At 69.2% G+C, this 89,543-nt stretch carries 76 protein-coding genes, 1 tRNA gene and 2 pseudogenes; 46 read left to right on the forward strand and 33 right to left on the reverse strand.

What is annotated here, in order from left to right; genetic code table 11:
• From EK403_RS13830 to EK403_RS13870, 9 genes are all read right to left on the reverse strand, one after another.
• Positions 1-324: LnmK family bifunctional acyltransferase/decarboxylase (locus tag EK403_RS13830; RefSeq protein WP_342633785.1), on the reverse strand; the 324-nt coding region annotated here is incomplete at its 3' end.
• Between the two features lie 4 nt (positions 325-328).
• Entirely contained in the window at positions 329-1,600 is a 1,272-nt protein-coding gene (locus EK403_RS13835) for an MSMEG_0569 family flavin-dependent oxidoreductase (protein ID WP_128778068.1), read from the reverse strand.
• Positions 1,601-1,616: 16 nt separating this feature from the next.
• Positions 1,617-1,904, reverse strand: coding sequence for an MSMEG_0570 family nitrogen starvation response protein (locus EK403_RS13840; protein ID WP_128778069.1), 288 nt, complete (start codon positions 1,902-1,904; stop codon positions 1,617-1,619).
• Positions 1,897-3,060, reverse strand: a complete 1,164-nt coding sequence (locus EK403_RS13845; RefSeq protein ID WP_128778070.1) for an MSMEG_0565 family glycosyltransferase — start codon at positions 3,058-3,060, stop codon at positions 1,897-1,899. Before EK403_RS13845 ends, EK403_RS13840 begins: the two co-directional genes overlap by 8 nt.
• A complete protein-coding gene (locus EK403_RS13850) occupies positions 3,057-4,040 on the reverse strand; it encodes a sll0787 family AIR synthase-like protein (protein WP_128778071.1) in 984 nt (327 codons plus the stop codon). The genes EK403_RS13845 and EK403_RS13850 overlap by 4 nt, the downstream gene beginning before the upstream one ends.
• Entirely contained in the window at positions 4,037-4,591 is a 555-nt protein-coding gene (locus EK403_RS13855) for an MSMEG_0567/Sll0786 family nitrogen starvation N-acetyltransferase (RefSeq protein ID WP_128778072.1), read from the reverse strand. The genes EK403_RS13850 and EK403_RS13855 overlap by 4 nt, the downstream gene beginning before the upstream one ends.
• Positions 4,588-5,718, reverse strand: coding sequence for an MSMEG_0568 family radical SAM protein (locus tag EK403_RS13860; RefSeq protein ID WP_206659547.1), 1,131 nt, complete (start codon positions 5,716-5,718; stop codon positions 4,588-4,590). Before EK403_RS13860 ends, EK403_RS13855 begins: the two co-directional genes overlap by 4 nt.
• A complete protein-coding gene (locus EK403_RS13865; RefSeq protein ID WP_128778074.1) occupies positions 5,627-6,697 on the reverse strand; it encodes a Nit6803 family nitrilase in 1,071 nt (356 codons plus the stop codon). Before EK403_RS13865 ends, EK403_RS13860 begins: the two co-directional genes overlap by 92 nt.
• A 22-nt stretch (positions 6,698-6,719) precedes the next feature.
• Positions 6,720-7,202 (reverse strand): MSMEG_0572/Sll0783 family nitrogen starvation response protein, encoded by a 483-nt coding sequence (locus EK403_RS13870; protein WP_128778075.1) that lies wholly within the window; start codon positions 7,200-7,202, stop codon positions 6,720-6,722.
• A 298-nt stretch (positions 7,203-7,500) separates the two neighbouring features.
• Between EK403_RS13870 and EK403_RS13875 the strand changes: the two genes are divergently transcribed.
• Entirely contained in the window at positions 7,501-8,877 is a 1,377-nt protein-coding gene (locus tag EK403_RS13875) for an aminotransferase-like domain-containing protein (protein WP_128778076.1), read from the forward strand.
• Positions 8,878-8,883: 6 nt separating this feature from the next.
• Here the strand turns inward: EK403_RS13875 and atzF are convergent, their stop codons facing one another.
• The 5 genes from atzF to EK403_RS13900 all read right to left on the reverse strand — a co-directional run bounded on the left by atzF (position 8,884) and on the right by EK403_RS13900 (position 16,211).
• A complete protein-coding gene (atzF, locus tag EK403_RS13880; RefSeq protein WP_128778077.1) occupies positions 8,884-10,695 on the reverse strand; it encodes an allophanate hydrolase in 1,812 nt (603 codons plus the stop codon).
• 13 nt (positions 10,696-10,708) lie between these two features.
• Positions 10,709-12,394, reverse strand: coding sequence for a dipeptide ABC transporter ATP-binding protein (locus tag EK403_RS13885; RefSeq protein ID WP_428979606.1), 1,686 nt, complete (start codon positions 12,392-12,394; stop codon positions 10,709-10,711).
• A gap of 2 nt (positions 12,395-12,396) precedes the next feature.
• Positions 12,397-13,323: an ABC transporter permease gene (locus EK403_RS13890; RefSeq protein ID WP_128778079.1), complete on the reverse strand. Its 927-nt coding sequence runs from the start codon at positions 13,321-13,323 to the stop codon at positions 12,397-12,399.
• Positions 13,320-14,330: an ABC transporter permease gene (locus tag EK403_RS13895; RefSeq protein WP_128778080.1), complete on the reverse strand. Its 1,011-nt coding sequence runs from the start codon at positions 14,328-14,330 to the stop codon at positions 13,320-13,322. The genes EK403_RS13890 and EK403_RS13895 overlap by 4 nt, the downstream gene beginning before the upstream one ends.
• Positions 14,331-14,582: 252 nt before the next feature.
• On the reverse strand, positions 14,583-16,211 hold the full coding sequence (locus EK403_RS13900; RefSeq protein ID WP_128778081.1) for an ABC transporter substrate-binding protein: 1,629 nt from the start codon (positions 16,209-16,211) through the stop codon (positions 14,583-14,585).
• Positions 16,212-16,379: 168 nt separating this feature from the next.
• Between EK403_RS13900 and EK403_RS13905 the strand changes: the two genes are divergently transcribed.
• From EK403_RS13905 to EK403_RS13955, 11 genes are all read left to right on the forward strand, one after another.
• On the forward strand, positions 16,380-17,060 hold the full coding sequence (locus tag EK403_RS13905; protein WP_128778082.1) for a GntR family transcriptional regulator: 681 nt from the start codon (positions 16,380-16,382) through the stop codon (positions 17,058-17,060).
• A 224-nt stretch (positions 17,061-17,284) separates the two neighbouring features.
• Complete coding sequence (locus tag EK403_RS13910) at positions 17,285-18,118, forward strand: IclR family transcriptional regulator (protein WP_128778083.1); 834 nt, start codon at positions 17,285-17,287, stop codon at positions 18,116-18,118.
• A gap of 66 nt (positions 18,119-18,184) precedes the next feature.
• Positions 18,185-19,348, forward strand: a complete 1,164-nt coding sequence (locus EK403_RS13915; RefSeq protein WP_128778084.1) for a zinc-dependent alcohol dehydrogenase — start codon at positions 18,185-18,187, stop codon at positions 19,346-19,348.
• Positions 19,349-19,448: 100 nt separating this feature from the next.
• On the forward strand, positions 19,449-20,372 hold the full coding sequence (locus tag EK403_RS13920; RefSeq protein ID WP_128778085.1) for an FAD binding domain-containing protein: 924 nt from the start codon (positions 19,449-19,451) through the stop codon (positions 20,370-20,372).
• On the forward strand, positions 20,365-22,251 hold the full coding sequence (locus EK403_RS23645; protein ID WP_128778086.1) for a molybdopterin-dependent oxidoreductase: 1,887 nt from the start codon (positions 20,365-20,367) through the stop codon (positions 22,249-22,251). The genes EK403_RS13920 and EK403_RS23645 overlap by 8 nt, the downstream gene beginning before the upstream one ends.
• On the forward strand, positions 22,251-23,264 hold the full coding sequence (locus tag EK403_RS23650; RefSeq protein ID WP_164919606.1) for a xanthine dehydrogenase family protein molybdopterin-binding subunit: 1,014 nt from the start codon (positions 22,251-22,253) through the stop codon (positions 23,262-23,264). The genes EK403_RS23645 and EK403_RS23650 overlap by 1 nt, the downstream gene beginning before the upstream one ends.
• 45 nt (positions 23,265-23,309) lie before the next feature.
• Positions 23,310-24,710 carry a C4-dicarboxylate transporter DctA gene (gene dctA, locus EK403_RS13935; protein ID WP_428979611.1) on the forward strand — a complete coding sequence of 467 codons (1,401 nt, stop codon included), beginning with the start codon at positions 23,310-23,312 and terminating at the stop codon, positions 24,708-24,710.
• A 25-nt stretch (positions 24,711-24,735) separates the two neighbouring features.
• On the forward strand, positions 24,736-26,676 hold the full coding sequence (locus tag EK403_RS13940; protein WP_128778089.1) for a thiamine pyrophosphate-dependent enzyme: 1,941 nt from the start codon (positions 24,736-24,738) through the stop codon (positions 26,674-26,676).
• An 11-nt stretch (positions 26,677-26,687) separates the two neighbouring features.
• Positions 26,688-28,130: an NAD-dependent succinate-semialdehyde dehydrogenase gene (locus tag EK403_RS13945; RefSeq protein WP_128778090.1), complete on the forward strand. Its 1,443-nt coding sequence runs from the start codon at positions 26,688-26,690 to the stop codon at positions 28,128-28,130.
• A 172-nt stretch (positions 28,131-28,302) separates the two neighbouring features.
• The gene (locus tag EK403_RS13950) at positions 28,303-30,048 is read left to right on the forward strand and encodes a dihydroxy-acid dehydratase (protein WP_128778091.1); all 1,746 of its coding nucleotides are present in this window, start codon (positions 28,303-28,305) and stop codon (positions 30,046-30,048) included.
• A gap of 276 nt (positions 30,049-30,324) precedes the next feature.
• Positions 30,325-31,596 carry a porin gene (locus EK403_RS13955; protein WP_128778092.1) on the forward strand — a complete coding sequence of 424 codons (1,272 nt, stop codon included), beginning with the start codon at positions 30,325-30,327 and terminating at the stop codon, positions 31,594-31,596.
• Between the two features lie 267 nt (positions 31,597-31,863).
• Here the strand turns inward: EK403_RS13955 and EK403_RS13960 are convergent, their stop codons facing one another.
• The gene (locus tag EK403_RS13960) at positions 31,864-33,180 is read right to left on the reverse strand and encodes an MFS transporter (protein WP_128778093.1); all 1,317 of its coding nucleotides are present in this window, start codon (positions 33,178-33,180) and stop codon (positions 31,864-31,866) included.
• A gap of 306 nt (positions 33,181-33,486) precedes the next feature.
• Between EK403_RS13960 and cyoA the strand changes: the two genes are divergently transcribed.
• The 9 genes and pseudogenes from cyoA to EK403_RS14005 all read left to right on the forward strand — a co-directional run bounded on the left by cyoA (position 33,487) and on the right by EK403_RS14005 (position 42,998).
• Entirely contained in the window at positions 33,487-34,572 is a 1,086-nt protein-coding gene (cyoA, locus tag EK403_RS13965) for a ubiquinol oxidase subunit II (protein ID WP_428979612.1), read from the forward strand.
• A gap of 4 nt (positions 34,573-34,576) precedes the next feature.
• Entirely contained in the window at positions 34,577-36,580 is a 2,004-nt protein-coding gene (cyoB, locus tag EK403_RS13970; protein ID WP_128778095.1) for a cytochrome o ubiquinol oxidase subunit I, read from the forward strand.
• A 2-nt stretch (positions 36,581-36,582) separates the two neighbouring features.
• Positions 36,583-37,206 carry a cytochrome o ubiquinol oxidase subunit III gene (cyoC, locus tag EK403_RS13975; RefSeq protein ID WP_128778096.1) on the forward strand — a complete coding sequence of 208 codons (624 nt, stop codon included), beginning with the start codon at positions 36,583-36,585 and terminating at the stop codon, positions 37,204-37,206.
• Complete coding sequence (gene cyoD / locus EK403_RS13980) at positions 37,203-37,601, forward strand: cytochrome o ubiquinol oxidase subunit IV (RefSeq protein WP_128778097.1); 399 nt, start codon at positions 37,203-37,205, stop codon at positions 37,599-37,601. The genes cyoC and cyoD overlap by 4 nt, the downstream gene beginning before the upstream one ends.
• Complete coding sequence (locus EK403_RS13985; protein ID WP_128778098.1) at positions 37,598-38,374, forward strand: SURF1 family protein; 777 nt, start codon at positions 37,598-37,600, stop codon at positions 38,372-38,374. The genes cyoD and EK403_RS13985 overlap by 4 nt, the downstream gene beginning before the upstream one ends.
• A 14-nt stretch (positions 38,375-38,388) precedes the next feature.
• Positions 38,389-39,702, forward strand: coding sequence for an ATP-binding protein (locus EK403_RS13990; RefSeq protein ID WP_245479704.1), 1,314 nt, complete (start codon positions 38,389-38,391; stop codon positions 39,700-39,702).
• Positions 39,692-40,228: pseudogene (locus tag EK403_RS13995) on the forward strand (response regulator transcription factor). The gene EK403_RS13990 and the pseudogene EK403_RS13995 overlap by 11 nt, the downstream one beginning before the upstream one ends.
• A 221-nt stretch (positions 40,229-40,449) precedes the next feature.
• On the forward strand, positions 40,450-41,397 hold the full coding sequence (locus EK403_RS14000; protein ID WP_164919607.1) for a helix-turn-helix domain-containing protein: 948 nt from the start codon (positions 40,450-40,452) through the stop codon (positions 41,395-41,397).
• A 350-nt stretch (positions 41,398-41,747) separates the two neighbouring features.
• A complete protein-coding gene (locus EK403_RS14005; RefSeq protein WP_128778100.1) occupies positions 41,748-42,998 on the forward strand; it encodes an alpha/beta hydrolase in 1,251 nt (416 codons plus the stop codon).
• Positions 42,999-43,103: 105 nt separating this feature from the next.
• Here EK403_RS14005 and EK403_RS14010 read toward each other — a convergent pair whose 3' ends face one another.
• Together EK403_RS14010 and EK403_RS14015 are read right to left on the reverse strand one after the other, a co-directional pair.
• Positions 43,104-43,907: an alpha/beta fold hydrolase gene (locus EK403_RS14010; protein ID WP_128778101.1), complete on the reverse strand. Its 804-nt coding sequence runs from the start codon at positions 43,905-43,907 to the stop codon at positions 43,104-43,106.
• A gap of 90 nt (positions 43,908-43,997) precedes the next feature.
• Complete coding sequence (locus tag EK403_RS14015) at positions 43,998-44,231, reverse strand: hypothetical protein (protein WP_128778102.1); 234 nt, start codon at positions 44,229-44,231, stop codon at positions 43,998-44,000.
• Positions 44,232-44,504: 273 nt separating this feature from the next.
• Between EK403_RS14015 and EK403_RS14020 the strand changes: the two genes are divergently transcribed.
• The 4 genes from EK403_RS14020 to EK403_RS14035 all read left to right on the forward strand — a co-directional run bounded on the left by EK403_RS14020 (position 44,505) and on the right by EK403_RS14035 (position 47,873).
• On the forward strand, positions 44,505-45,251 hold the full coding sequence (locus EK403_RS14020) for a sensor histidine kinase (protein WP_128778103.1): 747 nt from the start codon (positions 44,505-44,507) through the stop codon (positions 45,249-45,251).
• A 107-nt stretch (positions 45,252-45,358) separates the two neighbouring features.
• A complete protein-coding gene (locus EK403_RS14025) occupies positions 45,359-46,732 on the forward strand; it encodes a sensor histidine kinase (RefSeq protein ID WP_245479705.1) in 1,374 nt (457 codons plus the stop codon).
• Positions 46,729-47,409: a response regulator transcription factor gene (locus EK403_RS14030; RefSeq protein WP_128778105.1), complete on the forward strand. Its 681-nt coding sequence runs from the start codon at positions 46,729-46,731 to the stop codon at positions 47,407-47,409. Before EK403_RS14025 ends, EK403_RS14030 begins: the two co-directional genes overlap by 4 nt.
• Positions 47,410-47,492: 83 nt before the next feature.
• On the forward strand, positions 47,493-47,873 hold the full coding sequence (locus EK403_RS14035; protein ID WP_128778106.1) for a response regulator transcription factor: 381 nt from the start codon (positions 47,493-47,495) through the stop codon (positions 47,871-47,873).
• Positions 47,874-48,288: 415 nt separating this feature from the next.
• Here the strand turns inward: EK403_RS14035 and EK403_RS14045 are convergent, their stop codons facing one another.
• Together EK403_RS14045 and EK403_RS14050 are read right to left on the reverse strand one after the other, a co-directional pair.
• Entirely contained in the window at positions 48,289-48,729 is a 441-nt protein-coding gene (locus EK403_RS14045) for an aconitase X swivel domain-containing protein (RefSeq protein ID WP_128778107.1), read from the reverse strand.
• A complete protein-coding gene (locus EK403_RS14050; RefSeq protein ID WP_128778108.1) occupies positions 48,726-49,985 on the reverse strand; it encodes an aconitase X in 1,260 nt (419 codons plus the stop codon). The genes EK403_RS14045 and EK403_RS14050 overlap by 4 nt, the downstream gene beginning before the upstream one ends.
• A 167-nt stretch (positions 49,986-50,152) precedes the next feature.
• Between EK403_RS14050 and EK403_RS14055 the strand changes: the two genes are divergently transcribed.
• Together EK403_RS14055 and EK403_RS14060 are read left to right on the forward strand one after the other, a co-directional pair.
• Positions 50,153-50,923 (forward strand): GntR family transcriptional regulator, encoded by a 771-nt coding sequence (locus EK403_RS14055; RefSeq protein WP_128778109.1) that lies wholly within the window; start codon positions 50,153-50,155, stop codon positions 50,921-50,923.
• A 68-nt stretch (positions 50,924-50,991) separates the two neighbouring features.
• The gene (locus EK403_RS14060; protein ID WP_128778110.1) at positions 50,992-51,963 is read left to right on the forward strand and encodes a Bug family tripartite tricarboxylate transporter substrate binding protein; all 972 of its coding nucleotides are present in this window, start codon (positions 50,992-50,994) and stop codon (positions 51,961-51,963) included.
• Positions 51,964-52,310: 347 nt separating this feature from the next.
• On the opposite strand, the gene EK403_RS14065 is transcribed toward EK403_RS14060, so the two are convergent.
• From EK403_RS14065 to EK403_RS14075, 3 genes are read right to left on the reverse strand one after another with little or no spacing between them, the layout of a single operon-like run.
• Positions 52,311-53,474, reverse strand: coding sequence for a mandelate racemase/muconate lactonizing enzyme family protein (locus EK403_RS14065; RefSeq protein WP_128778111.1), 1,164 nt, complete (start codon positions 53,472-53,474; stop codon positions 52,311-52,313).
• Positions 53,475-53,485: 11 nt separating this feature from the next.
• Entirely contained in the window at positions 53,486-54,481 is a 996-nt protein-coding gene (locus EK403_RS14070) for a Bug family tripartite tricarboxylate transporter substrate binding protein (RefSeq protein ID WP_128778112.1), read from the reverse strand.
• A complete protein-coding gene (locus EK403_RS14075) occupies positions 54,384-55,211 on the reverse strand; it encodes a FadR/GntR family transcriptional regulator (protein ID WP_128778113.1) in 828 nt (275 codons plus the stop codon). The genes EK403_RS14070 and EK403_RS14075 overlap by 98 nt, the downstream gene beginning before the upstream one ends.
• A 38-nt stretch (positions 55,212-55,249) precedes the next feature.
• Between EK403_RS14075 and EK403_RS14080 the strand changes: the two genes are divergently transcribed.
• From EK403_RS14080 to EK403_RS14095, 4 genes and pseudogenes are all read left to right on the forward strand, one after another.
• Positions 55,250-55,918: a hypothetical protein gene (locus EK403_RS14080; protein ID WP_128778114.1), complete on the forward strand. Its 669-nt coding sequence runs from the start codon at positions 55,250-55,252 to the stop codon at positions 55,916-55,918.
• Between the two features lie 585 nt (positions 55,919-56,503).
• On the forward strand, positions 56,504-58,648 hold the full coding sequence (locus EK403_RS14085; RefSeq protein WP_128778115.1) for a calcium-binding protein: 2,145 nt from the start codon (positions 56,504-56,506) through the stop codon (positions 58,646-58,648).
• Between the two features lie 51 nt (positions 58,649-58,699).
• Positions 58,700-61,081: a calcium-binding protein gene (locus tag EK403_RS14090; RefSeq protein WP_128778116.1), complete on the forward strand. Its 2,382-nt coding sequence runs from the start codon at positions 58,700-58,702 to the stop codon at positions 61,079-61,081.
• 9 nt (positions 61,082-61,090) lie between these two features.
• Positions 61,091-61,873: pseudogene (locus tag EK403_RS14095) on the forward strand (IS3 family transposase); the annotation flags it as partial.
• Here the strand turns inward: EK403_RS14095 and EK403_RS14100 are convergent.
• A tRNA-Ala gene (locus EK403_RS14100) sits at positions 61,836-61,911 on the reverse strand. The pseudogene EK403_RS14095 and the gene EK403_RS14100 overlap by 38 nt on opposite strands.
• Positions 61,912-62,080: 169 nt before the next feature.
• Positions 62,081-62,512, reverse strand: coding sequence for a TIGR02300 family protein (locus EK403_RS14105; protein ID WP_128778117.1), 432 nt, complete (start codon positions 62,510-62,512; stop codon positions 62,081-62,083).
• Between the two features lie 141 nt (positions 62,513-62,653).
• Between EK403_RS14105 and aroA the strand changes: the two genes are divergently transcribed.
• The 7 genes from aroA to EK403_RS14140 all read left to right on the forward strand — a co-directional run bounded on the left by aroA (position 62,654) and on the right by EK403_RS14140 (position 69,284).
• The gene (gene aroA / locus EK403_RS14110) at positions 62,654-64,012 is read left to right on the forward strand and encodes a 3-phosphoshikimate 1-carboxyvinyltransferase (RefSeq protein WP_128778118.1); all 1,359 of its coding nucleotides are present in this window, start codon (positions 62,654-62,656) and stop codon (positions 64,010-64,012) included.
• Positions 64,009-64,647: a (d)CMP kinase gene (locus tag EK403_RS14115; RefSeq protein WP_128778119.1), complete on the forward strand. Its 639-nt coding sequence runs from the start codon at positions 64,009-64,011 to the stop codon at positions 64,645-64,647. Before aroA ends, EK403_RS14115 begins: the two co-directional genes overlap by 4 nt.
• A 61-nt stretch (positions 64,648-64,708) precedes the next feature.
• On the forward strand, positions 64,709-65,374 hold the full coding sequence (locus EK403_RS14120) for a glutathione S-transferase family protein (protein WP_128778120.1): 666 nt from the start codon (positions 64,709-64,711) through the stop codon (positions 65,372-65,374).
• Positions 65,375-65,680: 306 nt separating this feature from the next.
• Complete coding sequence (gene rpsA, locus EK403_RS14125) at positions 65,681-67,396, forward strand: 30S ribosomal protein S1 (RefSeq protein ID WP_128778121.1); 1,716 nt, start codon at positions 65,681-65,683, stop codon at positions 67,394-67,396.
• Between the two features lie 162 nt (positions 67,397-67,558).
• Positions 67,559-68,518, forward strand: coding sequence for a signal peptide peptidase SppA (sppA, locus tag EK403_RS14130; protein WP_128778122.1), 960 nt, complete (start codon positions 67,559-67,561; stop codon positions 68,516-68,518).
• A gap of 75 nt (positions 68,519-68,593) precedes the next feature.
• Positions 68,594-68,899: an integration host factor subunit beta gene (locus tag EK403_RS14135; RefSeq protein ID WP_128778123.1), complete on the forward strand. Its 306-nt coding sequence runs from the start codon at positions 68,594-68,596 to the stop codon at positions 68,897-68,899.
• A 25-nt stretch (positions 68,900-68,924) separates the two neighbouring features.
• The gene (locus tag EK403_RS14140) at positions 68,925-69,284 is read left to right on the forward strand and encodes a LapA family protein (protein WP_128778124.1); all 360 of its coding nucleotides are present in this window, start codon (positions 68,925-68,927) and stop codon (positions 69,282-69,284) included.
• A 230-nt stretch (positions 69,285-69,514) separates the two neighbouring features.
• Here the strand turns inward: EK403_RS14140 and cysW are convergent, their stop codons facing one another.
• The 3 genes from cysW to cysP form a co-directional block, all read right to left on the reverse strand.
• The gene (gene cysW, locus EK403_RS14145; protein WP_128778125.1) at positions 69,515-70,363 is read right to left on the reverse strand and encodes a sulfate ABC transporter permease subunit CysW; all 849 of its coding nucleotides are present in this window, start codon (positions 70,361-70,363) and stop codon (positions 69,515-69,517) included.
• A complete protein-coding gene (gene cysT, locus EK403_RS14150; RefSeq protein ID WP_128778126.1) occupies positions 70,360-71,184 on the reverse strand; it encodes a sulfate ABC transporter permease subunit CysT in 825 nt (274 codons plus the stop codon). Before cysT ends, cysW begins: the two co-directional genes overlap by 4 nt.
• A gap of 141 nt (positions 71,185-71,325) precedes the next feature.
• Positions 71,326-72,342, reverse strand: a complete 1,017-nt coding sequence (gene cysP / locus EK403_RS14155; RefSeq protein WP_128778127.1) for a thiosulfate ABC transporter substrate-binding protein CysP — start codon at positions 72,340-72,342, stop codon at positions 71,326-71,328.
• 201 nt (positions 72,343-72,543) lie between these two features.
• Between cysP and EK403_RS14160 the strand changes: the two genes are divergently transcribed.
• The 8 genes from EK403_RS14160 to EK403_RS14195 all read left to right on the forward strand — a co-directional run bounded on the left by EK403_RS14160 (position 72,544) and on the right by EK403_RS14195 (position 79,518).
• Entirely contained in the window at positions 72,544-73,191 is a 648-nt protein-coding gene (locus tag EK403_RS14160) for a phosphoribosylanthranilate isomerase (RefSeq protein WP_128778159.1), read from the forward strand.
• 25 nt (positions 73,192-73,216) lie between these two features.
• On the forward strand, positions 73,217-74,434 hold the full coding sequence (trpB, locus tag EK403_RS14165) for a tryptophan synthase subunit beta (RefSeq protein WP_128778128.1): 1,218 nt from the start codon (positions 73,217-73,219) through the stop codon (positions 74,432-74,434).
• On the forward strand, positions 74,431-75,264 hold the full coding sequence (gene trpA, locus EK403_RS14170; protein WP_128778129.1) for a tryptophan synthase subunit alpha: 834 nt from the start codon (positions 74,431-74,433) through the stop codon (positions 75,262-75,264). The genes trpB and trpA overlap by 4 nt, the downstream gene beginning before the upstream one ends.
• A gap of 33 nt (positions 75,265-75,297) precedes the next feature.
• A complete protein-coding gene (gene accD / locus EK403_RS14175) occupies positions 75,298-76,218 on the forward strand; it encodes an acetyl-CoA carboxylase, carboxyltransferase subunit beta (RefSeq protein WP_128778130.1) in 921 nt (306 codons plus the stop codon).
• 26 nt (positions 76,219-76,244) lie between these two features.
• Positions 76,245-77,552 (forward strand): bifunctional folylpolyglutamate synthase/dihydrofolate synthase, encoded by a 1,308-nt coding sequence (locus tag EK403_RS14180; protein WP_128778131.1) that lies wholly within the window; start codon positions 76,245-76,247, stop codon positions 77,550-77,552.
• 102 nt (positions 77,553-77,654) lie between these two features.
• Positions 77,655-78,410, forward strand: coding sequence for a calcium-binding protein (locus EK403_RS14185; protein WP_128778132.1), 756 nt, complete (start codon positions 77,655-77,657; stop codon positions 78,408-78,410).
• A gap of 46 nt (positions 78,411-78,456) precedes the next feature.
• A complete protein-coding gene (locus EK403_RS14190; RefSeq protein ID WP_128778133.1) occupies positions 78,457-78,654 on the forward strand; it encodes a hypothetical protein in 198 nt (65 codons plus the stop codon).
• Positions 78,655-78,735: 81 nt separating this feature from the next.
• Entirely contained in the window at positions 78,736-79,518 is a 783-nt protein-coding gene (locus EK403_RS14195; RefSeq protein ID WP_128778134.1) for a calcium-binding protein, read from the forward strand.
• Between the two features lie 6 nt (positions 79,519-79,524).
• On the opposite strand, the gene EK403_RS14200 is transcribed toward EK403_RS14195, so the two are convergent.
• The 6 genes from EK403_RS14200 to EK403_RS14225 all read right to left on the reverse strand — a co-directional run.
• Positions 79,525-80,451 (reverse strand): Bug family tripartite tricarboxylate transporter substrate binding protein, encoded by a 927-nt coding sequence (locus EK403_RS14200; RefSeq protein ID WP_128778135.1) that lies wholly within the window; start codon positions 80,449-80,451, stop codon positions 79,525-79,527.
• A 221-nt stretch (positions 80,452-80,672) separates the two neighbouring features.
• Positions 80,673-80,993 (reverse strand): thioredoxin, encoded by a 321-nt coding sequence (gene trxA, locus EK403_RS14205; RefSeq protein ID WP_128778136.1) that lies wholly within the window; start codon positions 80,991-80,993, stop codon positions 80,673-80,675.
• Positions 80,994-81,161: 168 nt separating this feature from the next.
• Positions 81,162-84,578, reverse strand: coding sequence for a double-strand break repair helicase AddA (gene addA, locus EK403_RS14210; protein WP_128778137.1), 3,417 nt, complete (start codon positions 84,576-84,578; stop codon positions 81,162-81,164).
• Positions 84,575-87,640 carry a double-strand break repair protein AddB gene (gene addB / locus EK403_RS14215; protein WP_128778138.1) on the reverse strand — a complete coding sequence of 1,022 codons (3,066 nt, stop codon included), beginning with the start codon at positions 87,638-87,640 and terminating at the stop codon, positions 84,575-84,577. Before addB ends, addA begins: the two co-directional genes overlap by 4 nt.
• Positions 87,641-87,704: 64 nt before the next feature.
• Positions 87,705-88,403, reverse strand: coding sequence for a nucleotidyltransferase family protein (locus tag EK403_RS14220; RefSeq protein WP_128778160.1), 699 nt, complete (start codon positions 88,401-88,403; stop codon positions 87,705-87,707).
• Between the two features lie 17 nt (positions 88,404-88,420).
• The coding region (locus EK403_RS14225; protein WP_164919608.1) for an aminoglycoside phosphotransferase family protein at positions 88,421-89,543 on the reverse strand (1,123 nt) is incomplete at its 5' end.

An 89,543-nucleotide genomic window follows, 5' to 3' on the forward strand; every position in this document is an offset into this window, starting at 1 on the left:
CGTCCGGGAGACGGCCGCGATCTCGGAATCGAGTTCGAGGACGTCGTGTTCGTCGAAGGCGTCGAGGCGCAGGCTCGCGGAGCGCAGCGCGCAGAAGGCGGCGTAGGCCTTCCGGCCGTCGGCGTCGCGGAACTCCGGCACGTCCCGCCCTGCGCGATCGGCGATCAGGCGCCAGTGCAGGTCTCCGCAGGCCTTGAGCAGCCACGTCTCCGACAGGCCGCCGAGGCAGAGCTCCGGCATGCCGAGCAGGAAGCGGCTGAAACGCCGATGGCGGCCGACGGGCCCGGCTGGCCGCAAAGCCCGCGGGTCGATGGCGACGTTCATCGCATCAGACCGCGACGCCGAGGCGCGGCCGGCGGAGCGCGAGGCGCTCGGCGATCGTGGCGACGACATGCTCCGCGTCGCGGCCCACCGCCCCGAAGCGGCCGGAGCCCCAGGTGTGCAGCCAGGGCAGGCCGATGAAGGAGACGCCCCCGACCTCGCTCACGCCGCGCCGGTGCGCCGGGCGTCCGGCGCCGTTGAAGACCGGGACGTCGAGCCATCGGAAATCCGGCGCGAAGCCGATGCACCAGACGACCGAGCTTATGTCGGAGGCTGCGAGATCCAGCGCAGGCCGCTCGGCGGGCGGCGTCCAGACCGGCTCGTAGACGGAGGGCGGCGGCGCGTCGACGCCCGTCTCGGCGATGTGCCTGTCGATCGCGGCGTTGATGCCGTTATAGGTCCGGTCGGCGAAAGCGAGGCTCGCGGCGAGGTTCTCGCGGAACCTGAGCCGGCCCTCTTCGAAATCCTCGAGCACGCCGTAGAGCTCCATGCCCTCGCGTGCGAACCGGCGCAGGTCGATGTCGCGACCGCCGTCGCGGCCCGTGACGTAGTGGTTGGTGTTGTCGCGCACCCCCTCGCGCAAGGGGTGCTGGTCGACCGGCATCTCATAATAGCCCATGTCGGCGAGCCAGGCGACGACGTCGCGGCCTCGATAGAAGCGGGCGCAGCGCGGCGCCTCGCCGACGGCGAGATGGACCTTGCGGCCTGCGAGGTGCAGGTCCTCGGCGATCTGGCAGCCGGACTGGCCCGAGCCCACCACCAGCACGGCGCCCTCGGGGAGCTGGTCCGGGTTGCGGTACTGCTCGGAATGAAGCTGCGCGATCGTCTTCGGCAGCTTCTCGGCCATGCGCGGGACGATGGGCGTGTGGTAGCCGCCGGACGCGACCACGATCTCGTCGGCCGTGTAGTCGCCGTCCGAGGTCGAGATCGCGAAGCCGCCCCCGCTGCGGCGCGTCGCGCGGGTGACCGCGACGCCCTCGCGGATCGGTGGGTCGACCTTCCGGACGAAGGCCTGCACATAGGCGACGATCTCGTCCCTTTTCATAAAGCCGTCGGGGTCGGGGCCGTCATAGGGGTGGCCCGGCAGGTCGCACTGCCAGTTGGGCGTCACCAGGCAGAAATTGTCCCAGCGCGCGGTGCTCCAGACATGGGCGGCCGTGCGCTTCTCGAAGACGAGATGGTCGATCCCGCGGCGCTTCAGCCAATAGCTCGTCGAGACGCCGGCCTGGCCGCCGCCGACGACGATAACGCTGCGATGCTCAGGGCTCGGAACGGACATGGGACATGCTCCGCGGTCAGGGTTCGAAGGAGAGAATCTGGACGCGGGCGTCGGCCGCGTTCGCGAAGGCGGCGGCTGCAGTCTCGATGCGGGCCAGCTGTCCGAGCGCGCGCGAGCACGGGAAGCCGTATTTCGCCTGCACGCGCTCGCTGGCGACCGAGAGCGCCGTCCGCGCGCGGGCGAGAAAGTCGTCCAGCCGGTAGACCTTGCCCGCCGCGAAGTGGTCGCGCACTACGAGCGAGGGCGAGTAGCAGCTCTCGGTCGCGCCGTCGGGCCAGCGGATAGTGAAGCGCATCTCAGGCATGGGCCGGGTCCTGCAGGCGGCGGTAGACGCCGAGATGCGCGCGCGCGACCGCTGCCCAGCCATGGCGCGCCGCGACGTCCGGTCCGCGTCGCGACAGCCGCGACCGCAGCGGTTCGCCGAGCGCCATCATCAAGGCGTCGGCGATCGAGCCGGGACTGCGCGGATCGCACCAGACGACGTCCGCGTCGGAAAGATGCTCGGTGAAGGGAGCGATGCGGGAGACGACCGCCGGGACGCCGCTCGCCATCGCCTCGAGGACCACGAGGCCGAAGCCCTCCCGCAGCGAGGGGAAGGCCAACACGTCGGCGAGCCGGTACAGCGCCGGCATCTCGACGTCGGACAGCGGGCCGGTCACGAGCACCGCTTCGTCGGGCAGTCCGCTTTCGGCGAGATCCCGATCGAAGGCGGCCCGGTAGGGACCGTGGTCGAGCACCGAGGCGCCGCCCGCGATCACCAACTGGGCGCGCTCGTGGATCCGGCGCAATTGCCGGAAGGCGTCGAGGATGCGTCTCGTATTCTTGCGCTCCTCGACGCCGCCGATCGACAGGATCACCGGCCCCGCGCCGAGGCCGAGGCGGCGCCGCAGCGTGACCTCCGCGCCGTCGGGGCCGGGGCCGAAGCGGCGCAGATCGACGCCGTTGCCGACGAGGGTCGGCGTCGCGCCGAACCGGAGACGCAGCTCCTCGCGCCACAGCGCGCTCACCACGAAAACCGCGTCGGCGGAGGCGACCGAGCGGGTCTGCAGCGCGTCGAGCCTCGGGTCGTCGAAAGGGTCGAGATGATGGACGGTTCGGCTGAAGCCGCTGATCGCGCCGTCCGCCTTCAGGGAGGCGAGGGCGTTGCCCGAGATGCCGTCCTGGGCGTGGAACACGTCGAAGCGGCGCGCCGCGGCCCGCTCGAAATGGCGCAGATAGTCGCCGATCCTGGCCATGACCATGTCGGCGACGCCGCCCTCGACCGGCCGTCCCGGAACGCCGACCGTCTCGAACGCAGCCTTGCGGAAGAAGCTCCGGCCGTCCGGGTCGGGCGCATGAAGGACGGGCTCGTGACCGAGCTCGTGGAGCTTGGCCGCGAGCTCGAAGGCGTGGACCACGCCGCCCCGCGGATTGACCGAGTGGCAGAGCAGGGCGATGCGCAGAGGCCGGTCCGCGATCATGCGAGCGCCCTCTGCGGTCCGCAGCCGATGAGCGGCTCGCGCGACAGGTTCCAGACGGTCTCGCGGGAGGCGCCGGAGGCGACCTCCACCAGGCAGTCCTGCGTGATAGCGCCGATGTCGGCGGCGGCGATTCCGCGGGCGCTGAACCGCGAGACCACGGCAGCGACATTTTCAGCGCGCACGGCCAGCACGTAACCGAAGCTCGGGAAGCTCCTCAGCCACCGGTCGAGCGCGACGCCCGCGGGCCGCGGGACGGCGTCGAGGTCGATCCGCACGCCGACGCCCGAGCATTCCGCGAGCATCGCGGCGGTGCCGACGATCCCGGCCTGGCTGACGTCCTTGGCCGCGCGGCTGAGCCCAGCTTCAGCGATCTCCGGCAGGAGCGCGAGGTCGCCGGCGAGCCGTCCGGCCGGGGCGTCGGTCGCGGCCTCCCAATTGTCGAACGGTTCGCGGTAGCGACCCCGGATGTCGATGGCGCAGACCAGCCGGTCGCCGGGCTCGGCGTCGAAGCTGGTCAGCAGCCGCTTGGCGCGGCCGAGCACCGCGACCGCAAGCTGGCCGCGGTCGCAGGACAGGTTGGCGTGGCCGCCGACGATCGGCACGCCGAAACGCTCGGAGGCGGCGCGCATGCCCTCGAGCACCGGCCCGGCCGAGGCTTCGCCCGCGGCCCATACGGCGTCCACCACCGCGATCGGGCGTCCGCCCATGGCGGCGACGTCCGAGACGTTGACCATCACGCCGCACCAGCCCGCGAACCACGGGTCGCGCTCGACGAATTCGTTGATGAAGCCCTCGATGGCGAGGAGCAGATAGCCGTCGCCCTCGGGGATCGCGGCGCAGTCGTCGCCGACAGGCACGACGGACGTCCCGGACAGGCCGAGCCGTTCGGTCGCGCGCGCGATCTCGGCCTTGGCCGCGAGCCCGCGGCCCTCCCGGATTCCCGTCGCCAGCCGCGACAGCGCTTCGGCGCCGATGGTCATGCGGCCTCCTTCCCGTGGCGGCGGGCGAGGGTCAGGAACCCGGTCTCCGGCGTCTCGAAGGGCGGGTAGAAGTTGAGGTCGGCCTGCATCTTCAGATGCGGCCGGCCGTGCAGCTCGATCTCCTCGATCGTCTCCCAGCGCATCCGCCGGAACAGCGCGCCGTTCTGCGGCTGGACGTGGGCGAGGAACCGGGTGCAGCCGCGGGCGTGGGCGGACGAGACCGCGAGCCGGATCAGCGCGCCGCCGAGCGCGCCGATGCGGCGGTGACCGGCCGCGACCGCGAGCCGCGAGCCCCACCAGATGCCGGGCGCTGCCTCGTGGATGCGGACGGTTCCCACCACCTCGTCATGGGCGATGACGAGCGACGACACGGCGACCAGAGGGATCGCGACGTCGTCGATCGCGTCACGGTCGTCGCCCTCGAAGATCTGCTGTTCGGCGCAGAAAACCTCGCGCCGGAGCGCCGCCGCGCCGCGCCGCTCCCAGTCGCCGACCGCCCATTTGATCTGGTAGCTCGCCGGGACGAAGGGCGTGACGGGCTCGAAGATCATGCGACCCGCCCCCGCTCATAGGTCGCGAGCGCCGAGCACGCGCCGCAGCGGGCGCAGCCGGCCTTGACGTCGACGGCGCGCAACCCGCTTTCGACCAGCATCTTGGCGAGCGGGCGGAGGATCGAGGCCATGAAGTCCGGATTCGGGGTCGGGTGGCTCTCGAGCGGCGTGCCGGAGATCGGCGTGAACGGCACCACGAAGGGGTAGACGCCGATCGCGGTCAGCCGCTCGCAGACGTCGAGGATCTCTTCGCGCGTGTCGCCGAGCCCGGCCAGGATGTAGGTCGAGACCTGGCCCCGCCCGAACACCGGGACGGCGGCCCTGAAGGCCTCAAAATAGCGCGAGACCGGCACCGTCGCCTTGCCCGGCATGACGCGGCGGCGGACGTCCTCGGAGACCGCCTCGAGATGCATGCCGAGCGCGTCCGCGCCGGACCGGCGCAATGTCTCGAACCAGCCGTCGTCGTTCGGCGGCTCGCACTGGACCTGGATCGCGAGGTCGACGCGCGCCTTTACGCCGGCCGCGCTCTCGGCGAGCACGGCCGCGCCGCGGTCGGAGCCCTTCGGCGTGCCGGTCGTCATGACCATGTGGCGGACGCCGTCGAGCCTGACGGCCGCCTCCGCGACCTCGCCGAGCTGATCCGGCGTCTTGTGCGCGATGGTGCGGCCCGCCGCGAGCGACTGGCCGATCGCGCAGAACTGGCAGGTCTTGGTCCGGCTCTGATAGCGGATGCAGGTCTGCAGAACGGTCGTGGCCAGCACGTCGCGCCCGTGCAGCGTCGCGATGTGGCTGTACGGCGTCCCGTCCGCGGTCTTGAGCCCGTAGAATCTCGGAGCGAACGGAAAGCTGACGTCCGCGAGCGCGACCCCGTCGCGCGTGAGGCGGCTGCGGCCGAAGGCGTCGGGCTTCTCGATGAGATAGGGGCTCTCGAAGGCCGGCGCGGTGTGCACCGGCGCCATCACGGTCATGCCGTCGATGGTGATGGCCTTGTGGTCCGAGGGGCCGGCGCCGCCGCGGCGGCTCGACGCCCCCGCGCTAGGGTCGACGAGCCGGACCCCGAAGGACTGCAACTCGTTGATCAACTGCTCGGTCGGCATCGTCCGCGGCTGCGTGGTCATCGGCTTCATCGGATCGGCTCCCAATGGCGGGGACGTCTTGCGTGCGGATGTCTTGCGCGCGGCCGCGCACCGGCGGCTGCGGGCGGTCGTCGAGGACGAGGCTGAGCAGCTCCGGCCGGGCGTAGTGCCCGACCGAATCCATCATCCGCTTGCGCTTCAGCACGAGCGCCATGTCGAGATCGGCGACGAGGACGCCTTCGCCGGAGGTGAGCGGCTCGGCGAGATGCTGGCCCTCCGGCGAGACGATCGCCGTGAAGCAGCCGCCGGTCAGCGCCTTCCGGAGCTTCTCGTCCGGCGAGATCTTCGCCCTCTGCTCGTCGGTCAGCCAGCCGGTGGCGTTGACCACGAAGCAGCCGCTCTCGAGCGCATGGTGGCGGATCGTCGCCTCCATCTGGTCGGCGAAGATCGGCCCGACCATCGAGCCCGGGAACTGGGCGACGTGGATCTCCTCGTGCTCCGCCATCAGCGCGTAGCGGGCCAGCGGGTTGTAGTGCTCCCAGCAGGCGAGGGCGCCGACCCGGCCGACCTTGGTGTCGACGACCTTGAGGCCCGAGCCGTCGCCCTGACCCCAGATCATCCGCTCATGATAGGTCGGCGTGATCTTGCGGCGCTTGAGTTTCAGCGTCCCGTCGGCGTCGAAGATCAGCTGGGCATTGTAGAGCGAGCCGTGGTCGCGCTCGTTGATCCCGAGCACGACCACGAGGCCACGGCGGCGCGCCGCGCCCGAGACCGCGTCGGTCACGGGACCCGGCACGACCACCGCGTGCTCGTAGAGCCGCAGGTGCTCCGCGCCGGTCGCGACCGGCGGATGCACGAAAGAGAAGTACGGGTACCAGGGCACGAAGGTCTCGGGGAAGGCGACGAGCTCGGCGCCCTTGTCCGCCGCCTCCTCCAGCGCGTTCAGCACGCGCGTGAGCGTCCCCGCGCCGTCCTCGAGGTCCGGCGAGATCTGCACGGCCGCCGCGCGGACCTTGCGTCTGTCCGTCATGGCCGGCCCCTCGCCCCCGGCCTCACAGCGTCCAGGTGTTAAGGATGAACGCGCCCTCCTTGCGGTGGAGCAGCACGATGTCGAGCACGTCGAGCGGGCTGATCGGCGTGACGCCGGGGATCAGCGCGCCCTCGCCATGGCCGTAGAGCGCCTGGAGGGCGAAGCGGCAGCAGAACACCTTGCCGCCGTCGTTCAGGATCTTCTCGATGCGCGCCTGATAGTTCAGATGGCCGGGAAACGCCTCGTCGCCGAGCTTCGGGAAGCCGCGCTGCACGCCGAGCGTGACGCCCGGCCCATAGAGCAGCACAGAAGTCTCGAAACCTTTGGAGATCAGGCGCGACGCCTGCAGCAGGTTGACGAGGCCGATCGAGCCCTCGAAGGCGACGGTGTGAAACGTGACCAGCGCCTTCTCGCCCGGCGCGGCCTTCACATCCTCGAAGACCTTCGATTCGTAATCGACCAGGAAATCGCCCTTCTGGTTGGCGGGCTTGGTGACTGCGGGCATCTCGCTCTCCTCATCAGGCCGCGTCGCGCTGCGGCATGACCCCGGGGGAGCAACCGCCGTGCCAATTGATCGAATAGGAAAGCAGTCATTGACTGGCGCAATATGCAGTCAATAATCCAGGCAATATTGGATGGATTGATCGCTTTCGGTCGACTCGAATTCTAGGTATTGCATGCTGCGTGGGCACAGATCGCGCAGGTGAAAGGCGCCGAATTGATAGGATTGATGGGCGGCTCGACATCCGACGCAATCCAGTCAATGTTGCTGTCCTAACGCTGCCCTGATCGCGGATTCGACGATGGACTGGACGCCCGATCTCTCCCTGAGCGACAGGCCGCGTTACCTCGCCATCGCCGAGCGGATCGCCGCCGACATCAAGTCCGGGAGGCTCGCGGTCGGTGACCGGCTGCCGCCGCAGCGGGCGCTGGCGAAGCGCCTCGGCATGGACTTCACCACCGTCGCGCGGGGCTATGTCGAGGCGAAGCGGCGCGGTCTGGTCGACAGCCGGGTCGGGCAGGGCACCTTCGTCACGGGCGCACGGACGGCGACCGCGCTCCGGGCCTCCGCGCGGCTCTCCGCCGACCTCACCATGAACCTGCCGCCGGAGCCGACCGACCCCGATCTCATCGAGATGATGCGCGAGGGACTGATCGAGGTGTCGCGCGATCTCGTCGCCCGGCTGCGCTACCAGGGTTTTGGCGGCTCGCCGGCCGACAAGGACGCGGCCTCGTCATGGCTCGGCCGGCGGGCGCTGGTGCCGTCGCAGGACCGCCTGTTCGTGACCCCCGGAGCGCATGCGGCGCTGCTCGGCATCCTAAGCATTCTCGCAAAGTCCGGCGAAATCGTGCTGTGCGAGGCGATCACCTATCCGGGCTTAAGGGCCGTCGCGGCTCAGCTCGGGATCCGGCTTGTCGGCCTGCAGATGGACGACGACGGCGTGACGCCCGAAGCTCTGGACGAGGCCTGCCGCCGCCACGCGCCCAAGGCGATCTATCTCAACCCGACGCTTCAGAACCCGACGACTTTGACCATCTCGGAAGGACGCCGGGCGGAGCTTGCTGCGGTCGCACGCGGATACGAACTGCCGATCGTGGAGGACGACGCCTATGGCTTCATCCCGACGTGCAAGATCTCGCCTTTCGCCGCGATTGCGCCGGACCTGACCTGGCACGTCGCCGGCCTCGCCAAATGCATCGGGGCGGGTCTGCGCGCCGCCTATGTTGTGGCGCCGAGCGCGCGCGCCGCCTGGCCCTTCGCGGCGGCGGCGAGGGCCGCGAATGTGATGGCGTCGCCATTGACGGTCTCGCTCGCGACCCGCTGGATCGAGGACGGCGCCGCCGACGCCATCCTGCGCTTCATCCGCGAGGAGACCGCGGCGCGCCAGAAACTCGCGGCCGAGATCATGCCGCGTGGCTCCTACCGGTCGGACCCGCTCAGCTTCAACCTCTGGATCCCGTTGCCCGCGCCCTGGAACCGCGCGTCCTTTGCCGGCCATTTGCGCGAGACCGGCATCGGCGTGGTGGCGAGCGACGCGTTCAACGCCGGCGCCGCGCCGATCGAGGCCGTGCGGGTCTGCATCGGCGGGCCGTCGACCCGGTCCGAGATCAAGCGCGCGCTCGAATTCATCGCGCACGCGCTCGAGGAGCCCCCGGAGCTCGCCTCCGCCTATATCTGAAGCACCTCAGGCGGCCTGGGCGGACCGGGCGTAGCTCCGCCAGCCGCCATAGGCGGTGATGTCGGGCGCTTTCGCGACGGCCGCCGCCTCGACCAGGAAGCCGAGCACCTCCGAGCCGTCGGCGAGTTTCGTCCAGCCGATCCCGAGCGGGGCAGGCACGCGCGAGACGAAGGGGCCGTAATTCGCCGCCGGCAGCGCCCAGACCTCAAGTTCGATCGACGCGCCTTCGCCGTCGGCGATCCGCAGCAGGCCCGGACGCGGCGTGCGGCCCTCAAGCAAATGGAGCCGATAGCTCGGCGCCGTCCGGGTCGCGCGCAGGAACCGGCCGCCCTGGCGGGTCAACTCGCCATTGAGCGCCATGCCCGACATATGCGCGCCCACGACCGCGATCTCGATCTCGCCCGGCCCGGCGGCCGCGGGTCGTTCCGCCGGCTTCGGCGGCGTGCGGCCGGTCGCGCCGATCGGCGTGGCGCCGGCGGCGTGGATCGCGGCCCCGAGCGAGGCGAGCAGGCCGTCGGCGCCCGCCGGGCCGATCAGCGTGACGCCCGCGGGAACGCCGTCCGTCCGCGGCCGCCCGGGGACGGCGAGCGCGCAGTAGTCGAGCAGATTCACGAAGTTGGTGTAGGCGCCGAGCTCGCTGTTGAGCGCGATCGGGTCGGCCAGCACCGCCTCCACCGTATGGGCGCGCGGATAAGTCGGCACCAGCATGCAATCGACCCCTGACCAGACCGCGCCGAGCGTGCGGCGCAGTTCCGTTAGCCGGTACATGTCGCCATAGGCGTCCGCGGCGGAGAACTTGCGCGCGCCCTCGATGATCCCCCGGGTCACCGGGTGGAGCGCCTCGGGCGAGGCCTCGATGAAGTCGCGGATCTGGTGGTAGCGCGAGGCCACGAAGGAGCCCTCGTAGAGCATGCGCGCGACCGCGAAATAGGACTCGAGATCAATCTCGACGGTCTCGCCGCCGAGCCTGCGGACGTCCTCGATCGTCGCGTCGAAGGCGGCCTCGGCCGCCGCGCTGCCGCCGAAGCGGCGGCTCGTGGCGTCGGGGATCGCCACCCGGGTGACAGGCTGGAGAGGGCCGAGCTTCGGCACCGCCATGTCGCGCGAAAAACCGTCCGCCGGGTCGAGCCCGCCGATCGCGGCCAGGACCTCATAGGCGTCGTCGACCGTGGTGGCGAACACAGTGACGCCGTCGACGAAGCGCACCGAATAGACCACGCCCACGGTCGGCGTGAGGCCGACCGTGGGCTTGAGGCCCACGATATTGTTGAGGCCGGCCGGCACGCGGCCGGAGCCCGCCGTGTCGGTGCCGAGCGTGAAGGGCAGCACGCCGGCCCCGACTGCGACCGCCGAGCCGGAACTCGACCCGCCCGGCACGAAGGCGGGGTCGACGGTGTTGCGCGGCACGGCGTAGGGCGTGCGCACGCCGACGAGACCGGTGGCGAACTGGTCGAGATTGAGCTTGCCGATCGCGATAGCTCCGGCGGCGAGGGTTCGCGCCACGGAAGGAGCGTGGCGCTCGGGCTCATAGGCGAAGTCCGGGCAGGCCGCGGTCGTCGGCAGGCCCTTGAAGTCGATGCTGTCTTTGATCGCGAAGGGCACGCCCCAGAGCGGCCGTCCGTCGGGCGTCGGTCCCAGCGCGCGGGCGGCCTTGCGCGCCGCCTCGCGGTCGACCAGCGAGATGAAGATTCCGGGGTCGTTCCAGGCCTCGAGCCGGTCATAGGCCTCGTCGACCACGGCGACGGGGTCGAGCCCCTCGGCATAGGCGCGGGCGAGCGAGGGCAGGTCGAAGACGAGGTCCGAGAGCTTGGTCGTCATGGTCTTCGCCCTTTCAGACAGGGGGATGGGGAATGGCGGAGATGAGTTCGCGCGTGTAGTCGGCCTCGGGCGCCTCCAGCACCTTCTCGGACGTGCCCTCTTCGACGATGCGGCCCTGCCGCATGACGATGACGCGGTCGCAGAGCAGGCGCACGACATGGAGGTCGTGGCTGACGAACAGGTAGCTCATGCCGAGCTTCGCCTTCAGGTCGTCGAGCAGGTTGAGCACGACCGCCTGGACCGACACGTCGAGCGCGGCCGTCGGCTCGTCCAGGATGACGAGCTCCGGGTCGAGCGCGATGGCGCGCGCGATGCCGACACGGGCCTTCTGGCCGCCCGAGAGCTGGTGTGGGAAGCGGTCGAGCAGGTCGAGCGGCAGCCCGACCAGCGTGGCGAGCTCTTCGCAGCGCGTCCGGATCGCGTGGCGGCCCTTCAATGCGCTCATGCGCAGCAGCGGGTCGGCGATGGCGCGCGCGGCGGTGAAGCGCGGATTGAGGCTGTCGGTCGGATCCTGGAAGACCATCTGGATTCGCCGGCGATGTTTCGAGGCCGCGAAGCTCCTGGCCGGGATCGCGCCGATGTCGTCGCCGCCGAGCGTGATCTTGCCGGCCGTCGGGTCGAGCAGCCGCATCACCATCATCGAGGTCGTGGACTTGCCGCAGCCCGACTCGCCGACGAGCCCGAGGCTCTCGCCCCTGGCGATCTCGAACGAGATCCCGTCGACCGCGCGGAACGGCGCCTCGTCGGTTGCGGCCGCGCCGCCGCCGAACATCTGCCGCCAGGTCTTGCTCACCCCCTGGCGGGGATATTCCTTCAGCAGGCCCTCGACCTTCAGCAGGGTTTCGCCCGATCCGGCGGCGGCCGGGCGCTCGGCAGGCGCGGTCCCTTCGGGCAGCAGCCCGCGCAAAGTCGAGCCCGGCCGCGGCGTCGCGCGCATCAGGCGCTTGGTGTAGTCGTCCTTCGGCGCTGCAAAGACCTCGCGGGCGCCGGCGGTCTCCACCACCTCGCCCTTCTTCATCACCACGACCTTGTCGCAATAGGCGGCCGCGAGGCCGAGGTCGTGGGTAATCAGAATCGTGGACATGCCCCGCGCCTTGGTGAGCTCGGAGACGAGGTCCATCACGGCCTTCTGGGTGGTGACGTCGAGGCCGGTGGTGGGCTCGTCGGCGATCAGCAGCTGCGGCCGGCAGGCGAGCGCGAGCGCGATGACGATGCGCTGGCACATGCCGCCCGACAGCTCAAACGGATAGGCGTGGTAGCGCTCTTCCGGCCGCGCGATCCTGACCTGGGTCAGCATCTCGATCGCCTTGGCGCGGGCGTCCATCGAGCCGGCCTGAGCATGGCGGCGCAGCACATCCTCGATCTGGCGGCCCACTTTCCGGATCGGGTTCAGGGCCATGCGCGGGTTCTGGAAGATCATCGAGATCTCCCGGCCCCGCAGGTCGGTCATCTGGCGCTCGGTCGCGGCGCGCAAGTCGAGGCCCGAGAAGGCGACCGAGCCGTCGGCGATCCGGCCGGCGCGGTCGAGGATGCGCATCACCGCATAGGAGGTGACGGACTTCCCCGAGCCGGACTCGCCGACGACGCCGACGGTCTCGCCCTTGGCGACCTCGAGATCGACCCGCTTGACCGCCTGCACCGTTCCGCGCCGGGTCGCGAACTCGACCGTGAGCGCCTTGACGTCGAGAAGCGTGCTCATGCTCACGTCCTCCGCTGCGGGTCGATGATGTCGCGCAGTCCGTCGCCGAGCAGGTTGAAGCAGAACACGGCGATCATCAGGGCGAGGCCGGGGAACAGGGCGATCCACCATTCGCCCGAGATGATGAAGCCGGCGCCCTCCGCCACCATGATCCCCCATTCCGGGGTGGGCGGCTTGACCCCGAGACCGATGAACGACAGGCCCGCCGCGTTCAGGATCGCGTAGCCCATGGTCAGCGACATCTGCACCGCCATGATCGGCATGATGTTCGGCAGGATCTGCGTGAGCAGGATGCGCATCTCGGAATTGCCCGTGAGGCGCGCCGCCTGAACGAAGCCGGCCTCCCGTCGGATGTTGGCCTCGGCCCGCGCGATGCGCTGGTACAGGGGAAAATTCACGATCGCGGTCGCGATGACGATGTTGGTCACCGTGTTGCCGAGCGCCGCTACGATGCCCATGGCGAGCACGAAGAGCGGGAACGCCATGATCGTGTCGCTGACCCGGCTCATGATCCGGTCGGTCCAGCCGCCGAAGAAGCCGGCGCAGATCCCTGCGAAGCCGCCGAGGCAGAACACCAGCGCGACCGAGCAGATCGCGATCACGAGGTCGAGCCTTGTCGCGACCAGCACGCGGGAGAAGATGTCCCGCCCGACCTGGTCGGTGCCGAACCAGTGCGCCGCAGATGGTGGCTGCAAGGCTGCGGCCGTGTCGGAGGCGAGGGGATCGTAAGGCGCGATGACCGGGCCGACGATCGCCGCCAGCGTGATCAGGAAGAACAGCGCGAAGGCGAAGCCGGTGACCGGGTTCGAGGTCGCGACGTAGCGGGCGTGACTGAGGGCGGCGGCGAAGCCGGTCGCGGGGCGGGCGGGCGTGGCCGCCGGCCCGGGGAGGGGCGCCGCCGCGGCGACGGAGAGGTCGACGTTGCTCATGCCTCGAGCCTCACGCGCGGGTCGATCAGGCCGTAGACCAGGTCGATGACAAGGTTCAGGGCGACGTAGAGCAGCGCCATGGCGAGCACGAAGCCCTGCACCGGCGCGTAGTCGGACTGGATCAGCGCCTCGACGGCGAAGGAGCCGACGCCGGGCCAGGCGAACACCTTCTCGACCAGGACATTGGCGCCGAGCAGGAAGGAGAACACCATGCCGAGCGTGGTGACGACCGGCAGCATCGCATTGCGGAAAGCGTAAGCCAGAATGACGGTGCGGGACCGGAGGCCGGCGGCCCGCGCGGTGCGGATGAACTCCGACGACAGCACCGACAGCATCGAGGCGCGCGTCATGCGGGCGATCGGCGCGAGCGAGAACAGAGCGAGCGTCGCGGCCGGCAGGAAGAGCTGGGACGCGGCCGCCCGGAAGGTCTCGAGGTCGCCCGCCAGCAGACTGTCGATCGTGAAGAAGCCGGTGATCCGCTCGGGCTCGGTGAAGTAAACGTCGAGCCGTCCGACCGGCGCCGGGGCCCAGCCGAGCAGGTAGTAGAAGACGTAGACGAACAGCAGGCCGGTGAAGAACACCGGCAGCGAGACGCCCGCGGTCGTCACCACGCGGCACACATGGTCGATGAAGGAGCCTTCCTTCACCGCCGCCAGGATGCCGAGCGGGATCGCGATCGACATCGAGATCAGGAGCGCGGTCAGCGTCAGCTCGGCCGAGGCCGGCAGCCTGGCCGCGAGCTCGGTCAGCACCGGCTGGCCGGTCGAGAGCGCGTTGCCGAGATTGCCGGTCGCGAGATCCTTGACGTAAGCAGCAAACTGCACCGGCAGGGGCTGGTCGAGGCCGAGCGCCGCGCGGATCTGGTCGATCGACGCCTGATCGGCGGTCGGGCCCGCGAAATAGGCCGCCGGGTCGCCCGGCAGCACGCGGGTCAGCAGGAAGGTCACGATCACCACGCCGATCAGCGTCGGCACGATGGTCGCAAGACGTCGCGCGACAGCGCGCATCGGCGGCCTCCTATCGGTTTTGGCGCGGCCGTTCAGGCCGCGGGCGGCATGCGCATGCGTATGCGGGTGGCGCTGATCGCCGGCCGAGTCGACGGCATGTCGAGATGATGCGTCCGTCATGCCCGGGCTTGACCCGGGCATCGATCTGACCGGCCGCGTCCGCGGCCAATGGATCGCCGGGTCAAGCCCGACGATGACGCTCCATTGGCTATTGCCCGGAAGCGTCGCCAAGCATGGCGGCGCCCGCCGCCCTCACGCCACAGTCTTCACCAGAGAGCGGTAGTCGAGCTGGCGGTGGAACCAGTAGGCGTAGCCGCCGATCGACTTCTGCATCGCGACGTTGAGGTAAGGCTGGAACAGCGGGATGCGCGGCGCGTCGTCATAGGCGATCTCGATCATCTTTTTGACTGACGCTTCGTAGGTCGCCTTGTCGCCGCTCGCGGCGGCGGCGCGCGCGGCGTCGACCTCCTTGTCAAGCGCCGGGTTCTTGTAGGCCATCGTGTTGAACACGGCGTTCTGGCCGTGATAGGCCCAGAAGAAGAAGTATTCGGGATAGTCGAGCCAGCCCGAGAAGAAGTTGATCATGAATGGCATCGACTTCTTGGCCATCTCGCCGCGCCAGTTCGCGCCGGGCACCTTCTCGATCGCGGCCTTGATCCCGATCTGGGCGAGGCTCTCCTGGATGAGCACGGCGACGGGCTCGCCCACGACGCCCTGTCCGAGATCGAAGGAGAGCCTGGTCTCGAAGCCTTCCGCGAGGCCGGCCTCGGCGAGCAGCGCCTTGGCCTTGGCGATGTCCGTCGTGTAGGCGGCGGGACGCGGCCAGCTGAGATCGTCCGGCTTGTTGGAGGCCGCGCCGAACAGCGGCTTCGCCTCGCCGAACAGAACCGCGTCCATGATCTTCTGGTAGGGGATCGCATAGGCGATCGCCTGCCGGACCTTGACGTTGTCGAAGGGCGGCTTGGTGACGTTCATCTCGATCGACCACATGCCGTTCGAGATCGGCGTCGAGGCGACCGCGACCTTCCCGGCCTTCTTCATCTCGGAGAAGTCCTTCGCCGGCAGGTCGAAGGAGACGTCGGCGTCGCCGCGCTCGACCAGCGCGCGCCGGTTGCCGGCGGAGGGGATCGTGCGCCAGATCACGCGCTTCAGGTCGGGCAGGGGACCGCTCTTCCAGTCGTCGTAGCGGGCGTAGACGACCTCGGCGCCGGGCGTCCATTTGGCGACTTTGAAGGCGCCGCCGCCCGCGACGTTGTTCTTGGTGTAGTCGAGGCCCCAGGGGTCCTTCTCGGTCGCGTTCTTCTTGACCAGCGCCGAGTTGAACACCGCCGGCACGATCACGGCGATGTCGGGAAGCGTCAGTGCGTCGGGCCGGACGAACTCGACCCGGAAGGTGTGGTCGTCGACCGCGGAGAACTGCTCCGGCTTCAGCAGGCTGCCAGCGGCCATCTGGGTGGTGGGGAAGCCGCCCACCGTGACGGCTCGGTCGAAGGACCATTTGACGTCGGCCGCCGTGACCGGCGTTCCGTCATGGAACTTGGCGTCCTTGCGGAGCTTGAACGTGATGCCCTTGTCGTCGGCCTGCCAGCTCTCGGCGAGCTCCGGCGCGATCACGTCCTTATCGTAGGAGCGAGATCCGTCGGGGAGCGTCTTGATCCCGTAGGTGACGAGCCGGTCATAGCAGTTCCAGGCCGCCTCGTAGCCGGGCCGGTTGGCGCCGACGCCGTGGATGTCGAGATTGTTCGGCCCGTTCTCGGAGATCAGCAGCAGCGTGTCCTGCTTGGCGCCTTGCGCGAAGGCGCGCGCCCAGGGGAGGCCTGAGCCGAGAAGCCCGGCGGCTGCGGCGGACGAGGCGGAAGCAAGGAATGCGCGGCGGTCCATGGCGTGTCTCCCGGCTGCGCTCTGAGGATGCCCCGATATTGTATGCAATATGCAAAAATTGCATGCTTAAATGCTTAGCAAGCGTGCACAAAGAATAGAGTGCATACGCTTTAGGCTTGTGCAGGTCGCCGATGCGGGCCATCGTTTTCAGGCAGCGGAGCCCCCCAAATGGTGTTTCTCGACGATCGCACCCGCGCCGACCGCCTGGTCGCCGACGTCTCGCAGGACATCATCGACGGCGCCTTCGCGCCCGGCGAACGGCTCGACGAACTGTCGCTCGCCGAACGCTACGGCGTGTCGCGAACGCCGGTCCGCGAAGCGCTGAGGCGGCTCGCCTCCAGTGGGCTGGTCGACGTGCGGCCGCGCCGCGGAGCTGTCGTTGCAAGCATCACGCCAGCCAAGCTCGCCGAGCTGTTCGGCGCGATGGCCGAACTCGAGGCGACCTGCGCGCGGCTGGCGGCGATCGGCATGAGCCCGCTCGAGCGCCGCCGCCTCGAGGATTTTCACGCTTCGATGGCGCCACTCGCCGACGCGGACGACGCCGACGGCTTCGCGGCCGCGAACCTCACCTTCCACTCCCAGATCTACGCCGGCGCCCATAATGGGCACCTGGCCGAGATCGCGGCGGGCCTCAGGGCGCGGCTGCTGCCCTATCGCCGCGCCCAGTTCCGCACGCCGGGCCGGCTGCCGCGCTCGCATGCCGAGCACGGCGTGGTGGTGGCCGCGATCCTCGCCGCCGACGCCGCCGAGGCGCATACCGCGATGCTGCGGCATGTGAGCCTCGTTGAGGATTCGTTCGAGCGCCTCGCCGCGCTTCAGCCGGCGACGCGGCGGGCCGTCCGCGCGTAGCCAGTTCGCCAGCAGGACTTCGTCAGCGCCGGCGCCTGACCGGCCGCCAGCTCGCGACCGCCTGGCTTCTCGGCAGCATTGGGATGTTCCGTGCACGGCGAACCGCCGCAGGCGGGCTTTGACTTGAACGACCCGCGCCTCATCTAAATTTCAGATCGTGAAATATTGCTCTGCAATATGAAATTTGGTTGACCTATCGGCTCATCAGCCTTTTGATAGGAGGCATGGGACCCGTGCTCCTCTCCGACGCCGATCTGGACAAGGCCGCCCCCGCGGCGCCGGTCGCGCTGCGGCCGACGGCGATCCAGTCCGTCGACCGCGCGCTGACGCTTCTGGAGCTGATCGCCTCGGCGGGCGGCGACGTCGGACTGAACGAGCTTGCGGCGCGGGCCGAGCTCAACCCCTCGACCTGCCATCATCTGCTCGCGACGCTCGCCCAACGCGGCTATGTGGCGAAGGCGCCGGGGCGGCGCTACCGGCTCGGCTCCCGGATGCTGGCCTTCAGCCAGGCCTGCCTGCGCCAGGTCGACCTGCCGCAGCGCGCCGCGCCCTATCTCGAGAAGATCAACGAGGCGACCGGCGAGACCGTGCATCTCGCGATCCTGCAGGGCGACGAACTGATGACCGTCGCCAAGCGCGACGCGCGCCACGCCGTCCGGGTCGACGCCGGCACCGTCGGCAAGAGCGACGCCGCGCACGCCACCGCCACGGGGAAGGCGATTCTTGCCTGGCTGCCGGAGCCCGAGATCGAGCGCATCGTCGCGGCGCGGGGGCTTCGGGCCTTCACGCCCAACACCATCACGACCTTCCCGACGCTGATCGAGGAGCTGCGCTCGGTGCGGCGCGAGGGTTTCGCGATGGACCGCGAGGAGTTCCAGCCCTTCGTGGTCTGCGTCGGCGCGCCGATCCGCGACCTAACGGGCGCGGTGGTCGGCTCGATCAGCGCCTCGACCCCCGTGTTCCGCGCGACCGAGGAGCACCTGACGCTGATGCGCGCGGAAGTGGTCGGCGCGACCCGACTTCTGTCGGACGAGCTTGGACACGCCGCGGCCGCCTGAGCCGCTGACAGATCACGCGGCCCGGCCAACGGGCCCGACGGAAACGATGACCTCGAGGAGTTCGCCATGCGCGCTGAAGGCGTGAAGACCGACCCGAACTATCCGATCCCGGAGACCATGAAGGCCTGGGTCCTTGGCGATCCCGACCAGCTGACGCTCGCCGACAAGCCCGTTCCGACACCGAAGAAGGCCGAGGTGCTGGTCCGGATCGACGCCGTCGCGATCTGCGCGACCGATCTCGAGATCATCCACAAGGGTCCGCCCGCCCAGATCCAGGGCGGCCTGCCGTTCAACAAGAACTTCACGCCGGGCCACGAATATATGGGCACCGTCGTCGCGCTCGGACCGGGCGTCGACGAGTACCGGATCGGCCAGCGCGTCACGGTCGAGATCCATGCCGGTTGCGGGCAGTGCAAGCGCTGCCGCGAGGGCATGTACACGGCCTGCCACAATTACGGCCTGAACTATGGCGACCGCGACAAGGGCCACCGCGCCAATGGCTTCACCACCGACGGCGGCTTCGCCGAATATGCGGTCAACAACATCAACACGCTGGTGCCCGTCGCCGACACGATGTCGGACGAGGAGGCGACGCTTGTCGTCACCGCCGGCACCGCGATGTACGGCCTGACCGAGCTCGGCGGCTTGGTGGCGGGCGAGAGCGTCGCGGTGCTCGGCCCCGGCCCGATCGGCCTCCTAGGCGTCGCGGTCGCCAAGGCGCTCGGCGCCCAGCCCGTGATCCTCACCGGGACCCGCGACAACCGGCTCGAGATGGGCCTCGAGCTCGGCGCCGATCACGTCATCAATGTGAGGAAGGAATCCGACGTCGTCGGCAAGGTCCGCGAACTCACCGGCGGCAAGGGGCTCGACTATGTGGTCGAGTGCTCCGGCGCGCCGGACGCCATCAACGAGGCCGCGAGGATGCTGAACCGCGGCGGCAAGATCTGTCTCGCGGCGTTCCCGCACGAGCCGACGCCGATCGACGTCGCCTATCTCGTGCGCAACAACATCTACCTCTACGGCATCCGCGGCGAGGGCAAGAGCGCGACCCACCGCGCCGAGGCCTTCATGGCCCAGAAGCGGTTCGACGCGACCAAGATCCACACCCACACCTTCCCGCTCCAGGACCTGCCGACGGCGCTGAAATACGCCCGCGAGCGGATCGAGGACGCGATCAAGGTGGTGGTTAAGACGCGGTCAACCGAAGCCCATCGGATCGCCGCCGAGTGATCCCGAGGGGCCGGGCGCGGGTCGCTTCATCCCGCGCCTGTCCCGCCGGCCTTCGACGCCGAACCGCCATCGCGAAGACGCCGACGCCCAGGAGCGATCCGTGCTGACCTGCGACGACTATCTGATCCCGACCTCGCTCGACGACGCGCTCGAGCTGATGACGCGGCATTCCGGCCGCCAGCGCATCGTCGCGGGCGCGACCGACATCCTGCCCTGGGCGCGCGAGGGCCGGGCCGGCGACGTGCATGTCGAGCATCTGATCGACATATCGAAGGTCGCTGAGCTCAACGAGGTCTCGTTCGGCAAGGGCCGGGTGCGCCTCGGCGCCGCGACGCCGTTCCAGCGCTTCCTCGACCGCGACGATCTCGTGAAGGCGCTGCCCAACATGCGCCACTGCGCGATCTGGTTCGCGGACGACCAGATCCGCGAATGCGCCACCGTCGGCGGCAATCTCGCCAACGCATCGCCCGCGGCCGACGGCACGCCGCCCTTCCTGGCGCTCGACGCCGAGATCGAGCTTGCGCGCCGTGAGGACGGTCGGACCGTGCGCCGGCGGATGCCGCTGTCGCAGTTCATCACCGGCCCCGGTGGCAACCAGCTCGTCACCGACGAGCTGATCGTCGCGATCGAGTGCGACGCGCTGCCGGACTATGGCGGGTCGTTCGAGAAGGTCGGCCACCGCCGCTCGCTGGTCATCGCGGTCGCCTGCGTCTCCGCGCTCGTCTCGATCGACCGCAGCGGCCGCCATTTCGACGACGTGCGGCTCGCGGTCGGAGGCGTCGGGCCGAAGGCGCTCCGGCTCGCCGACGTCGAGGCGCTGCTGCGCGGCGCGCCGATCGAGGCCGGCGTCATCGACGAGGCGTCGCGGCTGCCGCTCGACCTCGTCCAGTCCCGCACCCGGCAGGCCTACCGGCGCGAGGTGTTCCGCGGCTTCGTCTCGCGGGCGCTCGCGGGCGCAGCGCGCGACGCCGGCGCCGAAATCGACGCCGTCGAGGCCGAACTCGAGGTTCACCACCATGCCTGACATGATCGTCGAGGCCACCGTCAACGGCCGCAAGATCAAGAAGATCGCCCAGACCCACCAGCGTCTGCTGGACTTCGTGCGCGAGGAGCTCGAGCTCACCGGCACCAAGGACGGCTGCGGCGCCGGCGAATGCGGCGCCTGCTCGATGTTCGTCGACGGGCGGCTGGTGAAGTCCTGCCTCGTGCCGGTCGGCAAGGCGCAAGGGTCCGAGGTCGAGACCATCGAGGGCCTCGGCCGCACCGGCGAGCTCTCGGTGATGCAGAAGGCCTTCCACAAGGCCGGGGCCAGCCAGTGCGGCTACTGCATCCCCGGCATGGTGATGGCCGCGACGGCGGCGATCCGCGTCAACCCGGCGGTCGGCGACGAGGAGATCAAGGAGCGCCTCGGCGGCAACATCTGCCGCTGCACCGGCTACCAGAAGATCTTCGACGCCGTCGGCCTCGCCCGCGACGTGATGAACGGGCGTCTGCCCGCGACCGCGCTCGACGAGGACGCCGCGGAGGGCGGCCGCTACATCGGCGCGAACGTCCGCCGCCTCGACGCGCCCTCCAAGGTCTCGGGCGCGCTGAAATACGCCGGAGACCAGGTCATGCCGCAGATGCTGCATGTCCAGGTGCTGCGCTCGCCGCACGCCCACGCCCGGATCGTGTCGATCGACACGTCCGAGGCCGAGGCCATGGAAGGCGTCGAGGCGGTCGTGACCTCGGCCGACGTGCCGGGCAAGGACGGCTTCGGCGTGTTCGTGCACGACCAGCCGATCATGGCGCGCGGCAAGGTCCGCTATGTCGGCGAGGCGATCGCCGCGGTCGCGGCAGAGGACCTGCTGACCGCCAAGCGCGCGCTCCAGAAGATCAGAATCGAGTGGGAGCAGCTGGCCGGCCTGTTCGACCCGGACGAGGCCATGCAGGCCGGCGCGCCGGTGGTCCACGACTACGCGCCCGACAACCTCGTCAAGCACATCCCGATCCGCAAGGGCGACGTCGAACGGGGCTTCGCCGAGGCCGACCTCGTCATCGAGGAGCGCTTCGAGACCCAGCAGGTCGAGCACGCCTATCTCGAGCCGGAGGCAGGCATCGGTTACGTCGATCCGGACGGCGTCGTCACGATCGTCTCGCCCAGCCAGAACATCACCCATCACCGCCATATGCTGGCGGAGATCCTGGCCATGCCGATCAACAAGGTCCGCTTCGTCATGAGCCCGGTCGGCGGCGGCTTCGGCGGCAAGGAGGACATGATCTACCAGGGCATGCTGGCCCTGCTGGCGATCAAGTCGCGCCGCCCGGTGAAGCTCGTCTTCACCCGCGAGGAATCGATCGCGACCACGGCCAAGCGCCACCCGTCGCGCACCTCCTACCGGATGGGCCTGACGAACGACGGCCGCATCGTCGCGAGCGAGATCCGCGTGATCTATGACGGCGGCGCCTATGGCATGTCGACCGAGGGCGTGATCCGGAAAGGCGCGATCCTGGCCGCCGGGCCCTACGCCGTGCCGAACGTCAAGATCGACACCTATGGCGTCTACACCAACAACACGCCGTCCGGCGCCTTCCGGTCCTTCGGCTCGCTGCAGACGCAGTTCGCGACCGAGTCGATGCTCGACATGGCGGCCGAGAACCTCGGCCTCGACCCGTTCGAGATCCGCCGCATCAACGCGATGCAGGCCGGCGACCTCACCCACACCAAGCAGGAGCTGAAGAGCGTCTCGCTGCTCCAGTGCCTCGACGGCGCCGAGAAGGCGTCGGGCTGGGAGACGGGCGCGCCCACGGTCCGCGGCGCGACCCGCGAAGACCTCGACGGCGAGGGCTGCAGAAAACCCTGCCGGCTTGGCGCGCGGTTCCACGCCGAAATTCCCGCCCCCAAGCTGAGCGAGGTGGCGTGATGGCCCTGAAGCGCGGACGCGGGGTCGCGGGCGGCTGGTACGGCATCGCCCGCACGGCCAGCATCGACCGGGCCTCGACCTGGGCGGAGCTCGACGACGGCGGCACCGCCAAGGTCGTGACCGGCGTGACCGAGATCGGCGAGGGCATCCTCACCGTGCTCGCCCAGATCGCGGCCGAGGAGCTCGGCGTCAGGCCCTGGGAGGTCACGATCGGCGACAACGACACGGCGCGCGCTCCGGAAGCCGCGCATGCCGGGGCGACGCGCCAGACCTACATGATCGGCAATTCGGTGGCGCTCGCCTGCCGCGAGGCGCGCCAGCGGCTCTACGAGCAGATGGCCGACCATTGGGGCGTCGAGGTCTCATCGCTCGCCTCGCGCGACGGCGAGATCTGGTCGGAAGGCTCCAACCACCGCTGCACGATGCGCGAGGCGGTCGACATCTCCAAGAAGCGCGGCGTCGTGCCGGTCGGCTCGGCGAACTTCACCGCCCACCACACCGGGCTCGACGGCCAGGACGGCTCGGGCCGCCCGTGGCAGGCCTATGTGTTCGGAGCCCAGGTCGCCGAGGTCGAGGTCGACACCATGACGGGCGAGGTCCAGGTGCTTGGCATCTGGGCCGCGCACGACGTCGGCCGCGCCGTCAACCCGAAGGGCGTCGAGGGCCAGATCGAAGGCGGCGTGGTGCAGGCCATCGGCCAGGGGCTGATGGAGCATTACGAGACCAAGGACGGCCGCACCACCACGCCCGGCTTCGCCAAATACATCCTGCCGACCGCGCTCGACGTGCCGAAGGTCACGAGCGTCATCGTCGAGGACCCGGATCCGATCGGCCCGCTCGGCGTGAAGGGCATCGGCGAGCCCGCAATGGTGCCCACCATCCCGGCGGTCATGAACGCGATCTACGACGCCATCGGCGTCCGCATCACCAGCCTGCCCGCGACCCCCGACAAGATCGTCGAGGCGCTCAGAAAGAAGAACGAGTCGGCGAAGGCCGTCCAGTCGGCCGCCTGATGAGGCGGACTTGACCCATCCGTTCCCTGGGGAGGGAAACCCATGATCGAAGCAGTGCCGCTGGACGCGCCGAAAGACCCGCAAGACCGCCAGACCTGGTGGGGCGTGAGGTTCCTGAAGAAGCTCTATGTACAGGTCATCGTCGCGGTGGTGATCGGCTCGCTGCTCGGTCATTTCGAGCCGCAGATCGCCCAGCAGCTGAAGCCGCTCGGCGACGTCTTCATCCGCGCGATCAAGCTGATCGTCACGCCGATCATCTTCCTCACCATCGTGGTCGGCATCGCCACGATGGGCGACATGAGGCGGATCGCGAGCGTCGGCCTCAAGGCGCTGATCTATTTCGAGGTGGCGTCCACCATCGCGCTGATCATCGGCATGATCGTGGGCAATGTCTGGCCCGTCGGGCAGGGCATCAACGCCGATCCGGCGACGCTCGATTCGGCGGCCGTGTCCGGCTACGTCACCAGCGCCAAGTCGATGACGCTGGTCGAGTTCCTCGTGAACATCATCCCGACCACCTTCGTCGAGCCCTTCGTCAAGGGCGAGATCCTGCCCGTGCTGTTCGTCGCGGTGCTGTTCGGGCTCGCGCTCTGCAAGTTCGGCGACAAGGTGAAGCCGCTGATCGGGATCCTGGAGCAGGTCTCGGCCGGCCTGTTCGGCATGGTCGGCATCATCATGCGCTTCGCGCCGATCGGCGCCTTCGGCGCGATGGCGTTCACCATCGGCAAGTACGGGCTCGGCACGCTGGTCAATCTCGGCGAGCTGGTGCTCGCGGTCTACATCGTCTCGATCCTGTTCGTGGTGATCGTGCTCGGCGGCTTCCTGAAGATCGCGGGCTTCAGCCTCTGGCGGGTGCTGTCCTACTTCAAGGACGAGATCCTGGTCGTGTTCGCAGCGACCTCGGCCGAGACCATGATCCCGCGCTCGATCCAGAAGCTCGAGCGGCTCGGCGTGAAGAAGGACGTGGTCGGCCTCGTGATGCCGACCGGCTTCTCGTTCAACATGGACGGCACGGCGATCTACATGACGATGGCGACGCTGTTCATCGCGCACGCCACCAATATCGAGCTCTCGCTCGGCCAGCAGCTGACAATCCTGTTCATCATGCTCTTCACCTCGAAGGGCGCGGCGGGCGTCACGGGCGGCGGCTTCATCGCCCTTGCGGCCACCATCCCGACCATTGGCGTGCTGCCGGTCGCGGGCCTGACGCTGCTGATCGGCGTCGACCGCTTCATGGCCGAGATCCGCGCGGCCACGAACCTCACCTCCAACATCATCGCGACGCTGGTGGTGGGCCGTTGGGTGGGCGCGGTCGACATGGAGCGGGCGAACGACATGCTCGCCCGTGGCCCGGAGGCCGACGCCGTGGCCGAGCGCGAGCAGGCCGAGGAGCGTCCGGCCCGCCCGGTCGAGCCGCTGCGGCCGGTCAACGTGGCGACCGCCTGACGATACGCAAGGAAAGAGACGCATCATGACGCCGACATCCGCCTCGATCGTCCGTCACCCCGCCTCCGTCGAGGCGGAGGCTCGGACGCCGGCTGCGGCCTCAGACATCGAGGAGCGGGCGCGCATCATCGCCCGCCATGGCGGGATCGAGCAGGCGCTCGCCGCGGGCGCGCTGCCGAAGCTCGTCCGCGCCAGTCTCTCCGAGGCGCTGGTCCTTGGTCTCCTCAAGCAGGGCGTGACCAAGTATCTCGCGATCTTCGGCCATGGCTCGACGGACCTCGGAGAGGCGCTCCGCATTTATGAGGAGGCCGGCGTCACGCGGACCTTCAACTGCCGCAACGAGGTCGCGATGGCGCACGCCGCCACCGCGCTCCGCTGGCAGTATGGCGAGCAATGCGCGGTCGTGACGTCGATCGGGCCCGGCGCCCTGCAGGCGATGGCGGGCTCGCTCGCCGCCGCCTCGAACGGCGTCGGCGTCTGGCACATCTATGGCGACGAGACGACCTTCGGCGAAGGCCCGAACATGCAGCAGGCCCAGCGGGCCGAGCAGAGCGTGTTCGGCAAGATCACCGAGCTGATGGGCGGCTCCTACGTGCTGCACACGCCCGAGGCGCTGCGCGACGCGATGCGCCGCGGCTCGGCGCGCGTGAACCATCCCTACAAGGCCGGCCCGTTCTACCTGCTGCTGCCGCTCAACACGCAGCCCGCGGAGTTCACGCTGAACCTCGCGGCGCTGCCCGGGCGCGTCGAGGCGCCGAAGCTCGCGCCGGCCGACGACGCCATGATCGAGGAGGCCGCGAAGGCGATCGCGGCCTGCGGGAAGGTGACGATCAAGGCGGGCGGCGGGACGCGGGGCCACGACGCCGCGATCCGCCGGCTCGCCGAGGCTGCAGGCGCCGCCGTGGCGCTGTCGCCGGGCTCGACCGGCGTGCTGCCCGACGCCCACCCGCAGAACATGCATGTCGGCGGCTCGAAGGGCTCGATCTCCGGCAATTTCGCGATGGAGACCGCCGAGCTGGTGATCGTCGCGGGCTCGCGCGCCGTCTGCCAGGCCGATTGTTCAGGGATCGGCTACAAGTCGGCTAAAGCCGTGATCAACATCAACGGCGATCTTGCCGACGCCTTCCATTACAACGAGACGCTCGCGCTTCTGGGCGACATTGGCGTGGTGGCGGAGCGGCTGGCCGACAGGCTCGAGGCGATCGGCGCGGCGGACGCGCCGGGGAAGCGCGACTGGCTCGCGGCCTGCGCGGCCAAGAAGGCCGAATGGTCCGCCTACAAGCGGGAGCGCTACGACGCCGCCCCGATCAAGGACGCGGTCTGGGGCCGCCCGGCGCTCGCGCAGCCCGCGGCGATCAAGATCGTGGCGGACTTCGCCAAGCAGATCGACGCCGCAAAGCTGTTCGACGCCGGCGACGTGCAGGCGAACGGTTTTCAGATCGTCGAGGACGACCGCTCGGGCGACACCTTCACCGAGACCGGCGCCTCCTATATGGGCTTCGCGACCAGCGGGCTCTTGGCGAGCGGGCTCGCCAAGAGCCCGCGCTACACGATCGCCTTCACGGGCGACGGCTCCTTCATGATGAACCCGCAGATCCTGATCGACGCCGTCGAGCACGGCGTGCGCGGCATGGTCGTGATCTTCGACAACCGCCGGATGGCCGCGATCACCGGGCTCCAGCGCGCGCAATATGGCCGCGAGTTCCGCACCAATGACGCGGTCGCGGTCGATTATGCGGCGCTCGCCGGCGCCGTCGCGGGCGTGAAGCCCGTCTTCGCCGGTTTCGACGCCGCCGGCCTCAAGTCGGCGCTCGAAGAAGCGCGCCGCCATGACGGGCTCTCGGTCGTCCACGTCCCGGTCTATGCCGGGGAGGATGAGCTCGCGGGTCTCGGCGCGTGGGGCCAGTGGAACGTCGGCAACTGGTGCGACGACGTCCAGCGCGAATGGCTCGAACAGGACATTTGAGGATCCATTTCATGTACGGCTATGACGATTTCGGCCTCTATATCGGCGGCGCCTGGGGGCCCTCCGGCGGCGGCCGGGTGAAGGAGGTCTTCGACCCGGCGACCGAGGAAGTGCTAGGGACGGTCCCCGACGCGACGCCCGAGGATCTCGACCGGGCGCTCGCCTCCGCCGAGCGCGGCTTTTCGGTCTGGCGGCGCGTCCAGCCCTGGGAGCGGGCCGCCAAGCTCCGCAAGGTCGCGGACCTGATCCGCGAGCGGATCGAGCCCTATTCCAAGATCATGTCGGCGGAGTCCGGCAAGCCGCTCGCCGAGAGCCGCGGCGAATGGGGCGCGACCGCCGACCAGTTCGAGTGGTACGCCGAAGAGACCAAGCGCATCTACGGCCAGCTCATCGAGGGCCGCGAGCCTGACGTCCGCTTGTCCGTCATCTACCAGCCGGTCGGCGTCGTGGCGGCGCTGTCGGCCTGGAACTTCCCGGCGCTGCTGCCGGCCCGCAAGGTCGCGGCCGCGCTCGGCGCCGGTTGCTCCGTCGTGCTGAAGCCCGCGGGCGAGACGCCAGCGACCGCCATGGCGATCGTCCAGGCCTGCGCCGACGCCGGCCTCCCGGAGGGCGCCGTGAACCTCGTCACCGGCAACTCCTCGAAGATCTCCGAGCACCTGATCCGCTCGCCGATCGTTCGAAAGGTGTCGCTCACCGGCTCCGTCCCGGTCGGCAAGCAGATCCTGAAGCTCGCGGCCGAGGGCGTGAAGAAGGTCTCGATGGAGCTCGGCGGCCACGCGCCCGTTCTGGTGTTCGACGACGCCGACGTGAGACAAGCCGCCGAGACGTCCGCCGCGACCAAGTTCCGGAACTGCGGGCAGGTGTGCATCTCCCCGTCCCGGTTCTTCGTGCATGAGCGGGTCTATGACGAGTTCGCGGACAGCTTCGTCGCGGCGGTGAAGAAGCTGAAGCTCGGCCGCTTCGACCAGGACGGCGTGAACCTCGGGCCGCTCGCCAACCAGCGCGGTCTCGACAACGCCAAGGCGCTGGTGGAAGACGCGGTCGACAAGGGCGCGGAATTGCTCGCCGGCGGCCAGCAGCCGGCCGGCTTCAACCGCGGCTATTTCTTCGAGCCGACGGTGCTCGGCCGCACGCCGGACGAGGCCCGCGTGATGATCGACGAGCCGTTCGGCCCGGTCGCGCCGCTCACCACCTTCTCGGATTTCGACGAGGTGATCTCCCGCGCCAACGGCGTGCCTTTCGGGCTCGCGGGCTATGTCTTCACCAAGAGCCTGCGCATGGCCGCGCAAGCCTCCGAGGCGCTCGAGGTCGGCATGGTCGGGGTCAACGACATGATGCTGGCCGCGGCCGAGATCCCGTTCGGCGGGGTCAAGGAGAGCGGCATGGGCCGCGAGGGTGGCTCTCTCGGGATCAAGGACTATCTCGAGCCGAAATATGTGAAGACGCGGCTTTAGGCTCCACGCTCATGTCCCGGCCTTGAGCCGGGACCCATAACCACCATGCTTGCAGGGGTAGCGCTCTTCGGCGCCGCGGGTTTCCCGCGGCGGCAGAGCTGATGGGTCCCGGCTCAAAGCCGGGACACGAGGATCGCGATCTACGCCCGACGACCGGAACGAAACAGAAGAAATGACCGACCAGACCCACGGCGTCGCCGGCGGCCTCACCAATTACGGCGACCGCGACTTCTCGATCTATCTCCGCCGCTCCTTCGCGCAGTCGATGGGCTATTCGCTCGACATGCTGAAGCGGCCGGTCGTCGGGATCGCTTACACGCCGAGCGGCTTCAACAACTGCCACCGGCACTTCCCCGAGATGCTGGAGGCGGTGAAGCGCGGCGTGATCGCGGCCGGCGGGCTGCCGCTCGAGTTCCCGACGATCTCGCTCGGCGAGGTGTTCCTGTCGCCGACCTCGCTGCGCTATCGCAACCTCATGTCGATGGACACCGAGGAGATGATCTCGGCCCAGCCGATGGACTCGGTGGTGCTGATGGGCGGCTGCGACAAGACGGTGCCGGCGCAGCTGATGGGCGCGGTGTCGGCCAACAAGCCCGCGATCCAGCTGATCGGCGGGCCGATGATGACCAGCCGCCACAAGGGCGAGCGTCTCGGCGCCTGCACCGACTGCCGCCGCTTCTGGGCGCAGTACCGCGCCGGCAAGATCGACGCCGAGGAGATCCAGACCGTCGAGGGCCGGCTCGCCACCACCGCGGGCACCTGCGCCGTGATGGGCACGGCCTCCACCATGGCCTGCCTCGCCGAGGCGCTCGGCATGATCCTGCCGGGAACGGCCGCGATCCCTGCCGTCCACGCCGACCGGCTGCGCGCCGCAGAGGCGACCGGCATCGCGGCGGTCCGGCTGATCGGCGCCCCGATCCGGCCGAAGCAAATCGTCACCAAGGACTCGGTCGAGAACGCGATGCGCGTTCTGCTCGCGCTCGGCGGCTCGACCAACGCCATCATCCACCTGACCGCGATCGCGGGCCGGGCGGGCGTCGAGATCGACCTCGACCGCTTCAATGCGCTCTCGGACGAGACCCCCGTGCTGGTCGACCTGAAGCCGACGGGCCAGCACTACATGGAGGACTTCCATGCGGCCGGCGGCATGGGCGCGGTGCTGCGCGAGCTCCGTCCGCTGCTCAATCTCGACGTCATGACCATCACAGGCGAAACGCTGCGCCAGCGGCTCGACGCCGACGCCGAGAGCTGGGTCGACCGCTCGGTCATCGCTTCGCGCGAGGAACCTCTGGAGCCGGTCGGCGGCCTCGTTGCGCTGTTCGGCTCGCTCGCGCCGCGCGGCGCGATCCTGAAGCGCTCGGCCGCGGACAAGTCGCTGTTCGAGCGCGAGGGCAGGGCGGTGGTGTTCTCGTCGCTCGCCGACCTCGCGGCGCGGATCGACGACCCCGCGCTCGACGTTAACGCCGACGATTTCATGGTCTTGCAGAACGCTGGTCCCCATAGCGCCTCGGGCATGCCGGAGGCCGGCTACCTGCCGATTCCCAAGAAGCTCGCCGCCGCGGGCGTCAAGGACATGGTCCGCATCTCCGACGCCCGGATGAGCGGCACGGCGTTCGGCACGATCGTGCTGCATGTCACGCCCGATGCGGCCTCGGGCGGCCCGCTCGCCCTCGTGCGGAACGGCGACCGCATCAGATTGTCGGTCCGGGACCGGCGGATCGAGCTTCTGGTCGACGAGGCGGAGCTGTCCAGGCGCCGCCGGGAGCTCGGTCGCCATCAGGAGACGCCGCGCCGCGGATATGGCCGGCTCTACGCCAACCAGGTGCTCGACGCCGACGGCGGATGTGACTTCGCTTTCCTGAGATCGGAGGATCTCCCGGATCGTGGCGAAGCAACAGAGCTGTTAAAGGCTGGCTGATATTCAGCAGACGTCGTCAGTTTCATTATATGAAATTTCATATTGTCGAAGATCGTGTATCAAGAATGGTCTTCGATAATTGCAAATCTGCCACAAGTAGTGAGGAATATAGGAAAGTCGGCTGAATTGTTGGGTCGGCATGTTGCCTTGATCGGAAATTGGCTCGCAGAATACTCACCACTACGCACGTAAGCTGATCAACAGCGACAAGGCGGCCAAGAGCTGCCGGGCGCGACCGTCGCCGATGGGCGGGGCGACGCCAAGGGGGAAATCGCCATGAGACTGGTCAAGGGCCTCGCGCTCGGCTCCGCCGCCGCTTTCGTGATCGCGGGAGGCGTCGCCAAGGCGGCCGATCTGCCGGGCGCCGAGCCGGTCGACTACGTCAAGGTCTGCGACATCAAGGGCAGCACCGGCTTCTTCTACATTCCGGGCACCGAGACCTGCCTGCAGATCGGCGGCTTCGTGCGCTTCGAGGCGACCGAGGCGTTCAACCGCCATGGCGACGACGACACGGCCAACAGCTACGGCATGCGCACCCGCGCCCGCGTCTGGTTCGACGCGCGCACCGACACCGAATATGGAGCGCTGCGCACCTTCATCCGGCTGCAGTTCCAGCGCGACAGCGGCGCTCCCGGGACGGCCGGCTCGGCGTTTCCGCAGTTCGAAGGTGACGACTTCTTCTATGATCAGGCCTTCGTGCAGTTCGCAGGCCTGACGGCGGGCGTCACCGACAGCTTCTGGGATTTCAAGCCCTATCCGACCTTCGCGATCCCGTTCGTCTCCGACCGCACGCTGCCGCTCCTGGCCTACACGGCCAAGTTCGGAGACGCCTCGGCCAGCGTTTCGCTTGAAGACAAGACCTATCGCTATCGCGACGCGACCAACGCCGTGCAGAACGCCGGAACTGAGGCGCCCGACATCGTCGCCAACATCCGCGTCAAGCAGGGCTGGGGCGAGGCCCAGATCTCGGGCGTCGCGAGCTACATCAACCCGAAGAAGAACTTCGCGGATCCGCTGACGGGCGGTGTCGGCGGCGACAATGAATGGGGGTGGGGCGTCCAGGCCGGCGTGAAGTTGAACCTGCAGAGCGCCAACACCTCGGACGGCAAGGGCGACTATGTCTGGGGCCAGGCGGCCTACAATGACGGGGCCGGCTTCTCCTACGCCGGCGTCGGCGACCAGAATTTCGGCTCCGGCCGCACCCAGAACATCGCCAACTTCAACCCGGCGCGCGACTATCTGCTGATCGGCGGCGAGACCGAGAAGACCCGCATCTTCAACGCCAATCTCGGCGTCCTGCACTACTGGGCGCCGCAATGGCGGTCGGCCTTGCACGCGACCTTCATCGACGTCGACTATCGTGGCGTCGACGCCGACTGGCGCACGGGCGCGATCATCGGCAACCTGATCTGGACGCCGGTCAAGAAGCTCGATATCGGCGCCGAGCTCTCCTACGTCAACAACATGCGCAAATCGAAGGTCGCCTATTCGGGGACCTCGGAAGACGATTCCTTCGTCGGCCGCATCCGGGTCCAGCGCGACTTCTAAGCCGGCTTCCCAACCACGGCGCCGAGCCGGCACCGAAGAGCGCAGGGCGGCCTCCGGCCGGCCGCGCGGCTGAGGTGACAGCCTCGCTTCAAGCCGCCCGGCCGGTCGCTTCTTTCGATTTCCCAATCGCGACGCGGGCCGCTTCCGCGGCGCCTGTCATGCCGCTGTCTTCGACGCAGCTTACGCTCCCGAAGGTCGCTGGCGTCCGCCGATCTCGCGATCGGAGTCGTGCGGCCGTGATCTTCGACGCGACGGAATGCTCCGGGCTCAATCGTTGAGCACGAGCTGCCGGTTCAGGAAGAGCGACGCCAGCGTGCAGAGCGCGCCGGACAGCAGATAGGCGCCGACCCATGCGAGGCCGAATTCGGTCGCCACGACGAGCGCCACGAGCGGCGCGAAGCCTGCGCCGATCAGCCAGGCGAGGTCGGAGGTCAGCGCCGCGCCGGTGTAGCGGTTCCGGCTCGTGAAGTTCGACGTCAGCGCGCCCGAGGACTGTCCGAAGGCGAGGCCGAGCAGCGCGAAGCCGATCAGCATATAGGCCACGTCGCCGGCGATCCCCGATCCCAGCATGGACGGCGCGATGAAGCTGTAGACCGCGATCAGGCAGGCGCAGACGCCGATGAGCCGACGCCGGCCGATCCGGTCCGCCAGCGCGCCCGACGCCACGATCGCGAGCGCGCCGACGACCGCGCCCGCCATCTCGATCACCAGGAACTGGCCGGCGGGCAGCTCGCTGAACAGCGTGACCCAGGACAGCGGAAAGATCGTCACGACGTGGAACAGCGCGAAGCTCGCGAGCGGCGCGAAGGCGCCGATGATCACGTTGGGGCCCTGCTCGTGCAGCAGCTCGAGGATCGGCCGGGGGTTGAGCTCGCGGGTCTCGAGCTGCTGCGAATAGGCTTCGCTGAGCACCAGCCTCAGCCGAGCGAACAGCGCCACGACATTGACCGCGAAGGCCGCGAAAAACGGATAGCGCCAGCCCCAGTCGAGGAAGTCGGCGGGCTCGAGATAGGCGACCAGGAAGGCGAACAGGCTGCTCGCGAGCAGGAAGCCGAAAGGCGCGCCGAGCTGCGGCATCATCGCGTACCAGCCGCGCCGGCCGGCCGGCGCGTTGAGCGACAGCAGCGAGGCGAGGCCGTCCCAGGCGCCGGCGAGCGCGAGACCCTGGAAGAAGCGCAGGATCGCGAGCAGCACCGCGGCGGCGTGCCCGATGCTGTCATAGCCCGGCAGGAAGCTCATCGCGGCGGTCGAGGTGCCGAGCATGAACAGCGCGATCGTCATCTTCACGCCGCGGCCGTAGATCCGGCCGATGGTCATGAAGATCACCGAGCCGATCGGCCGTGCGATGAAGGCGAGCGAGAAGATCGCGAAGGAGTAGAGCGTCGCCGTCAGCGGCTCGGCGTAGGGGAACAGCAGCTTCGGGAACACCAGCACCGAGGCGATGCCGTAGACGAAGAAGTCGAAGAACTCCGACGAGCGGCCGATGACGACCGCGAGCGCGATCTCGCCGGGCGCCACCTTGCCGTGGCTCTCGACCTTCCCCGACGCGGGCGCGCCCGATTGCATCGCGATGTCTTGGCTCATCTATCGAACGCTCCAGAGAGCTTCCTGCGGGACGCGGCGCGCCCGACTTTCAGAACCAGACGCGCCCGCGGACGACTGGTCAACCACCGCTCGCGGATCAGCAGGGGCCCGGCTCTGAGCGGCTTGTTACCGCCGCGCGGAGAGACCGGCGATAGGACAAACGGTCCAATGTCGCGGGGCGTCCAACCGGCGTAGGGCGACGGCGAAACGTCCGCTCCGTCAACGGATTTGCCGACCTTGCGCGCAATCAAGAGACTGGCCTTACTCCCGCTGCTGCTCGCCCTGGCCGGCTGCAACTGGGTGGTCATGAACCCGTCGGGGGACATCGCGAACCAGCAGCGCGACCTGATCCTGATTTCCACCGCGCTGATGCTGCTGATCATCATTCCGGTGATGGCGCTCACCGTGCTGTTCGCCTGGCGCTACCGGCAATCCAACAAGGACGCGGTCTACGACGCCGAATGGCACCACTCGACCAGGCTCGAGGTGGTGATCTGGGCCGCGCCGCTCGTGATCATCATCGCGCTTGGCGCGATCACCTGGATCTCGACCCACCTGCTCGACCCCTACCGGCCGCTGTCGCGGATCGACGCCGCGCGGCCGATGCCGAAGGACGCCAAGCCGCTGAACGTCGAGGTGGTCGCGCTCGACTGGAAGTGGCTGTTCTTCTACCCCGACTACGGGGTCGCGACAGTCAACGAGCTCGCCGCGCCGGTCGACGCGCCGATCCACTTCAAGATCACCTCGTCAACGGTGATGAACTCGCTGTTCATCCCGGCGCTCGCCGGCCAGATCTACGCCATGCCCGGCATGGAGACGAAGCTCCACGCCGTCATCAACAAGCCCGGCGACTATGAGGGCTTCTCGGCGAACTACAGCGGCGCCGGCTTCTCGGACATGCGCTTCAAGTTCCGCGGGCTCGACGCCGCCGGCTTCGAGGCCTGGATCAAGCAGGCGCGCGACGCCGGCGGCATGCTCGACCGCGCGGTCTACACCGAGCTCGAGCGCCCGAGCGTCGCCGAGCCCGTCAAGCGTTGGTCCTCGGTCGAAGGCGGACTCTACGACGCGATCCTGAACCGCTGCGTCGACCGGGCGAAGATGTGCGCCAAGGACATGATGCGCGTCGACGCCCAGGGCGGCGGCGGCAAGGAAGGGACGGGCGCGGTGCTCGCTTTCGAGAAGCCGGACGCCTCCGGCGCGGCGACGCCGAAGCGGTTCGTCTCCGCGGTCGCCTGCACCACCGCGGCGCCGCGCGACGGCGAGACGGCCGAGACGCCGATCCCGGCCCCGATCGGCCGCCGCGCCGAAGCTTCGACGATGACCTCGATCTTCGCGCTCGCGCGCGGCGACGACCTTCCCGCCCGGCCCGCGGCCGGCGGCAGACCCGAGTGATCCCATGACGCCCGCCCCGACCTCCGAAAGCGTCCTGTTCGGCAAGCTCTCGCTCGCCGCCCTGCCGCTACACGAACCGATCCTGGTCGCGACCTTCGCGGTCGTGGCGCTCGGCGGCGTCGCGATCCTCGGCGCGCTCACCTACTACCGCGTCTGGGGATACCTCTGGCGCGAGTGGATCACCTCGATCGACCACAAGAAGATCGGGATCATGTACATCATCCTCGCGCTCGTCATGCTGCTGCGGGGCTTCTCCGACGCCATCATGATGCGCCTCCAGCAGGCGATCGCCTTCGCGGGCGCCGAGGGTTATCTGCCGCCGCACCACTACGACCAGATCTTCACCGCCCACGGCGTGATCATGATCTTTTTCGTGGCGATGCCGTTCATCACCGGCTTCATGAACTACCTGGTGCCGCTGCAGATCGGCGCGCGCGACGTGGCGTTCCCGTTCCTCAACAATTTCAGCTTCTGGATGACGGTCGGCGGCGCCGTGCTGACGATGATCTCGCTGTTCGTCGGCGAGTATGCGGCGACCGGCTGGCTCGCCTATCCGCCGCTGTCGGGGCTCGCCTCGAGTCCGGGGGTCGGCGTCGACTACTACATCTGGTCGCTGCAGGTCGCGGGCGTCGGGACGTTGCTGTCGGGCGTGAACCTGATCGCGACCATCGTGAAGATGCGCGCGCCCGGCATGACGATGATGCGCCTGCCGGTGTTCACCTGGACGGCGCTCTGCTCGAACATCCTGATCGTCGCCTCCTTCCCGGTGCTGACCGCCGCGCTCGCGCTGCTGTCGCTCGACCGCTATCTCGGCACCGCGTTCTTCACGAACGACTTCGGCGGCAGCGCCATGATGTACGTCAACCTCATCTGGATCTGGGGCCATCCGGAGGTCTACATCCTCGTGCTGCCGGCCTTCGGCATCTTCTCCGAGGTGGTCGCGACCTATTGCGGCAAGCGCCTGTTCGGCTACGCCTCGATGGTCTACGCGACCGTCGTCATCACGATCCTCTCTTACCTCGTCTGGCTGCACCACTTCTTCACGATGGGGTCGGGCGCGAGCGTGAATTCGTTCTTCGGCATCACCACGATGATCATCTCGATCCCGACGGGCGCGAAGATCTTCAACTGGCTGTTCACGATGTATCGCGGCCGCATCCGCTTCGAGCTGCCGATGATGTGGACCGTCGCCTTCATGCTGACCTTCGTCATCGGCGGCATGACCGGCGTGCTGCTGGCGGTGCCGCCGGCCGACTTCGTGCTGCACAACTCGCTGTTCCTGGTCGCGCACTTCCACAATGTGATCATCGGCGGCGTGCTGTTCGGCCTGTTCGCCGGCATCGCCTACTGGTTCCCCAAGGTCACCGGCTTCAAGCTCGACGTGTTCTGGGGCAAGGTGTCGTTCTGGTGCTGGGTCGTCGGCTTCTACTTCGCCTTCATGCCGCTCTACGTGCTCGGCCTGATGGGCGTCACGCGCCGGATGAACCGGTTCGAGGACCCCTCGCTCCAGATCTGGTTCGTGATCGCGGCCTTCGGCGCCGTTCTGATCGCCTTCGGCATCGGCGCGTTCCTGCTGCAGCTCTTCGTCAGCTTCCGGAAGCGCGAGCAGCTCAAGGACCTGACCGGCGATCCGTGGAACGGCCGCACGCTCGAATGGTCGACCTCGTCGCCGCCGCCGGCCTACAATTTCGCCTTCACGCCGGTGGTCCACGACCTTGACCCGTGGTGGGACATGAAGCGGCGCGGCTATGTCCGCCCGACCGAGGGCTTCATCCCGATCCACATGCCGAAGAACACCGGCGCGGGCGTCGTGCTCGCGGGTCTCAGCGTGGTCTGCGGCTTCGGGCTGATCTGGCACATCTGGTGGCTGGCCGGCGCCGCCTTCGTGACGATCGTCGTCTCGGCCATCGTCCACACCTTCAACTACGCCCGCGACTTCCACATCCCGGCCTCCGAGGTGACGGAGACCGAGAACGGGCGCACGCGCATGCTCGCGGCGGGGGTCTGACGATGAGCACGCCCTCCACCGTCCCGGCCGACAACGGCACGATCTTCTACCTCCGGAGCGAGCACCATCCCGAGAACGGGACGCTGCTCGGCTTCTGGCTCTACCTGATGTCCGACTGCCTTATCTTCGCGTGCCTGTTCGCGAGCTATGGGGTGCTGGGCCGCAACTACGCCGCCGGGCCGTCGGGCGCGGACCTGTTCGACCTGCCGCTGGTCGCGCTCAACACCACGATGCTGCTCTTGTCGTCGATCACCTACGGCTTCGCCATGCTCGAGATGGCGAAGAACCGGGTCGGCCTGATGCTGAGCTGGCTGGTGCTGACGCTGCTGTTCGGCCTCGCCTTCCTGTCGATCGAGCTCTACGAGTTCCACCACATGATCGCGGAGGGCGCGACGCCGCAGCGCTCGGCCTTCCTGTCGTCCTTCTTCACTCTGGTCGGCACCCACGGCCTGCACGTGACCTTCGGCTGCATCTGGCTCGTCACCCTGATGGTCCAGGTCGCGAAACGGGGGCTGATCGCCGAGAACAAGCGCCGGCTGATGTGCCTGTCGATGTTCTGGCACTTCCTCGACGTCGTGTGGATCGGCGTCTTCTCCTTCGTCTATCTGATCGGATCGATGTCATGAGCGCGACCGAAGGCAACGCTCCCGCTCACGGTCATGGCGACCATCACGACGACCACGCCGCCCACGGCTCGCTCAAGGGCTACCTGACCGGGTTCGGGCTCTCGATCCTGCTGACTGCGATCCCCTTCTGGGTGATCATGGGCGACGTCTTCCGCAGCACGACGACGGCCGCGGTCGTGGTGCTGGTGTTCGGCGTCGTGCAGATCTACGTGCACATGATCTACTTCCTGCATATGAACTCGAAGGCCGAGCAGGGCTGGACCATGCTGTCGATGATCTTCACCGTCGTGCTGGTGCTGATCACGCTCGGCGGCTCGTTCTGGGTGATGTTCCACCTGAACAGCAACATGATGCCGATGCAGGCCCCGCACGAGACGATGACGTCGCCGAAATGACCCACGCGGGCGCCGCCGCGTTCGAGGCAGGCGAGGCGGAGCCCGCCTTCCGCCCCCGTTCGCCGGCCGCGCTTCTCGCAATCGCGCTCGCGACGATCGTCGCCTTTTCGGGCTTCTGCGCGCTCGGCGTCTGGCAGGTCGAGCGGCGGGCCTGGAAGCTCGATCTGATCGGGCGGGTCGAGGCGCGCGTCCACTCTGCCCCGACGGCGGCGCCGGCTCCCGCCGATTGGCCGCGCGTCAACGCAGCGGACGACGAGTACCGCCGCGTTCGGATCGAGGGCGTCTTCGAGCGCGGCAAGGACACGCTGGTCCAGGCGACGACCGAGCTCGGCGCCGGCTACTGGGTGCTGTCGCCGCTCCGCACGACGGACGGCTTCTCCGTGCTGGTCAATCGCGGCTTCATCCCGGCGGATCGCAAAGATCCCGCGAGCCGCGCGGCCGGCGAGCCCTCGGGCGAGACCACGGTGGTGGGCCTCCTGCGGATGACGGAGCCGAAGGGCGGCTTCCTGCGCGCGAACGATCCCGCCGCCGACCTCTGGCGGTCGCGGGACGTGGCCGCGATCTCGGCGGCGCGCGGTCTCACAGACGCCGCGCCTTACTTCATCGACGCCGACGCCGCGCCGAACCCGGGCGGCCTACCGGTGGGCGGCCTGACCGTCGTCGCATTCCGCAACCAGCATCTGGTCTACGCGCTCACCTGGTTCGCGCTCGCAGCGCTCGTGGCCGGCGCCGCCGCGATCGTCGCGCGGCATGAGTTCCGGGCGCGCCGCTGACCTCGGGGCCCGCTATGCTCGCCGACACGACGGGGCGCCATACCCGCGCGGACGGCTCCTCCGCCCGCAAGAACATGCTCCAGCTGGTCCAGCTCCGCTGGATCGCGGTCGGCGGCCAGGTCGCCACCATCGCCTTCGTCCAGTTCGGCCTCGGCGTCGCCTTGCCGCTCGCGCCGATGGCCGCGGTGGTCGCCGCGCTCGTCGCCCTGAACCTTAGCTTTCTCGCGAGGCTTCGCTGGCGCCGCAGCGTCTCCCACGTCGAGCTGTTTCTGACGCTCGCCTTCGACGCCTCGGCGCTCACCGCCCAGCTTTATCTCAGCGGCGGAGCGACCAACCCGTTCGCCTTCCTGTTCCTGCTGCACGTCACGCTCGCGGCTGTGCTCCTGCAGCCCTGGGCCACATGGACGATCGCCGCCGTCACGGTTGTGGCCCTCACCTTCCTGGTCTTCTTCAACCGGCCGCTCATGCTGCCGGCGGAATGGGACTGGAGCCTCCCGGATCTTCAGATCGCAGGCATGCTGATCTGCTTCGCGCTCGACGCCGGACTTCTCGCGGTGTTCGTCGCGCGCATCAGTAAGAACCTGCGCGAACGCGACCTGCGCCTCGCGGCCATGCGCCAGCGCGCCGCCGAGGAGGAGCACATCGTCCGGATGGGGCTGCTGGCCTCCGGCGCCGCGCATGAGCTCGGCACGCCGCTCGCGACCCTCGACGTCATCCTCAGCGACTGGCGGCGGATGCCGAAGCTCGCGAAGGACAAGGATCTGGCGGCCGAGATCGCCGACATGCAGGAGGAGGTGCGGCGCTGCAAGACGATCGTCACCGGCATTCTCATGTCGGCCGGCGAGGCGCGGGGCGAGGCGCCGGCCGCGACCACCGTGCGGCGCTTCCTCGAGGAGATCGTCGCCGACCGGCGCTCGGCCCGCGCCGGCGCCGAGATCGAGCTGCTCGACCGCTTCGGCGAGGACGTCGCCATCGTGTCCGACTCCGCGCTCAAGCAGGTGATCGGCAATGTGGTCGACAACGCGGTGGAGGCGCCGTCGGCCTGGGTCGGCGTCGAGGCGAGTCGGGAGGGCGAGGCGTTGATGCTCACAGTCCGCGACGCCGGGCCGGGCTTCGCGCCGGAGATTCTGCGCGGGCTCGGCAAGCCCTATGTGTCCAGCAAGGGAAAGCCGGGCGGCGGGCTCGGCCTGTTCCTCGTGGTCAATGTCGTGCGAAAACTCGGCGGCGTCGTCGAGGCGCGCAATCGTCCCGAAGGCGGCGCGGCGGTCTCGCTCACGCTGCCGCTCGAGGCGCTCGCCGTTCATGGGGGCCGGCAGGATGCAGCCTGAGCGCACGATCGTCATCGTCGAGGACGACCCCAAATTCTCGAAGACGCTGTGCCGGTCCTTCGAGCGGCGGGGATACCGCACGCTCGCCGCCGATTGCCACGACGCGCTCCGCGAGCTCCTGTAGACTCAGTCTCCCGGCTATGCGGTGGTCGATCTCAAGCTCGCCGGGGGCTCGTCGGGCCTGACCTGCGTCCAGACGCTGCACGCCCACGACGCCGCCATGCGGATCGTCGTCCTGACGGGCTTCGCCAGCATCGCCACCGCCGTGGAGGCGATCAAGCTTGGCGCCCGCCACTATCTCGCCAAGCCCGCCAACACCGACGACATCGAGGCCGCCTTCGAGCGGACCGCCGGCGAGCCCCAGACGCCGCTGACCGAACGGCCGACTTCGATCAAGACGCTCGAATGGGAGCGCATTCACGAGACGCTGGCCGAAACCGACTTCAACATCTCCGAAACCGCGCGACGGCTCGGCATGCACCGCAGGACGCTCGCGCGGAAGCTCGGCAAGCGGCAGCTCAGCTAGCCGAGCGCATCTCGACGTAGCCTCCTCAAGGCGGTCGGCGCGGGCAGGCGAGTGGCCCGCATCGAGGCCTGCGCGCTGTTCGCGCCGATCTTGGTCGGAGCCATGAATGCGCGCTGCGCCCAGAATTGGGCGCTCTGCGCAGAGACGATCGACTGGGCCCGCGCGAGTCTGCCGCCCTGCGTATGCGTCTCGCCGTGATCTCTCAGTCATGGTCAAGGGTCGTGAGACACATAGGCCAGGGACACGAGCCCACCCCCGCCTCGAGCCGCGATCTCCGCAGGATCGACACGGCCGACCAGATCGTTCGCCGTCATCCGGCGATCAGCGCGTCCCGTTTCGAAATCTCCGACAATCTCGGCGTCGGCGCGTTTCTGTTCGAGAACGCCCGGGCGGGACAGTCGATCAAGCCCGGAAATGTGGACTTTCACGTCTTCGGATACCGCTGCTCCGGCGCCAGGACGCACAGGGTCGACAAGTCGTGCCGACGACCGGGCCGTTCCGGCGGGCCCGGCATGTCATCCTTCGTCGCGGCCGACGAGGCGTGCACCTGGGATTGCGAGGGGGCGCACGAGATGGTGGCGGTCTTCCTCGGTCGGGAATTCCTGTCCCACCTCGTCTCCGAGGCGTTCGGCGTCGATGGCGATCTCGTTCAGTTCGAGGACGCGGCGTTCCATTTCGATGAGGACGCGACGCGGCTCGGAAAGATGATCGAAGGGCAGTTGCGCAGCTCGGCGCCGGTCTCGACCCTCGAGCTTGACGCGTGGGGGCAGCTGGTCGGCTTGCATGTCGTTCGACGCTATTCGGGGCTTGGCCAGCGCGCCGTCATGGCGGGTCACGGCCGTCTGTCGGCGGTTAAACTTCAGATGGCCGTCGACTTCATCACGGGAAATATGGGTCTTCCCCTGCGGGTCGCCGACGTGGCGCAATATGTCAGCATGTCCCAGTTCGCCTTCGCCCGGGCCTTCAAGACCTCCACGGGGCTCAGCCCGCACCAGTTCCTCACTCAGGCGCGCGTCGAGCGGGCGCAGGACCTGCTCGGAACGGGGGAGCAGTCCATCAGCCATATCGCGAATTCGGTCGGCTTCGTCGATCAGAGCCATCTGACGACGCAGTTCCGGCGCGCTTTCGGCGTGACGCCGGCGCGCTACCGGCGCGCGCTGAGGAGCTAGCGCGGAGCCGCGCGGTATTGGCGCGTCGGCCATTCCAGCCAAAACGCCGGCGTTCATTGCGCCCGGCTCTCCCGCCCATGACGACCTCGCGCCTGGCGTCCCGGGCTCATCCTCGCCCGGAACCCGCGCGGGGGAGGATTTTGGTTCTGCTTCACGTCTTCCGAAACGGATCTGTTGAATTGGTGAAATCAGCAAGAATCAAAAAACGCCCTGCAGCAATCTGCAAGACAGCAGCTTCGCCCGACACGCAAAATACTAGACCAGTCCGCGTCACGCCGAACCAAGTGTTCGGTCTCCGCGGCCCTGGTTTCAGATTGAAAACAACAATCGCAAAAAAGGGAGAGGCCGCCATGTCCGACAGGTCAAGCAAAACAGAGACGCCGCCCGACGCGTCGAAGCCGCAGATGCGTGACGAAGACCAAGCGACGATCGGCCCGAAGCTTGGCGCCGTCGGCCGCAGGACCTTCCTTGGCGGCGCCGGCGCGCTCGCCGCGTCGATGCCTTTCGCGGGCGCGCCGGAGGCTCTGGCCAAGCCCGCTGCGGAAGACGACGGCGTGCTGATGATCAAGAAGCAGGGGAGCTTTTTTGTCGGCGGAAGGAGAGTGCAGGCCCCTGGGACGCTCGATCCCTATACGACGAACGCGAACGCCTCTGACGACGGGCAGATCTACTATTACGACCGGCTCTACGCGCAGTTCCAGATTCCCCCGGACGCGCGGCGCTATCCGCTCGTCCTCATTCATGGCGGCGGCGGAACCGGCAGGGTGTGGGAGACCACGCCGGATGGGCGCCAGGGCTTCCAGTCGATCTTCCTGCGCCGCGGCTACGGCGTCTACATTGTCGACTTCCCGCGGCGCGGCAGGGCGAGCCTCCCATCGTTCAACGGGCCGTTCGGCGAACTCGCGGGCGTGCCGATCGTGGCCAACCGGACCAACCGGTCGGGCGCACAGCTGGCCTTCGTGAGATGGCGGCTTGGTCTCGAATATCCGAAGTTCTTCCCGAACTCGAAGTTCCCGAAGTCGTCCGAAGCGCTCGAGCAGTTCTTCTCGCACCTCGTGCCGACCGTCGACGACCCCGTCGTGGTGGTCGACGGGCTGGTGGCGCTGGTCGAGAAGATTGGCCCGTGCATCGTGGTCACGCACTCCCAGTCCGTGCCCTTCGGGTGGCAGATGGCCATCCGGTCCTCGAACGTGAAGGGCATCATCGCGTTCGAGGGAGGTTCCTACTTCCCCGACGGCGAGCAGCCGGTCGCGATCCCGACCTATGCCGGAACCGCGAGCACGCCCGGCACCAGCATCCCGAAGGGCGACTTCAAGAAGCTGACGAAGATCCCGATCCGCATGTTCTACGGCGACGGCATCTCCAAGCCGAGCCCGTTCCCCGGCGTCGACAGCATGCGGCTCAATCTCCATTACTCGAAGGAGATGGCCAAGACCGTCAATCGCTACAAGGGCGACATGAGCGTGGTGCACCTGCCGAAGATCGGCATCGAAGGCAACACCCACTTCGTCTATTCAGACACCAACAACGTGAAGATCGCGGATCTAATGTCCGAATACTTCCAGGAAATGGGTCTCGACATCGGATCGGGCAGCGCCTGACGGGCGTGCATGGCTGCGGGCCGGCGGAAACGCCGGCCCCTCGCTTTCCCGACGGAGCGGAACGGTGCGCTGGCGGGACGGCTGCGCCATGGCGCGCAGGGAGCTTCACGCGCCCCGGGTCGCGGACAGGATGAGCCGGGCGATCGCGCCGGGCTGCGAGATGAGGGAGACGTGGCTGGCCTTGACCTCGATGGTCGTCGCGCCCATGCGCTTGGCCATGAAGCGCTCGAGGTCCGGGTCGATCGTTCGGTCCTCGGTCGAAACCGCGTAGAAAGACGGCTTCGTTCTCCAGGCCGCGTGGGTGGTCCGGCCTGTGAGCAGCTCCTTGCGGAACGGCTGCTGCACGGCGAACAGCGCCTTCGCCCTCGCCTTCGGGAGGTCGCCGGCGAAGTCGCGCAGGAACCCCGCTTCGCCGAGGCGCCCCTCGTCGCCGTCGAACAGGACCCCGGCCGAGGCCGGCGGCGTCGGGAAGGTCTTCGCAAGGGCGGCGTAGTCCTCGCCCGCGTCCGGGGCTCGCGCGGCGACATAGACCAGCGCCGAGACGTTCGGATGGACGCCCGCCTCGGTGACGATCATGCCCGAGAAGGAATGTCCGGCGAGCACGGTCGGGCCGTCCTGGCGGTCTAGCACGCGCTGCGCGGCCGCCACCGCCTCGGGGAGCGTGGTGAGCGGATTCTGCACGGAGGTGACGTTGAGGCCCGCCGACTGCAGCAGGGGGATCACCTCGGACCAGGACGAGCCGTCCGCGAACAGCCCGTGCACGAGCACCACATTGCGGGCGGGCGTCTGGGTGGCGGCGCGCGAGCCTCCGAGGGCTGCGAATGCGCCGAGGCCCGCAAGGGCGCCTGTGAAGGTGCGACGGGTGACGCCGGAAAGGCCGAAATCCTGACGCGTGCGAGCTTCGGTCATCTCGAGAAATCCTTCTGGCCTGAGATTTAAGCGCGCCCGAGGCCCGCACGACGTCATTCATCGCCATGCGGGCCTTGGTTACGGTTGGCGTCAGCCGTTGTTGACGTCGCCGGTCCAGTCGAAGCTGGACAGCGACGAATTGCGCTCCGCCGGCGCCGCGACGTCGCGCACCTGGCGCATGCGGACGACGTCGCCCTTCCCGAGGGTCGCGGACGAAGCGACGGGAGCCTGGCTCTGGCGCTGCGCGCCGTGGTTGGCGGGCTCGGCCATGGCGGTGGTGGCGACCAGGGCGGAGGCGGCGAGGGCGAACAGAACGGTCTTCATGACTTCTCTCTATCGGGGTTAGGAGCGCCGGGGCGGCGCCGATGGAGAGCAAGCTAAGAGGCCGGGCGCCCCGGGGTTATCGTACTGAACGGCAGGCCGATCATACGAAGGTTTGCCGGGATTAGGGCCGAGGGTTCGGTCGTCGCGCGGCCGACCAGCCCGGGCCCAAGAAGTTCCACGATCTAAACCTGCGTATGATTCCGGCGCGCTCGCGACGCTGCGAATGTCGTGGGCGTAGGGGCGCCGCGCCCTCTTACCGCTCGGGGACATGCGATGCAGCAGACCGGATCGACCTCGGTGGCCGAAGCCGACGCCAGGCTCGCCCTCGCCCGACGGATCATGGCGGTGGCGGGTCACGACCTGAAACAGCCGCTTCAGCTTGCAATAATGTCGATCGAGCTTGCGGCTCACAGTGGAAACGGCGCGCTCGCCGAAAGGCGGTTGGGCGTCGCCCAGGACGCGCTGAAACGCCTGAATGTCGAACTCGACGATCTGGCGCGCATGTCGCAGGTCGACGACCGCCTTACGCCGCGCATAAGGCCGACTGCGCTTGGCCCCATCCTGCGCGACCTGGACAGCGACTGGCAGGGCCTCGCTGAAGCCTACGGCGTCTCGCTCGCCTTCGACGGCCCGGACATTGAGGTCCTCACGGATCGGGCCATGTTCAAAACGATCCTGCGCAACCTGATCGGAAACGCCGTCAAATATTCCGAGCGCGGCGGCCGCGTGTCGGTGACCGCGCGCGTCGCCGGGAGTTTCGTGATCCTGGACGTCGCCGACGAAGGCGGCGGGATCGCGCGCGAGAAGCTCGAGCGGATCTTCGACGCTTTCGACCGGGGCGGCCGTTCGGACGCCGATGGCGGGCTCGGTCTCGGCCTCCACATCGTCCGGCAGACGGCGGAGCTGCTGGCCCACCCGATCGCGGTCCGCTCGATCGAGGGCGAGGGATCCGTATTCTCGGTCGCCCTGCCGCTCGCGGCGCCGGCCGGCCGCGGCTACGAGGCGCCGGCGCGTCAATGAGGCGGCCGGGCGCGCATCCGCCGTCGCGCGAGGAGCGTCTTTTCCAGGACGCGGCGTTCGGTGCTCCTCCGATCAACAGGGCTGTCATAGGCGCGGTCTCGGGCCTGATGGCGGCTGCGATCTTCGCCGTCGACACCTTGGCGCCGATCGACGGCGCGGTCGCTGTCCTCTACGTTCTTGTGGTCTTCCTCGCCGGCCGCTCGCACAGGCCCGCCGACATCGTCGCGGCGGGGCTCGGCTGCCCCTTCCTGACGGCGGCCTCCTACGCCGCGACGCATGGATTCGAACGGCTCGACGCCTCCACGTTGAGGGCGTTCGTCGCCATGTCGGCGATCACGATCGCCTCCTTCCTCGCATGGCAGAACCAGGCCGCCACGGCGACGCTCGCGAAACAGGCGCAGCTTCTCGAGCTGTCGCACGACATGATCTTCGTGCGCGACCTCAAGGGCGCCATCACCTACTGGAACGCGGCCGCGGAGCAGGCCTATGGCTGGACGCGGGCCGAGGCACTCGGCGAACCGGCCGACGGACTGCTGCGCACACGCTATCCGGCCGAGCGCGGCGAGGTCGAGGCCGAACTGCTGCGCGTCGGCCGGTGGGAGGGCGAGCTCGTTCAGCTCCGGCGCGACGGCGAGACGCTCTCGGTGGCGAGCCGCTGGGCGGTGCAGAGAAACCGCCAGGGCGCGCCCGTCGCCGTGCTCGAGACCCACACCGACGTCACCGAGCGCAAGCGGGCGCGCCAGGCGATGCGGGAAGCGCAGGCCGAGCTCGCTCACGCCGTGCGCGTCTCGACGCTGGGCGAGCTCAGCGCCTCGATCGCGCACGAAGTCAAGCAGCCGCTGACCGCGATCGTGACCAGCGGAGAGGCCGCGGCGCGCTGGTTGCGCCGCGATGTCCCAGACCTCGCGGAGGCGTCGGCGGCGGTCGCCCGCGCCGTCGCAGAAGGCAAGCGCGCCGCCCAGGTCGTGGACAGGATCCGGACGTTCCTCACCAAGGACGCAACCTTCCGGGCCGGCGTCGACCTCGCCGCCTTGCTCGAGGAGGCCGCAGGCCTTGTCGAGCATGAGCTTCAGAAACACGATGTGCTTCTTGAGATGGAGATCGCGCCTGACCTGCCGCCGATCGAGGGCGATCCTGTCCGACTCCAGCAAGTCGCGGTCAACCTGCTGGTGAACGCCGCGCAGGCGATGTCGGGACAGGCCGACGTTCGCCGGCTTTCGCTGCGAGCCGCACGCGACGCCGATTGTGACGGCGTGCTCGTCGCGGTCAGCGATTCCGGCCCGGGGCTTCCAGGCGACGACTTCGAAGGCGTCTTCCGACCGTTCTTCACGACCAGGCCGGAGGGCATGGGAATGGGGCTCGCCATCTGCCGATCGACGATCGAAGCTCACGGCGGCCGGCTCTGGGCCGAGAACGGGTCTGGAGGCGGGGCGGTCTTCTCGTTTACGCTTCCGGTCCCGGCCGCAGGAGCAGAAGGATGATCAGGCAGTCCTCCAACTCCGTTCGGGGCGCGGCGCCCCAGAAGCCGATCGTGGCGATCGTCGACGACGACGAGGCGATCCGGGAGTCGCTGCGAAGCCTTTTCCGGTCGGTCGACCTCGAGGTTCTGACTTTCGCTTCGCCCGCCGACCTGCTCGCGAAACCCCTGCCTCCGGGCGCCGCCTGCATCGTCCTCGACGTCCGGCTTCCCGGCGTCAGCGGCCTCGATTTCCAGGACCAATTGGTCAGGCTCGAGATCCGGACGCCCATCATCTTCATGACCGGCCACGGGGACATCCCAATGACCGTGCGCGCGATGAAGGCCGGCGCCATCGACTTTCTGGCCAAGCCCTTCCGCGACCAGGACATGCTGGACGCCGTCATGTCGGCGATCGAGCGGGATGGGCGGAGGCGGGTCGAGGCCGCGGCGCAGGACGGCCTCAAGGCGCTTCTGGAGACGCTGACGCCTCGGGAGCGGCAGGTGATGGCCCATGTCGTCGCCGGTCTGATGAACAAGCAGATCGCGCATGCGCTCGGCGTCAGCGAGATCACGGTGAAGATTCACCGCGGCAACGTGATGCGGAAAATGTGCGCGAAATCGCTGGCGGACCTCGTGCGCATGGCCGAGGCGCTCGACCTGCGGCGCGGGCGGGAGGGCGCGGCGCAAACCTCTGTATGATTCAAATCGCCGGTCCGAGAGCGCAGGTCATATGCGACGCCGGGCTTGTTCACCCGTTCGGCGACGTGTGAAAGGCGCCTGACATGACTGACGTTCCCATGATCGCGATCGTCGACGACGACGAGGCGGTCCGCACCTCGACCGCAAGCTTCGTGCGGTCTCTCGGATATGCGACGAGGACCTATCGGTCGGGGACCGAGTTTCTGAGCGAATCCTCCCGCCGGGAACCCGACTGCATGATCGCGGATGTCCAGATGCCCGGGATCAGCGGGCCGGAGCTGCAGCAGCGGTTGATCGCCGAAGGGCGACGGTTTCCGATCATCTTCCTGACGGCTTTTCCCAGCGAGGCGATCCGCGGCCGCGTCATGGCGGCGGGGGCCGCAGGCTTCCTCGCCAAGCCGTCCGACGGCGAGACGATCGTCGCCCGCATCGAGGACGCCCTGGCGCGACGCGCAGCGCGCTGAAGGGCCCTTCACATGGAGAACGCCATCGCGGATCGCCAGCGACACGGGCAGGCGCCGCGGACATAGACGGACCGCTGCACCGCGCCCGGGGAGCCGGAGGCCCACCTCATCGCGCATCTGCGGCAGGCTCGAGGACGAGGCCGTCCGCCCGACGGCGCAAGGAACTCGACTGGCCGCGAACATGGGCTCGCCGCGACGGTCGCCCGAACTGGCTGAGAAGCTCGGACCGGTCGAACCGACGAGCTGACGCGAGGCGTTCCACGCGGTGTTTGTGGGCGGCGCCTCCGTGCCAGCGCGGGTCCGCGCATTCGTCGATTTCCTGGTCGCTCGGTCGCGCTGAGAGGGCCGGCGAAGGTCCAAGTTCGGCGTGTGCCTAATGACGGCTCTTGGCGGACTGTTGAAAAACTCAACGCTCTTACCCGCCAAACCGCGATACGACGACCCTCCCGGAAGTGGGATCGACGCTGATCCGGTCTCCTGTCCGTATGCTCGTCACCGGATCCGGCTCGAGGCGATGCAGGATGGGAATTCCGGCGAGGACCGCGCCCTGCACGAAGACCGGATTGGTCTCGCGGCAAAGAATCGCCGCGGGCGCGATCCCCCGGCGCATGAGGTCGTAGAAGGCCCATCCGGCCGCCACCCCGCCCTTCACGGCGGGAATGACCAGGATCTTTCCCGCGAGGTTGTGACCCTCGACCGCATGGCCCTTCCGGGAGATCAGCCCTGTCGAGCGGTCGAGATCATAGCGTGGGCTGAACGGGTCGCTCGACACCAGCGCCTCGCCATCCAGCGGGCGCCCGAAGCCGGGCGGACCGCGAAGCTCCAGGACGGATGGGTCGACGGCGTCGCGGGTCATGACTGCAGCCTCCCGGCCACCGCGGCCTCGACGCAGTCGCGCGTGCGGCGAAAGATGGGATGATATCGATAGCCGCCGATGATGTTGGCGAGCTTGGCCGAGTTGGTGAGGACGTTCCGCCAGCCGAAGCGCTCGCGCATCACGTCCGCGCCCATGAGATAAAAACACACGCCGACCAGCACCATGCCGCCGGCGCGCTCGATCGCCGGCACGTAGCCGAGCGCGGTCGCGGCCGCGTGGTTCATCTGGTTTGTGGTGATGATGAAGCGCGTGTTGCCGTGGACGCTGCGCCCGTCGAGGAGTTCGGCCACGAGCTTGATCTCGAACAGCGAGAGCTGCGGCCCGGTGAGAACCACGAGGTCGATCTCGTCCCGGTCGGCCGGATAGGACGCGTACACATCCGCGATCGCGGCGTCGTCGACTTTGATGGTCTGCTTCGGCTCGCGCCCCGCGAAGGCCGCGTCGACGCTCGCCGCCTCGGGGGTCACGCCCACCATATGGAACATCGCGAGCGAGCCGTAGCTCGCAAGGCTCGCCCCAAGGTGCTTCATCCGGTCGGACGTGACCGATCCCGGCTTGGCGCCGTCGATGACCGGGACCTGCCAATAGTCGTTGCACTGGCGGCCGACGACCGCCCCCAGGGCCCCCCAGTCCGCCAGGTCCTCGAGCTCGGCTGAGAGTTCGACCAGGACGGTTCCGCGCCTTTGCTCCGGAACATGGAAGCCGTAGCGGGGGGTGCGCCCCGTTATGCCGGCCGCGAAGGCGGCGGGGCCGCTTTCGAAATTCGAACGTGCGCCCAGAACCGAGTTCGCATAGATGACCGTGCCGGTGTCGCCCCACGCGACGTGCTCGCCGAAATGAGGCTGATAGACGCTCTGATAGTTGATGCAGGTGTCCGTCTGTATGGCCCCGATCGTCCGGATCGCCGCGATCAGCTCCTTTTCTTTGCAGACCATGCCGGGGTCCTGAAGCAGCCGCTCGGCCGCCGCGAAGTCGACGCATCTCGCATTGGTCGTCATGGGCACGCGGAACCGCGCCGCGCCGTGGGCGATCTTCTGGAGCAGCGCCAGTCCGGGCTCGCCCATCACCTCCATGTCGCCGACCATGTGGGCCGACGTGACGGGCACGAGACGGTCCGCGCCGAAGAAGCGCCCGACATCGACCTGCATCCGGATCGCCCACTGGACGAGTTCGCCCTGCTCGCCGGCGAGCATGGCGTCCTCTTCCACGGTGAGCCGCAAGTCCGTCTTGGCCATGAGCCGCCTTTGCCTCCTCGAACCGACCGTTGACCGGGCTGATAATGTCTTATAATGTTATATGTCAAGATCAGTCATTATAAGACGTTAGGTCGGATTGATCGCTGTGGAACGCCGCTTCCCCGCGGCGACGGCGGTCGACGGACGGGTCGGGAAGAGGGCTGACGATGAGCGTGCATCGGTTCGAGCTTCGGCGGGAGAGCTCGCACGCCATGTACCAGCAGCTCGCCGATCACCTTGCGGATCAGATCAGGACGGGCCGGTACAAGCCGTTCGACCGGCTTCCGACCGAACTCGAGCTGAGCGAAGAGTTCCGCGTGAGCCGGATCACGGTGCGCCAGGCGATCGGGCGCCTGCTCGCGCAGAGCCTGGTGGTCCGCAAGCAGGGCAAGGGGACGTTCGTCGCGGGGCCGGCGGTCCGCCATGATCTTCAGGGCCGCAAGGGCATCATCGAAGAGCTCAGGTCCCAGGGGGTCGATCCGCAGACGAAGCTCCTGGAATTCGGCTCGGTCGAGCCGACCGAGCAGATCAGGCGGCGTCTCGGCGAGGCCGGCGCGCTGGTGCGGATCCGACGGCTCTACAGCGTCAACGGCGCGCCCTTCGCCGTCACCACGACCCATCTCCCGGCCGAAGTCGGGCGGCTCAGCTGGGAGACGGTCGAGGCCCACCCGGTCTACGACATCCTGGAGAAGTTTCTCGGGATCGCGATCGGGCGCGTCGACCTCGGGGTCCGGGCCGAAGCGGCCGGTCCGGATCTGGCGCGGCTGCTCAAGACCCGGTCGCGCGCGCCGCTTCTCGTGTTCGACCGGGTGTCGCGCTGCACGGCCGGCGTTCCGCGCGAGCACACGCTCTATTGGTCGCGCTCGGAGAACTACGAGTTCTCGCTCCGGACCGTGGGGCCTCTGTCGATCAATTCGTCGCTGCGGCGGGCCGGATAGCCGCAGCCCTTCGACATGGGCCGGGCCGATCTTCGGCGCCGCGACCCCAAGAAAAAAGGGAGGACCGAATGACGAGATTCATCGCCGCCTGCTGTCTTGCCGCATTGGCGGTGCTGGCGCCGTCCCCCGGCTCCGCCGCGCCCTATCCAACGAGGGTCGTCACGATCATCGTGCCGTTCCCGGCCGGCGGAGCCACGGACGTCGTCGCGCGCACCATCGCGCACGAACTGTCCGGGCGGATCGGCCAGCAGGTGATCGTGGAGAACCGGCCGGGCGCCAACGGTCTCCTGGGCTCGGCCGTGGTCGCCCGCGCGGCGCCCGACGGCTACACGCTGCTGATGGGAGGCGCGAACACGCAAGGCATGAACGACGTTCTGTACAAGAACCGTCCCTACGACTCGCTGAAAGACTTCTCCGCGATCACGCTGACGGCGCAGATTCCGGTCGCCATCGTCGTCAATCCGTCGCTGCCGGTGAACTCCCTCCAGGAACTCGTCGCACTGGCGAAGGCCAAGCCGGGCCAGCTGAGCTACGGGTCCTCCGGAGCCGGGGGCCCGCACCACATGGCCATGGAGCTGTTCAAGTCGGTCGCCGGAGCGGACATCCAGCATGTCCCGTACAAGGGCGGCGCGCCGCAACTCAACGACCTCGTGGCCGGCCACATCAAGATCGGCGCCATTGGCCTGCCGCCGGCCCTGCCGCATGTCCGGGAAGGCAGGCTTCGACCTCTCGCTGTGACGGGGAGAACGCGGACGGCCTTCCTGCCCGACTTGCCGACCGTGGCCGAGTCGGGCTTTCCGGGATTCGAGGTGAACTACTGGCTCGGCCTGTTCGGGCCGGCCGGCGTGCCTGGCGAGATCGTCGACAAGCTCAACGTCGAGGTGGCCGGACTTCTCAAACGACCGGACGTCCGTGACCTCCTGGCCAAGCAGGGCGTCGAGACCCTCACCAGCACGCCCGCCGAGCTCCAATCGCTGGTCGCCGTCGAGATCGAACGATGGGGCACGGTCGTCAAAGAGCGAGGGATCGCTCTCGACTAGGTGTACGGTCCGCGGATGTGGCGTGACGGATTGAGCCTGAGGCGTTCGGGCTCCGTCGGCCAGGCTTGCCGGACGCGTCCGTCCGGCGTCATTCCCGGGAGGGTTTTTGAGCGCTCGGGCATGATTGTGGGCGTCGATTAAGAGCTGCAGGTGAGTTCTGAACTGGATCCGTCGCCGCGATAGACCCGGCCGTCCCAGTTCCCGCCGTCCGCCTCGCCTACTCGCACCTGCGGTGAGATAGCGAAGACGCCTTGCGCCGCGTCCGCGAAACCACCTACCGCCGCTGACGCGACGGTCGGGGTCGCCGGGGTGGAGCGGCGCCGGCGCGTTTAGCTGAACGCGGGCCTTTACTGGTCGATGGGAGAACCGTCCCGGTGTCGCCGCATCGAGACCTTTCGCGTCACCGGCGGCGTCTCGACCACGACGTCCTCCAGCACGCTGACGCCAAGCCCCGGCCGGGTCGGGATTCTGACGAAGCCGTTCTCGTTCCGCGGCGGCGCGTCGACGAACTCCGCGCCGAGCAGCGCGCCGTCCGAGCGGAGCTCGAGGTTCCGGAAGCCGGTCGGATATTCCTGGATCGCGAAATTCGGCACAGCGGCCGCCACCTGCAGGCAGGCGCAGAGACCGACCGGCGAGAGCGGGTTGTGGGGCGCGATCGGTATGTCGAAGGCTTCGGCGATGGCGGCCGCCTTCTTCGCCCCGGTGATTCCTCCCACCACGCAGGTCGAGACGCGCGCGAAGCCGATCGGCCCGCGAGCGAACTGCGCCTTGAACTCCGTCGGCCCCGTGAAGCGTTCGCCTGTCGCGATCGGAACCGGGATGCGCGCGGCGAGCGCGCCCATCTCGTCGTGAAACTCCGGACGAATGGGATCCTCGAGCCACATCGGTTCATAGGGCTCCACGAGGCGCGCAAGCCGGTCGGCCTCGGACGGGTTGAGGCGGCGATGGAGCTCGAGCAGCAGATCCATGCCGTCGCCCGCCGCCTCGCGGAAGCGGGCGACGTTCTCTGCGGCGTCGCCGAGCTTTCGGAGCTGAGGCTTGAAGAAGCGGTCAGCCTCCGCCTCGTCGAGGAAGGGATTGATGTGGCCGACGGCGGTGAAGCCCTGGGTGCGCAGCCCCTTCAACTCCTCCAGCACCTCGTCGATCGTGGGCGCATAGACATGGCCGTAGAGCCGCGCCTCGTCGCGCACCGCGCCGCCGAGCAGCTGATGAACCGGAACGCCGAGCGCCTGGCCGGCGATGTCCCAGAGCGCGATGTCGATGGCCGACACCGCGCCGTTGACCGCATGGCCGCGGAAATGCGCGAAGCGCTGCATCACGTTCCAGTGCAGCTCGATCCGGCGCGGATCCTCGCCGACCAGATAGTCGGCGAATTTCTCGACCGCGGTCGCCGAAGCCTCGAGGTGCCCCCAGGCGCCGCTTTCGCCCCAGCCGACAACCCCGTCCGCCGTCTCGACGCGGGCGTAGAGGAACTGACCCGCCCTGACCGGGCGGACGCTTGCGATCTTCATGACGTCTGTCCTTACTCCGGCTTGACGCCGGCGCGTTGCAGAAGCGCGGTCCAGCGCTCGCTCTCGGAGGCGATGCGCGCCGCGAAAGCGTCGGGGCCGAGATCGGCGGGATCGGCGCCGGCGGTCGTGAGCTTCTGACGAATGGCCGGATTGGCGCCCATCGCCTGGATCTCGCGATGGATCGCGTCGAGGATCGGGCGCGGCGTTCCACGCGGCGCGGCGAGGCCGAACCAGAGCGAGAAGATGAACTCCGGCACGCCTGCCTCGGCGGCCGTCGGCACGTCGGGCAGCAGCGGGATCCGCTTGTTCCCGGAGACGACCAGCGCGCGGATCACGCCGTTCGCCGCGTGCAGCGCGATGGTCGGGCCGGCCGAGCTCAGCGCGTCGATGTTGCCGGCCACGAGATCGGTCACGGCGGCGCCGGAGCCGCGATAGGGGACGTGGCTGATGTCCACGCCGGTCAGGCTCTTGAAATACTCCATGCCGAGATGCGGACCGGAGCCGACGCCGCCGGAGCCATAGGTCAGCTCGCCGGGCCGACGCTTCGCCAGCGCGACGAACTCCTGCAGCGTCTTGGCCTGGACCTTGTTCGACACGGCGAGCACGACCGGCGTCTCGGCGACGAGCGCGGCCGGCGCGAGGTCCTTCACTGGATCGATGGCGAGATTCGAGATCAGCGCCGAGACGACGGTCTGGGCGATGTCGTTGGCGAGCAGCGTGTAGCCGTCGGGCTCGGCGCGGGCGACCGCGGTCATGGCGAGCGTGCCCGAAGCGCCGCCCCGGTTCTCGACCACGAAGGACTGTCCGAAGACGCCGCGCATATGCTCGGCGGCGATGCGCGCCGTTATGTCGGTGGTGCCGCCGGGGCCATAGGGCACGAGGATGCTGACGGGCCGTTTCGGCCAGCCGTCAGGTCCTGTCGCCGCCCGCGCTCCCGCCGCCGCCAGAGGCAGCGCGGCGAGGCCGCCCGCCGCCGCCAGAAGGCTTCGCCTGGTCCAGGTCAACATGACGCTCCTCCGTGCTTTTCTTGTCCTGCGGCCGATCCGGCGCGGCGGTCAGGCCGACGTCGAGCTCGAGGTGGCGCGCCATGCGGCGGCGCGCTTCGGCGACGTCGCCGGCGATCAGCGCGTCGCGGATGTCGAGATGCTGGGCATGCCGCTCCTCGTGCGGCCGCGGGATGACGCCGGACGCCTCCCAGGCCTCTGCGAAGAGGCGCTGCGCGTGGCGTTGCAGCTCGATCAGATAAGGGTCTCCGACCGCGGCCGAGAGGCTCTGCTCGAAGGTGAAGTCGAGCCGATGCCGGCGCTTTTCCGCCTCGCCGCTCATCTCGACCCGGTCGAGCGTCGCGAAGGCCGTCGCGAGCCTCTCGACTCCCAGCGACGCTGCGCGTCCCGCCACCTCCACCTCGACCAATGACCGCGCAGCCGAGGCCTGGCGCAGCATCTTGAGGCGTTCCGCAGAGTCGAGCTGCGTGATGCTCGTGAGCGCGGGATGTTGCGGCGAGGCGACGTAAGCGCCGGACCCATGACGCATCGTCAGCACGCCGAGCGCCGCGAGCTCGCGCATCGCCTCCCGCAGCGCCGGGCGTCCCACTTCAAGCGCGGCTGCAAGTTCCCGCTCGGAAGGCAGCCGAGCGCCCGGCGAGAGCCTCTGGTCGGCGATGTATGCCTGCAGGCTGCGGCGGATGACGTCGCCCAGAGACGGACGAGCAACCGGGCGGATTGGAATTGTGATCATGTGGTAAGACCAATTATCGAAGCGAGACAGGATCGTCAATGCGCCTGCGCGCCTACATCGCCTTCCATGCAGGTCTGGAATCTTGGATCGAGCAACGAGGGTTGAGAGCGCTGGCGCGGTTGCGCCCGGCTGGGTTTATCGATCGGCTTGAGGGGCTGATCCCCCTCCTGCTCGCCGCGCGCCGGCTGACGCGGATCGTACGCATCGAGGCTGAGATCGCGCCCTATGCGATCTCGACGGAAATCGAAACCGTCGCGCATGGCTCGGCCCTTTTCGAGCAGGCTTTGAGTGAAGACGCGTTTGCCGCACTACCCGAACCACTGAGGGCGTTCCATGGATCGGACGGCCATCCCGTCTGGTGGGGTGGCGCCATCGCTCTGCACCGGACGCGGCGACCGTTTAGCGATCGATCGGCATCGCGATCATCTGCTGACAAAGCCCATGTCCCAAGCGCAATTTCCAAGCGGCTCCCGCCCGACGCCGCCGGCATCCCGATGCACAACAAAGCCTCTCCGGGCGAGGGAGAAGCCGTGGGAGTCGACCTGGCTGGACTCGAGCGACCTTTCCAGCGCGCCCGCCCGCGACGCGAAGGCTGCCGAAAACGACACGATCGCGACAAGTCCACGGAAGCGGGTCATTTCTCACGCCATTCGATCGCGGCTCTGAGGCCGCCCATGAGAGCGAGCGTTACCTGCCGTCGCTCCTGACCAAGATCGAGGCCATCCTCGACGAGAACGGGCTCGGCGGCGAACCGATCACCATCCGGATGAGCGGCTGTCCCAACGGCTGCTCGCGCCCCTACGTCGCCGAAGGATGGAGCATTCTGGTGCGTTATGCACCCAGCGGGACGCGACGGTCGATGATTCACGCCCGGCTGCCGACGGCCGGACCGGCGAATTGAAGGCGCCGCCGCAGAAAAGCGAGGACGCGACAGGATCTTTAGCCGGCCGGAGGCGCACCGAGCGGCAGCCTGTCAGCCTGCCGCCAAGCGATCGTAAGACGTGTGTCGATGTCCATCACAATGAGATTTCAGGCCAGAGCCGCCATTGAAGCTGGCCGGTGACGGCGCGTTTCGCCCCCTCGAACCGGCGGGGTCGCTATAGTTCTCCTGATAAGTCGGCTTTGATCTGCGGGGCGCGAGCCCGCGTGTTGTAAGAACGACGCGCCCGACCCGATCGTCGCACGCCGTCTTTTTTACCCCCTTGCGCGCGGTGCGAGAATCCGCGCCACTCTCGCAACTGCTTTCGTTGTGCGCGACGCCGGTTGCGTTCGATGGGCGTCGGGGGAACGGCGTGGCGAAGATCAAGGGCGCGGACGGCGACGACTCCCTGGTCGGCGTCGAGGATGAACCCAACGCCATTTACGGGCGGGACGGGGCCGACACGCTGGTCGGCGGCGAATGGTCCGACACGCTCTATGGCGGGACCGGCGACGACCGCCTGCTGTCGGGCGGCTATGTCTCGAACAAGCTGCTCGGCGGCGCCGGGGCCGACACGCTGATCGCGGATGTCGGCGATCTCTACGGCTCCGACATCCTGCGCGGCGGCGCCGACGCCGACCTGCTGATCGGCGGCCGCGCCGACACGCTGGAAGGCGGCTCGGGCGACGACGTCATCGAATGCTTCGAGTCGGAGAACCACGCCTCCGGCGGCTCCGGCGACGATTTGGTCAGCGTGAGCGAGCCCTTCGTCGGTTTCTTCGACGGCGGGACCGGCTTCGACACTTTTGAGGCCGGCGGCGACCTGATCGCCGAGATCTCGAACTTCGAATTGCTCCGCGCGACGTCGGCCGTCACCGCGACGGCGGACGGCATCGAGGGCTTCGACAGGATCGAGCTGGCCGGAGAGGCGGCCGGCTCGCTCCTTGACCTGACGATCTTAACATCCGGGGCGAGCAGTGGCGTCCTCGATCTTTCGGACGAACTCGGGGAGCTGTCGGTTCGTCTCCACGTGTCGCTCTTCGGGGAGGTCATCACGGTCGGCGCCGGCGACGACGTCGTCGAATCCTATGCGGGCTATCACACGATGTTCGGCGGCGCGGGCGACGACGCGCTGCGGGTGCGCTCCGGAAGCGTCACCATGCATGGCGGCATGGGCGACGACGGCCTGACCTCCAGCGATGGCGACGACCTGCTCGACGGCGGCGAGGGCAATGACCGTCTGTCCGGCGATGACGGGATGGACACGCTGCTCGGCGGCGACGGCGACGACTTCATCGCCTCTTGGAAGTCCTTCGTGGTCGAGGTCGACGCGGGCGCCGGCGACGACGCCGTCAGGCTGAACGTCTATGCCGATGTCGGGACCGGCGAGGTCGAGGGCGGCGACGGCTTCGACACGCTGATCGCTAAGGGAGAGCTGGCGAAATTCACGCTCAGCGGGCTGGAGCGTCTCGAGACGCTATCGCGTGTGCGCGCGACCGTCGAGCAGTTCGCGTCCTTCGAGGAGATCGCCGGCGCGTCCGAGGACAGGAGAGCGGTGCTTGCGCTCGAAGGCGCCGGCTCGCTCGACCTGACGGGAAAGACCGACGGCCTCGGCGTCTCGGTAGCGGGCTCCGGCGGAGACGACCAAATCTTCGCCGGCTCCGGCGACGACATCCTGCGCGGGCGGAACGGCGACGACCTGCTGAATGGCGGCGCGGGCGCGGACCGCCTGATCCTCGACGCGGGCCGCGACACGCTGGACGGCGGGTCCGGCGACGACGTCTTCGACTGCGCCGGCGACGCGCGCGCCGTGGTCATTGGCGGCGACGGGGTGGACACGCTGAGGGTCGAGGGCAGCCTCTCGCGCCTGAAGGTGCAGGGGGTCGAAGTGCTGGACGTGGTCCGCGGCCCGTTCAGCGCGAGCGCCGACCAGTTCGAAAGCTTCGACGCGATCATCGCCTCGAAGGGAGTTCCGGACGGGCCCCTGAGGCTGACGCTGACCGGGGCCGGGGAGCTCGACCTGTCCCGCCAGCTCGACGGCCGCGCCGTGAGCCTCACGGGGTCGCAGGGCGACGACGCGCTCGCGACCTCCGGCGGCGCGGACGCGGTCCGGGGCGGCAAGGGCGACGATGCGATCGACGGCTCGGCCGGCGACGACACGCTGTCTGGCGACGGCGGCGCGGACACGCTCACGGGCGGCGAGGGAGGCGACGCGTTCCTGTTCTCGGCCGCGCTGTCGAACCGCAGCTTCGACGTGGTGGCGGATTTCGAAAGCGGGTCCGACGTCATCCGGCTGGACGCGAAGGTCTTCGACGGTCTGGGCCGGGGGCCGCTCGCCGAGGGTGCGTTCAAGGACCTCGCGCAAGGCGCGTTCGACGCCGACGACCGGATCCTCTTCGACCGGGCCGCCGGCGCGCTGTTTTTCGACGCCGACGGCGCCGGCGCGGCCAACGCCGTGTTGTTCGCCGAACTCCGGGGCGCGCCGGCGCTGTCCTGGGAAGACTTCCTGATCGTCTAGACGGCGCCGAAGCACGCGCCGGACGCGCCGATCGCCGACGAGAGTGGTGGCATGACGGACATTGTTGGCGGCGAGGGCGACGATTCGCTCGAGGGCGTGTGGAGCGAGTCCGACAGCATCCGCGGGCTCGGCGGCGACGACACGCTGGTGGCGATCGGCTGGAGCGACACGCTCGACGGCGGCGAGGGCGACGACGAGCTCCGCTCCGGCGGGCATGACGGCGACCTGCTGATCGGGGGCGACGGCGCCGACACGCTGATCGGCTATTTCGATGACGTCTCCATCTCCGATCTGCTGCGCGGAGGAGACGGCGACGATCTGCTGATCGGAGGCGGTTTCGACACGCTCGACGCCGGCGACGGCGACGACACGCTCAGGGCGTCTGAAAACTGGAACTGGGCGTCGGGGGGCGACGGCGACGACATCATCGAGATCGAGTACTTCTATGGCGGCGTCATCATCGGCGGGGAGGGCTTCGACCGGCTGATCGGCAGCGGCGAGCTCTATGGATGCGAGCTGTCGGGCGTCGAGGTCCTCGAGGTCGTGGGCGGGGTCTCGGCGACCGCCGAGCAGCTGGAGAGCCTCGACCGCATCGAAAGCCACGAGAGGAACGGCGACGAGCTGATCAGCATCCGGATCGGCGAGCAATCCGCCGACCTTTCCGACGAGCTCGGGGACCTGGCCGTCCACATCCACGGCGCCAGCTCGGTGGTCACGGGCGGCGGCGACGACTGGATCGAGATGGCGCGCAAGGCCGATGGCGGCGCCGGCGACGACACCATCGAGGGCGGGTCAGGGGAGGATCGGGTCGCGTTCAGGGGCGCGGAGGGCGACGACAGCCTGCGCACCCAGGCGGAGATCGCCTCGCTCGATGGCGGCGCCGGCGACGACGCGCTGTCCGCATGGGGCGGGCGCCGCCACGCGCTCAGCGGCGGGGATGGCCAGGACGCCATCTCGTCCTCCTTCGCGAGGGTGCTGGCGATCGATGGCGGGGCGGGCGACGACGTCGTCGACGTCAGGGCCCGCGCCGACGGAGGCGCGCTCCACGGCGGAGAGGGCGACGACCGGCTGGTCGCGGTGGGCGACATAAGCGAGCTCACGGTCGACGGTTTCGAGACCCTCGCGACCCGGGGCTTCGTCTGGGCCACGAACGCCCAGTTCGAGGCCTTCGAGACCATTTCGGGGCGCGTCCGGGGTTCGCTCGCGAAGATCGCGATGGCCGAGACCGTGGCGCTCGATCTGTCCGCGCAGCTGAAGGGCGGCGGAGCGTTCATCATCGGCTCCGCGGGCGACGACACGATCTTCGGGGCAGAGGGCGACGACGTCGTGCGGGGCGCCGAGGGCGACGATCTGGTCGATGGCGAGGCGGGCGACGACCGGCTGATCGCGAGCGCCGGCGTCGACACGCTTTCGGGCGGCGAGGGCGACGACGCCTTCGAGGTCGGACGGCGGTCCCGCGGCGTCCTGGATGGCGGGGCCGCGACGGACACGCTGCTCGGCGGCAACGACCTGACCGGCCTGTCCCTCGCCAGCATCGAAGTCCTCGACACGCGCGGCGGCTATGTCGAGGCGACGGCCGAGTTCTTCGAGAGTTTTGAGACGATCCTCGCCTCGGCATCCGGTTTGCCCGTCAATCTCGCGCTGTCGAAGGCCGGCGACCTCGACCTGTCGGCGCAGCTCTCGGGCCATGACGCGCGGGTGTTCGGGTCCGGGGGCGCGGACGCCGTCCGCACGTCGGGAGGCGTCGACCGGATCGAGGGCGCGGACGGGAACGACACGATCGACGGCTCGGGCGGGAACGACTACCTGACCGGCGACGAAGGAGCCGACGTTCTCATCGGCGGCGAGGGGCGAGACAGCCTGGAGGGCGGCTCCGGCGACGACCTCTATGTCATCGATGCTGACGACTATAGGATCAGGGAGATGACGTTCGGCGGCGGCGACACCGTGCGGGCGTCGTTCAGCTACACGCTGAAAACGAATTTCGAGAACCTTGAGCTGGCTGGCTCCGACGATCTGTCAGGAACCGGAAGGTCCGGCGCGAATCGCATCGCCGGCAACGACGGCGACAACATCCTCGACGGCCGCAACGGCGATGACACGCTCGAGGGCGGAGCGGGGCGCGACAGCTTCCTGTTCACGAGCGCCCTGTCGGGCCGGAACGTGGACGAGATCGCCGACTTCCGCCCCGGCGAGGACGTCATCGCGCTCGATTGGTCCGTGTTCGCCGGTCTCGTCGAGGGCGCGCTGAAGAAAAGCGCGTTCAAGGACATCTCAACCGGCGAGCCCGATAGAAATGATCGTATTCTTTATGACGCGGAGAGCGGCAGCCTTTACTTCGACATCGACGGCAAAGGCTCGGCCGAGGCCTCGCTGTTCGCTATCCTGAACGGCGCTCCTGCGCTCTCGGCGGACGATTTACTGATTGTATAGGAAAACTGGAAGCGGCGCGCCTGCGGGCTGATCGGGATGGAGCCGAAGACGTATCGCTATGCGTCAGTCCGGCCGGACGACGCCGGCGTCAGAGCGCGCCTGCGAGCGCTGGCTGCGGAACGCCGGCGCTTCGGCTATCGCCGCCTCCACATCCTGCTGCGGCGGGAGGGCGTCGTCCTCAATCACAAGAAGCTCTTCCGGCTCTATCGAGAGGAAAGGCTGACGGTGAGGAGGCGCGGCGGACGCAAGCGCGCGCTCGGCACGCGAGCTCCGATGACGCTGCCGCAGGGGCCGAACCAGCGCTGGAGTCTCGACTTCGTGTCCGACGTTCTGGCGGATGGGCGGCGGTTCCGGGTGCTGGTCGTCGACGACTTCACCCGGGAGTGCCCGGCGCTCGTGGCCGACGCCTCGCTGTCCGGACGGCGGGTCGCTCGTGAGCTCGACAGGCTCGTCGAGTTGCGCGGCTGCCGCTGATCATCGTCTCGGACAACGGACCGAGCTGACGTCGCACGCCACGCTGCAGTGGCAGGAGGAGCGCGGCGTCGGTTGGCATTACATCGCGCCGGGGAAGCCGCAGCAGAACGGCTTGGTTGAAAGCCTCAACGGGCGCTTCCGGGACGAATGCCTCAACGAGCACGTCTTCCGCAGCTTGCCGGCCGCCCGTCGTATCGTCGAAGCTTGGCGGATCGACTAACAATCTTCACCCGGCCGCACACGAGCCTCGGCGGTAAACCTGAGTTTGCAGGAAAGTGTTTGGTGGAGCCAGGCGGAATCGAACCGCCGACCTCTTGAATGCCATTCAAGCGCTCTCCCAACTGAGCTATGGCCCCACCGGGGTGCGGTCCTCGTTCAAATCCGCGGCGTTGGGAGCCGCGCGAGGACCGGACGTCTAGTTTCGCGCCCTGGCTGCGGGAGCGCCGCCGGAGGGCCCGGCGGAAGGGCGCTCCGAACCTTTAGGGCCGGCGCGCCGCGAACGAGAACCACAGTTCGAAATGCGGTTCAAGCCTCGTCGTCTTTTTCGCGGTCGCCGATGATGTCGGTGACGTCGTCGTCGCTCTCGTCGTCGGTCTCGAGGAAGCTCTCGTCGTCGGCCTCGTCGTCGTCGTCCTCGATGTCGACGTCGTCCTCCTCGTCGACGCTCGGCGCCGCCTTCTTGGTCGTGCCGACCGTCTCCTCGTCAGCGTCCTCCAGCGAGATCGCCTCGGCGTCCTCGTCCTCGACCTCGACGACCGCGACGTCGTCCTCTTCCTCTTCGGGCTTCTTGCGCGCCTCGGCGCGGGCCGCGCGGGCGATCGCCGCGCTTGACAGGATCGCCGTCGCGACGAACTGCGCGCCGCATTTCGGGCACACGATCGGGTCGCGCATCAGGTCGTAATATTTAGCGCCGCAGGACTGGCATGTCCGTTTGACGCCGAGTTCAGGCTTGGCCATTCGGTCGTTCCGGTGTCGAAGCGAGGCGGTGGATTGACGTGGGCGGACCTGCCTGTCAAGAGCCGAGGCGCTCCGATCTTCGCCAAGTTCCGCTCCGTGCGGGACGCCCCGTCTCCAGCGACAATCCATCCAAGCCCGCCCGTGTCCTCAGTCGCTCCCTCGCCCGCCCGCGCCCGAAAGTCCCGCGCCCTCTCGGGAACAGTGCGTGCGCCCGGCGACAAGTCGATCTCGCATCGCTCGCTGATCCTCGGGCTGCTGGCCGTCGGCGAGACGCGGATCGAGGGCTTGCTCGAGGGCGAGGACGTGCTCGCCACGGCGCGCGGCGCGAAGGCGCTCGGCGCCCGGGTCGAACGCCTCGGGGAGGGGAGCTGGCGGGTCCATGGCGTCGGCGTCGGCGGGCTGCGGGAGCCGTTGGAGACGCTTGATTTCGGCAATGCCGGCACCGGCTCGCGGCTGATGATGGGCGTGGTCGGCGGCAGCCCGATCGAGGCGACGTTCGACGGCGACGCCTCGCTGCGCTCACGCCCGATGCGCCGCATCCTCGACCCGCTCGAGAAGATGGGCGCGACCGTGGTCTCGGCCGCCGAGGGCGGCCGCGTGCCGCTGACGATCCGTGGGCCCGAGCGCGCGATCCCGATCGTCTACGAGACGCCCGCGCCCTCGGCGCAGATCAAGTCCGCTGTGCTGCTCGCCGGGCTGAACGCGCCGGGCGAGACGGTCGTGATCGAGCGCGAGGCGACGCGCGACCACACCGAACGCATGCTGCGCGCCTTCGGCGCGGAGGTCTCGGTCGAGCCGCACGGCCCCCACGGCCGGCTGATCCGCCTCAAGGGCGAGCCCGAGCTGAAGCCGGCGGCGATCGCGGTGCCGGCCGATCCGTCCTCGGCGGCGTTCCCGATGGCTGCGGCGCTCGTCGTCGAGGGCTCCGAGGTCACGCTCGAAGGCGTCATGATCAACCCGCTTCGCTCCGGATTACTGACCACGCTGCTCGAGATGGGCGCCGACATCCGCCTCTCGAACCAGCGGGAGGAGGGCGGCGAGGAGGTTGCGGACCTTGTGGTCAGGGCGGGCGCCCTGAGGGGCGTCGACGTGCCGCCGGAGCGGGCGCCGACGATGATCGACGAATATCCGATCCTCGCGATCATCGCCGCCTTCGCCGAAGGCGAGACGCGCATGCGCGGGCTGCACGAGCTCCGCGTCAAGGAAAGCGACCGGCTGGCGGCCGTCCATGCCGGGCTTCTGGCCTGCGGCGTGGAGGCCCGGATCGAGGGCGATGATCTGGTGGTGACGGGCGAGGGCCGTGTTCCGGGCGGCGGGCCTGCGGTCGCGACCCATCTCGACCATCGCATCGCCATGAGCTTCCTCGTGATGGGCCTCGGAGCTCAAAACCCTGTCGGGATCGACGACGCGGCCATGATCGCGACGAGTTTTCCGGACTTCGTGGAGCTGATGCGCGGCCTCGGGGCCGAGATCGAGATCGAGATCGGGGAGAGGGCATGATCATCGCGATCGACGGGCCGGCGGCTTCGGGGAAGGGCACGCTGGCGCGCCGGCTCGCGGCCCGCTACGGCCTGCCGCATCTCGATTCGGGCCTGCTCTATCGCGCGGTCGCCCATCATCTCGCGGCCCATGGCGGCGACCTCGCGGACGCGGCGGCCGCCGAACGCGCGGCACGCGCGCTCGATCCCGGCCAGCTCGGCGACCCGGCGCTCAGGACGCGCGGGGCCGGCGAGGGCGCCTCGATCGTGTCCGCCCATCCGGGGGTCCGCGCGGCGCTGCTCGACTTCCAGCGGAGCTTCGCGGCGACGGCGCCCGGCGCCGTGATCGACGGGCGCGACATCGGCACGGTGATCTGCCCGGACGCCGACGTGAAGATCTTCGTCACGGCTTCGCCAGAGGAGCGGGCGCGCCGCCGGGCGCTGGAGCTCGAGGCGCGCGGCGAGCCGGCCGACCACGCCGCGATCCTCGCCGACGTCCGGCGCCGCGACGAGCGCGACATGACGCGCGCGACGGCGCCGCTGAAGCCCGCGGACGACGCCGTCGAGCTCGACACCACGGCGCTCGACGCCGACGGGGCCTTCGCTGCGGCGGTCGCGATCGTGGACGCCCGCACGGCCCAGCGACGGCGCGCCTGAAGAAGGCCTTGGGGACAAGCACGTCGCGACCGGCGTCCGACCGCATTCAGACGGAGCGGCCATGACCCTGAAATTCTACGGCCACGTCTTCTCATCCTACACCCAGAAGGCGTTCATCGCCTTCTACGAGAAGAACGTCCCCTTCGAGCTGCGTCACCTCTCGCCCGACAACCCGGACGTGGCGCAGGAGTGGCTCGGGCTGTGGCCGATCGCGCGGTTCCCGGTGCTCGTCGCGGACGGCGAGACCGTGGTCGAGGCGACCTCGATCATCGAGTGGCTCGACATCGAGCGCCCGCAGGCGCCGCGCCTGATCCCCGAGGACCGGCGGCTGGCGCTCGACGTGCGGACGCGCGACCGGATCTTCGACAATTACGTCATGACCCCGATGCAGACGATCGTGTTCGACCGGCTGAGGCCGGAGGGCGACAAGGATCCGTTCGGCGTCGCCAAGGCCCATGAGTTGCTGGACAGGTCATACGCCTGGCTCGATGGCGAGATGGCGTCGCGCGAATGGGCGGCCGGCGACGACTTCACGCTCGCGGACTGCGCCGCCGCGCCCTCGCTGTTCTACGCGGACTGGGTGCACCCGCTCGATGGTCGGCCGAACCTGATCGCCTATTACGAGCGGCTGAGGCGGCGTCCGTCCTTCGCGCGCTGCGTCGAGGACGCGCGGCCGGCCCGCGAGCTGTTTCCGGGCGGCGCCCCGAAGGACCGGTTCGAAGGCTAGCGGATTCGAGGGCGAAAGAGGCCGGTCCATCGCCGGCGGACGCCTTCCCGCGTTGCGCGCCATCCCCTGATCTGCTAACGACCCGCGTCCGGAAAGGCGCGGTCCGCTTCGCCGGCCGCTCGTGCGCGTCCTGGCGCGCCGTCCGGCCGAGAGCTTTCCGTTTCCGGACATGGCCCGAGGGGTTCCGCGTCCTGGCGCCGGCCCGCTCGCTCGCTTGAGCGCAGCGGCCACCGGACGGCGGCGCCCGACGGGCTTTCGTCAACCCCAACGCCGGCGCCCAAGGCCCGAAGACGGGCAGGAGATTGAATGAACGCCACCGCTGCAGCCGCCGCCCCGTCGCGCGAAGATTTCGCCGCGATGCTGGAGGAGTCCTTTGACCAGCACGACGTCGCCGAAGGCTCGGTCGTCAAGGGCACGATCACGGCGATCGAGAAGGACATGGCCGTCATCGACGTCGGCCTGAAGACCGAAGGCCGCGTCGCCATCAAGGAATTCACCGGCCACGGCCGCGACAACCCGCTGAAGGTCGGCGACGTCGTGGAGGTCTATCTGGAGCGCGTCGAGAACGCGCTCGGCGAGGCGGTGCTGTCGCGCGACAAGGCGCGCCGCGAGGAGAGCTGGGTCAAGCTCGAGGTCGCGTTCAACGACAACCAGAAGGTCGAAGGCGTCATCTTCAACCAGGTCAAGGGCGGCTTCACGGTCGACCTCGAGGGCGCGACCGCCTTCCTGCCGCGCAGCCAGGTCGACATCCGCCCGGTGCGCGACGTCGGCCCGCTGATGGGCACGCCGCAGCCCTTCCAGATCCTCAAGATGGACCGTCGCCGCGGCAACATCGTCGTGTCGCGCCGCACCGTGCTCGAGGAATCCCGCGCGGAGATGCGCCAGGAGCTGGTGCAGAACCTCGAAGAGGGCCAGGTCATCGAGGGCGTGGTCAAGAACATCACCGACTACGGCGCGTTCGTGGACCTCGGCGGCATCGACGGCCTGCTCCACGTCACCGATATCGCGTGGCGGCGCGTCAACCACCCGACCGAGCTGCTGCAGATCGGCCAGCAGGTGAAGGTCAAGATCATCAAGATCAACCACGAGACGCACCGCATCTCGCTCGGCATGAAGCAGCTGCTCGACGACCCGTGGCAGGGCATCGAGGCCAAGTATCCGGCCGGCGTGAAGTTCACCGGCCGCGTCACCAACATCACCGACTACGGCGCGTTCGTGGAGCTCGAGCCGGGCATCGAGGGGCTGATCCACGTCTCCGAGATGTCCTGGACCAAGAAGAACGTCCACCCCGGCAAGATCGTCGCCACCTCGCAGGAGGTCGACGTGATGGTGCTCGAGGTCGACCCCGTGAAGCGGCGCATCTCGCTCGGTCTCAAGCAGGTCATGCAGAACCCGTGGGAGGCCTTCGTCGAGAACCACCCGGTGGGCTCCGAGGTCGAGGGCGAGGTCAAGAACAAGACCGAGTTCGGCCTGTTCCTCGGGCTCGACGGCGACGTCGACGGCATGGTGCACCTCTCGGACCTCGACTGGAACCGTCCGGGCGAGGTGGTGATCGAGGAGTTCAAGAAGGGCGACATCGTCCGCGCCCAGGTTCTCGACGTCGACGTCGAGAAGGAGCGCATCTCGCTCGGCGTGAAGCAGCTCGGCGGCGACCCGTTCGTCGACACAACCGGCGAGATGCGCAAGGGCTCGGTCGTCACCTGCGAGGTCATCGAGGTGAAGGACGGCGGCCTCGAGGTGAAGATCGCCGATACCGACCTCACCGCCTTCGTGCGGCGCGCCGATCTCGCCCGCGACCGCGCGGACCAGCGGCCGGAGCGCTTCGCGGTCGGCGAGAAGTTCGACGCCCGCATCACCCAGTTCGACAAGAAGGCGCACAAGATCGCCGTCTCGATCAAGGCGCTCGAGATCGCCGAGGAGAAGGAGGCGGTCGCCCAGTACGGCTCGTCCGACTCCGGCGCCTCGCTTGGCGACATCCTGGGCGCCGCGCTTAAGAAGCGCGACTCCGAGGGCGACGACTGAGGTTTCGCGCCCGAGGCGCCGGGTCTCCGGCGCCCCCGGACCGTTGGCGAACGATCATGAAGGCCCGCCCGGAGTTCCGCGCGGGCCTTCTTCGTGTTAGATCAGCGGCTTCGCGGAGCTCGCCGGACGCGACCGGCCCGCATTCAGGGCAAGAGACTCTCCATGCCGCTTGACGCCGACGCGATTCTCGACCGCCGGGCTCTGCGCCGCCGGCTCGCCTTCTGGCGGATCGGCGCGATCGCGCTCGTCGGGCTCGTCATCGTGGTGGGCGCGCTGTCCTTCGGCCGCGGCGGCGAGCGGGTCCCGGGCCCGCGCGGCCCGCACATCGCCAAGGTCGAGATCTCCGGCGTCATCTTCGACGACGAGAAGCGCTCGAAGCTGCTCGCCGATCTCGCCAAGAGCGACGCCAAGGGCGTGCTGCTGATGATCGACAGCCCGGGCGGCGGCGTGACGGCCTCCGAGGACATCTACGAGGCCGTCCGTCGCGTGGCGAAGGACAGGCCGGTCGCCGCCGTGGTCGGCACGCTCGCGGCCTCCGGCGGCTATGTCGCGGCGATCGCGGCCGACCACATCGTGGCGCGCAAGACCTCGATCACCGGCTCGATCGGCGTGCTGGCGCAATATCCGAACTTCACCGAGTTGCTGAAGACCGTCGGCGTCCAGGTCGAGAGCATCAAGTCGTCGCCGCTGAAGGCCGCGCCGAACGGCGTCGAGCCGACCAGCCCCGAGGCGCGCAAGGCGCTAGAGGCGCTGATCCTCGACAGCTACGCTTGGTTCAAGAGCGTGGTGGCAGAGCGCCGCGGGCTCGAGGGGCCTGCGCTCGCCGGGGTCTCGGACGGGCGCGTCTTCACCGGCCGGCAGGCGATCGAGCTGAAGCTCGTCGACGAGATCGGCGGCGAGCCCGAGGCGATCGCGTGGCTTCAGACGAAAGGAGTCGACGCCTCGTTGCCCGTCAAGGAATGGAAGCCGAAGTCGAGCCCGTTCGAGCGCTTCGGCGCCGCGAGTCTCGCAGCCGCGCTTGCCGACGCCTTCGGACTCCACGCCGTCGCCGAAAGCATTCGCCGAACGGGCGAGACGCTGGTCCTTGACGGTGTTTTGGCCATCTGGCACCCTGCCGGGTGATCTCAAAACAGTCCAATTCTCACGTGAATACTTTGCGTTGGGCCACAAAGTCTTTGGCGGGCTGGGGAGCGGCCAATGATAAAATCTGAACTCGTCGGCAAGATCGCGGGCATGAACCCGCATCTCTATCAGCGCGACGTCGAGAACATCGTGAACGCCATCCTGGACGAGATCGTCGACGCCCTGTCGCGCGGAGACCGCGTCGAGCTGCGCGGCTTCGGGGCGTTCTCGGTCAAGTCGCGGCCCGCCCGCGTCGGGCGGAACCCGCGAACCGGCGAGCACGTTCCGGTCGACGGCAAGGTCGTGCCGTTCTTCAAGACTGGCAAGGAAATGCGGGTGCGCCTGAACAAGGACGACCTGGAGGCGGGGGCCTCCGCGTGAGGCTTCTCGGCATGAAGGAGCGGGCATGACGTTTCGCCGTTTTCTCGCGGGCCTGATCGGCGTCCCGCTCGCGCTCTTCATCATCCTGTTCGCGGTGGCGAACCGGCAGTCGGTGACGATCGGCTTCGATCCGTTCGCGCCCGACGCGCCGGCGTTGTCGGTCGACCTGCCGCTGTTCGCCGTCGTGCTGTTTTCGCTGATGCTCGGCGTGGTGGTGGGCGGCGTCGCTTCCTGGGCGCGCCAGGGCAAATGGCGCAAGGAAGCGAAGCGCCGCCGCCTTCAGAACGAGCGGCTCGAGGCCGAGACCGAGCAGGCCCGCCGCGAGGCCGCCGCGGCGAGGCGTTCGGCCGCCATCGCGCTGCCGGCCCCGCAGAAGGCGGCGTAGGACCGCGTCGTCCCGGCCGACCGTCAGCGAGAGCCGGCATCGTTCTCCAGATAGAGCGCCTCTCCGAGGACGATTCAGGAGTCGCATCCGATGCGACCATGTCCCGGCGCTGAGCCGGGACCCATCGGGCTCTACCCTGCGCCAGGCGAACGGAGCCCGTCGCGCTTATCTCGGCCATGCAGCGCTCGATGGGTCCCGGCTCAGGGCCGGGACATAAACGGAGTGGATTCCTACCCCGCTCCGCCGCGCGCGGCGCCTGGATCCATCCGCTCCACCACCAGCTTGCCGATGATGGTCAGCAGCGCGATGCCGGCGAGCACGGTCGCGGCCGCGAAGGCGCCGGCTGCGTTGTAGTCTTGGTAGAGCAGCTCGATCTGCAGCGGCAGCGTGTTGGTGACCCCGCGGATCGAGCCCGACACCACCGACACCGCGCCGAACTCGCCCATGACGCGAGCGTTGGTCAGCAGCACGCCATAGAGCAGCGCCCAGCGGATGTTGGGCAGCGTCACGCTCCAGAGCGTCCGCCAGCCCGAGGCGCCGAGCGAGAGCGCGGCCTCCTCCTCCTGGCTGCCCTGCGCCTGCATCAAGGGCAGGATCTCGCGCGCCACGAAGGGGGCGGTGACGAACAGGCTCGCCAGCACGATCGCCGGATAGGCGAACATGATCTTGATCCCGTTCGCCTGGAGGATCGGACCGAACCAGCCCTGCGCGCCATAGACGAACAGATAGGCGACGCCCGCCACGATCGGCGAGATCGAGAACGGCAGCTCGACCAGCGCGATCAGCAGGTTCTTCCCCCGGAACTCGAACTTCGCGATGGCGTAGGCGGCCGCGATCCCGAACGCGGTGTTGATCGGCACGGCAAGCAGGGCTGTCGCGATCGTGAGCCAGACCGCGTGCGCGGTGTCGGGCGCCGTGAGGTTCCGGGCGTAGGTCTCGAGGCCGAGCTTCAGCGCCTCGACGAAGATCACGACGAGCGGGCCGACGATGATGAGGGCGCTCGTCAGCAGCACGAGGCCGAGGATCAGCGCCTTGGCGAGCGAGCCGTCGCCGATGCGGGGGCGGCGGGAGGCGGTCATCGTCCCTCCCGCGCGTAGCGCAGATGCCAGAGCTGGATGGCGTTGACCACGAGCAGCATCACGAAGGCGGCGGCCAGCATCACCGAGGCGATCGCGGCCGCCGCCTGGTAGTCGTATTCCTCGAGCCGGATGAACACGAGCAGCGCTGCGATCTCGGTGCGGAAGGGCTGGTTGCCGGCGATGAAGATCACCGCGCCGAACTCGCCGAGCGAGCGCGCGAAGGCGAGGCTGCAGCCGGCGAGGAAGGCCGGAAAGATCGCCGGGAACACCACGTTTCGGAACGTCCGCCAGGCGCCCGCTCCGAGCGTCTCCGCCGCCTCCTCGGCCTCGGCCGAGAGGTCCTCGAGCACCGGCTGGACCGAGCGCACCACGAAGGGGATCGAGGTGAAGGCCATCGCGGCCATGATGCCGAGCGGCGCATAGGCGACCGTGATCCCGAGCGGCTCGAGGAGCCGGCCGTACCAGCCGTTCGCGGCGAACAGCGCGGTGAGCGCGACGCCCGCGACCGCGGTCGGCAGAGCGAAAGGCACGTCGACCAGCGCGTCGAGCAGGCGTTTGCCCGGAAACTCGTAGCGCACCAGGACCCAGGCGAGGCCGAGCCCGAACAGGGCGTTGAACGCCGTCGCGCCGAGCGCCGCCGTTATGGTGATGTGAAACGAGGCGAGCGCCCGCGGGCTCGTCACGACCGCGGCGAAGCGCTCCCAGCCGAGGCCCGCCGCCTGCCAGATCAGCGCCGCCAGCGGCAGCAGCACGATCAGGCCGAGATAGGCGAGGGTCAGGCCGAGCGCGAGGCGGAAGCCGGGAAGGACGGTGCGGGACATCGGGGCCGTCAGATACGCGTCATCCCGGACGGCCGTCAGGCCGAGCCGGGATCGTGAGCAGAGTGAAGCGCCTTATAGGTGAGACGATCCCGGATCGCGACCCTTAGGCCGCGTCCAGGATGACGCTTTATGTTCAGGGCGTCATCGCCCCACGAACGCCTGGTCGAGCTTGCCGCCCGAGGCGAAATGGGTCTCGTTCGCCTTCTTCCAGCCGCCGAACACCTTGTCGACGGTGAGCAGCTCCACCTCGGGGAAGCGATCCTTGTTCGCCTCCATGATCTTCTCGTCCTGCACGCGGTTGTTGAAGGACGCGATGATCTCCTGACCCTTGGGGCTGTAGAGGTAGTTCAGATAGTCGGTCGCGATCGCGCGGCTGCCGCGGCGGTCCGCCACCGTGTCGACGACCGCCACGGGGAATTCCGCGAGCAGGCTCACGGGCGGCACCACCACGTCGACCTTGTCGGCGCCGTACTCCTTCTTCACCGCCGCGGTCTCGGCCTCGAACGTGACCAGCACGTCGCCGATGCCGCGCTCCACGAAGGTGGTGGTCGAGCCGCGGCCGCCGGTGTCGAACACCGGCACGTTCGACAGCAGCTTCTTCACGAAGGCGTCGGCCTTGGCCTCGTCGCCGCCATTCTCCTTCAGCGCGAAGGCGTAGGCCGCGAGATAGGTGTAGCGGGCGTTGCCCGAGGTCTTGGGGTTCGGGAACACGACCTTGACGTCTTCGCGGACGAGGTCGTTCCAATTCTTGACTTTCTTCGGATTGCCGGAGCGCACCACGAAGGCCGGAAGAGAATAGTAGGGCGAGGCGTTGTTGGGGAACTTCGCCTTCCAGTCCTTGGCCACCAGTCCGCCCTTGTCGGCGAGCATCTGGACGTCGAGCTCCTGGTTGAAGGTCACGACGTCGGCCTCGAGCCCCTCGAGGATGGCGCGCGCCTGCTTCGAGGTGCCCGCATGGCTCTGGTTGACGGTGAGGTCCTTGCCGGTCTTGGCCTTCACATCGGCCGAATAGGCCTTGTCGATCGCGGCGTAGAGCTCGCGGCCGATGTCGTAGGAGACGTTGAGGATCGTGTCCGGCTCGGCGGCCGCGGTCGGGACGATCGAGGCCGCGACCAGGCCCAGGGCCAAAACCGTGCGGCGAAGGATGACGGAACGCATCATGAAGCTCCAAGGGGCGAGGGCGCGCGACGGCGCCCGGTCGGTCGCCATCGATCTAATCGGGGGCGTCGCCGCATGCAATCAAATACGTTTCGAAAATAGGGAATATGCATAAAACCAAATCTTTAATGTTGATTTGCGGATGGACGCGGTCGACGCCACATGCCAATCCGCCGTGAGAAGTCGGGACGCCACGGGACGATGACGGTCGAGATCAAGATCTGCGGTTTGTCGGAGGAGAGGACGCTCGAGGCGGCGATCGCAGCGGGCGCCGAAATCGTCGGCCTGGTGTCCTTCCCGAAGAGCCCGCGCCACGTGGCGCCCGAGCAGGCCGCGACGCTCTCGTCTCTGGCGCGGGGCAGGGCGCGGGTCGCGCTGCTCACCGTCGACGCCGGCGACTCTCTGCTCGGCGAGACGGTGGCGGCCGTGACGCCCGACATCCTGCAGCTTCACGGCGCCGAGACGCCGGAGCGCGTGAAGGAGCTCCGGCGCCGCTACGACCGTGAGATCTGGAAGGCGGTGTCGATCGACGAGGCCGACGATCTGCGTCGCGCCGCGCCGTTCTGGGAGACGGCCGACCGTGTGCTGTTCGACGCGCGTCCGCCGCGCGAGGCGACGCTTCCGGGCGGCAACGGGGTCCCGTTCGACTGGCGCCTCCTTGCCGCTCTTGACCCTCACCGCGCCTTCGTGCTTTCCGGGGGGCTCACGCCCGGCAACGTCGCAGAGGCGATCCGGACGACGCGCGCCCGAGCGGTTGACGTGTCTTCCGGCGTGGAGTCCGCGCCGGGGGTCAAGGACGCGGCGCTGATCGCAGCCTTCGTCCGTGAGGCCCGCGCGGCCGCAGCTTGATTTGTCTCAAGGGAAGGGTTCGCCCGTGACGGCGCAGCCGACGCCAAATTCGTTCCGGACCGGCCCCGACGAGCGCGGACGCTTCGGCGTCTATGGTGGGCGCTTCGTGGCCGAGACGCTGATGCCGCTGATCCTCGACCTTGAAAAGGCCTATGAGGACGCGCTGAACGACCCCGCCTTCGCCGAGGAGATGGCGTACCATCAGACGCACTATATCGGCCGGCCGAGCCCGCTCTACTTCGCCGAGCGCCTGACCGAGCATCTCGGCGGCGCGAAGGTCTACCTGAAGCGCGAGGAGCTGAACCACACCGGCTCCCACAAGGTGAACAACGTCCTCGGCCAGATCATGCTCGCCCGCCGCATGGGCAAGAAGCGCATCATCGCCGAGACCGGCGCCGGCCAGCACGGGGTGGCGACCGCGACGCTCTGCGCGCGCTTCGGGCTCGAATGCGTCGTTTTCATGGGCGCGGTCGACGTCGCCCGGCAGGCCCCGAACGTGTTCCGCATGAAGATGCTCGGTGCGGAAGTCGTCCCGGTGCAGTCCGGCGCGAAGACGCTCAAGGACGCCATGAACGAGGCTCTGCGCGACTGGGTCACCAACGTCGCCGACACCTTCTACTGCATCGGCACGGTCGCGGGTCCGCATCCCTATCCGACCATCGTGCGCGACCTGCAGTCCGTCATCGGCCGCGAGACCCGCGAGCAGATGCTCGCGATGGAGGGGCGGCTGCCGGATAGCCTGATGGCGTGCGTCGGCGGCGGCTCTAACGCCATGGGCTTGTTCCATCCCTTCCTCGACGACCCCGAAATCGAGATCTACGGCGTCGAGGCGGCCGGCTTCGGGCTCTCGGCCCTTAATGCGGCCTCGATCGCCGGCGGCCGCCCGGGGGTGCTGCATGGCAATCGGACCTATCTGCTGATGGACCAGGACGGGCAGATCGAGGAGGGCCACTCGATCTCGGCCGGCCTCGACTATCCGGGGATCGGGCCCGAGCACGCCTGGCTCAACGACGTCGGCCGGGTGAAGTACCTCTCCGCCACCGACGACGAGGCGGTCGAGGCGTTCCAGATCCTGTCGAAGCTCGAGGGCATCATCCCGGCGCTCGAAAGCGCCCACGCCATCGCCAAGGTGCTGGAGCTCGCGCCGGGCAAGCCCAAGGACCACCTGATGGTCGTCAATCTCTCGGGCCGCGGGGACAAGGACGTGCCCCAGATGGCCGAGCGGCTGGGAACCCGCCTGTGACCGCCCGCATTGACGCCCGTTTCGCGCTCGCCGCGCGGGAGAACCGCGCCGCGCTCGTGACCTTCGTCACGGCGGGCGATCCCGACCACGAGACCTCGCTCGAGATCGTGCGGGCGCTGCCCGCCGCTGGCGCCGACGTGATCGAGCTCGGCATGCCGTTCACCGATCCGATGGCCGACGGCCCCGCGATCCAGGCCGCGGGCCTGCGCGCGCTGAAAGCGGGCGAGACCCTTATCAAGACGCTTGGTCTCGTGCGCGAGTTCCGCAAGACCGACGACGCCACGCCGATCATCCTGATGGGCTACTACAACCCGATTTACGTCTACGGAGTCGAGCGCTTCCTCGCGGACGCCAAGGAGGCGGGAGCCGACGGCCTGATCGTGGTCGATCTGCCGCCGGAGGAGGACGAGGAGCTCTGCCTGCCGGCGCTCGAGGCGGGGCTCGCCTTCATCCGGCTCGCGACGCCGACCACCGACGACGCGCGCCTGCCGACGGTGCTCCGGAACACCTCGGGCTTCGTCTATTACGTCTCGATCGCCGGCATCACGGGCGCCGCGACGCCGGACTTCAACGTGGTCGCCTCCGCCGTCGCGCGGCTCAAGAAGCACACGCGGCTGCCCGTGGCGGTCGGCTTCGGGGTCAAGACCGCGGAGCACGCCGCCGCCATCGCGGCCGGCGCGGACGGCGTCGTGGTGGGCTCGGCGCTGGTCGAGGCCGTCCGCACCTCGCTCGACCACGAAGGCCGCGCGAGCGCGCGCACCGTGGAAGCTGTCGTCGACCTCGTCCGCTCGCTCGCCGCAGGCGTCCGGCGCGGCCGCGCCGCAGCGTGACCGCCGCTTCACAGCGCTGTAAGAGTTCCGTCCATGAACTGGCTCACCAACGTCGTCCGACCGAAGATCAACTCGCTCTGGCAGCGCCGCGAGGCGCCGGCCGAGAATCTTTGGATCAAGTGTCCCGAGACCGGCCAACTCGTCTTCCATAAGGACGTCGAGGCCAATGACTGGGTGATCCCGGGCTCCGGCTATCATCTGCGGATGGGCGCGAGGCAACGCCTCGCCGCGACGCTCGACGACGGCTTCCAGGAGGTCGCTCTGCCAGAGGTCGCGACTGACCCTCTCAAGTTCCGCGACGAGAAGAAATACGCCGACCGGCTGAAGGACGCCCGCGCCAAGACCTCGATGACCGACGCCGTGAAGGTCGCGACCGGAACCATCGAGGGCGCGCCCGCGACCGTGGTGGTGCAGGATTTCGACTTCATGGGCGGCTCGCTCGGCATGGCGGCCGGCGAGGCGATCGTGCGGGGACTCGAGACCGCCGCCGAGCGCGGCACGCCGCTCGTCCTGTTCGCGGCGTCCGGCGGCGCCCGCATGCAGGAGGGCATCCTGTCGCTCATGCAGATGCCGCGCACCACGGTTGCGGTGCAGATGCTGCGCGAGGCGAAGAAGCCCTACATCGTCGTGCTCACCAATCCGACGACCGGCGGCGTCACCGCCTCCTACGCCATGCTCGGCGACATCCACATCGCCGAGCCCGGCGCGCTGATCGGCTTCGCGGGCCCCCGGGTCATCGAGCAGACGATTCGCGAGAAGCTTCCGGCCGGCTTCCAGAGATCGGAATATCTCAAGGAGCACGGCATGGTGGACATGGTGGTCCACCGCAAGGACATGCGCGCGACGCTCGCAAGGCTCTGCCGTCTCCTGACCAAGCATCCGCGCCCCGAGCCGAGGACCCCCGAGGCGGAGTCCGTCTCCGCCGAGGCCGAAGCATCCGCCGCCCACGCGTGAGCGCGTTCCCAGCCAGGTCAGAGCCGGTGGACGGCAGCGACGCCTATCTCGATCGCTTCCTCGCGCTGCACCCGAAGGAGATAGACCTCTCGCTCGGGCGCATCGAGCGATTGCTCAAGGACCTCGGACATCCCGAGCGCGCCATGCCGCCCGTCGTCCAGGTCGCGGGCACCAACGGCAAGGGATCCAGCGCCGCCTTCATGCGCGCGATGCTGGAGGCGGCCGGCAGGCGCGTGCATGTCTACACCTCGCCGCATCTCGTGCGCTTCCACGAGCGCATCAGGCTCGGCGGGCGGTTCGTCGACGAGGACAGGCTGGCCGCGACCTTCGAGGAGGTCGAGCGCGTCAATGACGGCCGCCAGATCACGCTGTTCGAGATCACGACCGCGGCCGCCATGCTGCTGTTCGCCCGGGAGCCGGCTGATCTGCTGCTGCTCGAGGTCGGGCTCGGCGGCCGCTATGACGCCACCAACGTGGTGGAGAAGCCGCTCGCCAGCGTGATCACGCCGGTCAGCCTCGACCACCAGAAGTTCCTGGGCGACGATCTCGGGGCCATCGCCCATGAGAAGGCCGGCATCCTGAAGAGCCTCGTGCCCGCCGTGATCGCCCGGCAGGACGCGGCGGCCCTCGAGTCGATCGAGCGCGAGGCCGCCAAGGTCGGCGCGCCGCTGTCGATCTCCGGCCAGGACTGGCAGGCGCGCGAGGAGCGCGGCCGGCTCGTCTTCGAGGATGGCGACGGGCTGCTCGACCTGCCGCTGCCGCGCCTCGTCGGTCGCCACCAGATCGAGAACGCCGGCGCCGCCATCGCCACGCTGCGCGCCGTCGAACGGCTCAATGTCGAGACGCGCGCGATCGAGGTGGGACTGTCGTCCGTCGACTGGCCGGCGCGCATGCAGCGTCTGTCGTCGGGGAGGCTCCCGACCCTTCTTCCGACCGGCGCGGAGCTCTGGCTCGACGGCGGCCACAATCCGGACGGCGGGCGCGCGATCGCCTCGACCATGGCGGAGCTGGACGAGCGCTCCCCGAAGCCGATCGTGCTCGTCGTCGGCATGCTCAACACCAAGGATTCGGACGGTTTTCTCGAGGCTTTCGCGGGCCTCGCCGGTCGGCTCTACGGCGTGCCGATCGGCTCCTCGACCGCGGCGCGCGCGCCCGACGAGGTGGTCGCGGCGGCCGAGCGGGCGGGCCTCGCGGCCGAGGCCTGCGGCTCGATCGAGGAGGCGCTGGCGAAGGCGTCGCGCGCCGCGGGCCCTGTCCCGCCGCGCGTGCTGATCACCGGCTCGCTCTATCTCGCAGGCGAAGCGCTCGCCGCGAACGGCACGCCGCCTGGCTGAGCCGGCCGCTCTCTCATCACTTTACCGCCGTGACGCCGCAGGCTCGCCACGCTGCGCCCGTAGCAAAGGTTCGGGGCCGAATTTCACGAAGGGAGCTGCGACATGGCCAATGATCCGTTCGACTTCCCGGACGACCTCGACCTCGACGACTATCTGGGGTCCAACGGTCCAGACGACTTCAAGGGCGACGACGGCGCAGACTTTTTCTACGGGCGCGACGGCGACGACGTGATCCGCGGCGCCGGCGGCCATGACGGTCTCGCCGGCGGCGACGACGAGGACAGCATCGAGGGCGGCGCCGACGGCGACGCGCTGCTCGGCGGCGGCGGCGACGACACGATCAACGGCGGCAGCGGCAGCGACTCGGTGGCCGCCGGCTCAAGCGACGATATCGTGCACGGCGGCTCCGGGCGCGACTTCATCTCCGGCGACTCGGGCGACGACGCGGTCTCTGGCGCTGGCGGAGACGACGTGCTGTTCGGCGCCTCGGGCGCCGACACACTGAGGGGCGGGATCGGCGACGACATCCTGACGGGCGGTTCCGGCGACGATCAACTGAGCGGCGGCAAGGGCGAGGACCGTTTCGTAATCGAGGATGCCGGCCGGGACGCGGTGCTTGACTTCAGCAAGACGAAGGACGTGCTCGATTTCTCGGCCACCGGTGTCGACAGCCTCCGAGACCTCGACAACATCGCGCATAACGAGGGCGGCGATCTGTTGATCGATTTCGGCGGCGGCGACGTAGTGACGATCAAGGACACCGTTTTCGCCGACCTCGACAAGCACAACACCGACTTCCGCCCCACTCAGGACGATTTCTCCGACAAGATCCCGGACTTCGACGACCTGTTCGGCTGAGACGGGGTCGAGGCGGAGGGAGATAGAGCGCCGGACCGAGCCGATCGTGCTGGCGCTCGGGATTCTGAATGCCGAGGATTCGGACGGGTTTCTCGAAGCCTTCGCGAGCGGCCGGCCCCGTGCCCCGCTCGCGCCGATCGCGGGCTCGCTCTATCTCGCAGGCGAAGCGCTGGCGTCGAACGGCGCCTTGCTGGGCGACCAATGGCGCGACCATGGCGCCATACGTAGTTGCCCTCATATCTGATCGTCATCCGAATACCCTACGGTCTCCGCTGGCGTGACGCGTCGCAGAGGCGACGCGTCGATTCGCGCGCGGACGGTCGAGATGGGCGAACAGGCGAGCGTTCCGGACGAGATCATCTGCGTGCTCTACGACCACGAGAACGACCCCGTGACCGCCGAGCCGGACGAGACGACCGGCGTCCCGGACCCGCTCGAGCCGGATGACGGCGAGGGCGCCACCAGCGCCGGAACGACCGCTCAGCCTGGGGAGACGGCGGGCTTGTCGCACGGCGCGCCGCTGCCGGACGGCGTGTACTTCGTCGACACGATCCGGTGGGGCGGGACAGATGGCGACGACGTCTATGAGGGCGGCTCCCGGACCAACGTCTATTTCGGCGACCGCGGCGACGACAGGATCTCGGGTCTCGCGGGCGATGACGGGCTGCTCGGCGGCGCCGGTCGGGACACGATCGAGGGCGGAGCCGGCTTCGACTACCTGGGCGGCAATGGCGGCGACGACGAGATCGATGGCGGCGCTGGCCGGGACTTCGTCTGGGGCGGCTCCGGCGACGACGTCCTTCGCGGCGGCAAGGGCGACGACTTCCTGCTCGGCGGCGTTGGCGACGACAGGCTGACGGGCGGCCTCGGCCGCGACCGGTTCCTCGTCCATGCGAGCGGCGAAGACATGATCCTCGACTTCGACAAAGGCGCGGATCGACTCGACTTCTCCCTGACATCCGTCGAAGGGCTCGACGAACTTGAGGGCTTGAGCGAGCAGCGTGGCGACGACCTCGTCATCACTTTCGTGGACGGCGACGTCACCATCCTAAGGGATGCGACCTTCGCCGACCTCAATGACGGCAATACGGATTTCGGACTGATCTGATCCGGCTCAGCCGGCCTTCAGTCCCGCCTCCTTGATCAGCTTGCCCCATTTTTCCGCTTCGGCGGCCTGCAGCGCCTGGACCTCCTCGATCGAGCTCCCGATCGGCGTGAAGCCGAGCTCCGTCAGGCGCTTGGCTGCCTCCGGCTTCCGTACGCCGGCGGCGATCGCCTCGTTCATCCGCTTCACGGCGTCGTCGGGCGTCCCGGCGGGGGCGAGCAGCGGATACCAGCCGTCGAGTTCGTAGCCAGACACGGCTTCGGCGACGATCGGGGTCTGCTCCCATCCCTTGGCCGGCGTCTTGCCCGTCGTGGCGAGCGCGACCAGCTTGCCGTCGTCCACGAGCTTGCGCGCCACCAGCGGGCTGATGAAGCTCATGTCGACGCGGCCGGCGATCAGGTCGACCACGACCTCGCTGGTGCCCTTGTAGGGCACGTGCACAACGTCGATCCCCGCCATGCTCCGGAACAGCTCGCCGCCGAGATGGAGCGTGGTGCCCACTCCCGACGACGCGTAGGTGAGCGCACCGGGCTTCGCCTTGGCGAACTCCACTAGCTCCTTCACGGTCTTCGCTTCGAGCCCGTTGCGGGTCGCGAGCACCGAGGGTCCGCTGGTGACGTTGGAGATCGCCCGCATCGCCTCGATCTTGTAGGAGGCGTTCGGCGTCAGCATCGGATGGGTCACGAAGCCGACGCCGGAAGGCAGCACCACCGTGTAGCCGTCCGGATCGGCGCGCGAGACGGCCCCGACCGCGGTCGCGCCGCCGGCTCCCGGCCGGTTTTCGACGATCGCCTGCTGGCCGAAGGCCTCGCCCAGAATCTGGCCGACCAGCCGGCCGATGATGTCGTTCGGGCCGCCGGGCGGGAACGGCACCACGAGCGTGATGGGCTTTTCAGGGAACGCCGCCAAGGCAGGCCGGCAGAGGGCCGCGGCCATGACGGCTCCGGCCGCGCCGACCACGAGCCTCCGCGATGGGTTGTCGAAAATCCGTTCCAAGACTGTCTCCCCGCTCGCTGACCGCGTGTCGGGAGATCATAAAGCGGGCATGACTAAAGTCTATGCACGAGAGAGAGGGGACATCCCGGCCAAAGAAAACCCCGGCGTCGCCGTCGGGGTTCTCACATGCCATCTCCGGACACGCCGGACTGGGGCTCGGCTCAGACCGAAGACTCGATCCAGCTGACGAGCTTCGACTTCGGGGCCGCGCCTCGCTGCGTCGCGACGTGCTCGCCGCCCTTGAACATCATGAGCATCGGAATCGCCGAAATGCCGAAGCGCGTCGCGATCTCGGGGTTCTCGTCGACATTGAGCTTCACGATCTTCACCTTGCCGGCCATCTCGTTGGAGATCTCTTCCAGCGCCGGGCCGATCGCGCGACACGGGCCGCACCATTCGGCCCAGAAATCGACGACCACGGGCTCGGACGAGTTGAGCACGTCCTGTTCGAAGGTCGAGTCGGAAACCTTTGCGGTCGCCATGGGGTGCCTTTCCAAGAGGGGACGCGGGCGGCGCAGGATTTGCGAAAGGCCGCTCGCCACGTTGACCGAAAGGTATGGACGGCCCCGTTGAGCGTCAAGCAAGCGCGGTCCAGTGCGTAGCGCATGTCTCCCTCGCCTTTCAAAGGGGAGGAATATTCGCGGCTCGGATCAGCTTGCGACTTTGGCCGTCTCTGAGAGCTCGAGGCGTTCCAGCCGCGGCGTAGCGGTCCACAGGATCGCGGCGCGCACGGGGCGGTCGGGCCAGATCTCCTGAAGCAGCTCCGCATAGGCCGCGAGCTGGGCGACGTAAGCGGCGGGCGCAGGCGCGCCGGGGGACGGCGGCGTGCGGTCTGTCTTGTAGTCCACGACCAGCACCGCCTCGTTAGTCACAGCCAGTCGGTCGATTCGGCCGGAGACCGGCCGGCCGTCCGCCAGCCGCCCGACGACCGGGACCTCGCCGCGCGCGTCCGGCGCGAACACCTCGGCGAAGGCGGAATCGGCGACGATCGCGAGCGCCGACGCCGCAAGCGCGCCGCAGGCCTCCATGCCAAGCGCCTCCGCTCCGGTTGCGGCGATCCGCGCGGCGACTTCGGCCCGGCGCGCGGTCTCGACGTCGGGCAGCGCCTTCAGCAGCCGATGGAGCAACACGCCGCGGGCGCGCGCGGCTTCCGCGCCGGGCGGACCCGCAAAGGCCGGCGCACCGTCGTCCTCCGCGACGATCGCCGAAGGCGACAGCGGCCTGCCCGGCGCAGCCTCGAAGGGCGCGGGCGTGAAGAGCCAGTCGGCGGACGGCGCTGGCGCCGACTGAGGCGCGTCGGCGCGCGTGGCGAGCGGCGGCGCCGGCTCGCCAGAGCGGAGCGACAGATGCGGGCCTTCAGGGCTTTCGACGGTCTCCACGCCCTCCGCGCAGCCGAGTCCGTCGCGCACGAGGTCGTACCAGGCGCCCTCGGGCCGCTCCCGGCCGACGTCGTGGCCGCAGACCAGCAGCCGGTCCTTGGCGCGCGTCATCGCGACATAGAGCAGGCGGCGGTGCTCGGCCTCGGCGCGCGCTGTCCGTTCGGCGCGGGCGGCGGCGAGCGCCGGCGGGTCCTCGGCCTTCGGTCCCGCCCAGACCGGGATCGCGGCCGCGTCGTGGCCGGCATGCGGCCGCGGCAGCATCAGCAGGCAGGCCCCGCGGCCGGACGTCGCCGGCCCGCAGGTGTCGGCGAGCACGACGAACTCGGCCTCGAGCCCCTTCGCGCCGTGCACTGTCATAACCCGGACCTCGCCCGAGGAGACGTCGAGGTCGCGCTTGATCTCGGCCGGCGCCGCCCGCATCCAGCGCAGGAAGCCCGCGAGAGTCGGCGGGTGGCTCCGCGAAAACTCCTGCGCGAGGTCCAGGAAGGCGTCGAGCGGGTCGTCGACCTCCTCGCCGAGCCGCGCCCGGAACGCCCTCCGGCCGCCGGCCTTGGCCAGGACATGGGCGTAGAAGTCGAGCGGCGAGCGCCCCGCCGCCTCGCGGGCGAAGCCGCGATAGGCCTCCGCCGCCGCAACCGCGCGGGGCGGCCCGTCGGGGAGAGCGTCGATCAACCGACCCTTCCGGCCCGGCGCGACCCCCATCAGGTCGTCGTCGTCGAGCCCGAACAGCGGGCCCTTCAGCGCGCAGGCGAGCGCGAGGTCGTCGTCGGGCGTCACGATCGCGTCGCCGAGCGCGAGCAGGTCCATGACCGCGATGTGCTCGCCGACGATCAGCCGATCGGCGCCCGCGACCGGGACCCCGCGGCGCTTCAGCGCCCGCAGGATCGCCTCGAACAGCGCCTTGCGCTGGCGGACGAGGATCAGGATCTCGCCGGGCGGCACCTCGCCGGCGGCGACCGTGCGACTGACCTCGGCCGCGATCTTATCGGCGAGCCGAACCACGGCGCTCTGCGGGTTCACGCGGTCGAACGGCGCGTCCCACGCTTCCTCGGCGTGCTGCGCGGCCTCCGCCGCGACGATCGGCCAGAGCTCCACGAGGCCGGGCGCCGAAGCCCTCGTGGTGGTGTGCAGCGTGCCTGCCTCGTCGCCGAAGGTCAGCCCGCGGTTGGCGGCTTCGCGCGAAAACACCGCGTCGACGCCGTCCAGCACCGCCTTCGTCGAGCGGAAGCTCTCGGTCAGCCGCACGTCGGCGAAGCTCCTGTCCACGTCCTTGTGGGCCGCGTCGTAGCGCCGCCGCGTGGCGCCGAAGGCGGCCGGTTCGGCGCCCTGGAACGAGAAGATCGACTGCTTCTCGTCGCCGACCGCGAAGACGGTGCGGTTCGCCGCGGCCCGTGCGCCCGCGCCGGCCAGAAAATCCTCGGTGAGGCGGAGCACGATCTCCCACTGCTCGGGCGCGGTGTCCTGCGCCTCGTCGACCAGGATGTGGTCGAGCCCGCCGTCGAGCTTGAACAGCACCCATTGGGCGTCCGAACGTGTCAGCAGCGCGCGAGCGCGGGAGATCAGGTCGTCATAGTCCAGCATGCCGCGCGCCGACTTCGCGGCGCCATAGGCCCCGATCGCGGCGTCGGCCAAGGTGAGAAGGGCGTGGGTGCGCTCGACGGCAGCGGCCAGGCGCATCCGCGCGACGAGCGAGGATATCCGGGCGAGCTCGGCGTCGAGGCGCCGCGCGAGGCCGGGCTCGGCCTTGCGCATCGCGGCGGTGACGAAGCGGCTTGCCGCGCGGGGCGCGCCGGACGCGGTGAGGAAGATGGCGAGATAGGCCTCGCGCGCCTTGGTCTCGGTCGTGGCGCCGGCCGCATGGACGAAGCAGCCGCCGAGCTTGGCGTCGGTGACCGACCCTTGCGACAGCGCCGCGCCGATCGCCGGCCATTCGCTGCGCGGGAGCGCGCCGGCCAGAACCTCGGCGTCCAGCGCTTCCGTCGTGTCGCCCATGTCGAGGCCGAGCACGGCGCGTAGCTCGCGCGCCGCGCCGTCCGGATCGTCGATCCCGTCCGCCGTGAAGAGCTTCCGGATCGCGTCGCGCTCCGAGACGGCCTCGGCGAGCGCGCCGTCGATCGTGCCCTCGGCGGCGCGGGCGACGAGGCGGGACAGCGCGCGGCCGACGGGCCTTTCGGGATGGCGCGCGGCCTCGGACAAGACGGCGGCTCGGGCCTCGGCCATCAGCTCCGCCTGGTCGCGCTCGTCGAGCTCGGAGAAACCCGCCGGCACATTGGCCTCGAACGGGAACTGGTGGAGCAGCCGGCCACAGAAGGCGTGGATCGTGTAGATCTTCAACCCGCCGGGCGTCTCCAGCGCGCGAGCGAACAGCTTTCGGGCGGCGCGCAGGCGGGCGGCGTCGGGGGGGACGCCCTCGATCGCCGCGATCTCCCGGGCGAGCCGCGCATCTTCCGCCGTAGCCCAGCCGCGCAGCCGCTCGACGACGCGGTTCTGCATGTTGGCGGCCGCCGCCTTGGTGAAGGTGAGGCAGAGAATCCTCGACGGGTCGGCGCCGTCGAGCAAGAGCCGAACAACGCGCTGAACAAGCACATAGGTCTTTCCAGAGCCGGCGTTGGCCGAGACCCATGCCGAGCTCCGGGGGTCGGAAGCCCGCGCCTGCCGCGCGAGCGTGACGGAGGACGGCCCGCTCATTCCGCCTCGCCCTCCTCGCCGCCGCCGGTCGCGGACCATTCCTTGACGCGGGCGAGATGCGCGTAGGGGCCCTCGGGCCGCTTCAGGAATTTCGGATGGGAGAGCGAGCGGTAGGGCTCCGCCTCGTCCTCGAAGCGGTCGACCACCGCCTTGAACCGGGCGAGCGCCTCGGCCGCAACGGCGTCCGGCGCGCGCTCCTTGTCCCGGATCTCGACCACCTCCCCGGCGGGCTCGCGGCCCGCGAGCCGGACGAGAGAGAGTTCGCCGATCACGGCCCCCGGAAGCGTGACGTCCGCGAAGCCGCCTGCCTTCAGGATCGCGCCCTCGAGCGGCAACTGCGGCGCGAAGCCCGCCATCACCTGCTTCGCGGTCGGGGTCGCGCCGGTCTTGTAGTCGAGGATCGCGAACCGGCCGTCCGACAGCGCCTCGATCCGGTCGGCCCGCGCGGTCAGCCGGAAGGTCCGGCCCGCTTTGGTCGCGAACTCGATCGCGCCTTCCTGCTCGACGAAGCCCGTCTCGACCAGATCCCGGCGCCCGGAGTGGAAGGCGAGCATCCAGTCGGCGATCTTCTCGAAGCGCGGCCACCAGAGCGTCCGGGCGTCGTCTCGCTCCAGCAGGGCGCCGAAGGCGTCGCGTCCGAAGGCGAGCAGCGTCTCGCGGGCGTGCGGCGCGTCGGGCGCGATCCTGGAGCGCTCGAAATCCTCCAGCGCCTTGTGGATCACTCCGCCGAGCTCGCCCGGACCCGGCTCCGGCCCGACCGAGTCGAGCTCCTCCAGGCGGAGCACGTGGCGGGCGTAGATCGAATAGGGGTCGCGCAGCAGCGTCTCGATCGCCGTCACGCTGAGCTTGAGGGGCCTGAGTTCCAGAGGCGGCCGCGGCTCAGGCGGACGCGGGGCGGGGCCGCGTTCGGTCCGGTCGAGCGTCTCGGCAAGGGCGATCAGCCGTCGCCCTCGCACCACCGCCTCGTCATGCGCCGGGCCCGCGGCCACGGCCGCGAGCCGCTGCAGCCAGCGCGCCGGGATGGTGGGCGCGCCGCCGACCTTGGCGGCGCGGGTCAGCACGACCTCGTCGGCGCCGAGCCCCTGCGCGAAGTCATGAGCCGAAAGCCCGATGCGTCGCTCCGGCGGCGCGAGGCCGAGTGCTATGCGCAACGGTCGGTTGATCCAGGGATCGGCCTGCGGCACGGCCGGCCAGACGCCCTCGTTCAACCCGCCCATGATGAGAAGGTCGAAGCGGATCAGCCGGGCCTCGAGCGGCCCGAGGATTCGGATCCGCGGATGTCGGTCGCGCGCCGGACGAAGCGCCCGGCCGGCCATGAGCGCATCGAGCACGCCTGGAAACGCCATGGGCGCGATCGGGTCGGCCTCATGCGCGGCCTCCGCCAGTTCGTCGAGAAGCGCCGCGACCGCCGTCGCGTCGTCGGTCTCCGCTTCGCCCGCAAGGGCCTCGAAGGCTTCCGTCAGCGCCGCGACCAGCCGGGAGAACGGCGCATTCGGCTGCTGCGCGCATGTCTCGAGCCCCGCGAGCGCAGCCTCGAGCCGATCGATCAGTTGCAAAGCCGCGCCGCGATCCTCCGCGCCGAACCGCGCCGCCGTTCCGCGCGACCTTTCGGTCGAGGCGAGAGCTTTGCGGACACTCAAAAAACCTTCGCCCGGCAGGGGCGTGCGGAAAACCGCGACGTCGAGCGTGTCGACCGCGCGCGGCTCTCGCGATCCGAGCCTGCACGCCGGCGCGCGGAGCAGCGCGAGCAACAGGTCTGGGCGGGGATCGAGCCCGGCCTCGGCGGCGAGCCTCAGCAGCGCGCCGGCGGGCGTCGAGGAGAGCGGCCGGCCCGCCGAGTCGTCGACAGAGATGTCCCAACGCTCGAGCTCGGCCGCAACGCGGGCCGCAAGGTCCCGGTCGGGGGTGACGAGCGCCGCCGTCCTGCCCGGCGTCGCGACAGCCTCGCGGAGCGCGACCGCGATCGCCGCGGCCTCGACCCTCACCGACGGCGCCTCGACGATCGAAACGCCCGCGAGGGCCGCGTTCCGATCCTCCGGGCCGACAGGACGCATGGCCCAGGCGTCGGTGGTCTCGGCGGGGCGCAGCGCGTCGGCGACCAGGCGCGCGCGCTGGCCAAGCGCGGGTGTGACGCGCCCGATCGGCCTGACCTCCCGCCGCGCGACGCCGAGCGCGACGAGGAGATGCGCGAGGCCGCGCTGCGGATGGCCGTAGAGGCCCGGCCCCTGTCCTTCGAGCAGTTCGCGCCAGGCGTCGTCGTCCAGTCCCTCCCGGTCGAGACCGGGCAGCACGACGGCGCCGAGAGGGTGGCGGGAGATTTCGCCCATCAGGCGGCGGACCGCGGGCGCGGAGCCGGTCGACCCCGCGGCGATCACCGGACCACGGGACTTCGCGACCCGTCGCGCCGCGGCGTCGATCTGCGCGCGACGGCGGCGGCTCGGGTCGATCCGCCCCTGTGCGGCGACATGCTCGGGCCAGGCGGCGAGCGCGACCTTCAGGAAGGCGCGGGTGATGGCCCAATACTGGTCGTGCTCGCCGGGGATCAGCGCGTCGAGGCCGGAAAGGTCGATCTCTTCTGTCTCGATCGCGTCGATCAGCGTTTCGAGGTCGCCCGCGAGGTGGATGGCGTCGGCCGCGGTCGCCGGCACCAGCGGCCCGTCCTCGGGCGAGAGCGACAGGATCGAGCGGTCGAGCGCGCCCGCGAAGGCCGCGACGAGCCTCGCCAGCACCAGGCGCCGCTCGAAGGGCGCGACCGCTGGCGGCAGCTCGAGATCGGCGTCGGCGAGCGGCTCGACGATGTCGGCGTCCTCCTCGACGTCGCCGAGCGGCGCGATCCGCGGCAGCAGCGTGGCGCGGCCGTCGAGCGCTTCGAGGAAGGCGTCGCGCAGCGCGCGCGCCGCGCGACGAGTCGGCAGAAAGATCGTCGCGTCGGCGAGCGCGATCGGGTCATGCCGGGGGGCGAAGCCACGGATCAGCTCGCCGTCGAGCAGCGCCTCCGCCAGCGTCGGCAGGAACGCCGCGCCTGCGGGGATCGTGAGAACGTTCGGGCGCGATTCGGCCATGGGCCAGTCTAGCGCGGGGCGCCCGACGGGTCCCGGCTCGAGGCCGGGACATGAGCGTGGGGCCTCACGCCCCCGAAAGCGCGATCGCCTGTTCGGCCTCGGTGATCGCCTGGGGCGTGCCGACATGGAGCCAGAGGCCGTCAAGGCGGAGGCCGAACAGCCGGTCGCGCTCGATCGCTTCGTTCCAGAGCCGGTTGAGCGAGAACGGCCCCTCGGGCGCGCCTTCGAAACTGGCGCGCGACATGATCGCGACGCCCGCATAGGCGAATGGCGTGACCTGCCGCTCGGCGCGCCGGCGCAACCGGCCGTCCGGCGCGAAGGTGAAGTCGCCCGCGCCGTCGAAGCCGACGCTCGCGGTCAGCGCCGCGACCAGCAGCAGCGCGTCCATCCGCGCCGGATCCCAGGCGGCCGCCATATTGGCGAGGTTCCGGCTCCCGCCGGCGATCCAGAACGTGTCGGCGTTGAGGACGAAGACGGCGTCGCCGGCGAGCAGCGGCAGCGCCTTGACCACGCCGCCGCCGGAATCGAGCAGCGCGTCGCGCTCGTCCGAGACCTCGATCCTCGGCGTCTCGCGCCCGGCGAGATGGCGCTCCATCTGCTCGGCGTGGTGATGGACGTTGACGACCGCGCGCTCGATCCCGGCGTCGGCGAGCTTGTCGAGCACATGGTCGATCAGCGTCCGGCCGCCGACCTCGACCAGCGGCTTTGGCTTGAGGTCGGTGATCGGCTTCATCCTTGTGCCGAGCCCCGCGGCCAGCACCATCGCGTCGGTCGGCGCCGTCACTCGGGCTGTCCCGACGGGCCGAGCCGCTCGCGATACCAGGCGGCCAGAGCCGCGAGGTCCGGATGGGCGAGGTTGGCGTCGAGCGCCCGCCGCACGCGCGGAAGGTGCTGGAGATAGCCGGGCTTGCCGTCGCGTTCGGCGAGCCGCACGAAGATGCCGAGGATCTTGGTCGCCCGCTGCGCGCCGAGCGTGGCGTAGGCGCGGGCGAAGTCGCGCGGTTCGAAGGTCGGGTCCGCCCGTCGGCGCGCCGCGAGGTAGCGGGCCGCGAGCGCCATCTCGAGGCCTTCGGGCATGTCGACGCGCGCGTCCTGCAGCAGGGAGACGACGTCGTAGGCGGGAGGGCCGAGGCAGGCGTCCTGGAAGTCGATCACGCCGAGCCGCCTGATCCCCTCGCGGTCGTCGCGCCAGGTCAGGTTCGGCGAGTGGTAGTCGCGCAGCGTCCAGGTCAGCGGACCGTCGAGCAGCGGCGCGAGCGCCTCGGCCCAGAGCGCGCGGAACGTCTCGCGCGCCTCGGGCTCGGGCGAGACCCCCGTCATCCGCGGAAGATACCAGTCGTTCAGCAGGTCGCATTCCACGAGGAAGGCGGGCACGTCGTAGGCGGGCAGCCGATAGGTCTGGTCGCCAAGCGGCGTCTCGGCCGGAACCTCGCGGCCGTGGAGGTCTGCCAGCAGGTCGACCGCGGCCTCGTAGCGGCTTGCGATCGGGACTCCGAGCGCGACCACCGGCTCGACGCCGAGGTCCTCGACCAGCAGGAAGCCGGTCCGCAGGTCCGCGGCGTAGATCTCCGGCGCGCCGTAGCCGAAAGCCCGCAGGCCGTCGGCGATCGCGACGAAGGGCCTGGCGTCGGTCGCGAGCCTGGCGAGCTCCGAATAGCTCTTGCCGTCGCGCACCGTCGGGCCGGGTGCGCGCGGCGGCGTGTCCATCAGGATCGCGGTCCGGTCGCCGAGCGTCAGCCGCTCATAGAGCCTGGTCGAGGCGTCGCCCTGGATGTGCTCGCGCGCCGCGCGGCCCCAGCCGGCGGCGTCGAGGAAGGTCTGGCCGTCGCGCAGGCGCGTCAGCCGCGGCCCGAAGGCGCCGTGACCCGCGAGCCTCGCCTTGCGGGCGGTCGGCTCGGGGCCG

Origin of the sequence: Hansschlegelia zhihuaiae (assembly GCF_004103825.1) — a bacterium.
GTDB classification, from domain to species: domain Bacteria; phylum Pseudomonadota; class Alphaproteobacteria; order Rhizobiales; family Methylopilaceae; genus Methylopila; species Methylopila zhihuaiae.

What these genes read in the sequence shown, in the direction of transcription:
- EK403_RS13835 (WP_128778068.1), bottom strand. Translation starts at nt 1,600, where the DNA reads ATGTCCGTTCCGAGCCCTGAGCATCGCAGCGTTATCGTCGTCGGCGGC.
- EK403_RS13840 (WP_128778069.1), bottom strand. Translation starts at nt 1,904, where the DNA reads ATGCCTGAGATGCGCTTCACTATCCGCTGGCCCGACGGCGCGACCGAG.
- EK403_RS13845 (WP_128778070.1), bottom strand. Translation starts at nt 3,060, where the DNA reads ATGATCGCGGACCGGCCTCTGCGCATCGCCCTGCTCTGCCACTCGGTC.
- EK403_RS13850 (WP_128778071.1), bottom strand. Translation starts at nt 4,040, where the DNA reads ATGACCATCGGCGCCGAAGCGCTGTCGCGGCTGGCGACGGGAATCCGG.
- EK403_RS13855 (WP_128778072.1), bottom strand. Translation starts at nt 4,591, where the DNA reads ATGATCTTCGAGCCCGTCACGCCCTTCGTCCCGGCGAGCTACCAGATC.
- EK403_RS13860 (WP_206659547.1), bottom strand. Translation starts at nt 5,718, where the DNA reads ATGAAGCCGATGACCACGCAGCCGCGGACGATGCCGACCGAGCAGTTG.
- EK403_RS13865 (WP_128778074.1), bottom strand. Translation starts at nt 6,697, where the DNA reads ATGACGGACAGACGCAAGGTCCGCGCGGCGGCCGTGCAGATCTCGCCG.
- EK403_RS13870 (WP_128778075.1), bottom strand. Translation starts at nt 7,202, where the DNA reads ATGCCCGCAGTCACCAAGCCCGCCAACCAGAAGGGCGATTTCCTGGTC.
- EK403_RS13875 (WP_128778076.1), top strand. Translation starts at nt 7,501, where the DNA reads ATGGACTGGACGCCCGATCTCTCCCTGAGCGACAGGCCGCGTTACCTC.
- atzF (WP_128778077.1), bottom strand. Translation starts at nt 10,695, where the DNA reads ATGACGACCAAGCTCTCGGACCTCGTCTTCGACCTGCCCTCGCTCGCC.
- EK403_RS13885 (WP_428979606.1), bottom strand. Translation starts at nt 12,394, where the DNA reads ATGAGCACGCTTCTCGACGTCAAGGCGCTCACGGTCGAGTTCGCGACC.
- EK403_RS13890 (WP_128778079.1), bottom strand. Translation starts at nt 13,323, where the DNA reads ATGAGCAACGTCGACCTCTCCGTCGCCGCGGCGGCGCCCCTCCCCGGG.
- EK403_RS13895 (WP_128778080.1), bottom strand. Translation starts at nt 14,330, where the DNA reads ATGCGCGCTGTCGCGCGACGTCTTGCGACCATCGTGCCGACGCTGATC.
- EK403_RS13900 (WP_128778081.1), bottom strand. Translation starts at nt 16,211, where the DNA reads ATGGACCGCCGCGCATTCCTTGCTTCCGCCTCGTCCGCCGCAGCCGCC.
- EK403_RS13905 (WP_128778082.1), top strand. Translation starts at nt 16,380, where the DNA reads ATGGTGTTTCTCGACGATCGCACCCGCGCCGACCGCCTGGTCGCCGAC.
- EK403_RS13910 (WP_128778083.1), top strand. Translation starts at nt 17,285, where the DNA reads ATGGGACCCGTGCTCCTCTCCGACGCCGATCTGGACAAGGCCGCCCCC.
- EK403_RS13915 (WP_128778084.1), top strand. Translation starts at nt 18,185, where the DNA reads ATGCGCGCTGAAGGCGTGAAGACCGACCCGAACTATCCGATCCCGGAG.
- EK403_RS23645 (WP_128778086.1), top strand. Translation starts at nt 20,365, where the DNA reads ATGCCTGACATGATCGTCGAGGCCACCGTCAACGGCCGCAAGATCAAG.
- EK403_RS23650 (WP_164919606.1), top strand. Translation starts at nt 22,251, where the DNA reads ATGGCCCTGAAGCGCGGACGCGGGGTCGCGGGCGGCTGGTACGGCATC.
- EK403_RS13940 (WP_128778089.1), top strand. Translation starts at nt 24,736, where the DNA reads ATGACGCCGACATCCGCCTCGATCGTCCGTCACCCCGCCTCCGTCGAG.
- EK403_RS13945 (WP_128778090.1), top strand. Translation starts at nt 26,688, where the DNA reads ATGTACGGCTATGACGATTTCGGCCTCTATATCGGCGGCGCCTGGGGG.
- EK403_RS13950 (WP_128778091.1), top strand. Translation starts at nt 28,303, where the DNA reads ATGACCGACCAGACCCACGGCGTCGCCGGCGGCCTCACCAATTACGGC.
- EK403_RS13955 (WP_128778092.1), top strand. Translation starts at nt 30,325, where the DNA reads ATGAGACTGGTCAAGGGCCTCGCGCTCGGCTCCGCCGCCGCTTTCGTG.
- EK403_RS13960 (WP_128778093.1), bottom strand. Translation starts at nt 33,180, where the DNA reads ATGAGCCAAGACATCGCGATGCAATCGGGCGCGCCCGCGTCGGGGAAG.
- cyoA (WP_428979612.1), top strand. Translation starts at nt 33,487, where the DNA reads ATGAACCCGTCGGGGGACATCGCGAACCAGCAGCGCGACCTGATCCTG.
- cyoB (WP_128778095.1), top strand. Translation starts at nt 34,577, where the DNA reads ATGACGCCCGCCCCGACCTCCGAAAGCGTCCTGTTCGGCAAGCTCTCG.
- cyoC (WP_128778096.1), top strand. Translation starts at nt 36,583, where the DNA reads ATGAGCACGCCCTCCACCGTCCCGGCCGACAACGGCACGATCTTCTAC.
- cyoD (WP_128778097.1), top strand. Translation starts at nt 37,203, where the DNA reads ATGAGCGCGACCGAAGGCAACGCTCCCGCTCACGGTCATGGCGACCAT.
- EK403_RS13985 (WP_128778098.1), top strand. Translation starts at nt 37,598, where the DNA reads ATGACCCACGCGGGCGCCGCCGCGTTCGAGGCAGGCGAGGCGGAGCCC.
- EK403_RS13990 (WP_245479704.1), top strand. Translation starts at nt 38,389, where the DNA reads ATGCTCGCCGACACGACGGGGCGCCATACCCGCGCGGACGGCTCCTCC.
- EK403_RS14005 (WP_128778100.1), top strand. Translation starts at nt 41,748, where the DNA reads ATGTCCGACAGGTCAAGCAAAACAGAGACGCCGCCCGACGCGTCGAAG.
- EK403_RS14010 (WP_128778101.1), bottom strand. Translation starts at nt 43,907, where the DNA reads ATGACCGAAGCTCGCACGCGTCAGGATTTCGGCCTTTCCGGCGTCACC.
- EK403_RS14015 (WP_128778102.1), bottom strand. Translation starts at nt 44,231, where the DNA reads ATGAAGACCGTTCTGTTCGCCCTCGCCGCCTCCGCCCTGGTCGCCACC.
- EK403_RS14020 (WP_128778103.1), top strand. Translation starts at nt 44,505, where the DNA reads ATGCAGCAGACCGGATCGACCTCGGTGGCCGAAGCCGACGCCAGGCTC.
- EK403_RS14025 (WP_245479705.1), top strand. Translation starts at nt 45,359, where the DNA reads ATGGCGGCTGCGATCTTCGCCGTCGACACCTTGGCGCCGATCGACGGC.
- EK403_RS14030 (WP_128778105.1), top strand. Translation starts at nt 46,729, where the DNA reads ATGATCAGGCAGTCCTCCAACTCCGTTCGGGGCGCGGCGCCCCAGAAG.
- EK403_RS14035 (WP_128778106.1), top strand. Translation starts at nt 47,493, where the DNA reads ATGACTGACGTTCCCATGATCGCGATCGTCGACGACGACGAGGCGGTC.
- EK403_RS14045 (WP_128778107.1), bottom strand. Translation starts at nt 48,729, where the DNA reads ATGACCCGCGACGCCGTCGACCCATCCGTCCTGGAGCTTCGCGGTCCG.
- EK403_RS14050 (WP_128778108.1), bottom strand. Translation starts at nt 49,985, where the DNA reads ATGGCCAAGACGGACTTGCGGCTCACCGTGGAAGAGGACGCCATGCTC.
- EK403_RS14055 (WP_128778109.1), top strand. Translation starts at nt 50,153, where the DNA reads ATGAGCGTGCATCGGTTCGAGCTTCGGCGGGAGAGCTCGCACGCCATG.
- EK403_RS14060 (WP_128778110.1), top strand. Translation starts at nt 50,992, where the DNA reads ATGACGAGATTCATCGCCGCCTGCTGTCTTGCCGCATTGGCGGTGCTG.
- EK403_RS14065 (WP_128778111.1), bottom strand. Translation starts at nt 53,474, where the DNA reads ATGAAGATCGCAAGCGTCCGCCCGGTCAGGGCGGGTCAGTTCCTCTAC.
- EK403_RS14070 (WP_128778112.1), bottom strand. Translation starts at nt 54,481, where the DNA reads ATGTTGACCTGGACCAGGCGAAGCCTTCTGGCGGCGGCGGGCGGCCTC.
- EK403_RS14075 (WP_128778113.1), bottom strand. Translation starts at nt 55,211, where the DNA reads ATGATCACAATTCCAATCCGCCCGGTTGCTCGTCCGTCTCTGGGCGAC.
- EK403_RS14080 (WP_128778114.1), top strand. Translation starts at nt 55,250, where the DNA reads ATGCGCCTGCGCGCCTACATCGCCTTCCATGCAGGTCTGGAATCTTGG.
- EK403_RS14090 (WP_128778116.1), top strand. Translation starts at nt 58,700, where the DNA reads ATGACGGACATTGTTGGCGGCGAGGGCGACGATTCGCTCGAGGGCGTG.
- EK403_RS14105 (WP_128778117.1), bottom strand. Translation starts at nt 62,512, where the DNA reads ATGGCCAAGCCTGAACTCGGCGTCAAACGGACATGCCAGTCCTGCGGC.
- EK403_RS14115 (WP_128778119.1), top strand. Translation starts at nt 64,009, where the DNA reads ATGATCATCGCGATCGACGGGCCGGCGGCTTCGGGGAAGGGCACGCTG.
- EK403_RS14120 (WP_128778120.1), top strand. Translation starts at nt 64,709, where the DNA reads ATGACCCTGAAATTCTACGGCCACGTCTTCTCATCCTACACCCAGAAG.
- rpsA (WP_128778121.1), top strand. Translation starts at nt 65,681, where the DNA reads ATGAACGCCACCGCTGCAGCCGCCGCCCCGTCGCGCGAAGATTTCGCC.
- sppA (WP_128778122.1), top strand. Translation starts at nt 67,559, where the DNA reads ATGCCGCTTGACGCCGACGCGATTCTCGACCGCCGGGCTCTGCGCCGC.
- EK403_RS14135 (WP_128778123.1), top strand. Translation starts at nt 68,594, where the DNA reads ATGATAAAATCTGAACTCGTCGGCAAGATCGCGGGCATGAACCCGCAT.
- EK403_RS14140 (WP_128778124.1), top strand. Translation starts at nt 68,925, where the DNA reads ATGACGTTTCGCCGTTTTCTCGCGGGCCTGATCGGCGTCCCGCTCGCG.
- cysW (WP_128778125.1), bottom strand. Translation starts at nt 70,363, where the DNA reads ATGACCGCCTCCCGCCGCCCCCGCATCGGCGACGGCTCGCTCGCCAAG.
- cysT (WP_128778126.1), bottom strand. Translation starts at nt 71,184, where the DNA reads ATGTCCCGCACCGTCCTTCCCGGCTTCCGCCTCGCGCTCGGCCTGACC.
- cysP (WP_128778127.1), bottom strand. Translation starts at nt 72,342, where the DNA reads ATGCGTTCCGTCATCCTTCGCCGCACGGTTTTGGCCCTGGGCCTGGTC.
- EK403_RS14160 (WP_128778159.1), top strand. Translation starts at nt 72,544, where the DNA reads ATGACGGTCGAGATCAAGATCTGCGGTTTGTCGGAGGAGAGGACGCTC.
- accD (WP_128778130.1), top strand. Translation starts at nt 75,298, where the DNA reads ATGAACTGGCTCACCAACGTCGTCCGACCGAAGATCAACTCGCTCTGG.
- EK403_RS14185 (WP_128778132.1), top strand. Translation starts at nt 77,655, where the DNA reads ATGGCCAATGATCCGTTCGACTTCCCGGACGACCTCGACCTCGACGAC.
- EK403_RS14195 (WP_128778134.1), top strand. Translation starts at nt 78,736, where the DNA reads ATGGGCGAACAGGCGAGCGTTCCGGACGAGATCATCTGCGTGCTCTAC.
- EK403_RS14200 (WP_128778135.1), bottom strand. Translation starts at nt 80,451, where the DNA reads ATGGCCGCGGCCCTCTGCCGGCCTGCCTTGGCGGCGTTCCCTGAAAAG.
- trxA (WP_128778136.1), bottom strand. Translation starts at nt 80,993, where the DNA reads ATGGCGACCGCAAAGGTTTCCGACTCGACCTTCGAACAGGACGTGCTC.
- addA (WP_128778137.1), bottom strand. Translation starts at nt 84,578, where the DNA reads ATGAGCGGGCCGTCCTCCGTCACGCTCGCGCGGCAGGCGCGGGCTTCC.
- addB (WP_128778138.1), bottom strand. Translation starts at nt 87,640, where the DNA reads ATGGCCGAATCGCGCCCGAACGTTCTCACGATCCCCGCAGGCGCGGCG.
- EK403_RS14220 (WP_128778160.1), bottom strand. Translation starts at nt 88,403, where the DNA reads ATGGTGCTGGCCGCGGGGCTCGGCACAAGGATGAAGCCGATCACCGAC.